We start from the raw sequence: 100990 nt of genomic DNA, 5'->3' as shown, positions 1-100990 counted from the left end.
AAGACAGAAAAGATCTATCTTACTCGCCCCAAAACAGCTGACTCGCTTTACACAGCGATTGAAGAATACATAGAGTTTTACAACCACAACAGATTTCAGAAAAAACTAAATAACCGTCCCCCGGTTGAGTACCGGGAAACGGCCGTTGCATAATCTGACTTTTTTTCACTGTCTACTTGACGGGGGTAAGACCAATTACGCAGACTTTTATGGATTGATCGATATTATTTTGTTCTTCTACATGGAAACAATTAATTCGTAAGCAACCTATTAGCGAAAATGACGACATCCGATTTTGCATCCTCAGCCCAAAAAGGAAAGTAATAGGTGGACAGCCCTCATTTTCATGAGAAGAAAGTCTGCCAAAAGGTTGCTACAGTCAACCCAATGAGCAGCGTGACCATCGTCCACCCTGATATTTTTCCGAACAGTTTCGTCCTATATTCCCCCATCAATTCTCTGTCACTTGTCATCAGAACCATAAAGATAAGCAACGGCAGCATCAGGATCCCACCAATGACTTGAGTAATAATGGATATTAAATTAAGCGGCAAATCTGGTATTAAAATCGCTACAGCAGCAATAACTAGGCTGCCAATATAAACTGCATAGAACTTTGGCGCTTCCGTTATTTTATCATTGAGACTTTTAGACCAGCCAAACAATTCTGCAATGCTCCAAGAAGATGATAAAGAGACAGTAATAGAAGCAAGGAAACCTGCATTGAATAACCCAAGTCCAAAGAGAATAGCTGGCCATCGCCCTACAACATCGTTAAGCGCCCCAATCATTTCAGACGGACCTGCATCGCCAATATTCTGTACATGCCCAAAAAGTGCTGCCCCACAAATAATTATCCCTGCTGCAATGATAACCTGGATGATGGAACCTAATGCCGTGTCAACTCTGCTAAAACGCAGTTCCTGTGCGGTTATTCCTTTATCAATCGTGCCGCTGCCCTGAAAAAATATCATCCATGGAGCGACCGCATTACCAATCGTGGCGATTACGAACCATATCATACCGTCTTTCATATCGACAGGAATATTCCAAGACGCAAAGGCATGACCTATATCAGCAATACTTGGATGAGTCATCGCTGCTACCACTAAAAAAATGATGTTTAATGCACCTACAAATAATGCAATCCTTTCTTTCGTCCAATATCCGGTAAAGAGGACAAATGCAACGACAAGCAATAAACATAAGATGGAACTTAGCCACAGAGGGAGACCTAATAGCACAAGTCCTGCTGTCATCCCGATGAATTCGGTTATCAATGTCAACAAATTCTCGAAAGCAAGCGTCGAGATATGATAATATCCCCAGAATCGACCGTAACGCCGCAAAGCCAGCCTTGAAAATCCTTCTTGCGTTACAGCACCAAGCCGCATGCTCATTTCTTGGATCGTAAATGCGAGTGGTGCAAGGCATATGACTAATGGAACAAAAAGGCCAATCCCGAACTGTGCCCCCGTGACGGCATAAGAAATGACCCCGCCAGCATCATTATTCGCAATGGCTGCAAGCAAACCAGGGCCTAAAAGTGCCCAAAATACCCATATGAATCTTCGTTTTCCCAACTTACGATTTGAAATCATTTCCTTAAATTTTGAACTTCCCTCTGACTGTACTTGATTCATTCCCATCTCACATCCTAAGCAATATTTTTAGCTATTTTGCAATGTATTCCTTCCTGTTGAGAAATGTTCAACAAAACTCAAACTTATTGAGTAAATCGTTGTGATATGTTGAAAATATTCCATAAAAATAAACCATAAGGTGAGGTTAATTATCAAAATTAACCTTACCTTATGGTTTTGTTGGAGCATTTGTATGAAAAATTACTAGGCAGGATGATTATTTTGAGATAGACGCTGCAAAACAAGTTGTACAGCAATAGCATCATCTAAATAACCTAAAGGAAATAAATAATCCGGAATGATGTCAACCGATGATATAAAATAAAGGAGTCCGCTGCCAAGAACAGCACGCTCGTGTTCGGAAGTATCTTCATGGCAATATTTCTCGAACATCTGTTTCAATTGTTCTATAAAAGGTCCTGTACCGTTGACTTGTTCTACTTTCGTACGAAAATCATCATGGATCATCTGATTTCCTTCAGCGGTTTGTGCATACTGCTCATACTTCTCTAATTCCTGTTGAACACGTTCAGTCGTATATTTTTGATCTAATAAATAGGATGAGGCTAAGACTTCCTGAATCGTATTTACGGAGTGATGAATATCTGAGAGTGGTTCTCTGCTTGGTTCATTGCCATCAATAAAAGTAGCTTCAACTAATTTCTCTAATGGAATGTGTAAATGCTCTGCAAATTGCTTTAAGTGGCTCAATTTAGCGGGTTGTTTGCCGTTCACAATACGAGAAATCGTTGCCGTATCGATTCCTGTTCGTGCACTTAGCTTTCGCATCGAGAGTGAATGTTTCTTTAACATTGATTTGAGTAATATTCCAAGATTGGAATCCATATAAATCGAGCGCCCCTTTCCTTTGCGAAATGAAGATCGATTCATGATCAATATATGTGTGGTTTTTGTGTCTGGTTAAATAATTAACATACGATTGCGAATCATGTTACAAATTTCTCAACATTATCCTCAACGACATGCACGGACCTTTGGGTATTTGAGAAGGGAATCTATATTGAACCAGAAACGGGCGCTAGAATTCACTGGCTGCCTATATATGATTATATTCTTGATTTCCAACAACAGCACTAAGATTGTAACAACAACCGACCATATAATGGGTCGGTTGTTGTCTTTACCCCCGTTCCCTCCTCCTACTTTAAATGGAGCTTCCGGGCCTGTTCTTCCGTCAAAATATATTCCTCGCTCGGCCATATCTCATCCTCATTATCCAAGCCGAACATTTTCATCACTTCAGGCCAGATCCCTTTTTCCACTGCTTCCGCTTGGGTTATGATCATTTTCATGATAATTAGCCTCCTTATCCACTATATCTTTTAGCATTCCCTTAAAAGTGTCTTCTGATTTCCATTTCACCTTTTTTTATGTGCGACATAGGCTGTTAGGAATGAAAGATAAAGGAGGGCTATTATGAGATATCGTTGCCCCATTTGTGGTAATTGGCGCTCGGATTGTACCATCATTGACGAATGGAGTACCGTCATCGCCCCGCCTGCACCCGAGTTAAAAGCAATCTGTATTGACCCACGTACGAGTGCGCTCCTCATCTTAGATATGGAGAATTCAATATGCAATAATTATCGCTGTATAGCTTCGATCCCTAAGATTAACAATCTATTGGCGCAAGCACGTGAACATAACATGTTTGTTGTCTATAGTCTTACACATACAGGAACTGTCTCAGATATTGCCCCGCAGCTAAGCCCCTCGCCATATGACCCTGTTGTTAAATCGAATGTTGATAAGTTCTACGGCACCGATTTAGAAAAAGTTTTACAAGAGCATGGTATACAAACCGTAATCATTACTGGTTATGCTGCAAATGGCGCAGTCCTCCACACCGCCACGAGCGCTGCATTCCGTGGATTTGATGTTGTTGTTCCTGTAGACGGCATGTCAGCTGTTAATCCATATGCCGAACAATATACGGCATGGCATATGCTCAATAGTCCTGGTACACGTAACCGAGCAACCCTAACGAAGATGGATTTGATAACTTTTTGCCAGTAAAAGGGCATTCGCGATAATCAGCGAATGCCCTTTGGTTATGAGAATGGATATTCCTTATTTAAATGTTCTTACTCGGCTCGATTTCCCTTGATCGAGAGCTTGCCGTATTTCGTATCCGCTACAGCCGTCAAGTGATTTCCTTCAATCAATCCTTTTGCCGTATAAGGAATCTTGGTAATTAACTTCTTGATTTCCCCTGAGAATTCGAACGCATCTCCCTCAATATGTCCACCCGAAAAAGCGTTACTGCCTCTTAGGATGTTCAATGAGCCGCTAAGCGCGTCACCATCCTGCATAAAAGTAATTGTTCCTTTTTCCAACCCCATGGGGGTTTGCATCGTTATGTTATATGTTCCATTCATCGCGTCCTTCCTCCTTTATCGGTATGAGGTATTCAAAGCTTTCAACAAGGTGCGAACGTCATACATGTGAGGTGTTACCGGACAGACCTTCTTATTCAATCCCATCAAGGTATAGACGGCAATTCTCGCTGCACGAATCGAATATTCTTCCGTAAATACCATATCTTCAGGAATTTCAACGAACTGACTAATCAGACCCAAGTTCGTCGATCCATCTGGTACCACTTTTGGACGATCGCTCATGGCACGAGGCTGGAATTGCGATACAATGTAAGGCATCATGCATGGAATGACATTCACAACGCTATCCATGATCTCTTCCATATCTTCTTCCATATGCAGATGGTGAAGTAGTTCAATGAGCATCTCTTTACCAGTACAATCCCGCATTGGCTTCTTCACATAATTACCTTCTTTGTCTGTGTACAAGCCATATCCCCAGAATATTGTCTTATCTGCTGGTTGGTTTTTGAAGTGAGGCTGCGCCGCAACAACGATGGACATCAGCCAATTCGAATCTTTGAATGTCATAAGCGCACCGCTGCCCGGTTTATTACGGGAATATTTCTCAATCATCTTCAGCAGCTTATCGCCTTTGCAAGTCACGGTGAAGGACTCCCAATTCGTCTCCTCCGGATTACCGAAGAATGGCGTTGGATTCCCAAGTCCCTCTTTCTTCGCTGCGATCTTCGCCCACAGGTTGCCTGACATCGGATTCTCGTACACCATTGTGGCAGGTGTGTTCAAATCACCTAACGTTGCATTATCGGTCATGCAGCCATTGGTCACGATACACAGATCGTCCTTTTCAAGTTGAATCACGCCTGATTTGCCATCTTGCTCATAATGGATCGCTGTGACGGTAATCCCGTCGCCTTCCGCAAAATCAAGATCTGTTACGGTATATTTCAAGCTGAAATCAACACCATACCCATCCAGGTAGGTTTTGATCGGCAGAATAATGGAGTCATATTGGTTATAAGGCGTACGCGTAACCCCTTCAAGTGTCTGAATCCGAGAGAATTCGAACATCATACGATTCATATAGCGTCGGAATTCAAACAAGCTGGACCACTTCTGAAAGGCAAATGTCGTCTGCCACATATACCAGAAGTTCGTTTCGAAGAAATGGGGTGTGTCTGCAAACCAATCGCAGATTCGCAAATTGTCCAACTTCTCCTCCGGTGTGATCATCAATCGCCCAAGTGCTAATCGATCAGCCGTATTAAAGCCCATCGACATCACATCCAGTACCTCACCGTCTTTGTTAATTAATCGAGCATTCGCATGTGTGGGATGCGCGTGGTCAAAAGCTAGAATCTCATCGCATACGGACACACCTTCTTGCTCCATGGAAGGAATGGATGATAGCAGTTCCCATGTATTCTCGTAGGTTTCTTCGTTCAACATCCGACCGCCGCGGCATACGAAACCTTGCATTTTGTCACCGGCGCCGTCATTACTTCCTCCGAGAATGTGCATGCCTTCTAAAATATGAATATTTTCTCCTGGAAAGTCACAATCACGTATAAGATAAGTTGCACCCGCGAGAGATGCTAGACCGCCACCAACAAAGTAAACTTGTCTGTTTCCAAATTCTTTTTTCATCGATGTAACCTCCATATGTTCAATTGTATTTGTCTGTGAGTCCAATATACTGCACCTATGGAACGATTACCTTAGACACCAAAAGGGCTGTGTATAAAATTTATACACAACCCTCTTATTGTCTAATCAGATAGAATAACTAGCGTCGGAAATTAGCAACTCTTCACATATTTTTTAATGGCTTTCTCCATATCGCCTTCAATCAGGACACTTAATCGATCGATAATCATCTCTGGATCTTCCGTCATATCGTGTCTGATCCACTCCAACATAATACCGATAAACGCATAGGTATAGAAATTCGCGATAAAATTCTTATCCTCCAACCTCACCTGCTTATTGGTGTTAACTTCCTCAATGACGCCCATGAGCAGCTCGAATACCGCTTGGTGGAGAAACAGGTCCAGATGTTCCCGCCCCATGGAACGATAGGTGCTCATACAGAATTTCTTGTTATCCAGTACATAATGAAATATCTTAAGAAAACCTTGCTCCCACGTGTCGTATGTACGATAATTCGCGATACTATCCAGCGCTTCCGTCTTATAGATCCAACCTAACAGATCGTATATATCTTGAAAATGGTAATAAAACGTCTGTCGATTCACGCCACAGTCTGCAACGAGATCTTTGACTGTAATTTTATCGAGTGACGATCGTTCCATCATGGCTTTTAAAGTGGAGGATAAAGCTTTTTTGGTCATCCCGGACATGTCGCACAGCTCCTTCCAAGCTAGAGAGAGTGATTGTAATAGACAATAAACGCTCATTCATTGATTATAACTGCGCCGTGTCACGTGGTACAAGGACCTTATCTCTATAGCGTTAAACGGATCGCCCCTCAGTAAGCGTCGTCTTATGTTCGCTTCAAAAAAAAGAACTGTCCCTAAGGTCAATAATGACCTCAGAGACCGCTTCTTAGACGAGCCCGTATTACTTTTTCAAAGAAATTTCAAATTTGGAGCCAACTTCACCTGCAAATACGATGCTACCGTTCTCAGGTAATACGACCTCGTTCTTACCGCTGACTACGGAGTGGTTGATGCAAATACCTGCCTGATCATAAACAGCAAAGGAACCTTTTGAAGGCATTTGAACCGTCATGATCTTTCCTTTGGCACTTGCTGGAACGGAATACCATTTGGCATAGCCATCAGCGTCGATTGTAGTCGAAGAACCTTTACCGGAATAGAGAGGTTTGACAAGCTCCTCACTTGCGTATACATTACCTGCGGCTGTAAAATATTCGATCCCGTTCTTCGTAAAGAAATTGATTTCCATCGTGTCACGGCCATCCATACCAGGGATTTGCAGCCCATTGACTGCTTTGTCTGCTGCAATAATCTTATTATTTGAGACATACCCAGGAACCTCCTTCAAGCTATGAAAAGGAATGATTGGTGAAGCATTGAGATAGACCGTTGATGTATATTTCTCGCTCATGAGGTAATATTTTTTACCTTCGCGCTTTTCCCATGAGGCGTTAATATCCTGGGATAATTCACTTGCTTCAAGCTTCTCTGCATTATATTCTGAGAAAGCCAACTGTCCGAGTCCAGGCACCGATATATAGGATCGGGACCACAAGTAGGTACGTCCATTCTTCTCCACAACGAATTTCAACTTTTCGGTACCTTCATCGTTTACAAAAGTACCATCTGCCGTATATGTGTAAAGTTGAGCAGGACTATTGGGGGCTGTGAGCGTGGATAAAGACATTTGTTCAGCAGTATTCATTTCTACCTTCATTACCACGTTATTACCACCATAAATTCCAGCATATTTAGATATTTCCTTCGGTATCTCTGTCTTTACAGGCACGCCAAACGATTTTTCCGGTTTCCGTTCTTTAATAATATCCTTTTCCTCAAGAGCGCTGAGCAACAGTTCACTCGCAATGAATTGATCAGTTGCGCTTGAACCCCCTGATGAGGTAACGGCTGCAGCCATGTTGTATTCCGGGAGCACAACTAATGATGAATGATACGATGTGGTATCTCCACCTTTCGTAACTGCCTTGATGCCGTATTCGTTGAATGGGAACAAGTTCACACTATCCCACCCTAATCCGTAAGAGATAGACGTATCGCTATCTGCTGACCACATGCCTCTTTTATATTCTTCTTGTGCCATCGCTTTTACCGATTTACTAGAAAGAATACCATCGACTTGTCCTGTAAAGATTTGCGATAATTTGGCGAGATCTTCCGCTGTGGAGTAAATGCCTCCAGTAGCAATGATGTTATAGTTTTCTTTTGGAAGTTGTCCATCATACAGAGGCGAATAGATCCCGGCCATTTTCGCTGGATCCAGCAGATCCTGTGGTGTTTTGGTATGGGTCATGTCCAGCGGCTCAGTAATATATTTGTGTATAAATGCGGTAAAACCCATGCCGCTCACGCGCTCGACCAGTATCTCAGCTAATGTAAAACCATCATTACAATAGACCGAGAACGCACCAGGATCTGCCTTTAGACTTTGCGTCGCTAATTGCTCTAAAAAAGTGTCATGTGAAAAAGTATCATGGTCCCCGTACAATGTTGCATTTCTCCCCGAGGTACCGAGAAGACCGGAGGAATGATTCAGCAGCATACGGGGTGTAATCTGTTTGTATCGGTCGTCTTTCATCTTAAAATCAGGTATATATTTCACAACGGGCAAATCCAAATCTACCTTACCATCGTCTACAAGCTTCATAACAGCTGTTGTTAGCATCATTTTGCTGGTTGAGCCTATCCCATAGATCGTTGTTGAAGTAAGAGGGACGCTATCCTTTAGATCGTTTTTTCCAGCCTGTCCAGAAATCACAATCTCACCATCATCAATGAGCGCATATTGCAGGCTCGTCGTGCCGTACGTCCCGGTGAGTAATTTGGCTTTCTTAGCAACATTTTTCTTCGTTACATCGAAAGTGAGATCACTGCTACTCGTAGCTGTTGCCGCCATCGCAGACATTGGAGCTAACATGGTTAATACCAGGGTTAACGCGGCGATTGAAGTTCTTTTTTTAGCCAATTTCTTGCCCACTCTCATTTTCAAATCTTCTTGTGCTACCATTCGCATCTTCTCCTGTCCATATCTGTTTATCGGGCTAGATTAATCTAGCCAATACAGATAGCTTATACGACGAAGATGTACTCCCAATGACGACAATATGAATGGAGTATGAACAGGCTAAAAAATGCTGGACATGATCGGTTAAAGGTCTTCCGGCTTTATAAATTTTACCTCTGGATACATGTCGTTCGGACCCTGAATCAGATTTACACCCGTTCCTTTCAGTTGCTTATTAAAGAAATCGAGTACATATTGATTTACGATGCTTGATCCTCTTTTACCATTTATATCTCCTGTAATCCCAGTCAGTTTAATCAACTCCGAATAGAATTGAAGGTCCGTGAAATTGAAGTGTTGGGTTCCTTCTACATAAATCGCATTTCCCCCATGTTCGATAACATTTTTAATAATGTGCAGCTCATCTGAGAGTTGTTTAGTTATTTCGTTATCCGGATTTTTATCCTTTTTAAAATCTACTAACCAGTCTTTAAAACTTCCCGATCTTATGAACATAAACGGCTTGTTTATAACATCTCTATTTTCAACTTCATATAGTGACCCGTCCATATTGATCCCGGCCTTGATTCTATGATCTAAATAAGTTGTATTAAACGCCGTTGCACCCCCAAAAGAATGCCCCATCACACCGATGTTATTTAAATCTATTTTCCCTTTAAATTGACTTTCGATTACACCTGAATTTAGTTTTTCAATTTGATTGATTACAAACTCTACGTCTTGTGTCCATATATTACCAATTTTTCTGCGATCATCTATTGTTGTCATCTTTGTTTTATAGTCCGTTACACGGCCATCCGGAAAAATGGTAGCAAAGGTGCTATACGTATGATCGATTGTTACCACGATAAACCCATGACTGGCCAGATTCTCGGCCTGTGATGCATGTAGAACTTTGCTGGATCCCATGCCATGAGATAGCAGTACCAAGGGATAAGGACTGGTAGAAGGTAATATTTCTACATTTTCATAAGAGTTGGTTCTACTATACTTCCAGTAATCGAACACAAAATCGGGAAGACTTAAAGAATTAGAGTATGTCTGAATGTATTTTTTGAACATTTCTTTATCTTTTGGAAAAAGCGCTTCACGCTTGTTGTTATTCTTATTTTCAGTAGGATACCAAATTTGAACCATTAGCTCCCGCTTATCGCTTTGATCTTCCGTTAAAACTTCATCTCTGTTCTGATCCTTAAAATGAAACGTTTGAGTCCCCACTTTCTCTGGACCATCAGGCTTTGGCAAATGAAAGACAGGCAAGTATATAGATAAGCTGGTAGATACAATCAAGAGAATGATGATGATGGAAGACAAACTATATTTCAACAGCTTCCCTATTTTTAGATTTACCATCTTTCTTGAATGACTGAATAAAACGATGAGTATGAATAGAGCCGTCAGGATATAGACCACAAGCAACTGCCATCTGTATCCCTCAACAAACAATTGAACTGCGAATATAACGCTACTTCCTATACTCAAAATTACTCCTGTTTTCTGTGCGCTTCTTTTAATAAACAATAAATCTAGTAGTAAAGCCAAACAGGATAGCACTAAAAGTATTTCAAACAATCTCATTTGTATCCCTCTCTTTCATCAATAGACTCAGACACTGGCCGAATGGGACAAACTGTGGAAAACCGTCCTTTCGGACGGTCTTCCATTCGTTATATTTATTTTGCTTCTTCCATAAAAGCTCTAACGTCCTCAGCAATTTCTTTGAACTTAGTGTGGTGCAAATAATGGGAGCCTTCCATGATGATGACTTTGCCATGAACCGAGTCCTTGATCTGGCCTTCATGCAGAGGGATCCAGCCGGCTACCCCTTGATTATTCGCTTGTACAAAGAGTAGAAGTGGAAGATCTTTCGGGAAGGTTAAACCTTGAGCCCCTTTAAAATTGGAAGATATATGGTCCATCTCATTCAACATCGTGGAAGTATTCGAGTTTCTATTCGATAGCATTTTCATCTGTTTCACGGTGCTATCATCAAATGCGAGTCCAGTATACGGGTCACCACCAAATTTGACTGCCAATCTTTGGAGACCTGATTGTTTAAGAAATGCAAACAATTTTAATGGGAATTTAACATCCATACCCGGTTGGGTTGGAACGCTGCTATCAATTCCGACAAATGCAGTCACCTCGTTAGGATACTTGTTCACATAATTAATACCGTAAATGCCCGTAATGGAGTGGCCCATGAGCGTGTAGCGGTTAATGTTAAGCTGCTGTAGCGCTTCATGAACTTCACTTACGATATTCTCTGTGGTTCGATCTTTTTCCGTTCCATCACTTAATCCATAACCGAAAGGCTCAACGGCAACAACTTTGTAATAGGGAGAGAGTTGATCGATGAGCAGCTTAAAATCAAGCGCCGGTGCAGCTGTCCCATAACCAGGTAGAAGCACGATCGTTTCCTTGCCATCGCCTTGAATCAACACATTCATATTCTTTCCGTCCACAGACACGTGTTGGCCGTACGGCACGATTTTTGCTTGATCCGATTTTGTTGCGAACACATTCACGAGAAATACAATGGCTAGAAAAAGCACGATGGCTATGGCTATGGCTCCTAAGGTCTTAAGTAAAATGCGCAGCGGCTTACGCATCCTTTTTTTCGTTACCTCTTCTATTGGTTTCATGTTCATTTTCTCCTGTCCCTCATCTCTATATTGGGGTGATTTGAATAAAAAGCTGTTAGAAGAAGCTTATACGATGAAGATGTACTCTCAATGACGCCAATATGAACGGAATATGAACTCAGCTTGCTACATGATTCCCTAACTTGGAGGGTACCCTGTTCAAACAGTGAAAAAACCGTCCATTAGGACGGTTATCTATCACTTATCCATATGATTAAAGTCGTAGAGAGACCTTCGCTAGTACACTTAGTTTATTTCTTTCATAAATGCTCTTAAGTTCTCTACGATATCTTTGGCTTTGGTACGATGAATGTAATGATCTGCTTCAAACCGCATCACTTTTCCATGAACAGAATTTTTTACTTGTGCTTCATGCTCAGGTATCCATCGATCCGTTACGGGATGATTCGCTTGGATAAAGAAAATAATAGGAAGATTTTTTGGGAATGCCATGCTTTCAGCTGCTTTAAAATTAGAATACATATGTTCAACTTCATTGATGATGTTCGCATTAAACGTGTTTTTGTGCATAAGAATTCTCATTTGTTCTTTCGTTCCATCATCATACGGCAGTGCCGCTATTGTGTCCGTTCCTAATTTCATAGCCAATCTAGAGAGACCTGATTTTTTGAGCCATTTAACCATTTCGAGTTGGGAAGATCCAATCTTCTCCGTTAGCGTTGGAACACTGCTATCTAGCCCGACAAATGCAATGACCTCGTTTTCGTATTTGTTTACATAATCGAGTCCGTAAACGCCAGAAATGGAGTGTCCCATGAGAATATAACGTTTAATGTTAAGACCTTGTAAGGCATCGTGAATTTCACTAACAATATTCTCTGTGGTCCGTTCCTTTTCGGTTAAATCACTTAATCCATAGCCAAAAGGCTCAACAACGACAACTTTGTAGAAGGGTGATAGCTGTTCGATTAGCGGCTTAAAATCCAGTGCGGGTGCCGCTGTTGCAAGACCAGGTAGGAGTACGACGGTTTCTTCGCCTGTCCCTTGGATCAGAACATTCATATTCTTCCCGTCTACAGAAACGTGCTGGCCGTAGGGCTCTAATCTTTTTGACTCCGATTGATTACATAGAATATTAACGATATAAACAATGCCTAGAAAGAGCACGATCGCTATCAATATGGCTCCGATGATTTTAAGAATTATGTTTCGCACTTTATTGGTTTTCGTTTTATTCCCCGTTTTCAACTCCGTTTGGTGTATCATTCGCATCTTCTCCTGTTCTTACATCTATTTATTGGGCTAGCCTACAAGACGCCTACCTATGAAAGTGTAACGAATGAAGATGTACTCCTCGTGACAACAATATGAACCGAGTATGAACAAGAAAAAAGGCGTCATCCTATGCACAGCGAAAAACCGCCCTAAAGGACGGTTTTCAGTATCAGACTTATTTTGCTTCTTTCATAAATGCTCTCACGTTTTCAGCGATTGCTTTGAATTGGGTATGGTGTAAATAATGGGATCCATCCATCGTTATTACTTTTCCATGTACCGAATCTTTGATCTGCCCTTCATGAAGCGGAATCCATCCTGCTACACCTTGATTATCCGATTGTACAAAGAGTAGAAGTGGAAGGTCTTTAGGGAATGTTAAGCCTTGAGCCCCTTTGAAATTAGAGGAGATATGATCCATTTCATTCAAGGTCGTGTCATTATTCATATTTTTAAACGAAATCATTTTCATTTGTTCAACGGTTTTTTCATCAAATGCAAGTCCTGTATACGGGTCAGCACCCAGATTCATCATCAGTCTTAAGAGACCTGATTTTTTGAGCAATTCTAATTTTTTTAATGGGAATTTGACATCCATACCAGGTTGGGTTGGAACACTGCTATCGATTCCGACAAATGCAGTCACCTCGTTTGGATATTTGTTCACATAATCAATGCCGTAAATACCTGTAATGGAGTGGCCCATGAATATATATCGGTTAATATTAAGTTGCTGCAGCGCTTCATGAATTTCACTTACGATATTCTCTGTAGTTCGTTCTTTTTCTGTTTCATCACTTAAGCCATAGCCGAAAGGCTCAATCGCGACAACTTTGTAAAATGGCGATAATTGATCAATGAGCAGCTTGAAATCAAGCGCGGGTGTAGCCGTTCCAAAACCAGGCAGGAGTACGATCGTTTCCTCGCCTTCACCTTGGATTAACACATTCATATTTTTCCCGTCTACAGACACGTGCTGACCGTAGGGCTCTATTTTTCCTTGCTCCGAATTCATGGCGAACACATTTACAAAAAATACAATGACTAGAAAGAACACGATGGCAGCGGCGATAGCTCCTAGGGTTTTGAGTAAAATGCGCAGCGGCTTACGCATTCTTTTTTTCGTTACCTCTTCATTTGGTTTCATGTTCATTTTCTCCTGTCCCTCATCTCTTTATTGGGCTGCCTTGAATAAGAAGCCGTTAAAAGAAGTTTATACGACGAAGATGTACTCTCGATGACGCCAATATGAACGGAATATGAACTGGCAAAAAACAAAAGGCTTCACATGCAAGGGAGCTTGCACATGAAGCCGTAGCAATCTAATTAATCTGTTGGCGTTGTGATTGGCAAGGTGACAATGAACGTCGTTCCTTGACCAGGCTCGCTTTCCACTCGAATGTCGCCTTGATGAAGTGATACGATCTGTTTAACGATGGCAAGTCCCATACCGCTGCCGCCATACTTACGGCTATGGGAACGATCGGCCTTGAAAAACCGCTCAAATATACGCTTCTGATCCTCAAGCGAAATACCAATCCCGTTATCGGATACGCGGACGGTCACGTTTTTGGTATCTTGTTTGATGCTGACGTCAATCATGCCGCCATCCATCGAAAATTTGATGCTATTGCCGATGATATTCGTCCAAACCTGGTTTAATAGATCATGATCAGCCGTTTGGTGCACAGCCTTCAAATCGAGCTCGAAACGGATGTTGCGGGCAGACCATTGCGGCTGGAGCGCCACGATGACCCGTCGGATCTGTTCATCAAGACTGCGTGTGACGAGCCGCAATTGCTGTGACTGCGATTCAAGCAAACTCAGCTTCAGCAGGCTGTCGCTCATCTTGGACATCCGCTGCGCTTCCGTGATGATAATGTCCAGATAACGACTTCGTTCGTGATCTGAGAGGCTTACTTGCTTAAGGGCTTGTGCATAACCGGATATCGAGGTGAGCGGTGATTGTACCTCGTGCGATACATTCGATACGAATTCCCTGCGCATCTGCTCAAGTTGCTGTAGATCATGCATCATTTCTTCGAAGCTGCGAGCCAGCGTACCCAACTCACTCGTCTGCTTAATATTCAACTTGACGTTGAAGTCACCCGCTGCGATCCGCTTGGTTGCTTTTGTCAGCTTTTTGATTGGTCTGACCAGGAATATAGAGGCAACCAGAATCAACAAGCTTCCTGCAATCAACGAACAGGTTGCAAAGATCATTGCCCAATTGGCGACAAAAGAAGAAGAAGGAGGGGCGAGTGTTTCCAAAAACATCGCTTTTGTTCCCATTTCCGTTTTCAAGGGCAACCCTAAGAGGACCGAAGCAATCCCATTCGGCGTGACTTGGACAACGCCTCCATCGAGTACTTTCTTTAGTTGCTCCATCGTCACAGGGGCAGGTTTATGTCCGTTAAGTTTACCGTAAGACTGGAACTGACCCGTTGCTTCGTAAATTCGAATATGATAGGAATCGAGCTGCTTCATTTCACTTACGAACGAGTCCGCTTCACGTAACGGAAGGGTCTTGTAAATCCGAACGATGTCTTGGCCAAAGTTACGTAAGTTGATTTGCGCGTTTTCGTTTAATTTATCTTCGAATATCCAAGTTGACACAAAAAAAGCAATGACCGTGCCCGCGATGACCGAGACTAGAAATGTCAGGACAACACGTATATATAAGGATTTGATCATTCGTAAACCTCAAGCCGATATCCAAGCCCACGCACCGTTTCGATCTTGAAATCGGATGTCGTCGCGAACCTTTCGCGAAGGCGTTTAATATGTACGTCTACCGTTCGATCATCGCCTGCGTAATCGATCCCCCAAATCTGATCGATCAACTGCTCACGCGTATAGACTTGCCCGGGTGTTCCAGCGAGCTTATACAGCAATTCGAACTCCTTGAGCGGCAACGTGAGAGACTCCGTCCCTCTCATCACCTTATAGGTCTGTCGATCAAGCGTGACATTGCCGAACTGGATCGTCTGCGTGGAGCCAATCCGGTATCGTTTCAGTAATGCCCTAACACGAACGGTCAACTCCAACGGATCGAATGGTTTCGTCAAATAATCATCCGTCCCAAGATCGAACCCTTTCACTTTCTCCCATGTCTCACCTCTCGCAGTCAGCATAAGTAACGGAAGATCAGGATTGGCTCTCCGCAGTTCCTTGCATAACGTCCACCCATCCATGATCGGCATCATAATATCGAGCACGACAAGATCGACATGCGTTGAGGCGTAGACGGCCAATGCTTCCTTGCCGTCTTCGGCTTCGACCGTTGTAAATCCGTCATTGCGTAGAAATAAACAGACGAGTTCGCGAATGTTCGCATCGTCGTCAGCAACTAGTATAGTAGGCATTTTTCCCCTCTTTTCCCTGTTCCCATCCCATATTGAAGTCATCATTATACTATAAATGGATTTGAATTACCCCTATTCTTCTTATAATCACCTTTACATTGACACTTACCTTTTTGTAAGTACCTGTACTAAAAGTGCATACTTACATATTTGAAGTGTTCACCTTATACTCGAGAAGTAAATCATCCTTAAGGAGGACGAATCATTGAAAACTCTTGTTATCGTAACACACCCCAGCATAGAAACATCCGTCATAAATAAACGATGGGTAGAGGAACTCCAAAAATATCCAGAAAAGTATACTGTACACGAGTTGTATAAGTTTTACCCTGACGGAAACATTGATGTGGAAAAAGAACAGCAATTCATTGAATCACATGATAATCTTGTTTTTCAGTTCCCTATTTTTTGGTTCAATTGTCCGCCTCTCCTTAAAAAGTGGATTGACGATGTTTTTGCTTATGGTTGGGCCTATGGTTCAAATGGAGGCGATAAATTAAAGAATCGCAAAGCTGCATTAGCTGTTTCTGCCGGCATTAAAGAAGAAGATTACCGTGAAGAGGGTCGGTATCGCTATACCCTTGACCATTTATTATCTCCTTTTGAAACGACCTTCCTTTACTGCAATGCGGATTATCGTTCGTTCTTTGCATTCTACGGTGCAGAACATGAAACGTCTGCAAGCGAATTGGAAAAAAGCACTCAAGATTATTTGAATTTTGTTGACAACCTGTAAAAGGCAGCTGAATTAATTAACTTAAAAAGAAGTATTTCCATGTTAAGGAAATACTTCTTTTGATTTAAACAAAATTGTTATGCCTTCCGTTGTACAGCCTCCGGGGCCGACAAACTGTTCTTCTCCCCCCACTCGCACATCATATGTAACAATGGAATGAGAGAGAGGCCACGTTCGGATAATGAATATTCAACTTTTGGAGGTACTTGGGGAAATTCCTTGCGGATGATAAGCCCATCTACCTCCATCTCTTTTAACATGATGCTGAGCGTTTTAAAGGAAATGGTCCCGATACTTCGCTTGAGCTCATTATGCCGCATCACTTTATTTTCAGATAACCAATACATAATAATCATTTTATATTTACCGCCAATTAAGGACAAGGTATACCCAAAGCCGGTATCTTTTAGTAATACGCCAGTCGGCACACAGGTTTCTTGCACAAGTTTCACGCTCCTTCAAGTAAGTATATGATCTAAATGTGCATACGTACCAATAGATCATTATGGAATCTTATTGAAAGGATGTAAAGGTATGTTCCGATAAAGATTTCGGACACTTCTTAATGCACTTTAATACTTGTTGTACCGAATTCTTTAATTTTCACTTTTACACGATATCGTATTGATGCATTGGCGAACTTGTCATCCCAATCCTTTTTTATTTTCTCCCAGGTTCGAGGGTAATAAATTCTCACATATTGATCCAGTCCGATGACATCAGCGCGATATTCTTTTTGTATTCTGTGCAACATTTTGTCTATCCGCTTCCTGACCTGCTTAACAGTTTCCTCCTCTACTCGCCTGATAAAGCGGTTATCGAAGCCATTTCCATTCTCCCATTGCTCCCCAAGCCGACCATCCGATTCGATCTCGACGTCAAAGGATATCCGGTTCCCTTCAATATGTGGACGAATTTTACTCTTCATCGACGTGATCTCGTACAGGATCGGCTGCCCTGTGTGGGAATCGTATGATTTCAGAACGCCGCCCTTCACTTTGGCTGTCATCCAATTGATGGACTCCAGATCCTCCTCATTGAGGAACCCGATCAATTTTCCCGTTTTGCCATAGATAACGGCAGCTCCGGCAAACTTAACTTCGCCTTCGGCAGTAATTACGTTCTGCAGCAAGAAGCTGGATGAAGAATTGATCTCTGGCAGTAACTTCGATAATGACATGGGCTTCAGTATACGAGTGCTCCTATACCGGTTGTTGGTAATGGATAGCAATCTCATCGAAGGAAATTCGCTCTTATCCTTTTGGTCAAGAGCGCTCCGGGCCTCTCCTTTACATATTAAAACAAGACAGCTCGGACGGAACTCCTGCTCTCGGATAAAAAAATCAAAAAGCAGGCGCATATTGAACTTTCTCGCTACTTTATCACTGATGACAATGACTTTATAATGCTGCCCAAAAATAGGCCGAGCCTGCATCAAAGCAATTTCACGCGTATCCTCATACAAGGAATCGCCTGTCACCGAGATATTGCGATAATTCTTTTCTCCTCCTCCTTTATCCGAGGTACTACTCTGTCCTGGCTGGACCATTTGGTAGGTCAGGGTCAGGGCATTTTGCTTGCTGTAATCTCCGCCCTGCTCTTCAAATTCCTGCTCAACCGGTGTCTCCTTACCGATATCTACAGCTGCGCCTATTGTTATGCCTAGATCCTCAATTTCCCTACGACTCCAGCAGCCTGTTAACAGGATCAGTATGGTTAGCATCCCACAAATCCACAGTGTTCTTGATTTAAGCCATTGCGGATTCACGTCTGAACACCTCTTAATTTTGCAATTCCGAGCAGTACAATAGGCAATATCACAAACATGACGAACGCCAATTTCCCAATGCTATCACTGAAATGAAATAGATCGTTAATATTTTTAGGGAGCATCGCTACGATATAAATGACAGGCATCAGAACATACAGAAACGGACGAATGTCCTTCCTCATGCTCCTCGCCATCCCCATGGCAGCTGAATAATGCGTAATCACGAATGTCGTGAAAATCTGCATCATCCATATCACCAGCAACAGTGATTCGTATCGTTCAAATAAAATTCCGGGGAATTCAAAGCTTTTAATCAACGTAATTGTTGGCCAAGTGAGGCTGGTCACGCCCTCAATCGTCAACGCCCCAATGACCATCAGCGCTGTTGTTACGTAGAAGAGCAGCGGTATGCCGATCCCAATCAGCACCGCTTTTTGGGCTGTTTTTGGATTCTGCATAGAGGCAACAATTAGGAGCATGATTTCAAATCCGCTGAATGAAAGCGCCGTCGTCTTTACCCCATTGAGTACGGGGGCAATGCCAAGCCCTAACACCGGTCGTAAATTGTTGATATCGAATATTTTCAAGCTCATCACCGCGATTAATACAAAGATGATCACAGTAATCGGAAAAATAATCTCAAACATGCGGGTAATGGCAGACAATCCCCCAACCACGAGATAGATCCCTACCCACATGAATGCAATAATCATGGCCCAACGTGGGGTCTCTTCCAATAAGAACAGCGTGTTTACTTCCGCCATGGCCCTCAGCATAACACTCGCCATCGATATGAAGTACCCAATGACGATCAGATTGAGAATACATCCAATCCACTTTCCGACAATCTGTTGACTATAGTCGTAGAAGGTCATGCCAGGGAATTTCTGACTCAACTTGACGATAATCAAACCCGCTAGCATAGCGATTAACCCGCCGATAATAATTGATAGCCATATATCTGGCGTTTTTACCTGCTCTGCCGCTGATCTGGGAAGCGTAAGAATTCCTACCCCAAGGATGTAATTCGCGACGATAACGACTGCCTGATGGGTTGTGATGCTCTCCTGTTCGCTCATTCGCACTCTTTGTTCGCTCCCTTTTACTTCCTACGTAACGGATCCTTCGTATTCATCATCTTCGGCCGGTGTTTCATCAATTTGAATGGTGCTCGTATAAGGAAGTCCTTCCAATCTTGGAGTCGATATGGAACAGCAGGGCTGATATAAGGAACCCCGAAGCTTATCAGTTTCGACAGATGACTGCACAGCAGTAAGAAGAACAACACGACTCCATAGAGTCCAAATATGGCAGCAAAAATCATGGCGATGAAGCGAAGAATCCTTAGCGCAATGCCTGCATTATATTGCGGGATCGCAAACGATGATATCGCCGTTACTGCCACCACAATCACCATGAGCGGACTGACGATTCCCGCTTGAACGGCGGCCTCGCCAATGACCAAGCCACCTACGATGCCAATGGTCTGACCGATGGGCTTAGGTAGCCGTAAACCCGCTTCACGCAAGATTTCAAGTGCGATCTCCATGATGAGCACTTCAATGAGTGAGGGAAATGGCACGCCTGCCCGTGTATCTGCAATCGATAGCGCCAGCTTTGTCGGTATAAGCCCCTGATGAAACGAAATGAATGATATGTACAAGGATGGGCCGAAGGTGGACACAAATGCTGCGAAGTAACGCAGCATGCGGACCAATGTCCCCGGTATCCACCGTTCATAATAATCTTCGGGTGATTGCAGCAGCATGTTAAAAGTCGTTGGGACGGTCAAGACGAAGGGTGTTCCATCGAGCAGAATTGCAACTCTTCCTTCCATCAATGCGCTGATGACACGATCAAGCCGCTCTGTGCTCTGAACTTGTGGGAACGGAGACAGGTAGTTATCCTCAATTAATTGCTCAATGTATCCTGTGTCTTGGATATCATCGAGATTCATTCGCTCCACTCTTTCGCGTACCTCTTGGACTAAATTATCATCGGCAATATCCTTGATATATACGATCGCGAGTTCCTTCGTAACGCGTTGACCAACGCGGAGTTGGGTTATGGTCAAGTTTGTTTTTTCGCCATGTTGACGCAATAACGTTGTATTATCGCAAATACTCTCGTTAAAGCCAAGACGAGGCCCTCTAACCAGAATCTCTGATGAAGGCTCTCCTGCGCTCCGTGTGATCTCTTTTCTTGTACCGAGAATAATGACCGATGCGTTGCTGTTGTCAAGTAACAAAGCGGTGTGCCCACGCAGCAATTCGGATGATAAATCCGTGAATCGATCCACTTCTTTGACAACACCTACGGATAGAACATTGTTCTTGAGATATTGCTTCGTGAACGGAGGAGAGGACACATCCCGACCTTGCTCATGACCTACTAGAGTAAGATCGACCATCAGTGATTTCATGATATGCTTATCAATCAAATCTCTATCGGAAATGCCATTCACAAATAAAATAGCTGCTTGTTGATTGGTATTGCCTAGACAAAAAGTCCGTATGTTCAAATCTGCCTGATTCCCAAATTCGGTTCTCATCCGATCCAAATCGATGTCCAGTCTTCCGGAGAAGTCACGCTGTGGATTTGCCTCCTGATCGTCCTGCTCTATGTTGTTTTCTGCTGCGTTTTTGGTCATGGACATCATTCGGGACAGCGCATAAGGAATAGACACGACAATTAGTGCTTGCAGAAAAACCGTCCAATCTGGAAGATAAGATACAAACATATTCCACATTCTTGATCACCTGTTAAATAATATGCAACTTGGATACATTGCCTATACATCGAGATTGTTTTGACGGGTCAAGCTCTATTAAAGCTGTTCGATTGCTAGATGAAAACGTCGAAAATCTTTCGTCAGGTATTTTAGTTCTTTCTCGTTTTTTCTTCTAATTTCGGGATCGGTAAATTCCAATAGATTATCTATATACCGATCCAGCGTCTCCTTCATTTCATGTAACCAGAACGGATTATTATAGGGGTGCAACTCTTTCATGTCTTCAGCAAATGCTTTGGATAGAAAACGAATCTTAGGCGTATCTAACCAATTGCGAACGGTAAAATAGTCCGGTGTGAAGTCTTCTCGGTATGCGCGACCAGGTACTTGAATCCAAAATTTCTCCCACTCAACAATTAGGCCAGCTTCATAGAAGATATATTTTAAAAACCCGCACAACCAAGCCGTGCAGCTTGTATTTCGTTCTTGACAGCCTACCTCGTTTATTAATGAACGGCAACCTGTGCAGCAAGAGCCACCACTAGGAATGCAAACATTACAAATATAATCCGCCCCTACCCCATGGAGAAATTCAAGGCCCACTTCGATTACTTTTTTTTATTACCTTGTAACTCTTTTAATCCAGACATCCTTACACACCTTTCTTCCACAACCTAAACTTAAATATATTTGATTATTTGAATATTACAATATTACACCTTTTTTAGTTTGTTTTACAAAGTACTTCTTCAATGTGTTATTCTGGTTGTATATTCAAAGCTTCAAATGTTAAGGGGATTAGATCTATGAATCGTGACATTCAACAATTCAAAGCAGAATTTTTCAAAGCACTGGCTCATCCCATGCGCATACGTATCCTTGAAGTGCTATGTGAAGGGGATAAAAATGTTAACGAACTTCAAAGTATTTTAGGTAGTGAAGGTTCTGCTGTATCCCAGCAGTTGGCCGTACTTCGTAATAAGAATGTAGTTAGTGGAACAAAAGATGGCACTTCCGTTATTTATTCCCTTCGAGATCCTCTTATCAAAGATCTACTTGGGGTGACCAGACAAATATTTGATAATCATCTGGTGGATGCTATTTCCTTGTTGGAAACCATACGGAATGAATAAAACGGTCCAAAAAACAAGGCGTCATAAGATGCCTTGTTTTTTATTTTTATCATGTTTTTGTGAAAAATCGTGTAGGTATTTGTTCATTGACAAGAAGGAATGTCGGGTGTATATTCCCCATATATTCAAATAATCAAATATATGAAGAAGAAGGGTTCTTATGAAATGGTCGGGTAGATTTGAAGGTTATACGATCCAATCGTTGCGTCGGGATCTTGTTGCTGGGTTAATTGTCGGTGTCGTAGCAATTCCACTTGCCATGTCTTTCGCTATTGCATCAGGGGTAAAACCTCAATTTGGAATATATACGACCATTGTAGCAGGGTTTCTAATTTCACTTTTTGGCGGATCCAAGTTTCAAATTGGAGGTCCAACCGGAGCTTTTGTTCCGATATTATTAGGTATTGTCCTGCAATATGGATATGAAAATTTGCTCATCGCCGGAATGATCGCAGGGGTCATTCTTATTTTGATGGGCATTTTCAAGCTCGGTATCTTAATTCAATTTATTCCAAGGCCCGTTACGATCGGGTTTACGTCAGGTATCGCGGTCATCATTTTCTCAGGCCAAATCGCGAACTTCTTGGGACTGCAGCATATAAAAAGTCATGAGTACTTTTTATCGAATATGAAAGAAATCGGGGCTCATCTCTCCACTTGGAATATTTATAGTGTTCTGACTGCTGTAATCTGCCTTGCCGTCCTTCTCTTTCTACCAAAAATACTACCGAAACTTCCGGCATCATTGGCTGGACTTGTCGTTTCAAGTGTTATTGCGTCTATATTTTTTAGTGGAAAAATAGCAACGATCGGTTCTACCTATGGCATGATCCCGGATACGCTGCCAAAGTTCTCCATGCCTCATCTGTCGCTGGATATCATCATACAGCTTCTCCCTGCTGCGTTCGTTATTGCGATGCTCGGTGGAATTGAATCACTGCTCTCTGCTGTTGTAGCAGATGGTATGACAGGTAGCAGGCATCATAGCAATCGAGAGCTTATTGGGCAAGGGATTGCGAATGTCGTCACGCCGTTATTTGGAGGAATTCCTGCGACTGGGGCGATTGCACGTACGGCTACGAATATTAAAAATGGCGCCGCTTCACCAATATCGGGGATGATTCACGGCCTTGTCGTTTTATCTGTTCTTGTCTTACTTGCTCCCTTTGCTTCAACGATTCCATTATCCAGTATGGCGCCGATACTGATGGTCGTGGCCTGGAATATGAGCGAGCGTAAAGAGTCTGTCCATGTTTTAAAAACAAAATCTAGTGATTCGATCATTTTGTTGATTACATTTCTCCTTACGGTATTAACAAGTCTGACTACGGCGGTCGAGGTCGGATTAGCGCTAGCGGTTATTATTTTTGTTATACGGATGCGGGATATCCTTACAGTGACAAAGGTCTTGCCTGATCCATCGATGAAGAATGAGAAGGTAAAACCATATATGGTCAATGAAAATCACGACTGTCCCCAGATCAGCATTTATACAATTGAAGGTCCCCTATTCTTTGGAGCAGCAGACATGTTTCAGAAATCCATTATGGATACAACGAGCTCGCATGTGAGAGTATTGTTGCTGCGATTTGGGAAAGTACCCTTCATGGATGCTACCGGCGAAGCTAACCTCGCTCGTGTTGTACAGTATGTTAAGAATTCTGGTGGTACTGTTCTTTTTTCAGCCATGCAATCGCAACCAAGAGTTTATATGAGAAAAACTGGATTAGACCTACGCATTGGAACAGAACATTTCTTTGACCATACCGGCGAAGCAATTAGCTTTGCTCTAGGTAAACTGGATGATAACAAATGTTTAGGCTGTAGCCATTTCGCATTTCGTGAATGTACCGCGTTATCTTCAAATAAGGACGAATCCAAGGTCATAACATATATTGACAAATCACGATCAGTAGATTTATAATCCATATAAATCCTAGTATATTAGTATGATTAATTCGTCGGTGAAATACTCAACCACGCTTGGGTGTTCAGAAAAAGGAGAGTACATGCACATGCCAAATGTCCAAACTTTCAAAGCAACGGCCCATTTACAAGATGGGGTCAAAGTCATTACCAATGTAAGACAATTCGAACTCGTCATCGATGAGCCGAAAAACCTTGGTGGTACTGACACAGGAATGAATCCTGTCGAAGCATTGCTTGCCTCCTTGGGCGCATGCCAATCCATTGTCGCTCGGGTCTATGCTCCCAAATTCGATGTCGTGCTTGAAGATTTCAGGGTAGATGTTGAAGGTGAACTAGATCTTGACGGATTTTTCAACCGCTCTGAAGTCCGCCCTGGTTACTCCGATATACGCTACACGTTCTACATCAAGTCCCAATCGTCTGCCGATAAAATCGAACAATTTGTTCAATTTCTGGAGAGCAAATGTCCAGTGGGCGACACGCTTGCGAATCCAGTGAATCTCAAGCTGAATCGCGTCGTTATTGAAAATTAAAAAACACCTTCAAGCTTAATTCCTATGGAATCAGTGCTTGAAGGTGCCCTATTTCAGCAGCTTATTATTTCTCCATGACAGCAAAGTAATTATCTTCATCATCTGCAAAGTTAAATACTCTACCGGATGGCATGTTTACAATTTCTCCGACTTTGACATTTTTATTGGATAAGTCGCTATACAACCCATCAAGATTCTCCGTAAAAAACATTAAAGAAGGTGTACCCAGATTCATTCCAGGCGACATTTTTGCAACGAATTCCTTGTTATGTAGAATAATACTTGTTTCTGCTCCTTTTGTTGGAGCAACTTCTATCCATCGCATGCCTTGACCGTTATTTTCTTCAGAGATCATACTGAATCCGACTTTTTCGGTCCAGAATTTAACAGCCTCATCTTGGTTATTGACATATAACATAATTTGACCGACTTTGCTAATCATTGATTTACCGCCCCTTGTGTAAGGAATATTTTGCTTAAGGTACAGGTTTCTTGAGTAACCCGCCTGTACAATCAGTTTAATATATAAATTTACCAAAACACAAGCGATGCCTTCTCTAAATCCATGTCAACCACGTACTTGCACCCTTCTGCAATGTTGCATTGGCTTCCTCTAATCTTCCTTTCAAAAATCGAAATGTAAAAACGGACTACGTTAAGATCGTAGTCCGTTTTCACATGTTCGATTTTTACATCATTCTTAGTGCTGAATATCCTGTGCGAACAACTCGGCTAAGGAGAAAGGCGGTAAGACCTCTTCGATGAGCGCTAGCAAGGCATCGTCGTAATTATGGCGCACTTCACAGGTACGATCGAAAATCATCGTCGCTTCATCCTCCGCCGTAACAGCCGTCCAATGCGGCAGCCCTTCGTGGTTCGGGTTACCTGTGCGGGCAAAGTTAATTACAGCCCCGAACACCTGCTTCTCCAGCTTGTCGGAAACACCAGGTACATTGCAGATCTCCACCTTGCTCGTGTTGTGGAACACAAAAGGAATATCCGCGCAGTGCCACGCTGTTTTGCCATTTTGATAAGGAAACTCAAAAGTAAAATTGTACAGAAACGCCGGTGCTTGCTGACTATCCGCTTGCAATTTAGCCAGCGCTTTGGAAGGCACTCGGAAAATTCGATCTAACGCCAGTAAATCGACGGCATTTTTATCAGGATACGCTTGGACATACAAATCGATGAGTTCTTGGGTGCGTTCGCCAAAACGCTTGGTTAGAATCGCCTTCATCTCTTCGTAGGACAACTCATTTTTGTTGAACGGTAATGGCGCAAAGGAAAACTCGCCGATAACAGAGCCAACCATCATCGGGATGGTTTTGGCGTGCTCGGTAAAGCCACTGAGGAGCGGCTCGCCCTTGTAGAAATCGTTCTCCATCGGCATGCAACCGATATACCTGCCCTGTTGCGCTACAATAGGACACACCTTATTGTAGGCCTGTACCAATTCGTGATAAGGGACCGTCTCCAGTTTCTCTACATCGTTCACATCGATTCCTAACGCTTCCAGCATCGCAGTAACGATCTGCGTGCCGTCACCTGAAGGTATGGGCATCAGCTTGCCGTCAGACACGCCACTCATCACAATCGCTTTGTGGAACAAGCCGTTCGCGCTCGGGATCTGCATTAAACCGGTTGTTTTCATGCCTCCCCCGGACTGGCCAAATAGCGTCACGTTCTCCGGGTCTCCACCAAACCTCGCAATGTTCTCGTTGATCCATTTTAGAGCTGCAACAATATCGGCATGGCCAGCGTTGGCCGAATTCGCATACTTTTCGCCGAATGGAGATAGGTCCATGTAACCTAGGATATTAAGACGGTGATTCACCGAGACCACCACGACATCGCCTTCTCGGCTCATATTGAAGCCGTCGTAGGCTTCCTGTTCGATCGAAGAGCCCGCTACGAAACCACCACCATGCAGCCATACCAAGACCGGTTTTTTCGCCTTCGCATCCAGCGTCTCAGTCCAGATGTTCAGATTATGACAGTTTTCATCCTGCGGCCAGTACCGATGGGGTACGAGCAGCTCACCGGTGGGCTTTTCCTGCGCCATCAGCGGGCAGACAAATCCATAGGAAGTTACTTCCTTCACACCCTCCCAAGGTTCAACCTCGTTAGGCATCTGGAACCGTTTGGCTTGTGCGTAAGGGATCCCTTTGAAAATATACATGCCATCGAATGAATAACCTTTAAGTTTACCAGCTTTTGTCTCTATGACAGGTACGTCATCGTATCTGAATTCTTTCACCATCTTCAATCCTTCTTTCTATGAAACAATTTCATAAATGAAGCAAAAAAGTATTTTGAAATCGCTTCAATCTTTTATAATTTCATTATAAGAAATAAAGCGGTTTCAAAATACACAAAATCAATAGACTTCGTGTGAGAAAATGATTCATTTTTCATGCTTCGATCATCTATCACGCTGAACATGACAAAAAACACACTAAAAAAGACAAGAATCGGATATACCGTTTCAGGTACCCGATTCTTTGCTTCGTATAACCTGTTAACCTGTGATGGTGATTAATTGAACCTCATGCGGCTGAAGATGGGCATGAAGCGTGATACTTCCGTCGCTATGCACGGTTTCTCTGCTGTACAATGGATGTGACTGGTGATCCAGCAAATGCTCCTCTTCCTGATTAAGCTGTTCAGGTGCCCCCATTCGAATCCAGGCATCAAAGGTGCTGCCGCCACCTGGGCCAATGTGATAGCGGCGCAGCGTGTGCTTTCCTTCCTCAAGTCCGTCCAATCGAATATGGAAAGATTGCGGCCGCTTTTCATTGAATACGTTATATCGCTCCGTTTTGGTAAGATGGGTGGTATGGCGGTAGCGGTACAGCATGTCATAGTGCGTATAGTTATACAAGTAAATTTGAAGTTCACCATCTTTTTTGGTCATGAAGTAGCCTTGGCCAGAGGCAACCAACTCATCGCCGATCCGGTTAAGCAATTCCATCGCCCGAAAAGCGCTTTTGGGGAGGCCGTTCCGGGTGAACAGGCCAAACCCGCCATGGAACAATTCGGCGGCAGGCGCGATCTCATCCATTTGGTCGCTGGCGCTGAAATATCCCATCGCATGGTAGCTATCGTAATTTTCTAATATCGCTTTGAAAATATAGGTCGATTTATAGCTCGTATCATTGCACAAATCGCGCTGCCAAATATTGTTACTCCATTCCTCCAGCATCACGGGCAAGTCAAGGCCTTGCTCCTTTACTACTCCACGGATCGCTTGTAGGGCGCTTGCAAGGTACTGCTCGTCGCCGCTCACCGCGAGATCCAATGCGTCATTCGTCCTGTTTAGATCTAGTCCGCCTTTTTCGGTACCAGGTACAATGCTCATGAAAGCGCGAAAAGAGAGAATATCCGGCATACACAACTCTGATTTACACATGTCCAAAAACCACCGGTTGGCTTCAAGCGAATCAATGCCATTCCCCGGACCGCAAATGATAATATCGCTGCAGACGGATTTGATGGCACGATACGATGCGAGATAAATCTGGGTATATTCTTCCCAGGTAAATAATCCCAGCCCTGAAAACTCCGGCGCGCACCACGGGGAAAATAACCAACGGCGCAACGATTTCTGCCCATAGCGCTGCATAAGATGTTGAACGATCGCTGTGATCAGATCCCCCCACTGGTCAATGTCTCTAGGCGCAGATATGATCGACGGCCGGCGAACAACGGAAGGTTTATTTTGGGCGAGAATCGATGGCATATAACTGAACTCCAGCATTGGCATTGCGCCCGTTGAGAGGATAAAGTCCACCACGGTGTCTAGATAGACGAAGTTATAGTTAGGGTTACCATTGACATCTGTGGTAAACAGCATCATATCATCGTCAAGAATTCCCTTGCAGCGGATGTACTGGAATCCAATCTCACGCTGAAGCTTTGCAATCTGCGTTTGCACGGAGCCGTTAAGAAGATCCTTGCCATAACCCGCGTTCATAAGACGCTTCCAATGGTGTTGCAGCGGCTTGATGGTCTTTTTCGTATCCACCGTAATCTCCGTCGTATCAACAGGTTGGTAAGTGATTTCTTCATATGCAACGTTTGCGTAACGCATCAGTGAAGAAAACGCAGTTGAAAAACCATCTACCGTCTCCGTAGGGTTGACCGCTTTTTCGATTCTGGGCTGCTCCTTGATGTTGCGTCGGTATTGACCAGGTGTCAACCCACGATACTGCTTATAAGCTTCGATGAACGCATGGGCGCTTGAAAATCCGGTGTTGTAAGCGATCTCCGTAATGGTCGCTTCACTTCCCAATAGGACGGTAGCGTGTATCAAGCGAACCTGCGAAAGGTAAGCTTTGAAGGTTACCCCCAGAAATTTATGAAATATGCGAGAAATATAGGAGCTGCTCAGAAACGTATGCTTGGCTAGATCGGCTAAGGTGATGCTTCCCTGATAGTGCTGATGAATATAATCTGTAGCCGCACGTAAGTGTTCATTAGCTGAGTTTTGCTCCTCGATAGCAGGTCCATCGACTAAAAAATGCTGGAATAAATCATCCAACAAACCTACCAACTTCCCACGCAAATGGATGGAAAGCTGAGATTCATTTTTATATTGAGCCCGAAAAGCATTGGCAAACCCCCGGCGCAAGAGGTCAAAAGGCTGTTGACGATCCTTGGAGAACAAAAAGGATTTGCAGTTCACCACTGGCCTTGTGATCTCGGGGCACACCGACGTAATGAATGTTGGAGATATCAACAGCGAAAGCGCCAAGGCGCTCTGATCCAGAGCTATACTTCGTATCTGGAAGCTGTTGACGGCAAAGATGTCCCCTTCTCGGATCGCATAGGACGCGGCCCCTTCCCCACAGTGCAAACAGCCTGTCCCTTGCAGCACAAAAATCAACTCCAGATGCTGGTGCCATATGGAAGATGCATCACTGGGTTTGATTAACACAAATTCAAACTCTGGAGACAACAGAAGGCGAACCGCCTCTTGCTTCACTTCTTCGCTATAACGGGTAAAGCTTTGTCCTTTCTTGTGTGGCATAACAATATCCCCTCCCGTCAACAGTGTTGAATTCATTTTACCATGAACTCTTTTATCACTGTCTACCATGAGGGGATAATATCGTGGCTCGGCAGCCTCTTCAATACCGTCCCATCCCTTTAGCGAACAATCGAATAATCCGTCAGGACGACGCCAGCATCCTTGATCGCGTAGGCAAAATCATCGTCCAACATCAACTTATACTCCCATACCCTCTTCTCCCAGTCTGGAACTTGTTGTAGCATGTGTTCGTCATCGACGGCTGGATGAATATACGTCTCACTGATCCCTTCAGGCAAGTTGTACATTTTAGCGATAATCTCTTGCTTAAATCCTTCGTATGTCTCCCCTTCTTGAATATGAAAAGGATGCGATAACAAGTAATCGGGAATTGCGACACCAAACGCATCTGCGAGTGACGATACATCAGCCGCTATACGATCAACTTCAGGAATCATCGAGAGTAGTGGATCGCTCAAATAGACTTTGCGGAAGAAACGGAATGGCAGGTTCCAATCTGCGCATAATTTCAAGGCTTCCGCTATATGGCTTCTACCCATCGCAAGACCATACAGACTGCCCATATGATTATCCGCATGTGTAGGATAAATACCGGATTGTATGATCTTCTCGTATTGAGCATGTAATTCCTGTAGAATGGCATTCGTCTCTGCATGTCGTTCAAATGCTTCAACGGTTTTGTGCATCTTTCCACTCTCGTCATGAAGCGAAGGATGTCCGGTTAAGCTTGTCCAGCGAATGGCATCGAACTCACTTGTAAGCGTCATATGAAACCCAATATTCTTCTGACCTCTTTTTCTGCACCACGCTGCTGCTTCCTCGAAACCTGGCGCTGGAGCCATCATTGTCGCCGAGGATACCTTGTTTTCCTCAAGAAGGTGCATAATGGCTTGGTTCATCGGACGGCTCTGACCGAAATCGTCACAGTTGATGATGAGATACTTAGGATTCATGTACAGTTCTCCCTTCTACTCTCACGAACAACGAAATAATGATGGAAATGAACAACAGAATCAACGGAACGACACTGATCAAATATCGGAAGGTCGACTCAGGATCAGGCCCCGGATTGTCTCCGCTTTCATACCCGAAGATCATACCAACGATTAGAAAAGCGAGTGCTGAGATCAATCCACTGGACCGAACTATAAATCCGCTTACCGCCGTGTAAATACCCTCGCGTCGGCTGCCAGTCTTAGCCAGATCCTGATCAATAATTCGACTGGTGACCATGGGTGGAGAAACGAGAAATCCGGCCAATCCGAAGCCAACAATGATCCCCGCTATAATACCGCTTGTTAAATTGCTACCGAACCAAAATGAAATGACGGCTAATGCATAGACGATAAGGGACAATCTCCATCCTTTGACTGGATCCATCTTGCGTAACATCCAGTACCACACGCCGACGAGTGGGATGACAGAGACGAACACGGCTGCGAACAAAATCGTATTCTGCGCCTCCGGGATGTGAAGGACGTACTTGGCGTAAAAAGGAATGGTTGCACTGAGCAGACCGTTAACGGTCTGAGCGAACGAGTTGGAAATATTGACGAGCCAAAAGGGTTTGTTTTTAAGCGTTTCTTTAAAGGCTTCTTTCAACTTCAACTGCGGCCCACTGCTCGCCTCCTCATCCTCTTTGATGAATTTCAAGAATAGGAGCATAAGAACAAGAAACACAATGGAATAGATGATGGCCATGTTACTGAAACCAAGCGCTTCGAACAGAATAGGTGTTAGTGCAGTCCCTATCAGAATCGCTAAGATTTGATAGCCTTGTTGAATGGCTGAAGCTTTTGTGCGAATGCGGTCTCCCTTGAACAATTCAGGAAATAGGGCACCATAGTTGACCCAAATAATTGTCGCCATGGCTTCGTAGAATATAAGCGCAACAAGAAACCATGTGAACAATCCCGTATCTGACATGTTGCTTGGTGGGGAGAATACTAGAATAAACGCAAGAACGAATAATGGTGAAGCAATGAATATCCACGGTCGTCTGCGTCCGTATTTCGTTTTCGTTCGATCTGACCAATAGCCGAACATGGGTTGGTTAACAGCGTCCCAGATTAAGAAGATCGTTCTTGCGAGCGTAGCGAGACCGATGCTGAGACCTAGCTTATCAACGTAGTAATACGTATAGAATGAACTGAAAGCTTGGCTTGGAATCATCATAGCCAGCATCCCGAATGCATAAATCATTGGGGAATTGAGAAGCTTCTGTTTCATATGTAGAATAACCTCCGATAATTAATCGCAACTTTACTCTCAATTTGATTCTCTGTAAATATTATTTGACTACCCAATACAACCTCTGCTCCCTTCCTCTATTGCCAAGAATATACAAACCTGATCATTGATATTCGTTAACTAGTAGGCTTATCCCTCTTTTTATCATGACTCTCCTGATGACAACTGGCGGAACAAGCTGACGAATCGTTGCAATCCCTCCCGCAGCTGTACTTCATTCAAATAGGAATAACTCATTCGAATCCTAGAATTCATTTCCCTGCGCGGGTCGCAGATGGAGCCTGGCACAAAGGTAATGGATTGCTCGATGCTTTTGCCAAGAAGGCTTTCCATCGGGGTAGATTCCGGAAGCTTGATCCACAAATTAAATCCGCCTGCCGGGGAGTTCCATTGCCAACCTGTAGCGGACAACTCATCTTCCATAATTTCCTTGCGGACCGCCAGCGCCGTTCGGAGTTTCTCCAAGTGCTGCTGCATGCGTTCCGAAAAGAAATAATGCAAAAAGATTTTTTGGTTCAGTAAAGGCGTCCCGCTGTCCGATAGCGATTTCGCCTTAACCAAATATGTCATGATGCTAGGGCGGCAGGCCACCATGGCAATACTCAAGCCCGGGGCAATGTATTTGCTGAAACTTCGAATATAAATCGTGCACCCGGCTGTATCGTAAGCGAAAAAAGGTGGCGGCGGTTCTTCACCGAAAAAGATATCCGGACAAGGGTCGTCCTCTACCAATAGACATTGATATTGAGCCGCCAGATCAACAATCCTCTTCCGTTGTTCTGCAGGGACGGTGTAGCCCGTTGGATTCTGAAAGGTAGGATTGAGATAAAAAAGACGCGGCTTGTATTTTTGCATAAGCTCTTCCACCTGATTCAGATTATATCCGTACGGGTAGATATCGATCGGGACAATATTTGCTCCCTGCCTTCTGAACACGTCTATCGCCGGGCTATAGGTGGGCCTTTCGAGCAATACGGTATCCCGCGGTTTGACCAGCACTCTGGCTATGAGATCGATAGCTTCCTGCGAACCGGAGGTAATCAATACTTCATCCTTCGTCAGATCGAAATGATGTCGATCCGCAAAATATTGGCAAAGTGTTTCCCGTAGTTCTGTGTCCCCCTGCGTTGTAGAATAAGTCCCTAGCACTTTGGGATAAATATCAAACACTTTTTTCACGTATTCGGAAAAATACCGGTTCGGCAGCAGATTAGGATCCATTAATGCCTTGGAAAATTGATACACGGCCTCTACCTGATGGATTTCGGAAAGACAGCTTTCATGTACATAAGCGGATACGATCGGGTCCTGCTGCGCAGCGGGCGACAGCGTACTGCCTGGCTGCACATAATATCCAGATTTATCTTTTACATACACTTTGCGGTTTTGTTTGAGTAATTGATACGCTTTGAAGACGGTTAAGCGGTGAACCTCGAATTCCGCCGCCAGCACGCGAATTGAAGGGAGTTTCTCATGTGCCTTCCACTCCCCGCGTCTGATCCGTTCCAGAAGATAGTCGTACACTTGTTCAAATAGTTTATCCGAATGAACATTCGAAAGAACGTCTCTTTTCATAGGCCCCTCCCCATCCCTCTTTTCCTCATATTATAAACGATTTGCATAGCATCTGTTCTATTTGATTTCAACTGTTCTGTCCCATCCCCCTTATGATAGAAAAATACAAGGAGGAATGGACATGATTTGGATGAATTATTTGATAATGTGTTTGGTTTTCGGGACGACTTTTTTGGCTATTAAAGTAGGGATTGATGCAGGTGCGCCACCTTTTTTCTCAGCTGGCCTCCGTTTTCTTCTCGCTGGGAGCATCATTTTGTTATACATGGTTGTCAGACGAAAAGCGAGGTTGTCTCTTTTGCTCCATAAAGAGATGTTATTAACGGGCGCGGGACTAACCTTTGGCGTGTTCGCAACATTATATTGGGCTGAACAATATTTGAGCTCCGGCATTGCGGCAATCTTGTCGGCGACGGCACCACTCATGATTTTGTTGCTTCAAACCGCGATATCCCGTCAGCGTCTATCACTCAGCTCTTTGGCAGGCTGCCTCACAGGGACAGCGGGTGTCGTTTTGCTGCTATTGCCCGGCATTGCCTTTACCTTTAGCAGGTTTTGGGTTCTTGGATGTGCGGCCGTATTATTGGGCCAAGTCTTTTATTCCACGGGTACCGTATATTCGCGCCGAGTCGTGCAGCGGTTTCAAGATACGTCTCCCATTGCTTTGAATGCAGCTCAAATGATCTATGGCGGAGGGTTGCTTCTGATCCTATCCCTGTTCACAGAGAAAATACAGATCGAGACCATGCTCGCTCCAAACGCCATTTGGTCGCTTTTGTATTTAATCATCGCCGGTTCGATGACTGGACACACCATCTTCTATTGGCTGATCGCCAAAACCAATCCCGTGTTTCCATCCACTTGGCTCTATATCTCGCCGTTGATTGCCCTTTGTCTTGGAGCTGTTTTGTATGATGAGCCTGTTTCGGTTTTATCGGTGGTTGGCGGAATCATAATTATCATCGGCATCATTGTGATTAACATGGACAGTTTGAGAACCTTCGTGTTCAAAGGGAAACATGCGGGAAAGGAAATCAGCAAACAAGTTACCGAGTAGCTATATAGTGACTCTAAAAAAATCCCAATCAAAACACTTGGTTACTGGCTGCTATGCACATTGACCCGTAAAATGGACACTTTGAAGATAGTGGTCTTCATGTATGGTTTTCATCCAAATCGTGCAGAATCATTTCAGAAATGTCAGGGAAAGATACCTTTGGGATGTTACACAGACTTCGTAGTAGCGTTTCAAATCACGAACAAAGGAGTGAAATAGATGGCTAACAATAACGATCGTAATCGAAACGGTGATTCAGCTGAAAACACAGCTGGAATGAGTACTGGAGATGCTGTAGGAACCGTGGGTGGTGGTGCTGCGGGTGCTGTCGTAGGTACTGCTTTTGGTCCTATAGGAACTGTTGTAGGTGGAATCGTAGGCGCATCACTGGGCAACCAGGCGGCAGATAGTGTCCAAGATGACGATGATTCCAAATAAATAGGATTATTGCTCGTCAAGTAAGGAAAAAGTGAGAAAAACCAGGGTGCGGAGGGAATCTCTGCACCCGACCTAATTGTGTACAATAACGAATTGTGTACAATAACGAGAATCAAAAAGCAATTTCTAATGGATATCTTCACGATGCGTACATTCTCTGATGACTATAACAATCTATCCATAAAAACCCTCTTATGAATTTCTCATAAACGGGTAAATTAACTTCGCAAGACAAACCATACTTCAGGAGGTTATTACATTGAAAAAATTCGCAGCTGTTGTCCTTTCTGCATGTTTACTCCTATCTGTAGCATCTGTAGCTTCCGCGGCCCCGGCACACGAAACAAAGCACAAAATGCACGCGAAGAGCACCCACCATAAACACAAAATGCATGCAAAGAGCGCTCATAAAGGCAAAAAACTTCATGCAAAATCGGTTAAAAAGGGTCATATGAAAATGAAGGGTTTGACACCAAAAGCTCTTCCAAAAACAGGCTTCGGCGGAGTAAGCGAATAAATGAAATGAGGGGAAACCCTCATTTTATTTATTCTAAGGAATATGCGTATGGAACAAATTCATCGATTTAGTATCATGGTTATGTTCTTGCTGCTATTATGTGTCGGATGCTCCTCTGGAAATCAGTTGAATCCCACACCGGAAATTAACTCACAACCGCAACCACAGCCGCAGCCGCAGCCGAAGAACGTCCATATCGAGCATCCCCCTGTTAAACCAGAATTAATGCACAAACCTTTACCTTTGTCATCATTACCACCAACGAAATCAGCATCCAGACCTGCAATCATTCCTAATAAAATCTATATTCCATCCGTCCGGATCCAGGCCAGCGTAGAACCCGTTGGAGTGCTGGATAACGGCCAGATGGAGGTCCCTGAATCCACCGAGAACGTAGGTCTTCTGATGAGCGGGGTCAAACCAGGACAACGCGGAAATGCTGTGATTGCTGGGCATGTCGATAATTATACCGGTCCTGCTATATTCTATGGCCTTAAGAAATTAAAACGTGATGATCCGGTACTACTCTCCGATGCATCTGGTAAATATTTAGTCTATAAAGTCCTTTCCGTTGAATCATTTAAGACGGTCGAAGCGCCTATAGACCGCATATTCGGAAAGACTGATGAAGCTCGGTTAAATCTCATCACATGTGCAGGTAAATATAATCGGCAAAAGAAAGAACACGAGAAAAGGCTTATTGTATTTACCCGGTTGATGGAATGAGATCAATACTACACAAAAATGGACAGTCCATAAAGGAATGTCCTATTTTTATCTCTATTGAACTTAAACTTCAATGATGATCGGCAGAATGATCGGTCGTCTTTTGGTGCGAGCATATAGATATTGCCCTAAAGAATCTTTTAGTGTCTTCTTCATGGTATTCCATTGACTCATTTGTTCATGCTTCATCTTCTCAACGGTCTCAATAACAAGCTGGTTGATATCTTGAATAAGCTCTTCAGAGTTTCGGACATAGACGAACCCCCTGGAGATTGTATCTGGGCGGGATAACAGCTGTCCTTCAATTTTGCTTAATGTAACAACGACGATTAAGATACCATCAGCAGACAACTGACGTCGATCCCGAAGCACAATATTGCCAATGTCACCAATGCCAAGTCCATCCACTAAGATTTGACCCGCAGGAATACGACCCGATTGACGAGTTACCCCATTGTCTGTCTCCACCACATCGCCATTATTCAGAATAAAAATATTCTCATGCCTTACCCCTACAGCCTCAGCAAGCTCACGATGTTGATGTAACATACGGAACTCACCATGTATCGGCACAAAATATTTGGGCTTCATTAACGTAAGCATTAGCTTTAACTCTTCTTGACTGCCATGCCCAGATACATGTAATTCACTGCGAGAACCGTAAATGATTTTTGCGCCAAGCGCGAATAAGTTATCTACAATCCGAGCTACATTTCGTTCATTTCCTGGGATGGGGTTCGCTGCAATGATCACCAAATCTCCCGCTTCTACCTTCATTTGTCTTTGCGTTGAGCTTGCCAGACGGGCTAAGGCTGCCATAGGTTCCCCTTGGCTTCCAGTACAAAGGACGGCAATTTTTTCTGGACTGAGCTTCTTCGCTTCGTCGGTATCCACGAGCATTCCAGATGGAATGTTCAAATACCCCAACTCTTGAGCCACAGATACAACGTTCAACATGCTCCGGCCGAGTAAAGTAAGTTTGCGATTTGTCGAAATGGCAGCGTCTACAACCTGTTGAAGTCGGTAGACATTCGATGCGAAGGTGGATATAAAAACTCTCCGATCCGCTTTATTGAACGCTTCCTCGATATGGGCACCTACAAGACGTTCGGATGGTGTGAATCCTGGGCGTTCCGCATTGGTGCTCTCTGACAGGAGCATTAGAACGCCCTTCTTGCCAATATCTGACATACGGTGCAGATCAGGATATTGCTTATTCACGGGCGTCATGTCGAATTTAAAGTCACCGGTATGTACAACAGTTCCTTCAGGCGTGTCAAATACGATACCAAGACAGTCCGGTATACTATGGTTCGTATTAAAGAAGGAACATTGAATTGCACCAAATTCAAGCTTGGAATTCGCGTCAATACGAACCATATGTGTTTCATTGAGAATAGCATGTTCCCTTAACTTGATTTCAATGAGGCCTAATGTCAAGCGTGAAGCATACACAGGGATTTGCAATTGCTTCAATAAGTAAGGGATACCTCCGATATGGTCTTCATGTCCATGAGTAACAATGATCGCTCGTACCTTATCTTGATTGGATAACAGATAACTTATATCAGGGATGATCAAATCTATCCCGAGTAAGCTTTCATCTGGAAATTTAGACCCGCAATCGATAACTACAATGTCATTCCCATACTGTAATACATACATATTCTTACCGATTTCGTTAACGCCGCCTAATGCTGCAACCCATAGACGGTCATTAGTCTGATTCATAGTAAACCCCCGTCTTTATATTTGTCGTTTGTTCTTATGCATAACCCAATCGTTGAAAGTGGATTTAAATTTATGATATCCATTCCACACCCTAGTCAACCAAAGCTTTTGCTTAAAAGGACTTTAATATTTTCTCAATTGCGCCTAACCGCCTTGCCTATAAATAACCATTCAATTATATAATTATTTACTTATATAAAAGGCTGTGTATAATGTAAATGTATGAGTTCAGTGTGGAATTCCTAAACGTGTGAAGGAGTGCATCTATTGACACAAACTGTTGAACCACTTGTTGAGACGCTTAAGCTGCTAGCCGATAATACGCGGCTAACGATCCTTGCTCTTCTCAAAGAGAAAGAAATGTGTGTGTGTGATATCGTCGATATTCTTCAAACCACCCAGCCCAATATCAGTCAGCATTTAAGAAAATTGAAAAAAGGGGGACTGGTGATAGAAACAAGAAAAAGCCAATGGATTTATTACTCCTTATATCTAGAAGACAAGCCTTACTTAGAAGGGATTTTAGAAGAGCTGCCTTCTATGAAGGATGATATTCGCAAGTTAAATCCAGATTGTTGCAAGTAATTCAAGGAGGACTTCATGTTAGCTGTTGCATCCATTATTTTTATTCTTACACTTGTCTTCGTCATCTGGCAGCCTAAAGGCTTAAACATCGGCTATTCCGCTGTGGGTGGAGCGATCTTAGCCCTATTATTCGGGGTTGTCGACCTCCGTGATGTCTGGGATGTCACCGGCATTGTCTGGAATGCGACGCTGGCCTTTGTGTCGGTCATACTCATTTCACTAATTCTGGATGAGATCGGTTTTTTTGAATGGTCAGCCCTGCACATAGCACGGTTTGCACGAGGAAACGGGTATCTAATGTTCACTTATGTGGTTCTATTGGGAGCTGCCGTTGCTGCGTTCTTTTCTAATGATGGAGCCGCACTCATCCTGACACCCATCGTCCTTGCCATGGTCAGAGCCTTGAAGTTTGACGATCGAATGATACTGCCCTTCATCATGGCCAGCGGGTTTATTTCGGATACAGCCTCCCTTCCGCTTGTCGTAAGTAACCTGGTTAATATCGTTTCTTCTGATTTCTTCGGTATCGGATTTGCGGAATATGCCAGCCGAATGATTGTCCCGAACTTCTTCTCAATTGGAGGAAGCTTACTCATATTGTTTATCTTGTTCCGTAAAAGAATTCCAAAAACAGTGGATCTCACTGCGTTGAAGCAGCCTAGGGAAGCCATCAAGGATATGCGAATGTTTAAACTGTCATGGGTCGTTCTTGCTGTTCTACTCGTGGCATATATCATCAGCGAATTTATACATGTACCGGTATCCTTCATAGCTGGATTCGCTGCCATTGTATTTATTTTGTTCGCTAGAAAGAGTTCGGTTATTCAAACTGGAATTGTCATTAAAGGAGCGCCGTGGTCCGTAGTTGTGTTTTCGATCGGAATGTATGTGGTCGTCTATGGACTTCGTAACGTTGGACTTACGGATGAGCTCGGCAAAGTATTTCAGTGGATGGCTGATCAAGGATTGTTTATTGCAACAGTTGGATCTGGATTTGTCGCTGCCATACTCTCCTCCGTGATGAATAACATGCCAACTGTCATGATTGATGCTCTTGCAATTCAAGGTACCACTACGCAAGGTGTGCTGCATGAAGCACTCATTTATGCGAACGTCATTGGCTCTGATCTTGGTCCCAAAATTACGCCAATCGGCTCGCTTGCAACACTCTTATGGCTGCACGTACTTGCGAAGAAAAATGTCAAAATTACTTGGGGTTATTACTTTAAAGTAGGAATCGTGCTGACTATACCTGTATTGCTAATGACATTGATTGGTCTTTATTTATGGCTCAGCATCATTCATTCATAACAAAGGGGAAATGAAAAATGGAAAAGAAACTCGTTTACTTTTTATGTACAGGCAACTCCTGCCGCAGCCAAATAGCGGATGGATTCTTGAGATCGATTGGAGGACAACAGTATGAAGTTAAAAGTGCTGGTCTTGAAGCTCATGGCCTAAACCCAAGAGCGGTTCAAGTGATGGAAGAAGCTGGCGTAGATATTCGTCAGCACACCTCCGACGTGATTGATTCAGAGATCCTAAACCGCGCTGATTATGTAGTAACGCTCTGCGGACATGCGGATGAACATTGTCCGGTTATTTCTAATCCGAATGTCGTGAAATGGCATTGGGGATTCGATGATCCTGCGAAAGCAACGGGGACGGAAGAGGAAATTATGGCTCAATTCAGAAATGTTCGTGATGCAATTAAAGCCCGTATTGAAGCGTTTGTTGCGACTGGCAAATAGATTTCCGAAAATAGTAATGCGGTCGTTGGGTAACGACCGCATTACTATTTAAGTATGATTAGTCTAGAAAGTGCTGTATGATCAACGATTATACTAAAAGAGTAGGACCTGAACAGAAAATTGAATTGTGCTCATACCTTTACCCTCCATAATATGATTAGATCTATGCATTCAATCGATTATTCCAATCTTGACATAGTTGCAACGTATTTTAATACAAGCCCTCCAGCTCATCAATAAGTGATCCGACGTAGGCTGCAGCGCTGCGAATCGGATCAGGCTGAGACATGTCTACGCCTGCCAACTTCATCAATTCGAGTGGGCTCATTGATCCCCCGGCTTTTAACACCTCGAGCCAGCGATCCACGGCAGGTTGCCCTTCCTCACGGATGAGCTTAGCTACGGCTGTGGATGCAGTTAGACCCGCAGCATATGTGTACGGGTACAAGCTCATATAATAGTGTGGCTGACGCATCCAGGTTAACTTGGCATGCTCATCGATAACCACATCCTCTCCCCAGAACGAAGACAGGATTTCCCCCTTCAACTCACACAATTTAACGGCAGTAATGGGTACATTTTTCATGGCAAGGTCGTAAACCCGGCGCTGAAGCTCCCCTTCGAGTAAATGGGTGACAAAGTTGTGGAAATAGGTACCCAGCAGCTGGGAAATCACCCAGCGACGCATTCTCGGATCGTTAGAACGTTCCAGCAAATGATTCGCCAGCAGGAGCTCGTTCATCGTAGAAGGAGCTTCAATGAAATATAGCGAAGGTCTGGCGTTCGTCAAACGCTGATATTTGCTCGCCAGCATGAGATGACCAGCATGGCCTACCTCATGGGCTAGCGTAAAGGCACCTCTCATGCTATCCGCCCAACTGATTAGAATATAGGAATGGACGCCAGGAATCGACATGCAGAACGCCCCCGTTCTCTTCCCTGCGTTATCCGCGTAATCTACCCACCGATTTTTAAAGGCATCCGATACGATTTCCCCGTACTCCGGACCAAGGATGGATAGGGCTTCCTTGATAAGATCTCCTGCTTCATGAAAAGAAATGCCAGGACTGAATTCAGGATCAAGCGGAGCTTTCAGATCCGCAAACGTCATCTCGTCTAATTGCAGCACACGCTTCTTAAGCGCAGCATATTTTCGCATATGTGGTGCTAGTTCTTCCTGCAGAATATCCAGTATGTTGTTATACATTTCCGTTGTGACCTGCTGCGGTTCCAAAAGCATGTCCGTAACAAAGTCATACCCACGCAAACCCGATTCAATCACTTGGCGCTTCACTTCGGTCCCATAGGCTTCAGCAAATGTATTACGGTATTTGTACAATGTCTCGCTAAAGGTATTAAACGCATTTCGGCGCAGATCTGTATCCGGTGACTCAACGTACTTGTTCTCATATAGCGCAAATGAAACCGGTACTTCTTCCCCTCGGCCATTCTCTGTTGGCGGGAATGTCATATCCGCCAGCTTGCTGCGTTCATAGATACGGTATGGTGCTCCTAATACTTCTCCAAAGGAAGCAAGAACTTTTTCCGTCTCCGCCGTTAGTCTGTGCGGTTTCGTCTGAATAAGCAATCCAAGACTGCGTTCGAACTCTTGAAGCTGGGGCTGTTCTATGATGTACTGGTCAATCGAGCCGTCTGGTAGAGCGATAATTTCAGATTTGATAAAGGAAAGTGCTGAACTGACTCGTGAAGCAAGATCGCGCGCTTTCGTCGCATTCATCTGATTTTCAGGATTGATGCTGTCTCCGGATTGATGTAAATAAGCAAAGGATGCAACACGGTTGAGTCTAGCTTGAAGCTCTTCCTTTGCATGAAGACAGGCCAGCAGCATATCTGCTCCTTCACCGAGTCTTCCTTCATACTTCGTAACGGTGGTGATGTCCTGCTGAACAGCGATTAATTCTTTTTCCCATGCCTCTTGCGTTTCAAAAATATCATTCAAATTCCATGTTGATTCCGTAGCTACTTCAGCTCGGCTTAAAATTTTCGACATACACGGAACACCTCTCCCATATGATTAATCGACATATTTTATACCAACAAATCCCATCATATCATAGATTCGTATACTTATAGAGAACAACAAATGCCAGCAGGAAAACCCCCAACTCAAAATTTTTATTTGAAAGTAAAGAGTAGTATATGGCTCAGAGCACCCCTTCTTTATATACTTGGCATATCAACTGATTCTTGTCAGGAGGTAAATGGTCACGATGAAACTACATATTACCTATGATCATCCCATTCCTATCAATGCTTTCGAATGGACACCTGCAACGTACCAACAGACACCCCATATGCATGCAAGTCTGGAAATCGGCCTATGTCTGTCAGGCAAAGGTACCTTTTCCTTCGGGAATAAACGCTATGCAGCGAGTCCTGGCGATTTGTTCCTTGTCAATCATGAGGAACGGCACGTTGCGCAATCAGATTCGGACGATCCGAGTCGCTACCTGTTCATCAACTTTGATGCTGCATTGCTGCTAGCGGAGGAGCCTGGTTTACTGCTGCCCTTTTCATATCGATCTACTCACTTCTGCAATCATATTGCTGGTGGCTCGGCGCTAGCACAACAACTTACGCCTTGGATCCTGACCATTGCAGATGAGCTGAAGGAGAAATCACCAGGCTATCTAGCGATGGCCAAAAGTGCACTGATCCAACTTTGCGGACGCCTTCTGCGCCACTATAACGGACTGCTCACGGAGGATGAACGCTTAATCATGGTGAAGTCCGTTCATCAAGTCCAGTCGTTAGCCACATTGGTCGAGCAGCGCCACAGGGAGCCGATTGGCCTGGGAGAATTGGCCGATGAACTGGGTCTAAGTGTCTCTCGCGTGAGTCGGGCCTTTCTGGAGACGACAGGTTATCGCTTCTCGGATTATGTGTCACTACTACGTGTACAATCCGCCAAGCGGGATTTAACAGAAACGGACAAAGCGGTTGCTACGATCGCATTCGAATGCGGCTTTCAAAGCTTGCCAACCTTCTATCGGGTATTCAAAGAGTTCGTTGGCGTGTCTCCGATTGTGTATCGGCAATCCATGGGGTCAGCGTAATGAGCAAAAAATGAGAATATCGTCATCATCATTCGAGAAGTCATAGCGCCGGGCGATCGTTATAATGAATGCAAACATACGTATTTCAGGAGGGAACATGTCATGACGAAATGGATTGGACTTAGAGAAATTGTACGTGAGGAAATAACGCAGCGCCGAGAGGAAGGTTGCGACGTATTAGGATTCACAGAGCGTCTCGACGCAGCCGGTACGAATGAATCGCAGCTGATGGACGTATATCATGCACTCATGGCGCTTGAACCAAGTACGGATTTTAAGTATGTTGAGCCATCAGAGCTGGAAGAAATTCGAACCGAACGACCGATTGGACCGCGCATGATGGTCAACAATTGGGACGACAGTACATGGCAAGACAAGTTCTATGGTGCTTGGCTCGGCCGTACGGCTGGTTGTGCGCTTGGCAAGCCGCTGGAGGCCCAATCTTTCATGAACGGTTCTGGTGACAGACCAGGCTGGCACAATATTAAGCTATGGTTCGAAGGTGCCGGACAATGGCCGATTCGTCACTATACGCCGAGTGAATCGACTGCGGAGGCGCAGTATAATATCGAGATCGCTCACTGGAGCAGTCTGGCGAGTTGTGGCGACAACATTCGTTACATGGAGACGGATGATGATATCCGTTATACCGTGCTAGGGCTGCTTATGCTAGAGGAGCGCGGTCTAGATTTTAGTTCATGGGATGTTGGCAAGCTGTGGCATCGTCATCTGTCATTTGGACAAGTATTCACGGCAGAAGCGCAGTCATACTTGAATTTCGCACGCGTGACTTCGCATATCAGCGGAGAACAGCCGGAGGATTGGGAACAGCATATTCATTGGGGACGTTCCTATTTGAACCCATATCGCGAATGGATCGGTGCCCAAATCCGTGTGGATGGGTATGCCTATGGTGCAGCCGGTCAACCTCAGCTTGCAGCTGAGCTAGCTTGGCGTGATGCTTCCTTCTCCCATGTGAAGAATGGCATTTATGGCGCGATGTTCTGTGCAGCGATGATTGCTGCTGCATTCGTAGAGAGCGATGTGAGACGAATCATTGAGATCGGATTAAGCGAAATTCCGAAGAATTGCCGTCTGGCCGAAGACGTTGCGCTCGCAGTTAGGATCGCCGAGGAAACGAATGATCAGGTCGAACTTGTAAGTAAAATATGGGAGTCATTTAAACATTACCACCCTGTTCATACGAATAATAATGCTGCATTATGCGCGGCTGCACTCATTCATTCCGGTGGCGATTTCGAAAAAGGCATTACGACAGCCGTGCTTGGCGGTTGGGATACGGATTGCAATGGTGCAACGGTCGGTTCCATTCTCGGCGCTTCGCTTGGAGCGGCAGCCCTTCCTAGTTCGTGGATCGCACCACTTAACGATACTTTGTATGCAGATGTCAGCGGCTTCCACCCCATATCCATTTCAGAATGCGCACGCAGAAGCTACAATGTCTTCCGTAAATTACAACCGTAGTGATGATCGTTTGGCGGAACCACGGACCTTCTAAGGCCGGGGTTCCGTCGTCGTTCTGATCATCCGTCTATGATACTATCTAACAGAAGTATTTTTATTCATGAATTGCTAATTATTCTCAAATTTAATATAATCGCATGGTGTGGCATTGATCCTTGATGGGTGGTGAACATCGTGACAGACCTTTATCCAGAGCTGGATGAGTTGATTCATTATATTCATGCACATATTTATGAACCGCTAACTTTAGCTCAATTATCTCGCTATGCGGCATATAGCCCCTTCCATTTTACTAGAATATTTAAACAAAGGTTAGGGCTAACCCCACAGCATTTCATTTCATCATTACGACTCCAGAAGGCTAAAGATTTGTTGCTCACGACACCCTTCCCTATCCGAGAAATCGCAGAGGAGATCGGGCAACAGAGTCTCGGCACATTTACGACCCGATTTACGCAACGTGTAGGCATGACGCCTTCCGTATTTCGTCAATCAACAATGTTCGCTGACGATCATTTGCATCAGTTAGCCAATCTTGAACAATGGCCTACGCCGGGCATTGTTTCTCATATATACCCCAACCTAACTGGAACCATTCATAGCGCGTATCCGTTTGAAGGTGTGATTCTGATAGGATTGTTTACGAAGCCCATTCCGGAAGGTCTCCCCAAGTACGGTACCTTATTGCGCTCCCTTGGCGACTTTTGTATACCTTCTATTCAACCAGGAACATATTACCTCATGGCGACTTCTGTAGCTTGGGGGATGGAGTCGAGAGAATTTTTACTGCCGCACCATACACTTCGCACGCGCTGTAAGATGCCTATTTTCGTCAAAATGAGTGAGCCTATTCCGGATCAGAATGTTGAGCTCTACCCACCACGAATAGATGATCCTCCGATCCTGATCTCACTTTCATTGCTCATGAAACGTTTCCTGAATCGCCCGCAATAGATCGCCCTATGCTCTCATAAGAAAAAATCCCTTCTGCAAGAAAGGGATTTCATCGATCTATTAAATTCCTTGATTAATCTCAATCAAATTTCCAGCAGGGTCACGAAAATAAGCTACTCGCATATTCCATTCAAGCGTGTCATGTGGTTCTTTTACAAACTCAACTTCTCTGCTCTTCAATCGATCATATGTTGCGTCAACGTCATCTACTCTGAAAATGAGGGCAACCTGATCAAGGGCACTAAATTCATTCTTATTACGGAAAGCTGCAATAGGTTCACTCGCCATTGGAGGCTCCAATGCGATATGAATATCTCCTGTCTTAAACTCAGCAAACGGCGTGTCTTCATTGCCATACAGAACTTCAAGGCCCAGAATATCCCGGTAAAAGATAAAACATTCCCTCACATTCGACACTAATAATCTTACATGAGAAAACTTCAAGTTATTGCCCCCTTCATCATAGAATGATTTCCTCTTTCATGCTTGGAACCCTAGGTTTTGCTCCAACTCGTATTTCTGTCGTAGATGATGGCGAAAATGCATGCCGACAAGATCGTACCATTCTTTCGCATTCAGCCAGCCAAAGCCGCCATGGTTAACTTTGTAGTTAGGATTTATCGCATCTATGCTGGATTCTAATTCTCTCAATCTCAGCATGACTTGATCGAGTCGATTCATAAGATCTTCTTGACTATCCCAATTGTTGGGGGGTGCATTTAATTCGTCTGGTAATTTGATCTTAATGGGTGGAAATCCTCCCATTTGATATAGACGTTCTCCAAAATCGCTCTTCCCGAGGTGTTGCTCTTCTTCCTGCCTCGCACATGTTTCTGCATTATCCAGGTACTCATGGGCAACGAGAATCAAATGGTCGTACATTTGTCCGATTGACCAGACCCCTTCAGAAGCGATATACCTTAAATGATCTTGTGAATATTGCAGTAAATCGCTTTTATACGATTCGATTAATGTGATATGACTCAACCGGATCCCCCCCTTCCTCAATTCTTAGCTTCTGTGACCTTATTATATTATAATTGCAGGTGCTGCATTTCTTCTGAATTGCTATTTTACATGATGTTAGCCTGCCCACGCGTCTTTTTGATCATTTACACTTCAACGCGGCAATTTCATTTTCTTCGATAAAATGAGTAATAATCCAAACATATAAAAAACGAGGCATAAGGCGATGACGTTATACAGAAATGCTGTTATGGACGTCGGTCCCCATACTTTAATAAAAGTCCATGGCACTTCAAGAAAGATTTTCGGTGCCTTGATCGTGAATGTCAAGATCGCTGCAACAAGCAACGTAAGAATAAGCAATAACAGACTCCTTTTGACGTTTAGCGATGTCCATATCCGTTGTTTACTAGCCAGATTTCTCACAATGACTAGCGTGAATAGGATGAACAATACACCCAAACCGCCACCGACCCTCGTACCGTTGCGATCGCATTCGGCAAACCCAGCTCCTCCAGCTTCTTCCGCAATCTTGCAACATTGACAGTCAACGTGTTGTCATCGACAAACTGCGCATTGTCCCACAACGTCTCCAACAGCTGGTCCCGCGATACGGTTTTACCATACTGATGTATGAAGCATTCAGCCAATAACTGTTCATTTTTCGATATCTGGGTTTTATGATTTTGCCATATGAGTTCATTACGGCTTAGATTCAGCCGCAAGCCTTGTACGTTTAACTCGTTCTCTGGTGATGGGGCAAGACCGGTTGAAGCCGAATAATCCCCATACACTCTCCTTAGCACACTTCTCACCTTGGCGATTAGAAGGTCTAAGTGGATCGGTTTGGTGATATAATCATCGCCGCCATGATCGATAGCCATCACTTGATCCATCTCACCCGCTCGAGCAGAAATGAAGATGATCGGTACATTGGACTTTGTTCGTATTTGTCTACACCAATAATAGCCGTCGAAGTACGGCAGGTTAATGTCAAGCATGATCAAATGTGGTTCATAGGCTGCAATCTCCGGTATAATGTCGCGAAATTGCGATACACACGATGCTTCAAATCCATACTTCTCTATATTCCGCTTTAGGACAGCGCTAATTTTATGATCGTCCTCTACAATAAAAATCCGGTACATAAGATGCCTCCTCGAGTTCTCCGTGTTAGCCAACTAATAGTATAGCAGATTGTTGAGAGACTGGAATAATGGGCATTCGAGACATTTCGACAAGGATATCAAAGATATCAGCAACAAAAAAGCCCGAACCATTCAGGTTCGAGCTCTATGATATACACTAACCCTGGATCAACTTCGCATATTGCAGGAAACGCTCGAGATGCAATACCGCTTCGGCGCGTGTCGTTGCACGCTTCGGCGCGATTCGCTCTGCTGATACGCCTTTGATCAGCTTCTCCTCCACGAGCATCTCCATCGCATCCTTCGCCCATCCGCTGATATCACTCATATCATCGTAGCGATTGGATAGATCAAGCTGTGAAGCTTGCGGTCGTGCATGAAGATGCTTCAGCGCGCGATCCATCATCACAGCCATCTGCTCACGCGTTACCGGGGCCTGCGGCTGGAATCTTCCATCCTTCAGTCCATCAACCAATCCAAGCGCACTCGCCGTCTGTACCGCATCAGCATACCAGTCACCTACCTGCACATCCTTAAAGGCATAAGGCTGTGTTGATGAACTTTGAACCCCAAGGGACCTCACCAGCAAGGCCGTGAATTCAGCACGGGTGATTTGGCCACTAGGATTGAACATTAGTTGCTCGTTCCCATGAACAATTTGCTTCGACGCGAGATGTTCAATCGCAGACTGTGCCCAATGTCCGGCCGTATCTGCAAACGTCCGACGCGACGAGATGAGCATGTAGAGCTGCTCTGGTCGCCCCTTGAACGTTGCGATTGTCCCGCCATCTGCTGTAGTCTGGAACACAGCAGGAACGAAGCGCAGCTCATGCGTCTTCGGATCGATTGCGACGATCGTGACAGATCTTGCATCCACCTTAGAGGACAACGTCAGGGTCTGCCGAACAAGACGATCATCGAATCGGTCCAGCTTTGCTTGCTTGCCCTTCGCGGCAACGAATACCGAGTAAGCAGCAGGATCACTCAACAGAACCGTTCCTACAGAAGTCATCTCTTGTCTCTCGGACGGTGTGAATAGACCCGGCAGCGATTGCGTGCTCACGACGAGCATCAAGTCCGATGCAGCAGCACCAAGTGATTTCTCTAGCTGTGGCACATCTACCGCCTGAATCGGCATCTCTATAGCTTGTACGCCTGCTTGAATCGATAGCATCGCCGTCGGCGCGACGCGTTGTCCTTCCATCAATGCTGGAACAGGCAGTTCGATCTTTGTCCCTCCTGTTTCCCGTGGGACGGTCATCGCAATGATTAAGTCCTTCCCTTTTTCGTTCGCATAGCCGTTTAACGCTTGGAACGCTCGCGTCAGTGCTCCCTGATCAACGGTTACATTCGAGATGACTGTTCCATTCTCTTTCACCTTGGTCGAGGACATTGCTGTCGTAGGTATTGCTGTTGTGATCGACTTATCCGTCACGATGACCGAGGGTAATGAATGATCTACAACAGGAGGCTTCGATGGGATACTGTCACTCCCGCTCCCACTGCCCGATGGTCCCGAACCCGGGGTCTCATGTCCACCCCCATCGGATTTGCTCTTCACCGTAAAGGTCGAATTGGCTACCGAATCATCTGTACTACCTTGACCCGTGATCACAGTATAGATGCCGCTCGCGGCATCTGCAGGCAAAGTAAAGTGATCTTGATACTTTCCTTGTGTTACCTTCACAATGTTCATATACAAAATCGTCCCATCGGGCCTTACAACCTTCACCACAACCTCGTTGAAGGACGAGGTGCCGCTCATATTCACCGCATCCCCAGCGTATTTCACGGATGAATCCAGCACTAATGCCGTTGCAGCAGCTGCCCCCCCCTGAGCAGGAATCGACGTCAGCAACATGGCCGTCAGAACGAAGGATATGAAGTACTTCTTACTTGCCAAGGCAATCTCCTCTTTCTTCATTAATCTAGGCTGCAGGAGCCTGCTTGGATCGTCTACTTCAGCGTAACTGGCTCCGCCAGCACCGTTCCCACACTTGTCATATCTGTCGTAAACTCGGACAGAACCAATACATTAACATGATAGCCGTCCTTGCGATTGACATTGAATTTCGCATTGAATGTCCCGCCTGCTGTAGGGATCTCAGCTTGGTACGATGAAATGCTGATCGGCGTCGTCCCCTTCATCAATTGGAAGACGACAACTGCCGTGTGCTGGCTCGCTACAGGTTTGACCGTAACGGTCGCATCGACCAGCGCGGTGTTCGTAGCTAGCGTTGCACGCTCCACGATGAATGGAAGTCCGACCGGAGGTGCAGCAACCGTAACATGGCTTACAGCCTTATAGTTCCCATCCACCGTCGTCACGGTGATATCTGCATTGCCTGCAGCAATCGCGCGAATCACTGCTTTACCATCGACAACCTCAACTTTCGCAATTTTCTCATCGCTAGAAGACCAAGTTACGTCTTTATTCGTGGCATTCGCAGGCAGCACGCTCGCTACTAGCTCTGATGTCTCTCCTACATTCATTGTAAGCTGCTGCTTATCCAATTGAATCCCGGTTACAGCAACAACCGCTGGCGTCGTCGTTACTTCAAATGTCACGCGTCCAAGTTCAATATTATCATTATCCGTGCGATATTCCGCTTCACCAATATACACTGCATCATATTTGCCTGGCGCTAGATTCAATCCGCTGAATGTGATCGTCCCGTCAGGCTGCTTGATGCTGTTTGTTTTCTGCTTCGCGATCGCCTTGACGTTCAGCCCTAGCTTCGTTCCCTCAGGGAAAATACCGATCCAGTCCTCTCGAACCGAGCTGGTATAGGCGACTTGGATCGCATCTGTCGGTTGGTATCCCGCTTGTATCATGTTGATAGTCGGATTGCTAATCGTGAGATCCGGATCCGTTGCCTGGTCAACCACTGGAATTTGATCCGCTAGGTTTACCTCAAATTGTGCGTTCGGAATCCAGCTTCTATTTTGAAAATCTCTGCCTTTAACCAATACTTTATCGTCATACACCTCGACATAATAGCCTTGGCTGCCGTCTTTGCTTGTATCGTTATCCGTCCATAGATAGGATGTTGCCGCTGCGTTGAACATCGTTGCATACTTGGCATTGTACATCGTATCCTTCGCGCCAAGCTCCCAATGCGTATGTCCGCTGAACAAGATCGACTGCGGATGTTTAGCCAAGATCGTCTTGAACTCTTTATCTTGTCTCACGCCGTACCAATAGAAGTTCTTATTGAAGCTCTCGTTCGCGCCCGCAACAGTATTCTTTAGCGGCTGATGATGGAACACGAAGATCGGCTTATCGCTAGATGCATTCTCGGACAACTTCTCATCGAACCACTTCAATTGAGCCTCAGAGAGATAGGAATAATCTTTTAAGCCCTTCTCGGTCCCTAAGAAAATGAAATGATACCCTTTGATCCAGAAATCATAGTAGCTCGATTTCATATTCGTATATTTCGTAAAGTACTCCGACACCTTGCTCCAGTCGCTCCAACGGACATCGTGGTTGCCTTGGACAAAATACGTCGGCGGCAAGTCTTGCTGATATTTGCCAAAAATCCGGCCCAATTCCTGGTATTCCGCTTCTCTGCCGTTATCCGTACTGTCACCGACGGTCATAATGCCGTCGCTATCAGGATTCGTAGCTAGAATGTCCTGCAAGACGTGCTCTATGTTTTTGTTATGTGTATGGTTCGCATTACTCGTAATGTGCATATCGGTTAGGACCTCGAAGCTCATGATAGGTTTCTTGATGTCGAGTCCCGGGATGGCCATTTCAACCCCTGTCGTACTCTCACCTGCGACGGAATTCGAATAAGCCAGCAGCTTCGTAGCTCCATTCGGAATGGCTGTATGTTCTGGGAAGGTATAAGTTGCATAAGTTACACCTGTTACGGTAGGCGGCAGCGAAGCAATCACGGTCTGACCCGGTAGTTTACCAACTTGATTCCCCCAGTAGAGCGAATAGTCCGTCACATTGGATTGATCCGCTGGAACTGTAATCTTCACCTCGCCTGAAACTTGGTCTGGATCCGGATCGGTATCATCGAAAGAAATCCCGGCCGGTGGGTTCAACCGGATAACCGAGAAAGGCACTCTTTGAAAAAGATTATACCCGTCGTTCTCCATGTACAATGCTTCGTATTCCCCCGGTGCCAACAGTTTGCTGAACGATAATCTTCCATCGGGTTGCGTGGACGCATATTGATACGTAAGGGATGGATTACTACTTCCTTGCACAGCCCCTTTTTTGTAGAGCCCAATCCAGTCCTTCTTGGATGCTCCCGTATAAGATAAGGTGATCGCTTGTCCTTCCAAATAAGCGGGCTTGTCCATCGACACCGTCTGAGCAGCCGCATGAATGACGCTAGTAGGCGTAACTTGAATCATCGTCATCAGCGCTACAGTGATACACAGCACCATGGACAGGGTCTTGCGTGTCATCTTCTTCATTAACCAGGCACCTCGATTTCTATAATGTTGTTGATCAAAAGATATTTATTGAAACATGCTGCATTTTAGACCGTTGACTCTATGCTCATGTGCGTAGAAGTCTCTAACTGAACCTGCGCATACGAGGTAATGATCACCTTCGCATCAGGAAGCATTTGCTCGTTCGCAGCTCCTGTAGCTGCGTTCCCTAACCCAATGGTTACGAGGGCCCCTACAGCATTCCCCATCTGCATATCACCATTGGTGTCGCCAATGACAACTACTTCATTCGCTGCCAGCCCCATGGCGAGACAAGCTTTCTCGACCATATCCGGGTATGGCTTCCCGCGCTCTACCTGATCATTGCCAATGATGACTTGGAAAAAATGATCGATTCCCATCCATTTCATATGCTTCATCGCTTCTGATGTCTCATCCGCCGTAACAATGCCCATCGGCAGACCCCGTTCATGGCACTGCTGCAATAGATCCAGTATGCCAGGCAGCGGATTCACCGGGCGAATAAGCTCCATCTCCGCATCGGCCAGCTCCTTACTTTCCCGTGTAAGCCGTATCGCATCACCCCAAGATAGCCCAAGACGATACCCTTGCCATGCCAATATCGCCAGCAAATCATGAATCGATCCCATTGCAAGAGGGCCATTGCGGTGATAGTCGCAAGTAAGACCCTCCGCATCATGCACGGTCCCCCACAACTCTGATAGCGGTACAATCTCTCCGGGAAGTCGGCTTGCATAATTTCTGTACAGGGATTCGCTCCAACAACCCCAGAGGCTGATGAAATCAAGCAGCGTTCCGTCTTTGTCGAATAAAATTCCTTTTACAGCATATCGCATTTTGTTAATAATCAAATCCGGCATTTCGATCTCTCCTGTCATCCAATTGAAGGTGAACGTCCAAGAAAAATTGTACACTCGATTTAATTCTTCTGTGTCAACGCACCGTTAACTGAATGTAGAGTTTGTGTAAATCACTCTTTCAAGCGCTCCTCTTTTGCTAACAGTGTCCCAGAATGAAATAAATGTGAAATCGGAACAACGAATGCAGATCCGAAATAAGACGATCGAAGCGATCGCAGAGACGATGGACTTATATGGTGCGACATATTCGTCAGGTCAGCTATATGGCATTATGTTCTTCGAGGATCGTCCGATGACGTTGGTTGAAATGAAGGCGACAATGAAGATGAGCAAGAGTAATATGAGCTATGCGGTTCGATCTCTCGTCGAATCCCAAATGGTAGAGAAGCTGAATGAGAAGCTGGATCGTAAAGAGCTATATGCGGCAGAGGTCGATTTTTTCCACGCGTTTCAATATTTCTTCACCAATAAATTGCAGCAGGAAGTGGACGTGATGACGGAAGTGATTGAACAAGCACTCCCTGAATTGAACGAGGTTTCTTCTAGAGGCGATATCGGAAGATGAACAGAAGCTTGCACTGCAGGATTTACATAAGCTGGACCATGCCAAAGACTTTTACGAGTGGTTGCAGCAATTCGTCGATGGGTTGCGGCGTGGGGAGTTTTTCAGCGAATCGGTAAAATAAATGCGTCATGACCTAAGAAAAACCTAGCCTGCGGCTAGATCCTTTAAAAACATAATCTAAACCCATACGTTTGAGCGTATGGGAGAGGATTGGCTATGGGGCCTCAACCGCTGTTGAATTTCGAATTATTTGAATGGACTTAGCGGTGGTAACTCGAAATTCAAAGGCGGACGCTTCGTTTTTCAACCCCATAACCATCCTCTCTTCTGTTCTACTTCGAGCTTTCTTCTACTTCTTCAATGTCCAGTACATCCGTAATTCTGTACTCGTCTCCATGTAAACCCTTGTAATACTCTGGATACATTCCTCCACATATTCCTCACATTGAAATTGCGGTGGTACCGCTTAATCTCCATATCTCCATTATCCATCGCATCGAAATCCATTATCAATTGCAATATCTCGAATCATCCTTTCTAGACATTTCGCCTTTACAATCCATCTTCTCGCTGTCTTCTGCCATTCATTTACTAGTTTTTTGCATAGGCTCTTAATTCGACGTGAATATACTCCATAATGCCGAATGGTCTTGAAGTTTTTATCTGGAATATGTCGTATCAATCTGCTAATGAATTCTTCTACCGTTACCGTTTCTGTCTTTTCTTCTCCATCCGTCTTATCTCGGTAGCGGAAAGTTACCTCCCTCCCATCATAGCTCTCGATCTGGCGACCGGCTATGGCTGGTCTTCTCATGTAGCGTCCAATGTACCCAAGTTGCTACTTTACGTTTCCACTTTGCTTTGGCGCATACACATAAAAGCCTTCCCCATTCTCAGAGTAAGCCTTCTGCATATGCGACTGCACCTGCTTTTTCTCTTGTTAGTGTTCGACGAAAAAGCTTTAGCACAACGGTCTGCCATTGCTTTCGCATCATTTCGAACGGAATGAAGAAATACGTCTTCCATTCTCCGTTTTTCTTTCTTCTCGAAATACTCTTTTACAATCCGAACTGCTTCGTCCATAAAAGGTTTAAGCAGCTTTGCTCGATGGCGTAAGAACACTTCACGAAGTCCTTCATCGATCGTAAACACGACATGACGGTGATTCACTTGGAACACATCTTGCTCAAGTAGACGTACCCATCCCTCTGTTTCTCCACAGGAACAGGTCGTGCAGAATCTCCATTTACAGGGTACGGCACAATCACAACCTTCAGGTCATGACATCCTTCGCACACCAACGGTTTGAATCCATTACGTAACTCTCCGCACCCTCGAAATTTTCAACTTCCTTCTGTACATTAGCCCGAACCTTGTCCTAATGTTTTTCTGCAAATCTGTCCCAATGTCTATGTTCATCGAAAAATATCCGTTTTAATATGTTCGTCTACATATCTGTACCTTACCAAAAAACAAAAATAAGGCGAAAATATTTCTCTCACCTCGAAAATTTTATAAACTCTATACTGTTGAAATAAAATCGCGTTATACGTGGGTGTTCATTAGGTTATTGGATTATTTGAGTATCGAATATCTATAGTTTCTATTATTCGTCTCGAATCTCCTCAGTCTTTTTTAATGGCTATCGCATCTATTTGGATGTTAAATCCAATGTCACTACTTCAATTAAACAATGAAATCCTTTATCGTATGAAACAGTTTGTGAGAATCTACTTTTTCGTAGTTCCAAAGCATGATTACATTTACCTTCTCATCTGGAAATTGCCAAATCTCCGACCTAAACCCAGGTGTTCCACCACCAATTAATCGAAAATGATCCCCTAAAAACCATCCATATCCGTACTTAAGTGTTGGATCAAAGCTTACACTGAGATATGGTCTGAACATCTTGTCTATTGATTCTTGAGATAAAACGCCATTTAATAAGGCATCGCACCACTTATTTAAGTCTCGAACGGTAGAAAATAATTCTCGAGGCGCATCAACTTCACTTAACTTATCGTTATCTGCATTTATGTATTTTTCATTTTCTTTAGAATGACCATAAGCTCGACCATCATGAATTGTACGAGGATTATCAGGACCAGTATTTAGCATGTCTAACGGATCTAAGATAAGTTGATTCAACGCATTGTCAAATGTTAGACCCGTTATTTTCTCTACGATATAACCTAAAATTAAAAACCCAGTACTACTATAATGCCATCTTTCACCAGGTGGATATAATTGATCTTGTTTCGCTAAATATGTAAGAAAACAGCCCTTCTCTATGTTTAGTTTAGTCATTTCAAATCGTAAATTAGGAACAGCATAGATATCATGGAGTCCTGAGGAGTGGGTTAACAAATGATGTACAGTAATATTCGGATGAAGAGCTTTAAATTCTTCTATATAGGTACCAGGCTTCTCATGAAGTTGGACTAAATCCTGCTCTTGTAGTTTCAATATTGCGGCCGCAATAAACATTTTTGTTACGGAGGCAATATGGAATTTGGTATCTACTGTATTTGGCACATCAAGTTGAATACTAGCTTTACCATATGCCTTCTCAAATAAAATCTTACCGTCCTTAGCTATCAAAATCGCTCCACTTAAGTAATTTTCTTTATCATACTTATCGATTAGCGCATCTAATTCATTCATAAATTCCCACCTCAATATTGAAATTAAAATGTACTATCACATTAAATTCGAAATCGCTCCACAATTAACTTGTCTCTGATCCATCTTATTGAGCCGGTTGATGAACATCGAACATATTCCGGAAAGGATCATAGAAAGTAAAGAACCTACCAATGTTGCCTTCATCAATTATCTCATTTACCTCAGTTCCTAGTTCTAATAAATAATGATAGAATCCTTCAATATCCTTTACTCTAAATCCGACTGTATAATGATCTTTTCCGTTTACTAGAAATGTAGAAGTGGTTAGATCATTTGTTTTTACTAAAAATAAACTTGGCCCTATTGAAAAATCCACGTAAGCTAATTCAGCATTTCTGAATCCTAGTTTTGCCCCCAACTTATTACAGTACCAGTCTATTGCTTGATCTAAATCAGAAACTGGTATTTCGGTATACTCAATGCCTTCAATAAATTGTTGAATCATTTTATCAATCTCCCTTTTCATTTAATTTAAAATCATCTTTAGAACTTTGGATCGTAATCGCCACTAAAATGAAATAGGTAATCATTATCGATACGGATATAGCCAAGTATGCAATGCCACCTATCCCTGTAGAAAACGCTGGAGTAATTCTGATTATCTCTGTTCCCCTCTGCAACTAATATTTCTTTGTCGGTGCATGCTAGAACAATACCTATATGATCGTGTGAGTCATTGGTTAGCAATTTTTCATAGATCACAATATCGCCGCGTTGAGGAGTAAATCCATTCTGCCCATCAAAACAAAGAAATCCGGTTTCAGGTAACTGTGCCCACTCTAACCAAGCCCCTACACCAGCCAGTCGGTACGTACCAGTCGGGTATCGAATCGGCATTTGAAGTCCGGCTAGCATACAACAGTGATACACGAACGCAGCGCACCAATTGCTCTGTAATACTTTATAGATACCTTGATCAGGCCAATATTTACAAATTTCTCGATATCGTTCATCTCCCGGTATTCCAATAATGCTCTCATTCCCGAGTGCTTCCGCAATATCTGCCAACTTGCTACGTCTGTCCGGATTCTGGAGAATCCCTCTTTTGTCACTGTCATCCATCTCGTCCGGTAGATCTTCTGGAATCGACAACTCACGAAACACATTCCGGAGTCTACTGACATCCTGCGTCGAGAAGATATGGTTCCTATTCTGAAAGTACAACTGCAGCACATAAGCATCCTTGACGATTTCTTCATATGGACCCTGGACCCTACTTCTGTCCCCTTGATGGAAGATTGCCTTTAGGATTGTAGTCAGCTCTTCTTTAGTAAAAATGTTCATTTCTCTTAATAAAGGTCTTACGGTATCGGCACTGTTGGGACCAGGAAATTCATTGATTCCGGTTTTATAGAAATAATAATCGTGAAGTAATCCTATAATTGCTGCCAATTCCTGATTTTGTCCTCTTTTCTTTGCAAGCATTGAGGCAAATGTAGACACCCCGTACAGATGAACACACGCTTCCTGTCTTTGAAGTACGCTATCCATTGTAATGGTCGTTTCTTGAACAAGTACACGAACACTCTCAAGTCGCTTATTTGATTTTGTTCCCATTCGTTCACTCACTGTAAATTTTCGCCTCCTCACTTCTACAATCTTTATTAATAGTAGCTTTGCAGCAAGCAAAGTCTGTTATCAGATGTCAGCGCTTTCTATGAGTTTTTACTATTTTCTTGGAAAATCACAATAACCTTACAAATCGGTTTCTTAAACAAACGCACTTTAATATTAATTACTTCATTCAATTTCTGTTTTGATACATGTTTTCAAGTGTGTTAATATATATTTATTAAAGACCAAGTGCTACGAACACTTGGTCAGTACAATTGGCTTGGATGGTATATTCCCTTCTAAGTCTTAACGGAATAAAATCCCACCTTCGGCAGTCAACCATTGGGTGGGATTTTACTTTTTCTTGTTGTTATTGTTAATGTAAGTTAAAAGTGCAAGGATGAACATTCCAAATAGGAACATAATCGTTATTGCATCTTTTACTTCCATGGCTTCACCTCCCTTCGAAGGGAAACCATGCCCACCCAAGATTCAATTGTTATCTATATTTTACCTGTATTTCCAACAGCGCACAAGTGTTCTCATAGATTTATAGTTTTCTATGATCCTATATCTCTTTCATATAACTTATACGTATTCACGACGTTCCACCGACTTTAGGTGACGTCAGGAGCTGGCCGCGATGTAGTTAGTCGGTGCAGACGTGTCCGGCTGATTTACTTACAGTTGCTGAGCTGCTTCAGTTGAACAGTGGCTCCGTGTCATGGAGGATACTTTCCAGCCATTGTCGAGCTTCTTTCACGCCTGGATCTCCGCTACATTGGCACATCCCGGATTACAATAAATAAAACACTTCAAAAGTGGAAGCATCTACGACCCTTTGCTTTCTCCAATCGCAGCCCCATTCATATTACAGATATTGATAAGCTTAGAGAAATCATAAATAGTTCAGAACTTACACAGATCCTTTAACTTCCTGCTTCCCGTTAAACAAATGCAGCCTGCCTCTTCATAGAGGTCAGGCTGCATTTGTTTTCATGTATTTTTAGCTTACAGATCTGTGCGGAGACTCCATAATTCAGGGAAATAACGTTGCGCAACTACGTGTTTTAAATATTCAACACCGGCTGAGCCTCCAGTCCCCGGCTTAAATCCGATAATCCGTTCAACCGTCACCATGTGATTGAAGCGCCATTGTTGTTGACGGCTGTCGATGTCAACCAACTTTTCCGCAAGTTCATATAGATCCCAATAGCGTTCAACGTCTTGATACACCGTCAACCATGCGGCTTTGACACTGGCATTTTCCTTGTATTCCTGTGACCAATCCCGCTTCAAATACTGCTTATCGACCTCTAAGCCTCTCAAAGAAAGAGCCATGATCGCAGCATCGTAGAGGCTGGGTTCGTGAAGTGATTGACTCAATTGTTGATGGAGCTCCGGCTGATGCTCATAAACAGTCAGTAACTTGGTTTGCTTGCCCCCCAGCATGAATTCGATAAGTCGATTTTGGAACGACTGAAACCCGGATGATCGGCCTAGGCTGTTCCGGAATTCCATGTATTCAGCCGGAGTCAATGTCGACAAAACGTCCCAGGATTGGATTAATTGCTGCTGGATTCTAGAGACGCGAGCTAGCATTTTGAAGGCCGGCTCCAAATTATTTTGCTGAATGAGAAGACGAGCTGCTTCCAATTCGTGCAAAATCAACTTCATCCAAAGTTCGCTGGCTTGATGGATGATGATAAACAGCATTTCATCGTGATGCCCAGATAGCCGTTGCTGACTGGATAACACTTTATCGAGTTGAAGATAGTCTCCATAGGACATCTCTTTTGAAAAGTCGCAATGAATGGCAGACTCTGTTGCTTTTGACTGTGATTGTTCGTGTTTCTCTGAATTGGACATGTTATTCACTCCTATTATGGATGGTGTATGACTTATCCTATTTCAATTGGCGAAGAACCGCCCTAACAGGACTTCCGTCTGCCTCAACAAGCGGAAGGGGAAGCGCTATCAATTCAAAATCACCAGGCTCAATGTGCTCCAGAAAGATCCCTTCCAAAATATGAATGTCATGTGCATGCAAGGCATGATGGGCAGACAACTCTTTGCTATCGAGTGGATCAACTGAGGGTACATCCACACCGATGAGCCGAATTCCCTTTTCCGCTAGATAAGGTCCTAGATCTGCTCGCAGATAAGCGATCTCCGTGGGAAAATCCTCCTGATTTGACCAAGAATTTGTACGAAGCAGTAATCGAGCCACACCATCTAAATCATACTCCTTCAAATCCTTTGCACCGATACTCGATTTACCCGAGACGTCAATAACTCGCGCAAGTCCGATGTACAGCTCTAGATCTAGTTCCATGACCTTCTGGCCTTCATTTTCAAAATGGAACGGAGCATCCATATGCGTACCCGTATGGATACTCATCGTCAGTTTCCCTACATTTACCGATCCGGTTTGTTCTTTTGTCCAACTGACCTCGTAAGAGAAGGGCGTATCTCCAGGCCAAGTCGGAACTCCTGTTTTCAATGGTCGAGAGATGTCGAAAATTGTCATAATCATATCCTTTCAACAAATGGTTTGTCCACTGCTGATCGCTGGTTAAGCGACTACGTCGCGTGTATTCTCGAATTGCTCGTACTGCTTTTCAACCATAATTGTTTTCAATCGCTGCACAGTATCCCACACTTCATAATAAGTCGTATAGAGTGCAACGGGAGCAAGACGAATGATGTTTGGAGCTCTGAAATCGGGTATAATCCTATTTTCCTTTAGTGATTTGCAAATCCGGGCTGCTTCCTCATGCTCTAAACAGATATGTCCCCCTCTACGTAGATCATCTTTTGGATTCCCGATTGTAAAGCCCATTCCGACCAATTCTTGTTCAATTAAATCCATCATATATGCTGTGATATGCAAGGACTTTTTTCGCAGCTTTTCTATACTAGCCTCTGCGAATATTTCCAAAGATCCAATTAATGGAGCCATACTTAAGATATGCGGTGTGCCAATTTGAAAAGCGCCAGCCGTCTCCGCCGGAACAAAATTGTGCTCCATGTCAAATTGCTGGTCTTTCCGTGAACCAAACCATCCTGCCAAGCCTGGTGAGCGACCGAAGTGTTTACGATTTACGTATAAGCTGCCTACACCGCCCGGCCCGCTGTTCAGATACTTGTAGTTGCACCAATATGCAAAATCAACATTCCATTTGCTCAGGTGATGAGGAATTGCTCCTACAGAATGACAGCCGTCAAAGCCAATGAGGATTCCTCGTGCATGAGCTTCGGCCGTTAAACGCTCTATATCGAGCAATTGTCCACTTCGATAGAGTACTGTCGGCAAGATGATCAGTGCTACTTCATCCGTCATGGCCGCAACGATATCATCTTCTTCAATTGTACGCCTATCACGACTTTTTACTTGAATCAAATGTTGAGACGGGTCGTATCCATGCAATTGCAATTGACTTTGTAGGGCATAAATATCTGATGGAAAATTCAATTCATCCGCCATAATCTTAGTTCTGACACCCTCAGGCTTATAAAAAGTCGCCACAAGCTGATGTAAATTCGTTGTTGTAGAACCAGTCAAAATGATCTCATCTTCTGATCCGCCAACTAACGGGGCACTTAAGGCTGCCAATTTTTCCGAAAGATAAAACCAAGGATGTTCGCCTCGTAACCAGCCATCTATTCCTTGCGTTTTCCAAGCATCAACTACTTCCAACAATGTTCGTTCAGCACGTCTGGATAACAGTCCTAATGAGTTGCCATCAAGATAGGTTGATTCCGAATTCATATAAAATTCATCTCGAAAACGTGCCAGCTCATCTTCTTTGTCAAGCTGCCGGGCATATTCTTTGGAGTAATGATAGGGTTCTCTGGACATAAAGCCCTCCTTGTGGAATATTGAACTAGATAGAATCGTGGAAATCTTACTTAAAATAGTTGATGTCATTAATATAATGCTTATGTACCTCTCCTACTCATAAAACCTATTTTCTTTTAAAGAAATAAAAGTATGCTTTATCACTGAATGGCTTCACTAAACCACGCTCCTCAAGTAAGCCCCGCAGCGGGAAAACGGTGTAAGGCGGAGTTTACTCTTCTTCGAATCTACTTAATAACCATGGTTTCCCATCCATCGTAATCACCATTACATTCTCCTGCTAAATCAACAAGGCTATCCGTAACTTCATTAATTGAATGGAAGTCGACATAATCATGACGATATATCTGAGAATAAATTCTATCGTCATTAGAAGGATTTGAATTGATATTGAAACCCAAAAGTTTAACCTTAGCTTCAAAGTTATTTTTATCTTCAGTAGATTGAAAATAGATCCAGTGATCTACCCTTCTCGATTTTTCTAATTTATCCCCTGACTCTCGTAACCGATCAACAACATTTCTATTCCCCATATGTTGTATTTGATATTTGTTGGGGTAAAGGAAATCAAAATAAAAATCCCAAGGATTTTTTTCTTTAATATTAAGAGCCTCAATCTCATAACCGTGTTCAAGGAAATACTTTTCTGCTACTTTATCTAGCTCGTACTGTTTAGAAAAATAATAAAATACATCTCGTAAACCATAAGTAGTTATCCTGCCAACATTAAACCCAAAATCTATAATTTCATTATTGATTTTGTCTTCTAGGTCGTTGATTAAATCAGCCTCTTCATTAATAGGAGTGCCTCTTTCTCCCGGGTTCTTGATTGGTATTCTTAAAACCTTTAGATGCGGATACTCAGATTTCTCAATCTCCTTCCAGTTATCCATATCCAACACAACTGATGAAAACTAATCTTCAATCTCACAAAAATAGATGTCCCAATGATCAGACATATAGATCTTATACCTCCTTAGGAAATTTCGCCTAACGTTCTTGTATCTACGAACCCTCACTGCCTTAAAGGAGCGTAGCAACTGGCCGCGATGCGGTTAGGTGGTGCGGATGTGTCCGATGATTCTACTTCATTGCTGCTGAAATACCTCTCCGATTTCACTTCTAACTTCTCTCGGACCGAGGGGCGTACGCCCCGTCGCATGAATACGTTGTTGGTATATTAAGCTCATCCCAGTTCATCGGGGATGAGCTTTTCTTTTATACTTAAAAGATTAACATCTGGGTTAAGAACGAATGTGGTGTTGGGACTTAGATCTCGTCACATAAAGTGTTTCAGCCCTAGCAATGTTCATACCCCGATTTAGCAGGCCTAAGCTTAGAGCCCGTATCACCGTGCCAACCTGTGGAGAGCATTTGTTTTGGGTCCTAGTGTCATCCAAGGAGGTCATATGAATCAACCTGTTTTAAGTATCGATATTGCGAAAGGAAAAAGCGTTGCCGCTGCATTCACTTCCTATGGCGTACAAGTGAAAAAGCCCTTCTCTTTCTCCCATTCACCTGATCGTGTTTCGTCATTGCTTTCAGTTCTTGCTCAGCTTGAAGAAGCTACAACGCTGCGACCAACTGTCGTTATGGAGGCTACTGGTAATTATTCGAAGCCTATTGCTTCTTTCTTTTACTCGCACGGGTATCCCGTTTTCATGTTAAACCCCTTAACGACTCATGAGCTCAAAAAGCGCTCTACTCGTAAGGTGAAGATCGATCCTATTGATCCGATTCGAATTGCTAATGCGTTCTATTTAGGGGAAGGTACGCCACTCATGCCAGTGGATGAAAAGGTCACTGAACTGCGGTTCCTCTGCCGTCAACATTCTCAGTGGAAGGCTCTTCTTGGTGAAGTACAACTGCAATTCCATTCCATTCTCGATTTAGCCTTTCCGGGCTATGACAAGGCTTTTCAAAACATTTTCAACCCTTCATCCATTCAACTTCTCACTAAATTCCCTTCCCCCTCAGCTTTACTGACTGCGGACAAAGAGGACATATTAACCATTCTTATGCTGAATCGAAGAGGTCGTACTTGGAATGAAGAAAAATACGCGCAGCTGCTGGGAATTGCGCGGAGTAGCCTTCCTGATCCGTGTGGATCTCAGGCACATATATTTGCAATACAGAATTTCATAGGGTTATTCAAGGCTTACCAGGAAGGAATTACAGCACTCGAAAAACAAATGGAATCCTTAGTTCAAGATTCTTCTACCTACCACCTATTACGATCGATCCCTAGGGTGGCCGATTACTGCGGCAATGATTCACGCTGAAATTGGGGACATAAAAAGGTTCTCTTCCGTGAAACAGTTGACCACTTTTGCCGGGCTGGATTCATCTGTTTACGAGTCAGGAACCTTTAAGTCGAACCAGAATCGCATTTCAAAACGTGGCTCTGCTTATCTCCGAACAGCGCTATACCAAGCAACAGTTAGTGGCATTTCAAAACAAGTCCATGGCCCTCGAAATCCGATTCTATGGCGATATTACCAGCAAAAGCGTCTTGAAGGCAAACCTTCTAGAGTTGCAATTTTAGCTGCTTCCAACAAACTTTTGCGCATGATTTACGGAATTCTAAGTAGAGGCGTACCTTTTCAGACCAAATAACAAAACTTTGTTAGGCATATTTTACCATTAGTTTACTATTAGGAGTAGGAGAGTTCTGATATCTTAAACTTACTAAACCTTGACTTTGATTAGCTGGTTTGGATGAGGTGACCGACTTCTTGAATAATCTAGACACTCAGTAAATAAAACAAAAAAGAGCTTTCGCTCTTAATACCCAATTTTCTTCATTTTTTTATCTGGAATATTGTTTATTGATTCTTCAATTGCCGCTTTTTGTTTTGACAAGTTTAGTTTAATAGACTTAGATTTCCACACTTTGTATAACTCCACTAAATTACCATAGTAATTAGTGTTTCCATCTCTTCTCGCAAATGAAATATATTCAGAGTACCATTCTTCAATAAATTCACAATATGAACCATGTAAAGGATAAAAACATATTTCTTCATCAGCTAGTCCATTCAGAATAGCTGCTGAGAAACTTTCAAGTTGATTTATAATATCATCAATACCAAGTTCTAACATTGTTAATAGTTTTTTTAACTTATCTACATTTTTCAAATCAGATTGTGAAATAATAAAATCTTTTTCTATTTCTCCTTTAAATTCAGAAAGTCCTTTTTCCCTGGCGTTCTTTCTATATTGAGAAGAATTTGGAAGAAATTCTTTTGCGAACCAATTCATATATTCTATACTTTTTTCAATTGACATTCTTTTATTTCGAATTTGCATATCTTCTTTCAAAAGAATTGTTTGCTGCTTCAATGCTTTAAGTTGATACAATCCTATAACAACTGTTCCTGCAACAATAATTCCGCTAAAATAATATAAAGCTTCAAGATATGGGCTTATTGCATTAATAAATGAACTCATAATATCCTCCATAAATTATTGTGATTCTATTATTCTACATATATTTAGCAAATTCCTCTTTCGGTCATTTCATCTAACGTTCTGTGTGTTCCTGAACCCGAGAGGCTTAAAGGAGCGCAGTGACTGGGTGGCTTCGCCATTTAGCCTCGCAGGGTTGTCTGCCTGACTTATCTTCCGCAAATTGCCTCGGGCAAACCAAGGAGCGTATGCGACGCAGTAGGGAAACGGTGTTAGCTGATGCTTCCGCTTCTTCGAATATTCTTCCAATACGTTCTTCATCTTCTATTCGCCTTATACTGATCTTGACCTTTATACGGTTTATATCGATCTTAATCTTCTACTCGCCCTATACCGTTCTTGACTTTTATACGATTTGTATCGATCTTGATCTTCTATTTGCTTTATACCACTCTTGACCTTTATAGGTTTGTATCGATCTTAATCTTCAATTCACTTTATACCGATCTTGATCTCGGAAGTTTCAGCTATCGTTTCTGCATTCACGACGTCCTACCAACTAAAGGCGACGAAGTCGCCGGGCGCGATGCGCTTAGTCGGTTTGGATGTGTCCGCTGAATCTACTTCTCTGCCGATCGCTTCTCGCGGACCGAGGAGCCGCCAGGCTCCGATGCGTGAATATAATGTTAGGTGGAGTTCATAGAAATACCCTCAATTTGATTTATCTTTGGTATTCCCGTAAGATACTTTTACAGTTTCGACTCTAAAATTATGAAAATCAGTTCTTAATCTCTTGAATTCTTCAAAAAAGACTTTTACATCTGATAATTGATAATCTTCCAAAGCTTTGCCTTCTTTATAAAATTCTATATCCTGTTTCAAATCCGTTAATTTCACGTAGTATTCGTGTTCTTGAACCGATTTAGAAGCATGGTTGTATAAACCTTCAATTGCAGTAACTCCGGTAAGAATCGCTGACAAAATAAATCCAACAGTATTTCCCCAAACTATATCTTTGATTCCTAGTGTGATTGTTGTAATAATTCCTAATGAAACGATGAATATTTTCCACATTCTAGCTTTCCGGCGTGTTTTCACAAATTTAGGACTGATATTTTTAATTTTTTCATTTAAATCTTTTTCAAGCTTTTTAATTTTTTCTACTGCTTCCATGTTAATACCTCCAACATATTACTTCGAATTTCACCTAACGTTTTTGTATCTACGAACCCTCATTGCCTTAAGGGAGCGTCAGCGACCGGCCGCAATGCGGTCAGGCAGTGCAGGGTTGTCTGCTGAATCCACTTCTTCGAAATGCCTCTGGCAGACCAAGGAGCGGAGCGACGCAGTGTAGATATTGTGTTATGCGAAGGATCATGAATTACCCTCAAATATCTTATTAATCCGTTTTTGAATATCCCAAATATAAAAGATTCGATAACCTCTATTTTCTTTCATAAATGTCTTAAAAGTTAATAGAACTTCTTTAGTCTTTGGCCATTTCCCTGTTTCAATTGTTATAATGAGTTGAATCAAAAAGATAATAGAACTTGCCATCAGTGCCATTATTAGAATGTGAAATGGAATAAGGCATCTAACATCAACTAATTCAAAAATAAAAATAACAATATAAATGAAGATAAGAAATAGGCTAATTGAAAATAATACGTATCTACTTTGAGGAATTAATTCATCGGTTATCCTTCTATAAATTTGTGATCCTAATGTGTACATATAAACTAACAACAAGCTACATTCGAGTAGGACTGAAATACTTCCACTAATGAATAAGTCAGCTCCTACAAGCTGGCCTAAAAGAATGGGAGTTATTAATATTCCAAAAAATAAAATAGTAATATGCACTGGTTTCATTTTCATTAAAAACATCTTAGAAATAACCCCCTCATGTGATCTTGCTTCGTTAAACTTACATCGATCTTTCGCATAACGTTCTTATATCTACGAACCCGAGAGTCTTAAAGGAGCGACTGCGACTGGGTCCGCAGGACTTAGCCTCTCAGGGTTGTGAGCTGAATCCACTTCTCTGCCTACCTTATCTTGCGAACCAAGGGTGCAGCCTGCAGCGTAGATATGGTGTTATCGGATGTTAATGTCATCTTTGAGAAGCTTGCTAACTATTCCTGATATATAAATTTACTTCTCTGGCTATTTCATTAAATATTTTAAAGTTATCTGAATTACTATATATTGGCCAAGATAAATCAAAGTTTCCTATTACTACAGTTTTTACTTCCATTAAATAAATATTATAAAAGCACTCTTCCCTTGCGATATAAGGTATTAGATTTAATAGTTCCTTACTATCTTCAACTTTGTAAACTTCCTTTTCAAATCTCTTTAGCTCACTAAAAATTGGTTGTTTCAATATATATACTAATCCAGTCATCAATTGTAAACATCGCTGAAAATACTGTACATATTGTGGCTCATGTCTATCATTATGATCCCTCCCTAATAACAAGGCTGCCTCCTCAATTGATAAGCATCTAGGGTATACATCTAAAATTCCTATATGTTTAAAGAATGAATTAGGATTTTCAATTTCTTCAACTTCTAGTTCACTAAAGATTTCAATTAGTTTCGATAGCTCTTCTTCTGTTGCTCTTTTCAAATTTCTTCTCCTGTTTTATTAATTTCGGTAATTTACGATAACAATATATTCACGAACTTCGCTATTCTCACAACCTAAGCTGTATTCGCGAACCTCCATCACCCTTATACATTTTACCACATAACCCCTGTCATGGTGCATAGTGACAATCATGTGTTTGCAAATCGAAGATTTCAATTCTCTTAGACTTCCACCCTATGCCCACGATACCATTCCGCCTGCGCTCGAAACATCCTAGCATATTCTCCATCCCTGCCTATTAAGATTTCATGCGTCCCCTCTTCAACAATGCGCCCATCCTTAAGCACGACGATTCGATCCGCATAACGCGCCCAGCCGAGTCGATGGGAGACGAGAAGCACCGTTTTACCTTGCGCCATTTCTCGAAAAGAATGATAGAGATCCATCTCATGTTGCGGATCTATCGCGGCAGTCGGCTCGTCGAGCACCAGAAGTGGAGTATCCCGTACTGCCGCTCTTGCAAGTGCAAGGCACTGCCATTGTCCGCCACTTAGATCATGACCACCGGATGCAAGCAAACCTACTTGAGCGTCAATGCCACCCGACATGTTGGCCAGATCCGCAGCACCGCTCATTTGTAAGGCACGATGTACTTCATCTTCATCGGCATCCTTCACGCTTCCAAAGGCCACATTATCACGCACTGTCGTCTCATACCGAACAAAATCCTGGAAGACCGCAGACATCGAGCAGCGTAACCATTTTGCGTCCAACATCTTATAATCCATTCCATCCCATAGCATCTTTCCACGCGTCGGTTGATAGAGACCTAGCAAGAGTCGAACCAATGTAGATTTACCTGCACCATTCTCACCGACTAAGGCCACAATCTCACCTGGATGCAAAGTCAGATGAATATCACTCAGCACAGGTTTTTTGGTATTCGGGTATGAATAAGTCACATGATCGAAGCTAATTCTCGCCTGCTCGCTAGGTACCCCTATCGCGGCCCTTACTCTTCCCCTATTCTCCTTCTCAGACTCACGCTTAAATCCCGCTTCCTCTTGCAAAAATGTAACTAAATCATAGATTTTAGATCCTTGATTTATGATCTTGCTAACAGGGAACGCCATTCGTCCCGAGATTCCATAAGCTTGGCGTAGTGCCAAGAATACAACAACAAAGCTCCCGGCAGTAAACACACCCGTTTTCATCTGCATCACCATCCAGATCAATACTCCGATGAGCCCCACAATCTGTACGGAGGATACGAAGATCCCATGTTTAATTTCTCTACGGCGTGCATTCATCCGCGTGGCTAGTGACGCTCCCATCAATCCATACCATTTGCCGATCAAATAATCGATTGAACCAAAGATACGCAATTCCTTCACGGTCTCTGGCCGAGACAGAACATCATTTAAGTAATCAGACTGCCTGCCGGAGAACGTCAATTCTCGATTCACGCGTCGCACGACAATGTCTGACTCCAGACGGACCGCGAAAGACAAAGCGAAGAGGATGACGAATACAATTCCTATTCCAGGATCAGCGAGCCATCCCACAATCATCAACCCGATGAATTCGAACCCCAATCGTAATAGAAAAATAAGCTGTTGGAGCACACCGAACAAATCTGTTCCAGCAACTCCCTTTGCTCGTTGGAGTCTATTATAGTAATCCGCCTGCTCCAGTTGCTCCAAGGAAACACGTGAAGCACGCTCATACACTTCCGCTTGCACATGCATCGTGGCACTGTCTTGGAATTTAACATCGACGATATTTTGAATTGCAGTGAGTGCTACACGTAATAACGATATTCCTGTGAAAATAGCCAGCGGCGGCCATGCGAGCAGCCACACATCCATCCATGACCGCTCTACGTCGCCATGTATGAATACATCAATCAATGCCCGTTGTGCGGCGTATCCCGGTACAATCAGAACACCGAGTAGGATCGGAATACTTAGCCAGCCCGTTGCTAAAATAGGCATTCGACGCCAAACTCGACTCATCAATTGAAAGATGTTGCTGACAATATTGGTTCGAGCATTATCCTTCATAACCCAAATCCCCTCACTTTCATCTAGACATACCAAGATGCTTGCACATCGAACATCCGGCGATATTCACCATTCAACAACATCAATTCATCATGAGTTCCCTGTTCGACAATGCGACCCTCCTGCATGACGAGGATCATATCCGCCAATTTGGCTGCGCCAAGCCTATGTGTAATTAACAGCGCGGATCGACCTTCGGTTAACTGGATGAACTGCTCGAATGCAGCCCTCTCCGCTTGCGGATCCAACGCAGCAGTTGGTTCGTCGAATACAATGAAGGAAGCATCCCGTAGGATTGCACGTGCTGTAGCAATCTTCTGCCATTCGCCACCCGATGGATCAATTCCGCCAAAAGGTACACCGAGCTGCATGTCTAAATTAGTAAACTTACTTCCCGCTGTCTCCAAAGAATCAATCAACATCCCATCATGCATCATCACTCCGACTTTGCCAAGGCCGACGTTCTCCCTAACGGTCAAATGAAGACGCGTAAAATCTTGAAACACGGCGGATATCGAAGCACTCCCAGTCACATGTTCTTTCGACCCTTCCCTGGTATTAAGCCATGTTATTTCCCCCGCTTTTGGAGGATAAAGGCCAAGAATCAACTTTACTAAGGTAGATTTTCCTGAACCATTCTCGCCAACCAAGGCAACACGACGCCCAGACGGCACTGTAAAGCTAATCCCTTGGATCGAATCAACCTCCGAATCGGGATATCGGAACCAAAGTTCCTGAACCTGTAATTGCAGGTTACACGCTCCATTTTCCACATAATTATTATTTTCGCGTATACACGAATCTTCCTTGAGATCAAGATAAGCCCGGAAATCCTGCCATTTCATCGCATGCCGCTTCATCGTAGTGATTTGATTAATCAGTTCCGGCAATTGGGATAGCACCGTCGTCAACGCGAGATACAGGAGTGCGAAGTCACCAGATGTCATTGGCTTCGACCCAGGTAACAGAATGACCAAAGCCATAAGAAGACTAGCAATCACTGCCAATAGCAGCTCCGGTAAGAACTTGTGGATTTCTGAAGCTCGAACAACCCCTATTCTATCCTTCGATTGCTTCTGATATAGCGCGTTCCACCTATTCATGAATAAGGTCCCTAATCCGAACATTCTTACTTCTTTAGCACTGCTTCGCTCTGTCATAAGGTCAGCATAATATCGTATCATCCTCCGGTGAGAGGCTTGCTCCCGCTGTAGGTGCTCAAGACTTGCTGCAGATTTACCCGATACATAAGATAATAGGAAGGCAACTCCGACCACAGTAACGACGGGAATCCATTGCCCGAATTGGAGAATAAGAAGCATGAGAAGGGATAATTGCAACGACAATTGGAGGATCTGAAGACCTGTATGATATATCTCATAAATAGAAACCTGTACTGCGCGTTCTCGTAAATCTTTCACAGTCGCAGATTCGATGGATAATAGCGGGAGCTTCGACGTCTTCTCCACAATCATTCGTTGTTCTTCTAACGTGCCCACCTCATTCAAGCGTGTCATGGCGAGTGGGACGGGTACCCCAAGTACGATATTATTCACGAACATAAGGACCCCAATCCACACCGCTGTCATAAGAATGGAACCCATCGAATCTCTTGCTGTCCATGCTCCAATTTGATCTATAAAATATTGAACTAGCATAAGTTCGAGCGGCATGATCGGAATCGATAAGAGCATCGTAACCGCTAAGACAAGAACAGGACGCCGCTCTTTTCGGTACAGAATCAAGAAGGCATTGCCAAAACTATCGAACATCACATGATTCATCCATTTCAACAACCTAACATGACTAATATGTAATCACCGCCACTTCGTATGTTTTCAGCCGCATAGTATAAAATATAGAAAAATTCGCTAAAAGTATAGACTTATAATAAATCCCAGTTTATACTAATATTATAGGGAACCGGGATAGGCAGGCTCTATTTGAACCCACCCAAAAATGCAAACCAGACACCGCACGGTGTTTTTTTTATGCCATGCAACAAACAAAAAGCTTAATCCCAGCAACACACATGTTGCAGGATTAAGCTTCTACTCTTCCCCATTCTATTTATTTCATTGAAATCACAATCTTGCCCACCTCTTGATTCCATTCCACCTTGGCTCCTAGCGCTTCGCTTATGAATCGTAATGGTAGATACGCCGTACTTTGCAGGACAAAAGGTTTATTCAACAGCGTTACTTTCTCACCGTTCTTCGTTACTTCACCCGATCGGAAGTCAATCCGTATACTCACCGCTGGGTCGGCATTCTTTTGCTCCAAGGTCGAAATTTTAGTTGCCATGTCCCACCCGATCTCAGCACCAATTTTCTCGAACACCGAACGAAGGGGTATAAAAGCCTGTCCGTTCTGAATGATTACGCCATTATTCAATTGAATGGTCTCGCCATTAAACTCCACAGACACAGGCTTCTGTACGCTCACGGGGTTGTCATGCATAAATTCGTAATCCCCGTGCCCCAGTTGCCCATTCTTATTAACACCATAACCCCACAGCGATCCCCCGTATTTCATCATAATCATATGACGCGTACTGGCTTTAATCGTTTGAACATCACTTGCAATGAGCTTCCATGGCGTATTCGCAGGTAACGATGCAAGCTGATCAATCGACGTTCCATATACATTTCCACCCTCAGCCAATACAACCAACGTGCGTTCAACAATATAGACTTCTTGTGCCTTTCCTTTCAGATCCGATAATTGGATCGCCTTTGGGTGCTGATTCAAGGTGGTGCCATCGGAATAGCCCGTATAGGTCACGCCCCAGAACCAAACACGTCCTTGCCCATCAATCGCAAGATAAGAACCGCCTTTTGACGCAATCTTCTGGATGCCGGTTAACCCTTCAACTGATGCAAATTGGAGTTCTCCCGTTCCTTTTGCGTTCGCACGATCATCTTCATTTCTGTTATTCTTGAGTTGAAGCACCGTACCATCTGATTGAAGCACAATACTCTCCTCAACTTCCTTCACGGAGCGCAGCGACTCAACAGGCAAGATGGCATCAAGCTGCTCATTGCTCTGGAAAAGTCGGCCATCATCGCAGACGAACAACCAGTGAAACTCACTGTCTTGATCATAATAGCTGCTAATATCCACGACATGATCAATTTCGCGAAGCTCTGCATAATCCGCTTGCCCCGGTGTAAATCGTCCCTCTGTCTTCGACAAATAATAGACTTTCCCCGTCTGATTATAGGCTATTGATCCTCTCCAACCTGAAGCCACGGCAACGATATTGCTCAAGCCCTTCATCTGTTGAATCTGAATGCCTGATGATGTATATTCCCAATACCATACCGATCCGTCTTTCTTCATCACCAATTGATCGGGAAAAGATTGAACAACATCGGTTAAAGCAGCAACTTGTGTCGGTACCGATTGATTATTTCCCCATACCCAATAGGAGAGATCCGTCTTAATGAGCGATGAAGTGTCGAAATCTCGAATGTTCTGATTTAATGGCCTTTCCCCTGCATATACCGGTATTGAAAATGTACAAATCGATAACAGACTCAACCATGCAATCCATTTTTTCAACTGATTCAACTCCTACGATTCTCTGAAAATAGTATATTTACCAAACTATGGCTATATTAGCCTATCAAACGCAAAAAGACAACCCGTCACACGGATTGCCTTTGTCGATCCTATGAATATATCGATCACTGCTTACTGTAAAGCCTCACTCATCTGCTCTAATGTTGCTACAGCCTGAACTTCAAGGGCATGAACCGACTGCAGAATCTGTATCGAACGCTCTGCACGAGCAGGATCATTTGGTTCACCACCCATCGGGAATGGGAACATCTGATGTAATTCTTGTAATTGCTCCGCAATTTGTGTATAAGTTGCCGCTGCTGTCCCGCTTAACTCCCGAACATGTCCGTCACTTGGCGTCTCTCCTTCCCATGTAGCGGCGACTTCATGCAAGAATGCTGCAGCATTACGGCGCGCATCCCAGAGAAGCACGGTATTGTACGCATTCCCATTCGGCTCAATCTTCCCACCCCGGAATGCATCGATCCATACGGAATAGGCACTGAGACCTTGTATCGCATTCATGCACTGCTCTTCACGTCCTTGATAGTGATCTAGAATCATCTCTAGTGCGCCCCGTAGAGCCGAACGCTCATCAATCTCATACTGTGACTCAATCGCCAACACGAACAAATCTTCAAGAATCCCTCTACCCAAATGTTCATAAGGAACCGCATCATCTTTACCGCATTCATGAACCGTGAGGAGTCGCTGCTCATCATCATAGCCGTAAATCATGCCAAACTCAGGAATGAACGTATCCCAAGTCATAACAGGCAGACCACGATCCAGCGAACGATGAATTAATTCTAGCGCTTCCGGCAGAGCTTGATGGATTTCCCTCTTTGCTTTCGCAGCTGAAGTCAACTGACCTGGATCAGTTAAATTCGCGTTGGGCCCCATCGCAGGCTTGATTCCTACGACCACACGGGTCTCGAAACCTAAATTGCGCATCCCCTGCGAGAGGTTACGATCGAAATAAAAGCATGTAGGGCCCGCAATATGGACATCTTCCGGAATAATGTTGATCCGAAAAGCATGACCTGAGTAACCCATAATCGCAGGCAGCGATACCTCCCGACCCGTAAACGTAATCATCTTGTGCATAATCGTTGCAGCGGATGTCCAGCTGTATCCTTGTTGCATTGCTTCTGAAGGGTTTAACATTACTTTTTTCATATTGTTCATATCCTTTCTCGATTTCACATAGTCATCAACAACGACACGAACTCTCTCTTGAATGACTTTCTTCCTGGAACGAGATAGAATCTGATACACGTTTGCATCCGTCAGGTGGAACAGTCTTGCAATCTCCTGCGGTGACAGTTGATCGAAGAAATGCGATTCGAAGACGATCCGCTCTCTTGGCTTCAGACAATGAAGCATACCACTGATCATATCGAGCAGCTCCTGACGAATAAGTCGCTCTTCGGGATTCGACCGCTGATCATCAACGGGCGGGGTAGCTCTCGACAATCGATAGAGAATGTAATCAAGGTCATGCCAGTTCTCTTCTCTAGCCTCTTCATCTCCTAGCCGGACCAACCCACTTGCAACACGCTCTCTCGTTACCGATGAGCTTCGCAGTTTCGTGTATGCTTGATTACGAACAATCCGATGCAGCCACGGCAAGAACCGCGCAGAATCCACTAGGGATCCAAGATTCAGGAAGGCACGAACCAAGGCTTCTTGCACGATATCTTCGGCAAGAAATGCTTCTTGGGTAATGGACTGTGCGTAGCCATATACCTTCGCTCGATGCCGACGCACCAGCTCACCGAACGCCTCCTGCCTCCCATTCCTTGATTCTCGAACCAGCATTTCATCTTCCATCTCATCCCATTTTACGAACATTACATTCAAGTTAAGCACCTCGCGAGTCGTTGATCTATGGTATAGACGCTGGATAGAATGAATTTCTGACAAAACACCTAACATTTTTTTCTGCACAATTTTACTATTGAGCTTCGCTACAAACTGTATTATACTAACAAGTAATTTCATGAGCAAAGTTTCCTAGGGTTCCGTTGTTACCATATTGGTTACAAGTCTGGTCCGAGAGGAAGCGAATGGCATTCATGCCGTTGACACGGAGGGACAAAAGCCCGGGAGTATCGATTTATCGATGACTCTCGGGCTTTTTCGGTTTGTTTCGGTCACTTTGCTTCATAATAACAATTAGAGATAGGAGTGATTCTAATGAATCATTGGCTAAAAGTGGTCTGCGGCGCCGTATTTGAAGTCATGTGGGTCATTGGGCTCAAGCATGCTTCAACACCCTTAGCATGGATCGGTACCATTATCGCAATCTATATCAGCTTCCATGTCATCATCGTCGCTTCACGCAGTCTTCCCGTAGGAACCGTGTATGCTGTATTCGTTGGGTTAGGAACCGCTGGAACCGTCGCTTCCGAGATGCTGTTCTTCGGTGAACCCTTCAACCTCGCGAAGCTGCTGCTCGTACTCTTGTTACTGCTTGGTGTCGTTGGACTCAAACTCGTAACAGGAAATCATGAGCAAACTGAAGGGAGTGAAGGATAATGGCTTGGATCTTACTCATCTTGGCTGGTTTATGTGAAACTCTTGGTGTCGTCATGATTAATATTGTGAATCGCGATAAGAACTGGAAATCTGTCGTTTACCTGATCCTGGCTTTCGGCGCCAGCTTCGCACTCTTAACCATCGCGATGCGCTCAATTCCAATGGGCACGGCCTATGCGATCTGGACAGGAATTGGGGCCTCCGGGGGAGCGCTGATGGGTATGTTCTTGTTCCATGAATCCAAGGATTGGCGACGCATCTTGTGTATCTTCATTATCCTCGGATCGGTTGTCGGTCTGAAAGCCATCTCATAACAATAGGGAACAAGGATCTCAGGATCCTGTTCCCTATTTTCCTATTGGATCCATACTCCGATTACGGAAGCCTGAGTGAATTTTCCATTTATTTGTGATGATGCAGCAGATGAAGCGGCTTTAGCTTCAACTGTTGATAGTCCTGCCCCCGCCGTAAATGCAAATGATAATATCACTAATGTGCATATCCGAATCGTTGTTGATTTTAACATGAGTGTCATTCTCCTCACTTGTTCCCTTAGAATTAACTCCATTATGAGATCAAAGTGTGAGGAGACTGTTTTTCTTTATCAACGGGATGTCATCATATCATGAAGTAATTGTAAAAGATCTATAACCCTATTATTATGCCTGTGAAATTAACCGATAAAAGCCAGCCGCATTGCGACCAAATAACTTCTCGCGATCTTCTGAACTCACTTGTGAATCCATCGCCTGTTCAAGCACACCAACAACCTCATCATAGCTTGCTGCAAGCAGACATACAGGCCAGTCACTACCGAACATGATACGGTCATACCCGAATAGGTCGATCGTATGGCGTATATACGGGATAATCTGTTCCGGACTCCAGTGCTGATGAGCCGCTTCAGTTACCATGCCTGACAATTTGCAATAAATGCCTGGATTCGCTGCAATCTCCGCCATTTGAGATCGCCATGGCTCGAATACTTGCGCTGTAATATGAGGTTTCGCAATATGGTCGATAACAGCATGCAAATGAGGCACTCGCTTCAGCAGCTCAACGACCGAGTGCAGTTGATTCGACGTGCATAGCAGATCAACAGGTACTCCCGTATCTGCAAGATCTGTAATCGCTCGCAGTATCCCGGGTTCAAGAACCTCATTGCTATCCTTCATTTCTTGAATCATGATCCGAATGCCTACGAATTTGGGATGTGCACGAAATCGCTCTAATTGCTGCATATAATCTGGTGCATGCAGATCAAGCCACCCAACAACCCCGAGAATACTCGGATGCTGTGCAGCCAATCCCAACATAAAGTCTGTCTCCGCGATACTCTCTGCCGCTTGAACAACAATCGATCCGTTAATCTGATGCTCCTTAAGCAGTGCTTCCAGATCTGTGGGAAGATAATCTCGATAAAGTGTGGGTAGTTCCGGTGTTAACCAACCATAATCATCTCTTTGAATCGACCAATAATGCTGATGTGCATCAATTCGAATGGCTGTCATGAGGACGCGATAACCCCTTTCTTCAAGATGATATTCGCATACAGCGCACGCTCACCTGTTGCGACGACCACGTAACATTTCTTCGCTTCTTCGTAGAATGCGAACCGTTCAATCATCTCGAACGATACGTCTTGTCCTTCATGACGTTGCACAATCGCACGATATTCATCCCAAATCGGTGTCTCTACGTTATCTCCCGGAACAAGATCCATGAGCGCAACCGGATGTTCAACATATGTATCTAACGGCATAAGCTGGAGAATCGCATCTAACAATTGTGGTATGCCATGTCCATCTGCACGAATGAGGCGCGCAGCATGACTTGCGGATGGGAAATTGCCATCAGCCAGTACGATTGTATCTCCATGCCCCATCTCCATTAAGATTTTTAGTAATTCCGGCGAAATGATTGATGAAATCCCTTTCAACATGTCGGTCACCCTTTTTCCTTAATCTAGTAATGTTTCTATTATAACGTACAGATCATGGCATGGTATTATGATTTTTGATCTAAATATGTTTATTTTTGATGTATACTAACGAATCGGTTGTTCTAAAGCATAGCATTCATCTTCGATTTGCGACATCTTCTGCATCAACAGGTTTCTCGCATCTGCTACCCCTTTGTTGTATAGATGAGGTGCTAGCTCCTTAAGCATAAAATCAACGATCGATTCCGCAGCAATGTTTCCTAACGTTTCAGAACGCTCTTCCTCAAAAAACAACTGAACATTGCGAATAATCATCTCTTTTTGCTCTCTGGGCATTTTAACAGGTAAGGACATCTTCATTCTCCTTTTCAACTAATAGTTAATATCATTAATAAACTACCAAAACCCCTGACACGACTGTGTTCGTCAAAAAACCTGATTATATCTAATCTCTTAATTAATCCGTATTCTTTTTTATTTAACGACATTAATGAAACAACTTATTCTGAACAGTGCCATTTGTGATCCTATCGGTCATACGTTAGAATTGAGATACGCATCCTACAATTCAATAATGGAGGTTGATCCATGGAACACTTAACCGAAGAAGAGAAGCAAGGTGTCTATAAAGCGATCTTCAAACGCAGGGATATACGATCATTTCTACCCGATCCCCTCCCTTCAGCTGCGCTAGAACGCATTCTAGAGAGTGCGCATCATGCTCCTTCCGTTGGCTTTATGCAGCCGTGGAATTTCATCATGATTGAGCAGCAGAAGACGAAGGATGATCTCGCATACATCGTCGATAAAGAACGCCGAGCGCTTGCCATTCATTATGAAGATACAGACCGTGATCTTAAATTCCTTGCACTTAAAATTGCTGGCATTCAGGAAGCACCTCTGACCATCTGCGTAACCTGTGATCCATCACGAGCAGGTGATCATGTCCTCGGACGAAACTCCATTCCTGAGACCGATATGATGTCCGTGAGCTGCGCGATTCAGAATATGTGGCTTGCTGCTTACGCCGAAGGCATCGCGATGGGCTGGGTCAGCTTTTATAAGAAACCGGATGTCCGCCGCATTCTCGGTATTCCACCTCATATCGATCCTGTAGCTCTGCTATCCCTAGGATATACGGATTCTTACCCAGATCGCCCTTTGCTCGAAATTCACGATTGGGAGCGACGTCGTGCGATGAACGAACTAATCTATCAAGACCAATGGGGAATGCCAAGAACGACGTAACGATCATGATCAGTATATGAATTAGAGCCACATAACAGCGAGAACCGCCAGCTCCGATGCGATGTGGTTCTTTGCTGTACCAACATCTATAAGCGAGGAACTTCCTCTCTATTCATACCTCGCGTCTGCATTTTGATCTGTTTCAAATAAGCAACGATGATGATGCTTATGATGATTAGTAAGAACCATGAGCTTAATTTCCCGAGATGTACCCAGGTCCACTTTGCCATCTGATCCGGATACTTCCACGCACCGAGCAGGGTTGAAATATTCTCTGCAATCCAGATGAAGAACGCAATTAGGAAAAAGGACAAGATGAGTGGCATCTGATAGCGAACTTGACCCACCGTGTAATAAACTTTTGTCCGCCAGAAGGCAATGAATAACAAAACAATCCATATCCATCGTAGGTCCATCATGAAATGATGCGTAAAAAAGTTCAGATAAATGCCTACCCCAATGGTTACGGCTATCACCTGCCGCGGCCATGCGACCAAGTACAAATCGAACCGTCTCCAAGCTTGGCAAATATAACTCGCTACGCTAGCGTACATAAACCCACTATAGAGCGGTACACCACCAATCTTAGACCACGCTTCTCCGGGATATGCCCAAGATCCCATATGAACCTTGTACAATTCAAGTGCGAGACCAATCAAATGGAATAACATGATCACTTTCAGCTCGTCCATCGTCTCGAACTTGAACTTCACCATGGCGATCTGCGCTAGGATGCAGACCAGCAGAATCAAGTCATAGCGATGGATGTAGGGCAGTGAGATGAACTTCGTAAGGCCTAAGGTTAAGAATATGACGACAGGAAAAATACAGCAGAGTGCTTGATTCCATCCGAATAACCAAAGTTGTCGTAACCTGCTCATTGGTGCCCTGTCGTGCCACGTTCGGCCAAGAACCTCGCTACGCCATAGAAGTCATCGAATTGAAGTTCAGCCCTCGGATCCTTCTCACGAACCAGGATCGAAGGAATCCCTGCCTGTCGTGCACCGAATACATCCGCATCGATGTTATCACCGATCATCCATACTTCATGAGGTGTTCCAGCCTTCTTCATCGCAATATGAAATATTTCGGGATTCGGCTTCTCATAGCCAACCTCTGCCGAGTTCACAATCTCAGATATCACGTTTTGAAGCCCTAAGTGGGCTGCAATCGTGCGTAATTCTGGAACATGATTGGATACAATCATATGTGACCAACCTTGTTCGGCTAACGATTGAAGCACGGGCAGTGTATCGGGGTACAATTCCCACATCGGTAGATCCACATATTTGATCCGCGCGGTAGCGGATAGTCGATTGGCTATATCATTTGAGAAACCGAGATCCTCATAAATTTGCTTAAAGATCGATTCTATGTGCGCCCACCACAAGGCTGGGGTGTTCAGATGGATATGAGGTTTCTCCGGCTCTTGCCAAGGAAATCCTTGCCCTAACCGCGGCAAAATATCATCACGATTTACGTCATGCTGCAAGTGATGTTCAACCAATGCTTCCCATATCGAGGCGCTCCATGCTTTACCTTTCAGACCATCCATTCGGCCCCCTAGTGTGCCGTCGAAGTCCCAGAACAAAACCTTTTTCATCTCTGCACCTCCTGGTTGCGATTTTCATGATATATTCACCAAATGTTTCGTACAATTATACAATTCACATTGCCATACCTCTACATCTCGGATCAACGTTGTAAGTGATGTGTTGTTTAAGTGAGGTCGGTTCGGATCATTCGGAATCAATTGGTTCAGCATGTAGCTTAGAAAGGTACCATGACTAACGAGCAGAATTCGCTTGGCCGGATGCTGGCTCACTATATCCTCAATGCATTGGAGACCTCGCCTTACACTTTGTTCTTCGGTCTCTAATCCGAGTGTTGTCACAGAATCATACCAATCCTCGCCCCATTTGGAGACGCGCTCCTCCTCCGTCGTTCCATCGAGCAATCCGCCAGACACTTCGCGAAGGCGCGCATCGAAGTGAATTTCCTTCAAGCCGAGTGCATCTGCGATGATCTGTGCGGTCTTGGCAGCACGTGACAGATCACTGGTGTAGATTATATCCCATGCCCCTTCATCCGCTCGCAATCTGGCCGCGAGCGCTTCTGCTTGCCTGACCCCCTCTGGCGCTAATGCTATATCCGAATGACCTTGAAATCGGCCTTCTTGATTCCAAGGGGTAACACCATGTCGAATGAATCCCAATCGCTCCATCATTGCTCTCCTCTCTATTCTCCGTCATCCATGCGTTGCTGCATACATATAACGATACCAAAAACATGAATCATGCGAAAGTCTGTCATGTTACCGCACATCAAAGAGTCAAGGCAGTCACCTTGACTCTTTCGCTTCAATTCATGGTATTATGCACGCACCGTGACAATCTCCTGTTCCCGAGCCTTCTTCTCCTGTCGACGATGTGATCCCAGACCGCCTTCTCCATTGATATATGCAAATATGGCACCTAGGACTAACGATAGGCAGCTAAACTTGAACACCGTGCTAAAGGCCATCGTCAGGTGATGATGCATCGTCTGCTGAATACGGGACCAGAGCTGCTCCAGTTGGTCTTGCACCGCCGCGAATTTAGCCTTAACCTTCCCTTGCTCCGTTGCTGGCGCTGCGGCCAATGCATCTTGCTCTTTATGCTTCATGACACCTGTCATCTTCGTCCATGCTGTGTTCGTGTCACCCTGTCCTGAACTTACATTTGCCTGTTGAAGAGCTGCGATGAGTTGCTGCTGAAGCGAAATGTCTAACGAGCTGGACTTAACCTGCTGCACGGCTTCGACGACCGCTGACTTCATCTCGGTTCGCGTCGTGGACGTGAGTAATGCCACAAGTATTGCGATGCCGAAGACCGTTCCCATCGTACGCGCCATCGTACCTATGCCCATCGCAATCGTCGCTTTCTCCATCGGGGCTAACAGCAAGGTCGTGGCGGTGAGCGTCGAGATCGTCATCCCGGTCCCCATCCCGGCAATGATCAACCGCCATACATAATCCAACGTGGTGGAGCTCTCATTCAACCCCGAGAGTAAATACGTTCCTAGCCCCAGCAGCAGCATGCCGGCCACCGTGAACATTCTTGAGCCTAACCGGTCTACGAATTTAGCGGAGAGGATGGAACTGAACATGGAAGCAACGGCAAGTACGCTGATAATGAACCCCGCGTGCAGCTCGGATTTGCCCCCCACTGCCGTCAGGAAGAATGCGAGCACGAATGTTGGCCCCGTCATCCCGATCCCCAGCAGGAACAATCCGGCATTACCGGCGGTAAACCGGATAGGACGGAACAACGATAACGGCATCATCGGTTCCTTCGCCTTAGCTTCAACCCATAGGAAAGCAAAGAGACTTATGATTCCGATCGCGAACAGTGACATGATATAGATCGATGACCAGCCTTTATCATTCGCCTGCATGAATGCGAGCGTCAGCGACAGAGCTGCGATCGTAACACTCAGCATGCCCAGGACATCCAACCGCCGACTCGCGGTGGGGTCACTTGATTCGCGCAGCACAGCCATAGCCGTCAAGAACGCTGCCACACCTAACGGAACATTGATATAGAAAATCCACTGCCAAGTTAACTGATCCGACAGGATGCCGCCTAACGCCGGCCCGCTCGCTGCCGCGAGTCCTCCGAGTGCTCCCATAATGCCAACCATGAGTGTCTTCTTCTCAGGCGGATACAAATTCATCAGCAAAGGCGCAACCAAAGGCACGATCAACGCTGCTCCCACACCCTGAAGTATGCGATACGTAATGAGCATCTCGATCGAAGTTGCCGTACCGCATAACAGCGAGCTCAGTGTAAACACAAGCAAGCCGATCATGAACGATTTCTTGCGTCCGAACTGGTCGGCAAGACGCGAAGCCGTTAGCAGAAATACAGCGAAGGACAGACTATAGCCATTCGCCACCCACGCAATGTTCTGGACGCTCGCCCCATAATGGGATGCCATCTTAGGAAGAACGACATTGACGATACTCGTATCCAGAATCGCCATAAAAAACCCGATGAGCAGAGTCACCGTTGCCAGCACATGATGCTGTTTTTTCATGTTACACAACCTCCATTAATTAATTGACTGACTATCAATCAGTTATTGGCATCATCATAAACTATTGACTGACTGACAGTCAATAGTTAAATTAGAATTAGGTAACTGACCTAAGGAGGCTCGCTATGGCACGCATTTCGAAAGACCCTATTGAACGTAAAAATGAAATCCTGCAAGCTGCGGAGCATTTTTTTAAACATAAAGGGTATGAACGCACCTCGATTAGCGATATCGTGAAGCATATCGGCGTAGCACAAGGCACGTTCTATTATTACTTCAAATCCAAAGAGGAAATCGCAGAAGCCTTAATCGACAACATCCTGCAGCGTGACCTGGCGACCATCGAACGCATCGCTGAAGATCCCGCGCAATCTGGTTATCAGAAGATGCTCCGCATCCTCATCGATAACTTCGCGCATCGAGGCGAAGACAAAGCCGTCCATTATTTGCACCATGAGAACAATGCCGTCCTGCACCAGAAGCTGCTTGTCAAGACCGTCAAGGCATTTACGCCACCGATGACATCCGTCATCGAACAAGGCAATCAGGAAGGCGATTTTCATGCGAGCCATCCACGAACTGTTGCCGAATTTCTGTTGGTGAGCATGCTGTTCCTGTTTGACCCGGGTATATTCTCCTGGTCAACCCAAGAAGTGTTGGACAAACTGGTAGGGATCAGCGATATTCTGGAGAACCTGCTCGGGACGGCAAAAGGCGCCTTCGACATCAAGCTGCTGCCTGAACTCTCCCGTGTGATTGGCAATATCGCGAATAATTGGTCGGAATGACCTCCGCACATGCAGCACAAAAAAGCGACCTGCCTTAAATGGCTAGGTCGCTTTGTTCAAATGGAATATACATGTTGTTATGTTCTAGACTGCGCCTTCCGGAATGAAGCTTCTGTAATAAGCATCAATCTCAATCGCTTTGCCGTTATTCAATCTTGATTCTTCCGCAGCGAAAGCCATCAAGTGACTGCGTACAGATGCCGATGCCGAAGTAAGACCTTCACCGCCGACATACTCACGGACTTCTTTCAGGAATGTTCTCACAATACCTTCATCGCCTCCGCCATGTCCGAATGTGCCCGGATTGACTTTGATCGTCTGCTGCTCTTTCGTCAGGAAATCATAAATCGTGAACGAGTTATTCTCCATATCGCCGCGAATTTCGCCTTTGGTACCCATAATCTGAACGGTCCGTGTCTGATTATGTGTGAACCCACACATGCTGAAGGTTGCTGTCGCACCATCCGCGAATTCCATGGACGCCACTTGGTGATCCACGACATTATTGTCGCTATGGTATACACAACGACCGTAGCTATTGGTCTGAAGCGCTTCCAATATGCCTTCACGGCTATTATCTAAAGTGAACTTGCGAGCCCATCCTTTCCCTTCACCGAGGTAATAACGTGCCGCATGATACGGACAAGTGGACTCGACAGGACATCCGTCAAGACAACGAAGCGGTGCCCCTTCAGGCGCATTCTTCTCATTAAAATGCATCAGTGATCCGTATGAGCTAATTCGCATACACGGCTGATTCATAAGCCATGAGAGCACATCCATGTCATGACAGGACTTCTGGAGAATCATCGGACTTGACACATCCGAATTGTTCCAGTTGCCGCGAACGAAGCTATGGGACATATGCATATGCTCGACATTTTCATTCAGTTGAATCGAAGCAATTTGACCGATTCGTCCTTCGTCAAGAAAGCGTTTGATTGTGGACCAATAACTCGTGTAACGAAGCACATGTCCAATGATTAGAAGTCTGTTGTTCCGTTTCGCTGCAAGCTCCATCTCGATACATTCACGCGGTTCTGGCGACATTGGCTTTTCCAACAGAACATGATAACCGAGATCGAGTGCCTTCAAAGTAGGTTCATAATGCATGCGATCCATGGTACAAATAATCATGACATCCGCCATTTTCGGCTTATTCAGGACATCCTTCCAATCGATAAATGCCATCGATTCTGGGATGCCATGATCTTGCATAAAGCTCACTCTACGTTCTTCATTCGGCTCGGCTACAGCGATAATCTGCAGCTCGTGTGGAAAATTGATGGCATAAGGACCATAGGCTCTAGCTCCTCGATCTCCTGCACCTAATAGGATTGCTGTAATTTTGTTCATACGTGTACACTACCTTTCGATAAGAATTTGGCTATGAATAGAGGATTCTCTTATCATCAGTTCAAAGGGTAATACCATTCTAAAGGGCATCGGATACGCTCCGTCCATCCAATCTAGAAGCGTCTTCGTTGCGGCCAGCCCCATCTCGTATTTCGGAATATGTACAGATGAGAGTGCTGGAGATGTATATTTAGCAAAATCGATATTATCAAGACCAATAAATGCAATATCTTCAGGGATACGCAGACCTGCCTCAGTAACCGCTCTCATCGCTGAAATCGCCATCATGTCGCTCGCACAGAACATAGCAGTAGGCAGATGATCCGGATGCTCGTGCAGCAAATTTTTCATACATGCATAGCTGAGATCGACATCCCATTCGGAGTTCATGATCCAATCTGGATTTACCGGAAGACCGGCACGCTCTAAGGCTTCGCGAAATCCTCGGAATCTTTTCTCCCTCATCATGTCGCCTGTTAGACCCACGCCACCGATAAAACCAATCTGCTCGTGACCTTGTTCAATCAGATGCTGGGTCGCAGCCTTCGCCGCGATCACACGATCATATGCAATCACGGGTACCGTCGGGTCAGAGATATCAATCCCAACACTGAATGGAACAACTTCTTTTAACCTCTGATAGAGCGATTTCTCGACGCCTTCGACGAAAATCAAGCCATCCGGCTTCCCATCACCTTCGAATTGATGATTCTCCAGATCTTCACGAATCTCATCTTCCGTTCGAATGAAATGCATCACACAACCCAGGCTTTTCAATTTATCTTCAATGCCAGCCAGAATGGGTGAGAAGTACGGGTGGTTATACTTATTGTTCGGAAGTGATAGAATACACCCAATTCTTAGCGGTTGTGACTCTGGTTCGACTTGATTCATTTTCTTCTGCATCAACCGTCTTGGTGTTTCATTCGGTTTATAGTTCAACGCTTTCACAGCTTCCCATACTCTGTTCTTCGTATCCGCGCTGATATGCTTACTCGTATCGTTATTGATGACGCGAGATACCGTGGAAATCGATACCCCAACCATTTGGGCAATATCCTTCAAAGACGGCATGTTCCACCTCCCATACTCCTTCGATAATCTCTATGAGTCTCTATCTTCTCCAAATTTGGGTGATTTACATTTAATATAAGGGGCATTTGGGGAGGTGTCAACGAATATTTTTGGGTATATTTGGGCCCAAATGTTAAGTTATTGGATTTTATTTTTCAAGATTTTTTAAGGATGCGTACCGATTTCGCAATATTTAGATATGTGGTATGGATGGGTAGAGAATAACGATGATAGATACCGCAAACGGATGGATGATGCGAAGACGCAGGACAATCATGTGTAAACACGTATTTTTATATCACGCGAAATTGCTGTCTCTACTTTTTTTGTTGTTATCTACTTTCACCATTATATCAGAACGTAAGTTCGTATTTAAGGTCGTTAAAAAAGCCGAGCCCTTGGCTCGACCTTCTCAGCATTAATCATATTCCCTAGACTTGAGCCTTCTCCGCATCTCCCTCATTCGTCCGGTATTGATACAGCGCATAATCAATATTCTCACCTTGCGACAAGAGAATCTGAGCCTTCCATTGCTCCTGCTGGAAACGAATCATCCGATCCGTTAACTACTCTAAATTCATTGGATTTTCACTGCGCTCAGTATGTGATCTTGATTTAGAATCGATAGATTTCGATGGATCCTCAGAACGGGTACGAAGGACCACGTAAACAAGACATGTTGCTACTGCGACGATGATTCCCCCGCCTATCAACCCGAGCATTCGTGGCGTTATGAAATCAAGCATGAATCCTGCTACTAGCATCGTTACGCCCATAATACTCGTATGCATTGCAGACATGAATCCAAAAAAACGGCCATAGAATCTGCTTGGAACATGTTGCATTAATAGCGTATGATTGCCCGCATTTCCGATGGCAGAACAGATCGCAGCCAACACCAGCATGACAATCGCTAATACGAAATGGTTCGCTAGACTTAGCCCGATGTGAAAAACCCCCTCCAACAGGAAACCAATGACTACGGCACCTCTCAGTACATTCGTGAATTTATCCGTCCATCGTGAACCAATAACCAAACCGAGACCAAGTGAACCATACATGAGTCCCATGCCAAGATCCCCCATCTGAAAAACTTGAACGGCATAGACACTCAATAAAATGTTGAAAATCCCATATCCGAGCGGCCACAACATATATCCGATGATCATTGCGCGCAAAAATTGGGATGATTGCCAGAGTGTACGTATTTCTTGCAAAGTCCCGATTCGAATCTTTTGATCTGTAGGCTCCTCATTTTCCTTATTTGTTCCACCACGCGCAGACGATAAGACAATTGAGCGTAAAAGCATCGCAGAGATCAAGAAGGATGCTGCATTTACAACAAATGAAGCCTGAGTACCACCTAACATCGCGACGACCCCGCCTGTCATTGACCCTAATATTAACACAAATCCAATCATACGCTCCTCCAGACCATTCACCTTCAATAACTGTTCCTTCTTCACAAGGAGTGGAATCGAGGATGTTCGAATTGGCGCGTAGATCGCTTCACCCGCAGACAATAGGAATGATCCGACATAGATCACCCACATATCAGCAGCATCTTGAACGAATAGAAATGATAGCGCAACAAATGCACGTATGATATCTGAATAGATCATGAGTTTGGTTCGCGAATAACGATCCGCCAGCATCCCACCGATCGGTGCAAAGATGAGGCTTGGAATCAACCGGATGGCAAAGACAAAGCCAACAGCCATACCCGATCCTGTCAAAGTAAGAATCAAGCTTAATGTGGCAACTTGAGAGAATCGATCTCCGATCCCATTAACGAGGCCAGCCCAGAACAATTGCCGATATCCCGTAGCTTGCCTAAAAATTGAACTACTCCATTTCATGTTGGCATTCCCCTTTATCATATCTAATACGATATACACCTAATTATACGAGCATCTAATTTGTTTAGCGAAATAAAGGGCAGTCTACCCGTCACAGTAACTGCCCTTGGATCTTCCTCATAATTTACTTGTTCCCCACAATTCTCGCGGGTTTAATTCATAAATATCCTGCTCGCGATACATAAAATGGTTCATGATAAACTCTCTTCGAATGGTTGCAAAATCCGGATGAAATTGGCGAATGTAATCATTTAATTCAGACTCCAAATACTTCTTGCCTGGCTGCAGACCTTCAACAAGATGATGAAGCACCAGCAATTTTTTCTTATGTTGTGCAGGAAGATGCTTGAGCGTACCTTCTTTCGTGAAAAAATTACGCAAGATGCTCTCCGCCTTCAGCTCATCTTGCCTTACCTTTTCCTGATCCGCACTTGTCACCAGTTCAGCTGCAGACTGTACCTTCTTCACAATCGCCTCGGATTGTTGAATGAGACTCTTCTCATCCAAGTAAAAGTAAATTGTATTCTTATCCCGACGTTCATAGATCAAATCCACTTCCCGCAATTTAGCCATATGATGCGTGATTGTCGGCGCCGACACAGATAATTTATCCGCAAGCGCCTGTCCGTGCAGTGGTCCGTTCTTTAGGAGCGCAAGGATGCGTATTCGCGTTACATCGCCTATCGTTTTATGGAATCGAACAAGTCGATCTAATTGCATTGCTTTCACCTACAAATCCATTTAAATAATTATCTAATTAGATGTATGTATAATAACATTCATTTCCTATCATGTAAAGAGCTTCCCTGCCCTCTCCGCTAAATCCCATCGCTGCTCCAATTTATCGGTATAGAATTCGATCGCTCGGCGATATGCTTGTATTCCCTCGTCTGCGCTTGATGCAACTAATCGTTCACGCAAGACTAAGCATCCGATTTTTCTGGCTTCCAACCAACAGCCATACTCCAGACATGGGCCTCCCTGAGGATCTTCCAGACGATCTCTTCTTTCCCCTGTACATAGGCCTCACGGTCATCACGATACCTTTCCGCGAGGTGATATTTTACTTGTCCATATGTATGACATGCTTCGGGATGTCGTCTTACATAATCACGAAATAATAAATTCAATTGCTCAGACCAGCTGCCTGCCTGACGAACATGAATATGGGTTCTTGGCTTTCCCGGCAACTCACGAAAATAACGTTTGCTAAGGTCGTCATTATCTGCACGGTAACGATAACCTACACGTTCCAGAGTTGTCTGATATGGTTCCATTTCACTCAAGTTTGGAACAGATATTTGAGAATATCAATAATCGGTTTCGCTGCTAACCCGACCACAGAAGTCGAACCCACGTGATCAATACGCATTACAGTATCATCTAGTGCACTTCGCAAAGCACTTCCCAGCTCCAGGAATTGAATCCTCCATTCGGGTCGGTATACCACGACTTCAATGGGCTCCATTTTACTCCTCCTTCCTCAGACAGTCGACCGCTCGATTAGCCGATACGTCAACTCTTTTCGCGTTGAAGGCAACGACTTATCATTCATCCGTTCGAATAAAATTTCGAAGGCATTTTTCCCAACGTCATACATCGATAGTTCGATTGTCGTAATGCCAAGCACCTCCGCAATGGGGTGATTATCCGATCCAATCACTGCTAAATCCTCAGGGACACGAATGCCGTGCTTTCTAGCTTCTGCGACGATCGCAGCAGCGGGATGATCTCCACTCCCGAGGATCGCCGTCGGTCGGTTCTTCATGGCTAAGAGCCTGCGAACCACTTCAATCCCGCGTTCAAAATCGAATATGCGCTCGAATTGCCATTCTGCGTAAGGCTCCTCGCCAATCGCTTGAAGCGCATCCATATAAGCCAGCTTTCGGTTCATATTAATGTAGCTATCTCCTCGACCGATGAAATATCCAATTTTCCGATGCCCTTTAGCAATCAAATAATCCATCCCCAGCTTGAAGCTGCCGTAATGATCGATAAAGACGGATGAAACCGCACGATCCCCTGCATTTTCACAGGCAATAATCGGGCCATAGACCGTATAGGGTTCAATTTCATCCCATGTCATCGTTTTCGAACAGAAAACAATGCCGTCAACTTGCTTCATACGAAGCATATCAAGCACCTTCTGTTCTTCTTCTGCCCGATAATCAGTCTGACATAGGATTAGCTTGTAATTACACGCTAAGGAAGCATTGGCGATCCCGTCAGTAATGCCCCCAAAATAGGGGTGATTCACATACGGCAAGACGACGGCGATCATCGATGTCTTCCCTTTCACGAGATGGACCGCATTCATATTCTGCGAATAATTGAGCTTCTCCACCGCTTCAAGGACAGCGGCCCGTTTGTCTTCTCGCACATAAGGATGCTGATTCAGTACACGTGATACCGTTGCAATCGATACACCCGCTAATTTTGCGATTTCCTTAATATTGGCCATGAAACACGTTCACCACCTTTTCTGAAAAAAGACTCTTGACCTGAAAAGCTTTTCATATTTTATCATTAGTTGTAACATCAAGTGCAGTCATCAAATGCGGTCAGCGTTACCTTCATTGGGCGTCATGGCCGCACCCTTTCTTTTATCATCATAGAGGAGGAACGTTACCATGGGAAGACCTATCGTATTCTTCGATATTGACGGTACATTACTGAATGAAAATAAAGAAATTCTAGCATCAACTCGCATCGCCATTCATGAGCTTCAGCAACAAGGCATATATACAGCCATTGCAACCGGAAGAACTCCAATCTTGTTCGAAGAAATTCGGCAGTCGCTGGGAATCGATTCTTATGTTGCATTGAACGGGCAGTATGTCGTCTTCGAAGGACAAGTTATTTACGACAATCCCATTCCGCAAGAAGAGCTTATCAATCTTCAGATCGAAATGCAGCGCAATAATCACCCGTATGCCCATGTGAGTCATGACGATTTCAAATCAAGTGTTGCGAACCATCCTTACATTCGAGATTCTTTTGGTGATACAAAAATCGTCTATCCGGAGGTTGATCCGACCTTCCATCTGCGTGCTCCGATCTACCAAGCAATTGTATTCTGTGAAGAAGATGAGCGCAGCCATTACATCGACCGTTTCCCCCATTTCACATTTTTGCCTTGGCATACGTATGCATTAGATATTCTTCCCAAAGGCTGCTCCAAAGCCATTGGGATTACCAAAATGTTAGAATACGGAGACTTTGAACTTGCAGACAGCTATGCCTTCGGTGACAATAACAACGATCTTGAGATGCTCTCACTTGTTGGAACAGGTGTCGCCATGGGCAATGCACTCCCGGAGACCAAGGCAGTGGCAGACATGATCACAACTTCATGCAATGAAGACGGCATCTATCACGGGCTGGTGAAGCTCGGTCTAATCGCACCTGTCCTACAAAAACAAGAAGAAACGTCTTTGTCGTCCCAATAGGGCGATAAGCGTTTCTCCTGTAATTTTAAAACAATATTTGATTCAGTGCTTGCGTGTGCACTATAGGATTGGGGAAATTAATCGTGTCACTGATTCTCCAATCTTATGCAACCGCGGCCTCGATTCGTAAATCTCGCGTGTTAGACGGATGGAATCCTTCATATCCTCTTCAAAAATGGCATGCAGCTTGGAAGGCGCCTCTCCTCCATATAGAAACGCGTTCACCTCAAAGTTCAGCTTAAAGCTGCGGATATCCATATTCGCTGTACCCACGGTAGCAACTTTGCCATCAGCGACCATGGTCTTGGCATGTAAGAACCCTTTCTGGTACAGGTAACACTTTGCCCCGATTTTAAGCAGCTCTCCTAAGTATGAGTACGTTGCCAGATGGACGATTTTATGATCTGGAACAGCCGGTATCATAATCCGAACATCCACCCCAGACAAAATGGCCATCCGAAGTGCATTCTGCATCGTTTCATCCGGCACAAAATACGGTGATTGCAGATACAACGTTTCTTTCGCGGAATTAATGAGTTTGATACATGCATTCTTGATCTGTTCTTGGGTACTATTGGGTCCGCTGGATACGATCTGCATCGCATTAAGACCCGAACGTCCCACAGGGACGAAATACTGCTCCATCTCTGTTAGACGCTGTGTCGAGGCCAGATCCCAGTCCATAATAAATTGTGCTTGCATCTGAAACACACTGCTTCCATTCACCTTCAAATGGGTATCTCTCCAGTAGCCGTAACGGGAATCTAGACCGAGATATTCATCCCCCACGTTAAATCCGCCAACAAATCCGATCGTCCCATCGATAATGGCCAGCTTCCTATGATTCCGATAGTTCAATCGAAAATTCACGTAAGGTATCCGCGACGGGAAAAAGACAGCGACTTGTCCGCCCGCTTCGATAAGCGGTTTGAAGAAATCTCGCGACAAGCCTGCACTCCCAATATCATCATACAAAAATCGAACATGAACATGCTCGCGTGCTTTCAGCGTTAGTGCGTCCAACAGTCGGCGTCCGAGATGATCGTCCCGAACGATATAATACATCACATGCACATGATGCTCCGCCTGCAGAATCGATTCGATGAGCGCATCAAACTTCTCATGACCATCCGTATAAATCGTGATATCGTTATCTTGCGTAAGGATCGATTTAGCCGCCGACAAATTCATGTAGATCATATCCTGGTACTCCGTAATGGATGTATCGTGGAATTTAACCTTACCCTCTCTGAAAAGCTGTTGTTGTGCTCGAACCATATGATTCATATTTTCATGCTGTTCTTTGGGAATCTTATAGATTTTACGTTTGCTAATGTTCTGACCGAACATAAGATATAGTATAAATCCAACCCCTGGGAGAAATAACAGGACCATTAGCCAAGCCCATGTATTTCCGACATTACGTCTCTCAATGAAAATGACCGCGATCGCCAGGACCATGTTCAATATTGAGAGCATTGAAAAACCAGAGCTCCATATATTCAAATTGTCTGGCCTGCCCTTCTAATCCATTTGATTTTAATGAGTTCTATTCTTTGTCCTGATTCGTGAACTTCGAGGTGATCTTCTCAAATGTCTCGACGAGCGCGACCAATTCAGTTTTCGTAAGGTCTTGCACTAAAGGTTCAAGCGCTTGATCACGTAGCTCTCCTGTTGATTTCAGAATTTCACGTCCTTTGTCCGTGAGCTGCACGAGTACAATACGACGATCATTCGGATCGGATTGACGTGCGACATAGCCGCTTTTCTCCAGTCGATCGATCATGACTGTAATCGAGCTTGGCTTCACTTCCAGACATTCAGCGAGCTGTGATAGTTTGCACAATCCTAATTTGTACAAACGAAACAGCATCATGATTTGAGGCGGTGTAATCCCAGCGGGTAGCTTCTCCATCACTTCACTATTCAATTTCTTGTGTACGAGATCCATTGCTTTCTGAAATCTTTCTAGATATGACTCCATAGTTCCTCCCCAAAAACCCTTATCAAAATTATTTTTGATCTTCAACAATTAGATAATCTAAAATTATCATGTTCATGTTGAAGTGTCAATGAAGATGAGCACCATCGCAAATTATCGGATATATCACTTAGAGTCAGTGTCGTCTTTTTCCATACGCAGTATACTCAAGAGTGGGTTGAATCCCCCGTTATATTCCAAAATACGTAGACATGGCAAAAAAGAGCTGTCCGCCGCATACTCACCGCGAATCAACTCTTCTACTTAGAAATATTCACTATTCACTATACCATTAGTCCTTGGTCAGCTCTGTATAAGCATCTGCCGTTAACAAATGTTGAACCGCATCTGCCGTCGTTCCGTCAACCTCCACCTCAACAAGCCATCCACCTGCATAAGGCTCATTGTTCACGAGTTCTGGCTCTGTCTCCAATTGCGCGTTGACGCGAGTTACTTTTCCCGTAATAGGGCTGTACAATTCCGAGACCGTCTTTACCGATTCGATCGATCCCATGCTGTCTCCTGCTGTCACTTCATAGCCGACTTCAGGAAATTCAATGAATACAATATCCCCAAGCTGATGCTGCGCATGATCGGAAATGCCAATTCGGATCGTATTCTCCGAGATCACTTCAGCCCATTCGTGCTCTTCACTGTACCGCAAGTTTGGTTTTACTTCACTCATCTGAACGCCTCTTTTCTCGAAATGTCACTGTATCGGATTGCATATCGTTTGCTTGTATTAGCTCCGGAGGTCTAATTCCCTATTAGCGTAGAACAACGAGAACAAAGCTGTCAATATCCGGTATTAAATTATTTTCATTACCAAAAAAATTGATTGACAATGTGGTGAACGGTCGAGTATTAATGGAGTAATGGAAAAATAATAGCGGATGATGGTAACGGGAGAGATTACCGAACCTAGGTAACGCCGAAGGAGTAAGCCTGCATAGGTGAATCTCTCAGGCAAAAGGACCTTTACCGGACGCACCTCTGGAGAGTATTCGAGGCTTCTAGCTGATCGAGTCACCCAAGGGGAAACTTATGGGAGAACCAGCCCATAAGGTAACTCTCAGGTACAAAGGACAGAGCGAAGGAAATGGGATGCGTAGCGGCATCTATCGTTTCTTTTGCCTGTCCTTTTTTGTTGTTATCGCGTGCGCTCTACACAATCCAATCAGATGAGGTGAATGCATGACTCAGCTTCGCAGAACGACACTCTACCCGCTCTACGCTAACCATTCCGGTGTAAGATGTATTGACTTTGGCGGATGGGAATTGCCTGTTCAATTTCTTGGCATCCAGAAAGAACACGAAGCCGTACGACAACAAGCCGGGTTGTTCGATGTCTCCCACATGGGCGAATTTATCGTCACTGGCGAAGGTGCCGAAGCTTTTCTCCAGCATATGACGACGAACGATGTCACCAAGCTACAGGATGGTCAAGCACAGTATACTTGCATGTGTTACCCAACGGGTGGTGTCGTCGATGATCTATTGGTGTATCGCCTATCGATGTCGAATTATATGCTTGTCGTCAACGCCTCCAATATCGATAAAGACTGGGATTGGCTCAAAATACATCAACCTAGCAGCGTGCAGATAGAGAATGTATCCGATCAGACCGCGCTCCTCGCCATCCAAGGTCCTCTGGCGGAAGCGATCTTACAGCAAGCAACCGAGACACCACTCGCGGGACTCGCTGGATTTGAGTTCATGAAAGAAGCGTCTGTCTGCGGGGTAAGAACACTCATCTCGCGTACAGGATATACCGGGGAAGACGGATTCGAATTGTATGTTCGTGATTCAGACGCCCCTGCTGTGTGGAATGGACTGTTAGAACTAGGTGAAGGGCTGGGACTCGTGCCAGCTGGACTCGGCGCTCGCGATACATTGCGCTTTGAAGCCAAGCTGCCGCTCTACGGTCAAGAATTATCGGCCCAAATCACACCGCTCGAAGCTGGTCTAGGGATGTTCGTTAAGCTTGATAAAGGGGATTTTATTGGACAGGAAGCACTCGCTTACCAGAAGCAATCAGGATTGTCTCGTAAATTAGTGGGGCTTGAACTGGTCGATCGCGGCATCCCAAGATCCCATTATCCCGTCTTTGCGAACGGAAACCGGATAGGCGAAGTGACGACGGGGACACAATCTCCTACCCTCAAACGAAATCTGGGTCTTGCATTGATCGATATGAAATACACGGCGATAGATACCGAAGTCGAAGTAGAAATTCGCGGCAAACTGCTCCGCGCCAAAATTGTACCCGCTCCATTCTATCGAAACAAGACACGTTCGACAGGAGGCACGAAAACAATATGAAACATCGCTATCTGCCTATGACACCACAAGACCAAGCCGATATGTTACAAGTCATCGGAATGGATTCCATGGAACAATTATTCCAAGACATCCCGACAGAAATACGCTATCAAGGCACGCTTCCCATCTCTGAAGCACTGGATGAAATATCTTTACTGCGCCATATGAAGCAATTGTCCGATCAGAATGCTGATTTTGACCGGTATACAAGCTTCCTCGGGGCAGGTATCTATGATCATCATGTCCCAGTCGTCATCAACCATGTCATTTCCCGCTCTGAATTCTATACCGCCTACACACCATATCAGCCCGAGATCAGTCAGGGCGAACTGCAAGCGATTTTCGAATTTCAATCTTATATTTGTGAGTTAACAGGCATGGCTGTCGCGAATGCAAGTATGTATGACGGAGCAACAGCCCTCGCAGAAGCTGGCTCTCTCGCAGCTAGCGCGACGAGAAGAAAACAGCTCATCGTATCCCGGGCCGTTCATCCCGAAGCACGTCAAATTCTGCAGACTTCCGCTCGCGGGTTGAATCTGGATATCATAGAAATCGATGTTCAGAACGGCGTTACGGATCTTGAGCACCTGGAATCAATGATCTCACCTGACACTGCGGCAGTCCTTATCCAGTCCCCTAACTTCTTCGGTTGTATTGAAGATATTCGCACGATTGGCGACATGATTCATGCACACAAAGGACTACTCGTCGTTAGTAGCAACCCGCTCTCGCTCGGGGTGCTTGAAAGTCCTGGCAAGTTGGGTGCTGACGTCGTCATCGGAGATGCGCAGCCATTTGGAATTGCAGCATCGCTTGGCGGTCCTACCTGCGGGTATTTCGCAGTAACAGAAGCCTTGATGCGTAAAATGCCGGGTCGTATCGTTGGACAGACCCTTGACCGCGATGGGAAGCGTGGCTTTGTCTTGACCTTACAAGCCAGAGAACAACATATCCGCAGGGAAAAAGCGACCTCCAATATTTGCTCGAACCAAGCTCTATTAGCATTATGTGCATCCGTCTATCTGTCTACCATGGGCAAGCAAGGAATTCAAGATGTAGCGCGATTGAATATCCAGAAAGCGCACTATGCGGCAAATGCAATCCGCCATTCAGAACGGCTTGCTATCGCCAACACATCGCCGTTCTTCAATGAATTCGTCATCAAGCTGCCAGAAGAAGCGAAAGTCACTCAAATCAATGAACAATTACTTGCTGCTGGTTACCTCAGCGGGTATGATCTTGGTCTTGCCTATCCAGAATTGCAAGGGCATCTGTTAGTTGCTGTAACCGAACGGAGAACCAAAGATGAGATCGATCAATTCGTAACGCGTTTGGAGGCATGTCTATGAGCCAGAACCAAGCTTTAATCTTCGAGTTAAGTCAACCAGGACGCGTCGCTTACGCACTGCCTGAATGCGATGTCCCTGAAGTGAACCTATCAGAAATGATTCCGTCATCCTTCCTACGCACAGAACCTGCGGCGCTGCCAGAGGTCTATGAAGTCGATGTCATCCGGCATTATACCGCCCTTTCGCGTCGGAACTTCGGGATCGATAATGGCTTCTATCCACTAGGATCCTGTACGATGAAATATAATCCGAAGATCAATGAAGATGTGGCAAGGTTTGCAGGCTTCGCTAAGATCCATCCTTACCAGCCGGAAGCGAGCATCCAAGGCGCACTAGGCCTCATGTACACCCTTCAGCAAGATATCGCGGCGTTAACGGGGATGGATCAAGTCACGCTTCAGCCTGCTGCGGGAGCGCATGGGGAATGGACAGGACTCATGATGATTCGAGCCTACCATGAGAGCCGAGGCGAAGTACGTACGAAGGTGATCGTGCCGGACACGTCTCATGGTACGAATCCAGCTAGCGCAACCGTCGCCGGCTTCGAGACCATCACGATTCCTTCGAATGATCGCGGACATGTTGACCTTGAAGCCCTCCGTTCTGTTGTAGGTCAAGATACGGCAGCCTTGATGCTCACCAATCCGAACACACTTGGACTCTTCGAGGAGCAGATCGTAGAGATTGCTCGTATCGTGCATGAAGCAGGCGGTCTTCTCTATTATGATGGTGCCAACTCGAATGCGATCATGGGCATTACGCGACCAGGAGATATGGGCTTCGACGTCGTCCATTTGAATCTCCACAAGACAATGAGCACGCCACATGGCGGCGGCGGACCGGGTGCGGGACCTGTTGGGGTCAAAGCAATCCTCACCCCATTCCTCCCCAAACCGATCGTCGCAAAACGAGAGGATGGCAGCTATTACTTGGATGACAACATCCCGCAGTCTATCGGTCGAGTCAAAGCTTACTATGGCAACTTCGGCATCCTTGTTCGCGCCTACACGTATATCCGTACCTATGGCCCAGAAGGATTACGCCAAGTCTCGGAATATGCCGTATTGAACGCGAACTATATGATGCACCGGCTTGCTCCTTACTACGAGATTTCATATCCAGGCGTGTGCAAACATGAATTTGTCATGTCCGGCAAGAGCTTCAAACAATATGGCATCCGAACACTAGATATTGCCAAGCGACTACTCGATTTCGGTTATCATCCACCTACGATTTATTTCCCATTGAATGTTGAGGAATGCATCATGATTGAGCCTACAGAGACGGAGAGCAAAGAGACACTGGATGCCTTCATTGATACGATGATTCTAATTGCGGAAGAGGCAGCCACTAATCCAGAATTGTTGCTGAATGCGCCATACGATACTGTCGTTCGGCGTCTTGATGAGACGCAGGCCGCTCGGAAACCTGTACTCAATTGCAGCTGCGGCTAATCCTGGCATGACAATAATAAACGAGGCACAATTCGTCTGATGTCCGACGGATCGCGCCTCGTTTTGTCATTTATGCGGTACCCTACCTATTCCTGAATCCGACCATAAGCGCGTAGAATCCGTAAATGATTCAACGTAATGATCCCCTTCCATTCTTCTCGAGCCGCAGGCCATTCGTCTTCAAAGCGACCCCACGCCCAGTTCGGTCCCCAGGATCCATCGGATAATTGCGATTCAATGAGTCGATCAAGCTCCCCGGGAATGACTTCAGCATAACGATCAAAGTATCTCGTATCAGGTGACTCAGCGACTTGCAAAGGATAAGCGCCATACCCTTGCCCTTCCTCTGGTTGATGGATCACACAGTTGTCGATGAATTGGTCGATTCGGTGAGTCATTCGCTGAACCTGATCTTCCGGCAGCTGCTCCGCTAGGCGAAGATAGCAGAACATTTCATGCATCTCATTACATGCGGAATGATGCAAGATGTAGTCCATTGCTTCATCCACCACATCCTGAACGAAGTCGCTAGGCACTAGATGTCGGTATTTGTACAGATAACCGGCTAACTCCGCATTCGGGTTCCCCCATGTTTCATCAAAGGCGCCGTAGTTCCACCATATCGCACGAGGAGATTCATCCGCTTCTCGTGGGGTAATATCCCATCCCTTCCGATCTTGCCGATAGGTATGGATTAAATATTGTATTGCATTTCGAGCGATTTCTTCATATTCCCCTTCTCCGTTCAGCTTGTCCAAGATTTGAAAAGCAATCGATGTACTAATCGCCGATGACACAGGGGTACGAATATCCGGTTCAAGACTTTGGAATCCACCGTCCTGATTCTGATAACGGGATAACTGTTCCAAGACAGAAGCTGCGCTTCCACCTTCAAACTCATATTCGAACAGCGCTTTCTCCAGTGCGCGTGCCCCTTTTTTCATGAATGATTGTGCATGAGCAAAGCGAGATTGTGTTAACATTTCCATCCTAGCCCCTCCTCTGAACGAGAACTTTTGTTCTCGTGAAGACTATACCATATTTTGTATCAACATTTCATGCGATTTAAGTCATTTTAATGATGATATTCATTAAAATAGCTGCGCTGAATGTTCTAGAATGACATCCAGCACAGCTATCGAGTTTATCTTTCTACTCCATCTTGCTCACGAGATAATTATATTTGAAACGCAATAACTCGATCGCGTTCATGAGATCCTCTTCCGATTGGATATACACGGATATCCAATTGGATTCCGGATAGATATGATGAGGCTTTGCGCGCCCTTCTGCAATGAACTGATCTCGCGATGGTCGGGACATTAGGATATCCACTAGGAAATCACCGTGGAAATGTCCAATTTCCTTCCCTTGATACAGAAATTCGATTCCACCGAAACGGTGGGGCTGCTTCGTCACGTCTGACCATGTCAGTAATTGTTCGCTAATGATTTGTTTCACGGATAAAGTCATATCTCATCTCTCCCCTAAACATCGAATTAGGATTGTTTGACGGTGCGCTCCAGAGCGGTCCTTGGTTGCTTCACCCGGAATCGGATCCGGAAGAACAATAAGATTCCTACGTGAAGTGCAGCAAGAACAAGATACACATTACTATACAACTGACTATTCAGATCTAGATGAAGCGGATTCCAATTCAACGTATAACCCGTTGCCAACACCATACTGTAGAGACTGGCCGCGACGCCTTGGGCAATAAAACCGATCATCGAGAATAAGCCCATCCCTACGCCAACTTGGTCTTTGGGCAAGGTCGTAGAAATGAAATTAGACATAGCCACCTGCATGAAGGATTGACCAACATTGCCGAAAATGAGGAACAGC

At 44.4% G+C, this 100990-nt stretch carries 98 protein-coding genes, 2 pseudogenes and 3 riboswitches (1 of these 103 cut by a window edge); of the genes and pseudogenes, 27 read left to right on the top strand and 73 right to left on the bottom strand.

The features are described from left to right. The coding region (locus C558_RS33270) for an IS3 family transposase (protein ID WP_018755727.1) at positions 1-153 on the top strand (153 nt) is incomplete at its 5' end. A gap of 191 nt (positions 154-344) precedes the next feature. Here C558_RS33270 and C558_RS0120030 read toward each other — a convergent pair. From C558_RS0120030 to C558_RS34310, 3 genes are all read right to left on the bottom strand, one after another. Further along, positions 345-1643 carry an NRAMP family divalent metal transporter gene (locus C558_RS0120030; RefSeq protein WP_018758078.1) on the bottom strand — a complete coding sequence of 433 codons (1299 nt, stop codon included), beginning with the start codon at positions 1641-1643 and terminating at the stop codon, positions 345-347. Positions 1644-1847: 204 nt separating this feature from the next. Next, entirely contained in the window at positions 1848-2489 is a 642-nt protein-coding gene (locus tag C558_RS0120025; RefSeq protein ID WP_018758077.1) for a DUF1232 domain-containing protein, read from the bottom strand. A 314-nt stretch (positions 2490-2803) separates the two neighbouring features. Next, positions 2804-2956 carry a hypothetical protein gene (locus tag C558_RS34310; protein WP_018758076.1) on the bottom strand — a complete coding sequence of 51 codons (153 nt, stop codon included), beginning with the start codon at positions 2954-2956 and terminating at the stop codon, positions 2804-2806. A gap of 124 nt (positions 2957-3080) precedes the next feature. Between C558_RS34310 and C558_RS0120015 the strand changes: the two genes are divergently transcribed. Further along, positions 3081-3680 carry a cysteine hydrolase family protein gene (locus C558_RS0120015; protein WP_018758075.1) on the top strand — a complete coding sequence of 200 codons (600 nt, stop codon included), beginning with the start codon at positions 3081-3083 and terminating at the stop codon, positions 3678-3680. Positions 3681-3748: 68 nt separating this feature from the next. Here C558_RS0120015 and C558_RS0120010 read toward each other — a convergent pair whose 3' ends face one another. The 10 genes from C558_RS0120010 to C558_RS0119965 form a co-directional block, all read right to left on the bottom strand. Beyond that, a complete protein-coding gene (locus C558_RS0120010) occupies positions 3749-4042 on the bottom strand; it encodes a hypothetical protein (RefSeq protein WP_018758074.1) in 294 nt (97 codons plus the stop codon). Between the two features lie 15 nt (positions 4043-4057). Continuing rightward, on the bottom strand, positions 4058-5698 hold the full coding sequence (locus C558_RS0120005) for an oleate hydratase (protein WP_281167133.1): 1641 nt from the start codon (positions 5696-5698) through the stop codon (positions 4058-4060). 104 nt (positions 5699-5802) lie between these two features. Next, positions 5803-6363, bottom strand: a complete 561-nt coding sequence (locus tag C558_RS0120000) for a TetR/AcrR family transcriptional regulator (protein ID WP_018758072.1) — start codon at positions 6361-6363, stop codon at positions 5803-5805. 220 nt (positions 6364-6583) lie between these two features. Further along, positions 6584-8707: a serine hydrolase domain-containing protein gene (locus tag C558_RS0119995; RefSeq protein ID WP_018758071.1), complete on the bottom strand. Its 2124-nt coding sequence runs from the start codon at positions 8705-8707 to the stop codon at positions 6584-6586. Between the two features lie 141 nt (positions 8708-8848). After that, the gene (locus C558_RS0119990; RefSeq protein WP_018758070.1) at positions 8849-10303 is read right to left on the bottom strand and encodes an alpha/beta hydrolase family protein; all 1455 of its coding nucleotides are present in this window, start codon (positions 10301-10303) and stop codon (positions 8849-8851) included. A gap of 95 nt (positions 10304-10398) precedes the next feature. Next, a complete protein-coding gene (locus C558_RS0119985) occupies positions 10399-11370 on the bottom strand; it encodes an alpha/beta hydrolase (RefSeq protein ID WP_018758069.1) in 972 nt (323 codons plus the stop codon). A 246-nt stretch (positions 11371-11616) separates the two neighbouring features. Then, a complete protein-coding gene (locus C558_RS0119980) occupies positions 11617-12597 on the bottom strand; it encodes an alpha/beta fold hydrolase (RefSeq protein ID WP_018758068.1) in 981 nt (326 codons plus the stop codon). A gap of 184 nt (positions 12598-12781) precedes the next feature. Continuing rightward, complete coding sequence (locus C558_RS0119975) at positions 12782-13753, bottom strand: alpha/beta fold hydrolase (RefSeq protein ID WP_018758067.1); 972 nt, start codon at positions 13751-13753, stop codon at positions 12782-12784. Positions 13754-13932: 179 nt separating this feature from the next. Continuing rightward, entirely contained in the window at positions 13933-15300 is a 1368-nt protein-coding gene (locus tag C558_RS0119970) for a sensor histidine kinase (protein WP_018758066.1), read from the bottom strand. Continuing rightward, on the bottom strand, positions 15297-15971 hold the full coding sequence (locus tag C558_RS0119965) for a response regulator transcription factor (protein ID WP_018758065.1): 675 nt from the start codon (positions 15969-15971) through the stop codon (positions 15297-15299). The genes C558_RS0119970 and C558_RS0119965 overlap by 4 nt, the downstream gene beginning before the upstream one ends. Before the next feature lie 205 nt (positions 15972-16176). Between C558_RS0119965 and C558_RS0119960 the strand changes: the two genes are divergently transcribed. Next, the gene (locus C558_RS0119960; RefSeq protein WP_018758064.1) at positions 16177-16707 is read left to right on the top strand and encodes an NAD(P)H-dependent oxidoreductase; all 531 of its coding nucleotides are present in this window, start codon (positions 16177-16179) and stop codon (positions 16705-16707) included. Positions 16708-16784: 77 nt separating this feature from the next. Here the strand turns inward: C558_RS0119960 and C558_RS0119955 are convergent, their stop codons facing one another. The 5 genes from C558_RS0119955 to C558_RS32700 form a co-directional block, all read right to left on the bottom strand. Further along, positions 16785-17150, bottom strand: coding sequence for a winged helix-turn-helix transcriptional regulator (locus C558_RS0119955; RefSeq protein ID WP_018758063.1), 366 nt, complete (start codon positions 17148-17150; stop codon positions 16785-16787). A 119-nt stretch (positions 17151-17269) separates the two neighbouring features. After that, the gene (locus tag C558_RS0119950; RefSeq protein WP_018758062.1) at positions 17270-18475 is read right to left on the bottom strand and encodes a Ger(x)C family spore germination protein; all 1206 of its coding nucleotides are present in this window, start codon (positions 18473-18475) and stop codon (positions 17270-17272) included. Next, a complete protein-coding gene (locus tag C558_RS0119945; protein WP_040675487.1) occupies positions 18472-19557 on the bottom strand; it encodes a GerAB/ArcD/ProY family transporter in 1086 nt (361 codons plus the stop codon). Before C558_RS0119945 ends, C558_RS0119950 begins: the two co-directional genes overlap by 4 nt. Positions 19558-19580: 23 nt before the next feature. Next, positions 19581-21227, bottom strand: a complete 1647-nt coding sequence (locus C558_RS0119940) for a spore germination protein (RefSeq protein ID WP_018758060.1) — start codon at positions 21225-21227, stop codon at positions 19581-19583. Between the two features lie 78 nt (positions 21228-21305). After that, positions 21306-21668 (bottom strand): hypothetical protein, encoded by a 363-nt coding sequence (locus C558_RS32700; RefSeq protein WP_018758059.1) that lies wholly within the window; start codon positions 21666-21668, stop codon positions 21306-21308. Positions 21669-22015: 347 nt separating this feature from the next. Here C558_RS32700 and C558_RS0119930 point away from each other — a divergent pair, with 347 nt between their 5' ends. The 3 genes from C558_RS0119930 (at position 22016) to C558_RS0119920 (ending at position 24804) form a co-directional block, all read left to right on the top strand. Next, the gene (locus C558_RS0119930) at positions 22016-22342 is read left to right on the top strand and encodes an ArsR/SmtB family transcription factor (RefSeq protein ID WP_018758058.1); all 327 of its coding nucleotides are present in this window, start codon (positions 22016-22018) and stop codon (positions 22340-22342) included. 160 nt (positions 22343-22502) lie between these two features. Next, complete coding sequence (locus C558_RS0119925; RefSeq protein WP_018758057.1) at positions 22503-24266, top strand: SulP family inorganic anion transporter; 1764 nt, start codon at positions 22503-22505, stop codon at positions 24264-24266. A 91-nt stretch (positions 24267-24357) separates the two neighbouring features. Then, entirely contained in the window at positions 24358-24804 is a 447-nt protein-coding gene (locus C558_RS0119920) for an OsmC family protein (protein ID WP_018758056.1), read from the top strand. Positions 24805-24868: 64 nt separating this feature from the next. On the opposite strand, the gene C558_RS0119915 is transcribed toward C558_RS0119920, so the two are convergent. The 6 genes from C558_RS0119915 to C558_RS0119890 form a co-directional block, all read right to left on the bottom strand. Then, positions 24869-25246: a VOC family protein gene (locus C558_RS0119915; RefSeq protein ID WP_018758055.1), complete on the bottom strand. Its 378-nt coding sequence runs from the start codon at positions 25244-25246 to the stop codon at positions 24869-24871. Positions 25247-25504: 258 nt separating this feature from the next. Next, the gene (locus C558_RS0119910) at positions 25505-27064 is read right to left on the bottom strand and encodes a carboxylesterase/lipase family protein (RefSeq protein WP_018758054.1); all 1560 of its coding nucleotides are present in this window, start codon (positions 27062-27064) and stop codon (positions 25505-25507) included. Positions 27065-27322: 258 nt separating this feature from the next. Continuing rightward, positions 27323-29833, bottom strand: coding sequence for a GH39 family glycosyl hydrolase (locus C558_RS0119905; RefSeq protein WP_018758053.1), 2511 nt, complete (start codon positions 29831-29833; stop codon positions 27323-27325). A 119-nt stretch (positions 29834-29952) separates the two neighbouring features. Further along, positions 29953-30807 carry a polysaccharide deacetylase family protein gene (locus tag C558_RS0119900; protein ID WP_018758052.1) on the bottom strand — a complete coding sequence of 285 codons (855 nt, stop codon included), beginning with the start codon at positions 30805-30807 and terminating at the stop codon, positions 29953-29955. Further along, positions 30797-32083, bottom strand: a complete 1287-nt coding sequence (locus C558_RS0119895; RefSeq protein ID WP_018758051.1) for an MFS transporter — start codon at positions 32081-32083, stop codon at positions 30797-30799. The genes C558_RS0119900 and C558_RS0119895 overlap by 11 nt, the downstream gene beginning before the upstream one ends. A 165-nt stretch (positions 32084-32248) precedes the next feature. Beyond that, positions 32249-33679, bottom strand: a complete 1431-nt coding sequence (locus C558_RS0119890) for an aminotransferase-like domain-containing protein (RefSeq protein WP_018758050.1) — start codon at positions 33677-33679, stop codon at positions 32249-32251. Positions 33680-33800: 121 nt separating this feature from the next. Between C558_RS0119890 and C558_RS0119885 the strand changes: the two genes are divergently transcribed. The 4 genes from C558_RS0119885 (at position 33801) to C558_RS0119870 (ending at position 36417) form a co-directional block, all read left to right on the top strand. Next, the gene (locus tag C558_RS0119885) at positions 33801-34736 is read left to right on the top strand and encodes a DMT family transporter (protein WP_018758049.1); all 936 of its coding nucleotides are present in this window, start codon (positions 33801-33803) and stop codon (positions 34734-34736) included. A gap of 219 nt (positions 34737-34955) precedes the next feature. Beyond that, on the top strand, positions 34956-35174 hold the full coding sequence (locus C558_RS0119880) for a hypothetical protein (protein WP_018758048.1): 219 nt from the start codon (positions 34956-34958) through the stop codon (positions 35172-35174). 259 nt (positions 35175-35433) lie between these two features. After that, positions 35434-35691, top strand: a complete 258-nt coding sequence (locus tag C558_RS0119875; protein WP_018758047.1) for a hypothetical protein — start codon at positions 35434-35436, stop codon at positions 35689-35691. 42 nt (positions 35692-35733) lie between these two features. Beyond that, positions 35734-36417 (top strand): class F sortase, encoded by a 684-nt coding sequence (locus tag C558_RS0119870; RefSeq protein ID WP_018758046.1) that lies wholly within the window; start codon positions 35734-35736, stop codon positions 36415-36417. A 63-nt stretch (positions 36418-36480) separates the two neighbouring features. Here C558_RS0119870 and C558_RS0119865 read toward each other — a convergent pair whose 3' ends face one another. Next, a complete protein-coding gene (locus C558_RS0119865; protein ID WP_018758045.1) occupies positions 36481-38148 on the bottom strand; it encodes a ribonuclease J in 1668 nt (555 codons plus the stop codon). A 267-nt stretch (positions 38149-38415) separates the two neighbouring features. On the opposite strand from C558_RS0119865, the gene C558_RS0119860 reads away from it, so the two are divergent. Genes C558_RS0119860 through arsC form a run of 3 tightly spaced genes read left to right on the top strand, consistent with a single transcriptional unit; the run spans position 38416 to position 40484 of the window. Further along, complete coding sequence (locus C558_RS0119860) at positions 38416-38733, top strand: ArsR/SmtB family transcription factor (RefSeq protein ID WP_018758044.1); 318 nt, start codon at positions 38416-38418, stop codon at positions 38731-38733. A 15-nt stretch (positions 38734-38748) separates the two neighbouring features. Then, on the top strand, positions 38749-40044 hold the full coding sequence (locus C558_RS0119855) for an arsenic transporter (RefSeq protein WP_018758043.1): 1296 nt from the start codon (positions 38749-38751) through the stop codon (positions 40042-40044). Positions 40045-40061: 17 nt separating this feature from the next. Further along, complete coding sequence (arsC, locus tag C558_RS0119850; RefSeq protein WP_018758042.1) at positions 40062-40484, top strand: arsenate reductase (thioredoxin); 423 nt, start codon at positions 40062-40064, stop codon at positions 40482-40484. A gap of 211 nt (positions 40485-40695) precedes the next feature. On the opposite strand, the gene pepF is transcribed toward arsC, so the two are convergent. Continuing rightward, positions 40696-42495, bottom strand: a complete 1800-nt coding sequence (gene pepF, locus C558_RS0119845; RefSeq protein ID WP_018758041.1) for an oligoendopeptidase F — start codon at positions 42493-42495, stop codon at positions 40696-40698. Between the two features lie 220 nt (positions 42496-42715). Here pepF and C558_RS0119840 point away from each other — a divergent pair, with 220 nt between their 5' ends. From C558_RS0119840 to C558_RS0119830, 3 genes are all read left to right on the top strand, one after another. Further along, on the top strand, positions 42716-43561 hold the full coding sequence (locus tag C558_RS0119840; RefSeq protein ID WP_040675477.1) for an AraC family transcriptional regulator: 846 nt from the start codon (positions 42716-42718) through the stop codon (positions 43559-43561). A 102-nt stretch (positions 43562-43663) separates the two neighbouring features. Then, complete coding sequence (locus tag C558_RS0119835; RefSeq protein ID WP_018758039.1) at positions 43664-45046, top strand: ADP-ribosylglycohydrolase family protein; 1383 nt, start codon at positions 43664-43666, stop codon at positions 45044-45046. 174 nt (positions 45047-45220) lie between these two features. Further along, on the top strand, positions 45221-46000 hold the full coding sequence (locus C558_RS0119830; RefSeq protein WP_026264024.1) for a helix-turn-helix domain-containing protein: 780 nt from the start codon (positions 45221-45223) through the stop codon (positions 45998-46000). Positions 46001-46060: 60 nt separating this feature from the next. Here the strand turns inward: C558_RS0119830 and C558_RS0119825 are convergent, their stop codons facing one another. From C558_RS0119825 to C558_RS0119795, 7 genes are all read right to left on the bottom strand, one after another. Beyond that, complete coding sequence (locus tag C558_RS0119825) at positions 46061-46444, bottom strand: VOC family protein (RefSeq protein ID WP_018758037.1); 384 nt, start codon at positions 46442-46444, stop codon at positions 46061-46063. Between the two features lie 36 nt (positions 46445-46480). After that, positions 46481-46987, bottom strand: a complete 507-nt coding sequence (locus tag C558_RS0119820; protein WP_018758036.1) for a DinB family protein — start codon at positions 46985-46987, stop codon at positions 46481-46483. 132 nt (positions 46988-47119) lie between these two features. Then, positions 47120-47329 (bottom strand): hypothetical protein, encoded by a 210-nt coding sequence (locus C558_RS0119815; protein WP_018758035.1) that lies wholly within the window; start codon positions 47327-47329, stop codon positions 47120-47122. Between the two features lie 68 nt (positions 47330-47397). Next, positions 47398-48114 (bottom strand): response regulator transcription factor, encoded by a 717-nt coding sequence (locus C558_RS0119810; RefSeq protein ID WP_018758034.1) that lies wholly within the window; start codon positions 48112-48114, stop codon positions 47398-47400. A gap of 157 nt (positions 48115-48271) precedes the next feature. Further along, entirely contained in the window at positions 48272-50038 is a 1767-nt protein-coding gene (locus C558_RS0119805; protein ID WP_083927219.1) for an S-layer homology domain-containing protein, read from the bottom strand. A 32-nt stretch (positions 50039-50070) separates the two neighbouring features. Further along, the gene (locus C558_RS32695) at positions 50071-52551 is read right to left on the bottom strand and encodes an Ig-like domain-containing protein (RefSeq protein WP_018758032.1); all 2481 of its coding nucleotides are present in this window, start codon (positions 52549-52551) and stop codon (positions 50071-50073) included. 65 nt (positions 52552-52616) lie between these two features. Further along, on the bottom strand, positions 52617-53411 hold the full coding sequence (locus C558_RS0119795; protein WP_018758031.1) for an HAD family hydrolase: 795 nt from the start codon (positions 53409-53411) through the stop codon (positions 52617-52619). Positions 53412-53592: 181 nt separating this feature from the next. On the opposite strand from C558_RS0119795, the pseudogene C558_RS31470 reads away from it, so the two are divergent. After that, positions 53593-54097, top strand: a pseudogene (locus tag C558_RS31470) (GbsR/MarR family transcriptional regulator). 423 nt (positions 54098-54520) lie between these two features. On the opposite strand, the pseudogene C558_RS35225 reads toward C558_RS31470, so the two are convergent. The 9 genes and pseudogenes from C558_RS35225 to C558_RS0119735 all read right to left on the bottom strand — a co-directional run. Continuing rightward, a pseudogene (locus tag C558_RS35225) lies at positions 54521-55417 on the bottom strand (IS91 family transposase); the annotation flags it as partial. A gap of 245 nt (positions 55418-55662) precedes the next feature. Continuing rightward, entirely contained in the window at positions 55663-56640 is a 978-nt protein-coding gene (locus C558_RS0119770) for a serine hydrolase domain-containing protein (RefSeq protein WP_018758028.1), read from the bottom strand. A gap of 85 nt (positions 56641-56725) precedes the next feature. Beyond that, the gene (locus C558_RS0119765) at positions 56726-57106 is read right to left on the bottom strand and encodes a VOC family protein (protein WP_018758027.1); all 381 of its coding nucleotides are present in this window, start codon (positions 57104-57106) and stop codon (positions 56726-56728) included. A gap of 38 nt (positions 57107-57144) precedes the next feature. Further along, positions 57145-58230, bottom strand: coding sequence for a CHAP domain-containing protein (locus C558_RS0119760; protein ID WP_018758026.1), 1086 nt, complete (start codon positions 58228-58230; stop codon positions 57145-57147). 339 nt (positions 58231-58569) lie between these two features. Beyond that, positions 58570-58665: a competence inhibitor ComI gene (comI, locus tag C558_RS34765; RefSeq protein ID WP_018758025.1), complete on the bottom strand. Its 96-nt coding sequence runs from the start codon at positions 58663-58665 to the stop codon at positions 58570-58572. Between the two features lie 561 nt (positions 58666-59226). Then, positions 59227-60084 (bottom strand): tryptophan 2,3-dioxygenase, encoded by an 858-nt coding sequence (gene kynA, locus C558_RS0119750; RefSeq protein ID WP_018758024.1) that lies wholly within the window; start codon positions 60082-60084, stop codon positions 59227-59229. Positions 60085-60121: 37 nt separating this feature from the next. Then, positions 60122-60745: an arylformamidase gene (gene kynB, locus C558_RS0119745; RefSeq protein WP_018758023.1), complete on the bottom strand. Its 624-nt coding sequence runs from the start codon at positions 60743-60745 to the stop codon at positions 60122-60124. A 45-nt stretch (positions 60746-60790) separates the two neighbouring features. Beyond that, positions 60791-62077 (bottom strand): kynureninase, encoded by a 1287-nt coding sequence (gene kynU, locus C558_RS0119740; protein ID WP_018758022.1) that lies wholly within the window; start codon positions 62075-62077, stop codon positions 60791-60793. A gap of 227 nt (positions 62078-62304) precedes the next feature. Further along, a complete protein-coding gene (locus tag C558_RS0119735; RefSeq protein ID WP_342662349.1) occupies positions 62305-62979 on the bottom strand; it encodes a DUF695 domain-containing protein in 675 nt (224 codons plus the stop codon). A 507-nt stretch (positions 62980-63486) separates the two neighbouring features. On the opposite strand from C558_RS0119735, the gene C558_RS31460 reads away from it, so the two are divergent. Together C558_RS31460 and C558_RS34760 are read left to right on the top strand one after the other, a co-directional pair. Next, complete coding sequence (locus C558_RS31460) at positions 63487-64359, top strand: IS110 family transposase (RefSeq protein WP_245583841.1); 873 nt, start codon at positions 63487-63489, stop codon at positions 64357-64359. A gap of 28 nt (positions 64360-64387) precedes the next feature. Then, a complete protein-coding gene (locus tag C558_RS34760; protein WP_245583840.1) occupies positions 64388-64693 on the top strand; it encodes a transposase in 306 nt (101 codons plus the stop codon). Between the two features lie 168 nt (positions 64694-64861). Here the strand turns inward: C558_RS34760 and C558_RS0119725 are convergent, their stop codons facing one another. From C558_RS0119725 to C558_RS0119685, 8 genes are all read right to left on the bottom strand, one after another. After that, positions 64862-65527: a DUF4760 domain-containing protein gene (locus C558_RS0119725; RefSeq protein WP_018758020.1), complete on the bottom strand. Its 666-nt coding sequence runs from the start codon at positions 65525-65527 to the stop codon at positions 64862-64864. Between the two features lie 669 nt (positions 65528-66196). After that, positions 66197-66658 (bottom strand): SLATT domain-containing protein, encoded by a 462-nt coding sequence (locus C558_RS0119715; RefSeq protein WP_018758018.1) that lies wholly within the window; start codon positions 66656-66658, stop codon positions 66197-66199. Positions 66659-66859: 201 nt separating this feature from the next. Beyond that, complete coding sequence (locus tag C558_RS0119710) at positions 66860-67372, bottom strand: hypothetical protein (protein WP_018758017.1); 513 nt, start codon at positions 67370-67372, stop codon at positions 66860-66862. 244 nt (positions 67373-67616) lie between these two features. Continuing rightward, positions 67617-68117, bottom strand: a complete 501-nt coding sequence (locus C558_RS0119705) for a hypothetical protein (RefSeq protein ID WP_018758016.1) — start codon at positions 68115-68117, stop codon at positions 67617-67619. A gap of 182 nt (positions 68118-68299) precedes the next feature. Further along, complete coding sequence (locus C558_RS0119700; protein WP_018758015.1) at positions 68300-70141, bottom strand: ABC transporter ATP-binding protein; 1842 nt, start codon at positions 70139-70141, stop codon at positions 68300-68302. Positions 70142-70164: 23 nt separating this feature from the next. Then, complete coding sequence (locus C558_RS0119695; RefSeq protein WP_018758014.1) at positions 70165-71925, bottom strand: ABC transporter ATP-binding protein; 1761 nt, start codon at positions 71923-71925, stop codon at positions 70165-70167. Positions 71926-72211: 286 nt separating this feature from the next. After that, positions 72212-73705, bottom strand: a complete 1494-nt coding sequence (locus C558_RS0119690) for a stalk domain-containing protein (protein WP_018758013.1) — start codon at positions 73703-73705, stop codon at positions 72212-72214. 132 nt (positions 73706-73837) lie between these two features. Beyond that, positions 73838-75709 (bottom strand): RNA polymerase sigma factor, encoded by a 1872-nt coding sequence (locus C558_RS0119685; protein WP_018758012.1) that lies wholly within the window; start codon positions 75707-75709, stop codon positions 73838-73840. 1 nt (position 75710) lies between these two features. Next, positions 75711-75819: riboswitch (guanidine-I (ykkC/yxkD leader) on the top strand. An 85-nt stretch (positions 75820-75904) separates the two neighbouring features. Between C558_RS0119685 and C558_RS0119680 the strand changes: the two genes are divergently transcribed. After that, entirely contained in the window at positions 75905-76246 is a 342-nt protein-coding gene (locus C558_RS0119680; RefSeq protein WP_018758011.1) for a DMT family transporter, read from the top strand. Continuing rightward, complete coding sequence (locus C558_RS0119675) at positions 76246-76560, top strand: DMT family transporter (protein ID WP_018758010.1); 315 nt, start codon at positions 76246-76248, stop codon at positions 76558-76560. Before C558_RS0119680 ends, C558_RS0119675 begins: the two co-directional genes overlap by 1 nt. Positions 76561-76601: 41 nt before the next feature. Here C558_RS0119675 and C558_RS33900 read toward each other — a convergent pair whose 3' ends face one another. The 4 genes from C558_RS33900 to C558_RS0119655 form a co-directional block, all read right to left on the bottom strand. Then, positions 76602-76772 (bottom strand): hypothetical protein, encoded by a 171-nt coding sequence (locus C558_RS33900; protein WP_018758009.1) that lies wholly within the window; start codon positions 76770-76772, stop codon positions 76602-76604. 133 nt (positions 76773-76905) lie between these two features. Beyond that, a complete protein-coding gene (locus C558_RS0119665) occupies positions 76906-77757 on the bottom strand; it encodes an amidohydrolase family protein (RefSeq protein WP_018758008.1) in 852 nt (283 codons plus the stop codon). After that, a complete protein-coding gene (locus tag C558_RS0119660) occupies positions 77754-78188 on the bottom strand; it encodes an RbsD/FucU family protein (protein ID WP_018758007.1) in 435 nt (144 codons plus the stop codon). The genes C558_RS0119665 and C558_RS0119660 overlap by 4 nt, the downstream gene beginning before the upstream one ends. Positions 78189-78293: 105 nt before the next feature. Then, positions 78294-78524 (bottom strand): DUF2164 domain-containing protein, encoded by a 231-nt coding sequence (locus C558_RS0119655; RefSeq protein WP_245583839.1) that lies wholly within the window; start codon positions 78522-78524, stop codon positions 78294-78296. Positions 78525-78776: 252 nt separating this feature from the next. Here C558_RS0119655 and bluB point away from each other — a divergent pair, with 252 nt between their 5' ends. Beyond that, positions 78777-79436, top strand: coding sequence for a 5,6-dimethylbenzimidazole synthase (bluB, locus tag C558_RS0119650; RefSeq protein ID WP_018758005.1), 660 nt, complete (start codon positions 78777-78779; stop codon positions 79434-79436). 86 nt (positions 79437-79522) lie between these two features. On the opposite strand, the gene C558_RS0119645 is transcribed toward bluB, so the two are convergent. From C558_RS0119645 to C558_RS0119630, 4 genes are all read right to left on the bottom strand, one after another. Then, entirely contained in the window at positions 79523-80317 is a 795-nt protein-coding gene (locus tag C558_RS0119645; RefSeq protein ID WP_018758004.1) for a DUF817 domain-containing protein, read from the bottom strand. After that, positions 80314-81039, bottom strand: a complete 726-nt coding sequence (locus C558_RS31455) for an HAD-IA family hydrolase (RefSeq protein ID WP_018758003.1) — start codon at positions 81037-81039, stop codon at positions 80314-80316. Before C558_RS31455 ends, C558_RS0119645 begins: the two co-directional genes overlap by 4 nt. A gap of 24 nt (positions 81040-81063) precedes the next feature. After that, positions 81064-81663, bottom strand: coding sequence for a histidine phosphatase family protein (locus C558_RS0119635; RefSeq protein WP_245583838.1), 600 nt, complete (start codon positions 81661-81663; stop codon positions 81064-81066). 146 nt (positions 81664-81809) lie between these two features. Beyond that, positions 81810-83513, bottom strand: a complete 1704-nt coding sequence (locus C558_RS0119630; protein ID WP_018758001.1) for a DHA2 family efflux MFS transporter permease subunit — start codon at positions 83511-83513, stop codon at positions 81810-81812. A gap of 125 nt (positions 83514-83638) precedes the next feature. On the opposite strand from C558_RS0119630, the gene C558_RS0119625 reads away from it, so the two are divergent. Continuing rightward, on the top strand, positions 83639-84301 hold the full coding sequence (locus C558_RS0119625) for a TetR/AcrR family transcriptional regulator (protein ID WP_018758000.1): 663 nt from the start codon (positions 83639-83641) through the stop codon (positions 84299-84301). An 84-nt stretch (positions 84302-84385) separates the two neighbouring features. Here C558_RS0119625 and C558_RS0119620 read toward each other — a convergent pair whose 3' ends face one another. The 9 genes from C558_RS0119620 to C558_RS0119585 form a co-directional block, all read right to left on the bottom strand. Then, the gene (locus C558_RS0119620; RefSeq protein ID WP_018757999.1) at positions 84386-85657 is read right to left on the bottom strand and encodes a Gfo/Idh/MocA family protein; all 1272 of its coding nucleotides are present in this window, start codon (positions 85655-85657) and stop codon (positions 84386-84388) included. A gap of 9 nt (positions 85658-85666) precedes the next feature. Then, a complete protein-coding gene (locus C558_RS0119615; RefSeq protein WP_018757998.1) occupies positions 85667-86731 on the bottom strand; it encodes a LacI family DNA-binding transcriptional regulator in 1065 nt (354 codons plus the stop codon). Positions 86732-87162: 431 nt separating this feature from the next. Continuing rightward, a complete protein-coding gene (locus tag C558_RS35000) occupies positions 87163-87285 on the bottom strand; it encodes a hypothetical protein (protein WP_018757997.1) in 123 nt (40 codons plus the stop codon). A 12-nt stretch (positions 87286-87297) separates the two neighbouring features. Further along, positions 87298-88590 carry an MFS transporter gene (locus C558_RS31450; RefSeq protein WP_018757996.1) on the bottom strand — a complete coding sequence of 431 codons (1293 nt, stop codon included), beginning with the start codon at positions 88588-88590 and terminating at the stop codon, positions 87298-87300. Between the two features lie 117 nt (positions 88591-88707). After that, positions 88708-89310 carry a DUF2087 domain-containing protein gene (locus tag C558_RS0119600; protein WP_018757995.1) on the bottom strand — a complete coding sequence of 201 codons (603 nt, stop codon included), beginning with the start codon at positions 89308-89310 and terminating at the stop codon, positions 88708-88710. Positions 89311-89379: 69 nt separating this feature from the next. Further along, positions 89380-89511, bottom strand: coding sequence for a hypothetical protein (locus C558_RS34995; protein ID WP_018757994.1), 132 nt, complete (start codon positions 89509-89511; stop codon positions 89380-89382). A gap of 2 nt (positions 89512-89513) precedes the next feature. Next, positions 89514-89867, bottom strand: coding sequence for a GrpB family protein (locus C558_RS34990; RefSeq protein WP_281167131.1), 354 nt, complete (start codon positions 89865-89867; stop codon positions 89514-89516). 5 nt (positions 89868-89872) lie between these two features. Continuing rightward, complete coding sequence (locus tag C558_RS34985) at positions 89873-90058, bottom strand: GrpB family protein (protein WP_281167130.1); 186 nt, start codon at positions 90056-90058, stop codon at positions 89873-89875. Positions 90059-90073: 15 nt separating this feature from the next. Continuing rightward, positions 90074-91051, bottom strand: a complete 978-nt coding sequence (locus tag C558_RS0119585) for a LacI family DNA-binding transcriptional regulator (RefSeq protein WP_018757993.1) — start codon at positions 91049-91051, stop codon at positions 90074-90076. 169 nt (positions 91052-91220) lie between these two features. Here C558_RS0119585 and C558_RS0119580 point away from each other — a divergent pair, with 169 nt between their 5' ends. Then, positions 91221-92039, top strand: coding sequence for a Cof-type HAD-IIB family hydrolase (locus C558_RS0119580; protein ID WP_018757992.1), 819 nt, complete (start codon positions 91221-91223; stop codon positions 92037-92039). Positions 92040-92099: 60 nt separating this feature from the next. Here the strand turns inward: C558_RS0119580 and cls are convergent, their stop codons facing one another. The 3 genes from cls to gcvH form a co-directional block, all read right to left on the bottom strand. Beyond that, entirely contained in the window at positions 92100-93518 is a 1419-nt protein-coding gene (gene cls / locus C558_RS0119575; protein WP_018757991.1) for a cardiolipin synthase, read from the bottom strand. Positions 93519-93588: 70 nt separating this feature from the next. After that, a complete protein-coding gene (locus C558_RS0119570; RefSeq protein ID WP_018757990.1) occupies positions 93589-94023 on the bottom strand; it encodes a MarR family winged helix-turn-helix transcriptional regulator in 435 nt (144 codons plus the stop codon). A gap of 289 nt (positions 94024-94312) precedes the next feature. After that, entirely contained in the window at positions 94313-94705 is a 393-nt protein-coding gene (gene gcvH, locus C558_RS0119565) for a glycine cleavage system protein GcvH (RefSeq protein WP_018757989.1), read from the bottom strand. A gap of 208 nt (positions 94706-94913) precedes the next feature. After that, a riboswitch (glycine riboswitch) is annotated at positions 94914-95008 on the top strand. A 3-nt stretch (positions 95009-95011) separates the two neighbouring features. Further along, positions 95012-95111, top strand: a riboswitch (glycine riboswitch). Between the two features lie 103 nt (positions 95112-95214). Here gcvH and gcvT point away from each other — a divergent pair. Genes gcvT through gcvPB form a run of 3 tightly spaced genes read left to right on the top strand, consistent with a single transcriptional unit; the run spans position 95215 to position 99145 of the window. Further along, positions 95215-96342 (top strand): glycine cleavage system aminomethyltransferase GcvT, encoded by a 1128-nt coding sequence (gcvT, locus tag C558_RS0119560; RefSeq protein ID WP_018757988.1) that lies wholly within the window; start codon positions 95215-95217, stop codon positions 96340-96342. Further along, positions 96339-97691, top strand: coding sequence for an aminomethyl-transferring glycine dehydrogenase subunit GcvPA (gene gcvPA, locus C558_RS0119555; protein WP_018757987.1), 1353 nt, complete (start codon positions 96339-96341; stop codon positions 97689-97691). The genes gcvT and gcvPA overlap by 4 nt, the downstream gene beginning before the upstream one ends. Next, positions 97688-99145, top strand: a complete 1458-nt coding sequence (gcvPB, locus tag C558_RS0119550; RefSeq protein WP_018757986.1) for an aminomethyl-transferring glycine dehydrogenase subunit GcvPB — start codon at positions 97688-97690, stop codon at positions 99143-99145. Before gcvPA ends, gcvPB begins: the two co-directional genes overlap by 4 nt. Positions 99146-99231: 86 nt before the next feature. On the opposite strand, the gene C558_RS0119545 is transcribed toward gcvPB, so the two are convergent. From C558_RS0119545 to C558_RS0119535, 3 genes are all read right to left on the bottom strand, one after another. Next, complete coding sequence (locus tag C558_RS0119545; RefSeq protein ID WP_018757985.1) at positions 99232-100134, bottom strand: hypothetical protein; 903 nt, start codon at positions 100132-100134, stop codon at positions 99232-99234. A gap of 163 nt (positions 100135-100297) precedes the next feature. Further along, on the bottom strand, positions 100298-100618 hold the full coding sequence (locus C558_RS0119540; RefSeq protein ID WP_018757984.1) for a luciferase domain-containing protein: 321 nt from the start codon (positions 100616-100618) through the stop codon (positions 100298-100300). Between the two features lie 26 nt (positions 100619-100644). Further along, positions 100645-100990: the final stretch of an MFS transporter gene (locus C558_RS0119535; RefSeq protein WP_018757983.1), read on the bottom strand. The gene runs 1046 nt beyond the window's last position; 346 of the gene's 1392 nt are visible here — the last part of the coding sequence; the start codon falls outside the window, past its right edge; the stop codon is at positions 100645-100647.

Origin of the sequence: Paenibacillus terrigena DSM 21567 (genome assembly GCF_000374845.1) — a bacterium.
Lineage (GTDB): Bacteria > Bacillota > Bacilli > Paenibacillales > Paenibacillaceae > Paenibacillus_K > Paenibacillus_K terrigena.
Note: the sequence above shows the minus strand (reverse complement) of the source record. Positions and strands in the feature narration are given on the sequence as shown.

Bases quoted from the DNA above. Each gene is read 5' to 3' on its own strand.
- gcvPA (WP_018757987.1), top strand. From the start codon at position 96,339: ATGAAACATCGCTATCTGCCTATGACACCACAAGACCAAGCCGATATG.
- C558_RS0119655 (WP_245583839.1), bottom strand. From the start codon at position 78,524: ATGCCCAGAGAGCAAAAAGAGATGATTATTCGCAATGTTCAGTTGTTT.
- C558_RS0119885 (WP_018758049.1), top strand. From the start codon at position 33,801: ATGATTTGGATGAATTATTTGATAATGTGTTTGGTTTTCGGGACGACT.
- gcvPB (WP_018757986.1), top strand. From the start codon at position 97,688: ATGAGCCAGAACCAAGCTTTAATCTTCGAGTTAAGTCAACCAGGACGC.
- C558_RS31460 (WP_245583841.1), top strand. From the start codon at position 63,487: ATGAATCAACCTGTTTTAAGTATCGATATTGCGAAAGGAAAAAGCGTT.
- arsC (WP_018758042.1), top strand. From the start codon at position 40,062: ATGGAAAAGAAACTCGTTTACTTTTTATGTACAGGCAACTCCTGCCGC.
- C558_RS0119900 (WP_018758052.1), bottom strand. From the start codon at position 30,807: ATGAATCCTAAGTATCTCATCATCAACTGTGACGATTTCGGTCAGAGC.
- C558_RS34990 (WP_281167131.1), bottom strand. From the start codon at position 89,867: ATGGAACCATATCAGACAACTCTGGAACGTGTAGGTTATCGTTACCGT.
- gcvH (WP_018757989.1), bottom strand. From the start codon at position 94,705: ATGAGTGAAGTAAAACCAAACTTGCGGTACAGTGAAGAGCACGAATGG.
- C558_RS0119665 (WP_018758008.1), bottom strand. From the start codon at position 77,757: ATGACAGCCATTCGAATTGATGCACATCAGCATTATTGGTCGATTCAA.
- C558_RS0119945 (WP_040675487.1), bottom strand. From the start codon at position 19,557: ATGAGCGAACAGGAGAGCATCACAACCCATCAGGCAGTCGTTATCGTC.
- C558_RS0119870 (WP_018758046.1), top strand. From the start codon at position 35,734: ATGCGTATGGAACAAATTCATCGATTTAGTATCATGGTTATGTTCTTG.
- kynA (WP_018758024.1), bottom strand. From the start codon at position 60,084: ATGTCCAATTCAGAGAAACACGAACAATCACAGTCAAAAGCAACAGAG.
- C558_RS0119630 (WP_018758001.1), bottom strand. From the start codon at position 83,513: ATGAAAAAACAGCATCATGTGCTGGCAACGGTGACTCTGCTCATCGGG.
- C558_RS32695 (WP_018758032.1), bottom strand. From the start codon at position 52,551: ATGAAGAAGATGACACGCAAGACCCTGTCCATGGTGCTGTGTATCACT.
- C558_RS0119970 (WP_018758066.1), bottom strand. From the start codon at position 15,300: ATGATCAAATCCTTATATATACGTGTTGTCCTGACATTTCTAGTCTCG.
- C558_RS0119930 (WP_018758058.1), top strand. From the start codon at position 22,016: ATGAATCGTGACATTCAACAATTCAAAGCAGAATTTTTCAAAGCACTG.
- C558_RS34310 (WP_018758076.1), bottom strand. From the start codon at position 2,956: ATGAAAATGATCATAACCCAAGCGGAAGCAGTGGAAAAAGGGATCTGG.
- C558_RS0119905 (WP_018758053.1), bottom strand. From the start codon at position 29,833: ATGCCACACAAGAAAGGACAAAGCTTTACCCGTTATAGCGAAGAAGTG.
- C558_RS0119675 (WP_018758010.1), top strand. From the start codon at position 76,246: ATGGCTTGGATCTTACTCATCTTGGCTGGTTTATGTGAAACTCTTGGT.
- pepF (WP_018758041.1), bottom strand. From the start codon at position 42,495: ATGTCGAAAATTTTAAGCCGAGCTGAAGTAGCTACGGAATCAACATGG.
- C558_RS0119940 (WP_018758060.1), bottom strand. From the start codon at position 21,227: ATGTGGAATATGTTTGTATCTTATCTTCCAGATTGGACGGTTTTTCTG.
- C558_RS0119635 (WP_245583838.1), bottom strand. From the start codon at position 81,663: ATGATGGAGCGATTGGGATTCATTCGACATGGTGTTACCCCTTGGAAT.
- C558_RS0119570 (WP_018757990.1), bottom strand. From the start codon at position 94,023: ATGGAGTCATATCTAGAAAGATTTCAGAAAGCAATGGATCTCGTACAC.
- C558_RS0119975 (WP_018758067.1), bottom strand. From the start codon at position 13,753: ATGAAACCAAATGAAGAGGTAACGAAAAAAAGAATGCGTAAGCCGCTG.
- C558_RS0119660 (WP_018758007.1), bottom strand. From the start codon at position 78,188: ATGTTGAAAGGGATTTCATCAATCATTTCGCCGGAATTACTAAAAATC.
- C558_RS0119995 (WP_018758071.1), bottom strand. From the start codon at position 8,707: ATGGTAGCACAAGAAGATTTGAAAATGAGAGTGGGCAAGAAATTGGCT.
- C558_RS0119645 (WP_018758004.1), bottom strand. From the start codon at position 80,317: ATGAGCAGGTTACGACAACTTTGGTTATTCGGATGGAATCAAGCACTC.
- C558_RS0119925 (WP_018758057.1), top strand. From the start codon at position 22,503: ATGAAATGGTCGGGTAGATTTGAAGGTTATACGATCCAATCGTTGCGT.
- C558_RS0119615 (WP_018757998.1), bottom strand. From the start codon at position 86,731: ATGCCGTCTTTGAAGGATATTGCCCAAATGGTTGGGGTATCGATTTCC.
- cls (WP_018757991.1), bottom strand. From the start codon at position 93,518: ATGCTCTCAATATTGAACATGGTCCTGGCGATCGCGGTCATTTTCATT.
- C558_RS34985 (WP_281167130.1), bottom strand. From the start codon at position 90,058: ATGGAGCCCATTGAAGTCGTGGTATACCGACCCGAATGGAGGATTCAA.
- C558_RS0119965 (WP_018758065.1), bottom strand. From the start codon at position 15,971: ATGCCTACTATACTAGTTGCTGACGACGATGCGAACATTCGCGAACTC.
- C558_RS0119700 (WP_018758015.1), bottom strand. From the start codon at position 70,141: ATGAAGGATAATGCTCGAACCAATATTGTCAGCAACATCTTTCAATTG.
- C558_RS0120010 (WP_018758074.1), bottom strand. From the start codon at position 4,042: ATGAATGGAACATATAACATAACGATGCAAACCCCCATGGGGTTGGAA.
- C558_RS0119715 (WP_018758018.1), bottom strand. From the start codon at position 66,658: ATGGAAGCAGTAGAAAAAATTAAAAAGCTTGAAAAAGATTTAAATGAA.
- C558_RS0119805 (WP_083927219.1), bottom strand. From the start codon at position 50,038: ATGAAGAAAGAGGAGATTGCCTTGGCAAGTAAGAAGTACTTCATATCC.
- C558_RS0119695 (WP_018758014.1), bottom strand. From the start codon at position 71,925: ATGAATCATGTGATGTTCGATAGTTTTGGCAATGCCTTCTTGATTCTG.
- bluB (WP_018758005.1), top strand. From the start codon at position 78,777: ATGGAACACTTAACCGAAGAAGAGAAGCAAGGTGTCTATAAAGCGATC.
- C558_RS0119890 (WP_018758050.1), bottom strand. From the start codon at position 33,679: ATGAAAAGAGACGTTCTTTCGAATGTTCATTCGGATAAACTATTTGAA.
- C558_RS0119795 (WP_018758031.1), bottom strand. From the start codon at position 53,411: ATGCCGGATTTGATTATTAACAAAATGCGATATGCTGTAAAAGGAATT.
- comI (WP_018758025.1), bottom strand. From the start codon at position 58,665: ATGGAAGTAAAAGATGCAATAACGATTATGTTCCTATTTGGAATGTTC.
- C558_RS0119680 (WP_018758011.1), top strand. From the start codon at position 75,905: ATGAATCATTGGCTAAAAGTGGTCTGCGGCGCCGTATTTGAAGTCATG.
- C558_RS0119855 (WP_018758043.1), top strand. From the start codon at position 38,749: ATGTTAGCTGTTGCATCCATTATTTTTATTCTTACACTTGTCTTCGTC.
- C558_RS0119685 (WP_018758012.1), bottom strand. From the start codon at position 75,709: ATGAAATTACTTGTTAGTATAATACAGTTTGTAGCGAAGCTCAATAGT.
- C558_RS0119625 (WP_018758000.1), top strand. From the start codon at position 83,639: ATGGCACGCATTTCGAAAGACCCTATTGAACGTAAAAATGAAATCCTG.
- C558_RS0119895 (WP_018758051.1), bottom strand. From the start codon at position 32,083: ATGAAACAGAAGCTTCTCAATTCCCCAATGATTTATGCATTCGGGATG.
- C558_RS0119910 (WP_018758054.1), bottom strand. From the start codon at position 27,064: ATGGTGAAAGAATTCAGATACGATGACGTACCTGTCATAGAGACAAAA.
- C558_RS0119580 (WP_018757992.1), top strand. From the start codon at position 91,221: ATGGGAAGACCTATCGTATTCTTCGATATTGACGGTACATTACTGAAT.
- C558_RS0119840 (WP_040675477.1), top strand. From the start codon at position 42,716: ATGAAACTACATATTACCTATGATCATCCCATTCCTATCAATGCTTTC.
- C558_RS0119545 (WP_018757985.1), bottom strand. From the start codon at position 100,134: ATGGAAATGTTAACACAATCTCGCTTTGCTCATGCACAATCATTCATG.
- C558_RS35000 (WP_018757997.1), bottom strand. From the start codon at position 87,285: ATGATTCGTTTCCAGCAGGAGCAATGGAAGGCTCAGATTCTCTTGTCG.
- C558_RS0120030 (WP_018758078.1), bottom strand. From the start codon at position 1,643: ATGAATCAAGTACAGTCAGAGGGAAGTTCAAAATTTAAGGAAATGATT.
- C558_RS0119990 (WP_018758070.1), bottom strand. From the start codon at position 10,303: ATGAGATTGTTTGAAATACTTTTAGTGCTATCCTGTTTGGCTTTACTA.
- kynU (WP_018758022.1), bottom strand. From the start codon at position 62,077: ATGTCCAGAGAACCCTATCATTACTCCAAAGAATATGCCCGGCAGCTT.
- C558_RS0119880 (WP_018758048.1), top strand. From the start codon at position 34,956: ATGGCTAACAATAACGATCGTAATCGAAACGGTGATTCAGCTGAAAAC.
- gcvT (WP_018757988.1), top strand. From the start codon at position 95,215: ATGACTCAGCTTCGCAGAACGACACTCTACCCGCTCTACGCTAACCAT.
- C558_RS31455 (WP_018758003.1), bottom strand. From the start codon at position 81,039: ATGAAAAAGGTTTTGTTCTGGGACTTCGACGGCACACTAGGGGGCCGA.
- C558_RS31450 (WP_018757996.1), bottom strand. From the start codon at position 88,590: ATGAAATGGAGTAGTTCAATTTTTAGGCAAGCTACGGGATATCGGCAA.
- C558_RS0119585 (WP_018757993.1), bottom strand. From the start codon at position 91,051: ATGGCCAATATTAAGGAAATCGCAAAATTAGCGGGTGTATCGATTGCA.
- C558_RS0119810 (WP_018758034.1), bottom strand. From the start codon at position 48,114: ATGTACCGGATTTTTATTGTAGAGGACGATCATAAAATTAGCGCTGTC.
- C558_RS0119765 (WP_018758027.1), bottom strand. From the start codon at position 57,106: ATGATTCAACAATTTATTGAAGGCATTGAGTATACCGAAATACCAGTT.
- C558_RS0119540 (WP_018757984.1), bottom strand. From the start codon at position 100,618: ATGACTTTATCCGTGAAACAAATCATTAGCGAACAATTACTGACATGG.
- C558_RS0119600 (WP_018757995.1), bottom strand. From the start codon at position 89,310: ATGCAATTAGATCGACTTGTTCGATTCCATAAAACGATAGGCGATGTA.
- C558_RS0119710 (WP_018758017.1), bottom strand. From the start codon at position 67,372: ATGTTTTTAATGAAAATGAAACCAGTGCATATTACTATTTTATTTTTT.
- C558_RS0119920 (WP_018758056.1), top strand. From the start codon at position 24,358: ATGCCAAATGTCCAAACTTTCAAAGCAACGGCCCATTTACAAGATGGG.
- C558_RS0120025 (WP_018758077.1), bottom strand. From the start codon at position 2,489: ATGGATTCCAATCTTGGAATATTACTCAAATCAATGTTAAAGAAACAT.
- C558_RS0119865 (WP_018758045.1), bottom strand. From the start codon at position 38,148: ATGAATCAGACTAATGACCGTCTATGGGTTGCAGCATTAGGCGGCGTT.
- C558_RS0120000 (WP_018758072.1), bottom strand. From the start codon at position 6,363: ATGTCCGGGATGACCAAAAAAGCTTTATCCTCCACTTTAAAAGCCATG.
- C558_RS0120015 (WP_018758075.1), top strand. From the start codon at position 3,081: ATGAGATATCGTTGCCCCATTTGTGGTAATTGGCGCTCGGATTGTACC.
- C558_RS0119620 (WP_018757999.1), bottom strand. From the start codon at position 85,657: ATGAACAAAATTACAGCAATCCTATTAGGTGCAGGAGATCGAGGAGCT.
- kynB (WP_018758023.1), bottom strand. From the start codon at position 60,745: ATGACAATTTTCGACATCTCTCGACCATTGAAAACAGGAGTTCCGACT.
- C558_RS0119725 (WP_018758020.1), bottom strand. From the start codon at position 65,527: ATGAGTTCATTTATTAATGCAATAAGCCCATATCTTGAAGCTTTATAT.
- C558_RS0119985 (WP_018758069.1), bottom strand. From the start codon at position 11,370: ATGAAACCAATAGAAGAGGTAACGAAAAAAAGGATGCGTAAGCCGCTG.
- C558_RS0119835 (WP_018758039.1), top strand. From the start codon at position 43,664: ATGACGAAATGGATTGGACTTAGAGAAATTGTACGTGAGGAAATAACG.
- C558_RS0119915 (WP_018758055.1), bottom strand. From the start codon at position 25,246: ATGATTAGCAAAGTCGGTCAAATTATGTTATATGTCAATAACCAAGAT.
- C558_RS0119770 (WP_018758028.1), bottom strand. From the start codon at position 56,640: ATGAATGAATTAGATGCGCTAATCGATAAGTATGATAAAGAAAATTAC.
- C558_RS0119980 (WP_018758068.1), bottom strand. From the start codon at position 12,597: ATGATACACCAAACGGAGTTGAAAACGGGGAATAAAACGAAAACCAAT.
- C558_RS33900 (WP_018758009.1), bottom strand. From the start codon at position 76,772: ATGTTAAAATCAACAACGATTCGGATATGCACATTAGTGATATTATCA.